Source organism: Vibrio sp. D54, from assembly GCF_021728075.1.
In the GTDB taxonomy this organism is placed as follows: Bacteria; Pseudomonadota; Gammaproteobacteria; order Enterobacterales; family Vibrionaceae; genus Vibrio; species Vibrio alginolyticus.
Genome location: NZ_JAKKCS010000012.1, coordinates 57,241 through 151,023 on the forward strand (window position 1 = coordinate 57,241; position 93,783 = coordinate 151,023).

Genomic DNA, 93,783 nt, shown 5'->3' on the forward strand with positions numbered 1-93,783 from the left:
ATCAACAAGAACAAGCGTTACAACGTTGCATGCAGCTCTCATTAAAAACCACTCGTGCGGATGGCGGCGTACTGACAACCAATGATGATCAGCAATTGATTTTGCAAAGTAAAGTACGGGTTGAGGACTGTTCGGTGGAACGGTTCTCTGCTTTGCTTTCTAAGCACGTCAATCTATGTGAGCGTTACATTGCATTATTGGAACAAGAACGTGTGAACCACACAATCAACCATACAGTGTGGTTACCATGATGCAAAAAATCTTTCCCAACATTAGACGTGCTGCAACAAAGGCATTGTTATGCGCAGTGAGTGTTGTTCCTTTGGGATATGCGCAAGCAACAGACTTACACTGGCCCGAACAACCGTTCCGCTACTATGCAGATAACGACTCATTAAAAGAGTTGTTGAATAACTTCGGTGCAAATTATCGTGTCTCGGTTTCTGTTAGTGACAAAGTCAACGATCGAGTGAATGGGCGTTTTACCCCTGAAGATCCGGCGGAATTCCTCGATTACTTATCGCAAGTGTACAACTTGATGTGGTATTTCGATGGAGCCGTCTTACATGTCTATAAGGCGACAGAAACTCGCTCACGTTTACTTCAATTGGAATTACTTACGGCTAGAGAGCTACGCAGTACGTTAATTTCCACCGGCGTTTGGGATTCTCGTTATGGTTGGAGAGCTGCTGAGAGCAAAGGGTTAGTCTATCTTGCGGGTCCTCCACGTTATGTCGACTTAGTGGTACAAACGGCGGAGGCATTGGAAACGCGCTTGCTGCAGAAATCGAATTCAACCGACGAATTATTCGTTGAGATAATTCCTTTGAAGTACGCTTCTGCAACGGATAGAGAAATTTCATATCGAGATCAGACAATTACGGTCCCTGGCATCGCATCGGTGTTAAAACGGGTCGTGTCTGGTGTTCAAACTCAAGTGACGAGTGCGTCTAGCAAAGAAGTTACCAGTTCAGATAAGCCTGTAAAAAGTAATAAAACCGCCTCAGTTCATGGTGGCGCAACAGTTGAAGCAGAGCCGGGCCTTAATGCGATTATCGTTCGTGATACTCAAGCACGATTACCGCTCTATCGTAAACTGGTCGCGCAATTAGACCAGCCGCAATCAAGAATTGAAGTCGCGCTATCGATTGTCGATATCAGTGCCAACGATTTAAGTCAGTTAGGCGTGGATTGGCGAGCAGGAGTGTCTGTCGGAAACAACCGCATTGTCGATATCAAAACAACAGGTGATGTGAATTCGGGGGATGTGACGCTCGGCAGTGGACAGAACTTTAAGTCCTTGCTTGATTCAACCAACCTAAATTACTTGCTGGCTCAAATTCGTTTATTGGAATCCAAAGGCAGTGCTCAAGTGGTTTCAAGACCAACATTGTTAACTCAGGAAAATATCGAAGCGGTACTGAACAACAGCAGCACGTTTTACGTCAAGCTGGTTGGTAAAGAAACCGCAGCGCTGGAAGAGGTCACGTATGGCACGTTACTGAGAATTGTCCCACGTATCGTTGGTGATAGATTTGCTGCACGACCTGAAATTAACCTGAGCCTTCATCTCGAAGACGGTGCAAAGATCGCTGATGGTGGCGTTGATGATCTTCCTTCCGTTCGTAAAACTGAAATCAGCACCTTAGCGACGGTTAAACAAGGGCAAAGCTTACTTATCGGTGGTGTGTACCGAGATGAAGTGAGCCATCAGTTACGTAAAGTGCCATTGCTAGGAGACATCCCATATTTAGGCGCGCTGTTTAGAAGTAATACCAATACTAAGCGCCGCACAGTACGAATGTTTATTTTAGAACCTCGAATTGTTGTGGATGGTATTGGCGATAGTGTGTTGATTGGCAACGAATATGACTTGCGACCAAGTATCGGCAAGCTTAACAACATCTCCAACAATAGCGCTGAATTTAAATCGGTAGTGGAAGTATATAGCTGCACATCGAGGGTTCAAGCCGAGCGCTATCAACAAGACTTATTGTCACAGCAAAAGTCGTCTCAATTAACGCAGTGCCGATTACCAACAGGGCAAAAGGGTTGGCGGGTGAAAGTATTGGAATGTGATGACTCACAAAGTGAGTGTGTGCGCCCTTCAGAGGAGTCTTAACCGCGATGCAGCAATGGAAAATTCGTATTTTATCAGGCGTGCATACCGGAGTAGAAGTCACCTTACCTGAAGGTGCTCTCGTGCTTGGCAGTGACGACTTTATTGCTGATCTTGTACTGTCTGATGCTGGGGTCGAAGCGAACCATTTCACTCTCGTTTGCCAGCAAGACTCGGTCATTTTACGAGGCTGCGAAGAGGCAAATATTAACAGTGAAGACATCGCTGTTGCAGGTGATGGTATCGAGTTGTCACGCCATGCTGTTGTCTCGGTCGGCGTTGTGAAGTTCGCTCTGGGATACGCGGAAGATGCGTTAATTGTGAGTAACGTCAGCGACGAATCTAGCCAACAGAATACACCTGTGGTTGCTGTGCAACGCTCTAGCTGGAAAAAAACAACGCTCATCGCTTTGCTCTGTAGTTTTGTCCCGAGTGTCATTTTTGCCGGTATGTGGTACAGCCAAGCTAACGGAAACAACAATGAAATTGTTACAGAAGCAGAACCCATTGTTTTGGTACGTAACATCTTAGGCGAGCTCAAACTTAGCGACGTTCGTGTGGAATGGAATGCCGCCGCACGCCAAGCAGTCTTAGAGGGTTATGTTGAAGACCGAACACAGAAACTCGATCTGCTTGGTCGAATTGATGTATTGGGCATCAATTACAAAAGTGACTTAAGAACGATGGAAGAAATCCGTCGCGGGGTTCGATTTATTTTGCGCAACCTCGGCTATCACCAAGTGAAAGTCGAAAATGGCGATGAGACCGGAACACTGCTGCTGACGGGCTATATCGATGATGCAAGCCGCTGGAACCAAGTTGAACAAATCTTGGAGCGAGACGTGCCGGGTCTTATTGCGTGGAAGGTTGAACTGCAGCGAGCGGGTGCCTACATGGATACGCTAAAAGCGTTATTGACGGATGCGGAGTTACTGAAAAAAGTCCAGTTGGTCACCAGCGGTGATCGCATCGAAGTTCGTGGTGAGCTTGATGATATCGAAACGACTCGATTTTACGGTGTGACCCGAGACTTCCGGGAACAATATGGTGAGAAACCGTACTTAGTTTTGAAATCCATACCTAAGGTGAGTAAAGGCACCAATATCGATTTCCCGTTTCGTAGCGTTAACTTTGGCCAGGTTCCATATGTGATTCTGACCGATAACGTTCGCTATATGGTCGGTGCAAGAACGCCTCAGGGCTACCGAATATCCAGTGTTACACCTGCTGGTATTGAGTTGGTTAAAGGCGGGCGGGTGATAACAATAGAACTCGGATATGAAGGCGAGACGAACAATGACAAATCTTGAACAAATTTTAAATAACGACACAAACGGTGCGGAAGTGCACAAGATTAAGAGCAAGCTCTTAGAAGCACAAGCGGTGGTGAAACGTCAGTTGGATTTAGGGTGCTCACCACAGCAGTACCAATTGCTACTCAAACAGTATGAAGCTTACACAGCCGCCCATGCGGTCGTTGAATCATACGAAGCTAACTAAAAAATACGAGGAAGTCTTATGTCATTTTACGATGCTAGTAACAGTGTAAACCTTGATGATGTTAAAGCTAAGTTAGAACAACAAGCGAAAGATGCCAACACAGAAGTGACGGCAGCCATCAAGAACCTAGAAACCAATGCCGATGATCCATCAAAGCTTGCCGAGCTTCAGCACGCGATCAACAAATGGTCTGTTGTTTACAATATCAATGCGACCACCACTCGTGCGATTAAAGATGTGATGCAGTCGATTCTCCAGAAGGTGTAAAGCATGGAACGAGAAACGCGCCAACTGCTGGCTGAAATCGCGCTGATGGCAACAGGTATGCATCGTCATCAAGAAGCCAACACGATTGCAGATGGCCTTGAAGCAAGCTCAGGTTCTGAAGAGACCGTTGCGATGATTCGTGCAATGAGCCTCATGAATAAAGGCTTGTATGAAGAGGCTCATCAATTACTCGAACCACTTTGTAATGCCTATCCAGATCTGATCAGCTTAGCGGCTCTTGCTTCTGCCAAAGCCGGTTTACTGAGCAAAGCGGAAAGCTGGGTAGAGCTTGCGTCACAAGGAAGCGAAGAAAGCCAAGCATTTGCTGCGAGCTTTTCTCAGGACATTAGGAATCTTGGATGATCATTGATTCAAGCAACCTAAGTCTTCAACACCAATCTTTGCGTCAGTCGGAGTCGCGCCATTATGAGCGGAGCGATGAAGACAAGATGAAAGCACTCATGGAGCGAAGTGACAAGCAAGAGCAAGTTTCACATGTTTCTCCAAAAGAGACGCTAGAGAAAACAGAAGCGAAACTGGCGGAGATTAAAGCGTGGTACGAATCATTAAAAGACGCAGAGGTTGTCAGTAAACAAAGTGTCTTATCATCGTTAAATGAAGCGTTTTCCGACCCTCAAGTTAAACGAGAGGCAATGTGGTACGCCTTTCATGAGGCGAAGAGTGCAAAAGGCAACGAGCAGCCACAATCTGATTTGTTAAAGGTGTTGAAGCAGGAGTTACTAGGGAGTTTTTCGGGACAGCTTATTGCCGAACCACCTGCTGATAAAACAGCACTAAAAGCAATGCTAGCGCAGCATTTTCCACTGGGTGCCCAGAAAGAACAAGCCTTATGGCATTGCTGGGCAGAGTTGAAGTCGTTACCTGATATGGCATCAACACTGGACATGGTTCGTGATGAACTTAGCTTCATGATCCAAAAAAATGCGATGGTGAAAAACATCATGACTCACAGTCACAAGTTAGATTTATCTTAGGAGTACATATGATAAATACGCAGTACACCGAGGTGATGCAAACCAACATTGATAAGTTACAGGATGCGCAAGTCGAAGACGGTTTAAGCGAACGTTTTGAGCAAGCCATGTCGGTTCCCGAGGCAAGTAATGGCCTGGAGGGCGGTTTGCTAGAAAACATCAGCGAGTTGAAAAACACTATCGATAACGCGAAAAGTAACCTGCAAGACAACATGAAGATGGTGGGTGATGATCCGGCGCAATTACTGCAAATGCAGTGGGCGCTGACACGCATTACTTTTCAAGAAGAGCTGATCGCGAAAACCGTGGGTAAAACCACACAAAACGTAGAAACCTTATTGAAGGCACAATAGTGATGATGAATAAAATGAGAGCAGTTTTCATCATGCTCACGTTGTTTCTGGTAGGTTGTCAGACCGAGCTATACACCAACGTTACTCAGAAAGAGGGTAATGAGATGTTGTCGATCTTACTATCCGAAGGTGTCGTTGCAACAAAAGAACCTGACAAAGACAACACCGTCAAGTTAATGGTAGACAGTTCTCAAATCGCCTTCGCGGTAGATGCGCTAAAGCGAAAAGGTTATCCAAGAGAGCAGTTTTCTACACTGAAAGAGGTGTTTCCTAAAGACGATTTGATCTCGTCACCATTAGCAGAACGAGCACGTTTGGTGTACGCGAAATCTCAAGAGCTCTCGTCAACCTTATCTCAGATTGATGGCGTGCTGGTGGCACGTGTTCATGTTGTTTTGGAAGATCAAGATCTGCGTCCAGGAGAGCGCCCAACTCCAGCTTCTGCCTCCGTATTTATTAAACACGCGGCAGATATTGCGCTTGATTCATATGTCCCGCAGATCAAATTATTAGTGAACAACAGTATTGAGGGGTTGAACTACGATCGAATCAGCGTAGTGATGGTACCCTCATCAGAGGTTCGAGTTGCTACTCAAAACAATCAATTTAAAAGTATTTTGTCGGTTCAGGTCACCAAAGAGACGGCGAATAATCTTATCGCCATTTTGGTGTTCTTGGTAGCGGCACTCATCGGCTCGAATATCGCTACTTTTACATGGTGTCGTAGGAACACGAAGCGTGGTTAAACCAGAAACACCACTCGCGCAGGTACAACACCAGTTTAACTATGCGCCTTGCCAGTACATCCATAGAAGTTGGATAGAGCAAAAGCAGCCTTGGTTACTAAATATCGAAGGCTGGAGAGATAACCCCATGTTCAACCAATGGTGTATCAATGAGTGGACGTTATCTCCCGTTCCTGAGACGGCTTTTAACAGACCTTGTCATAGTTTGGCATTGCTCCCGACAGACGCGTTGAATCAACTCGTATTGATGGTGGGTGGAGCTTTGCATTGCGTTGCGATGCGAAGCGTTGTTTTAAAACATCCGAAACAGGTTTTGAACAACGTTTTTGGTTTGGAAGGCGCTCGGTTCTTAATTCAAAACGGGCCGATGCTGTTATCCAGTTGGCCGCAAGGCTGGCAGCGTGCGTTACCAGAACTACTGGATGAAAGGTCTGTTGAAGCAAGCATGAGGGCGCTAGGATATTTTTGGATGAGGTTTATTTTGATTAACTCACCAGAAGATGTTGTTCTTCGTTGGCAATTCAAATTAGAAAAGCAACTTAGCGAAAACGCGGAAACAGCTAACTGGTTGGAAGCGGATCAACGAGATCTGGCGTATCGACTCACAAAAAAAATCGCAAAACAGGTTATTCCTCAATGGTTTCATTTGTTGAAATAAAAACAGACAATTTGCAGCTGGCACCTGGCTTAAAGGTGCTGAAAGCGAAAGATTATGCCAGTTATCTGGATTCGCAACACTTAGTTGAAGCCGCGAACTCCAAAGCTGAAAGCATCATTGCTAATGCCCAACAAGCCTACGAAACCGAAAAACAACGTGGTTATCAAGATGGCCTTGCACAAGCCAAGATTGAAAATGCACAAACGATGGTTGAAACCTTAGCACGTTGTAATGACTACTATCAGCAAGTCGAAGAAAAAATGACAGGTGTGGTGTTAGAAGCAGTACGTAAGATCATCGATACCTTCGATGATGTCGATACCACGGTGAGTGTAGTTCGAGAAGCGTTGCAACTGGTGAGTAACCAAAAGCAGGTCATTTTACATGTCCACCCAGAGCAGGTTGTTGAGGTGAGAGAAAAGGTGGCTGGTGTATTAAGTGATTTCCCTGAAGTCGGTTATGTTGACGTGGTAGCAGATGCGCGCTTGAAAAATGGAGGCTGCATTTTGGAAACAGAAGTTGGGATCATCGACGCCAGTATTGATGGACAGCTGCATGCATTAAAGCAAGCCATGGTGAAGCAGCTCAGCGAGCGTAAAATTACGATTCATGAATAAACCTCAAAAACTCAGCACTTGCTGAGTTTTTTCATTTTAATGCCTTTAAACAAAAAAAATCCGACCATTTCTAAAATATTCACTGCCATAAATCCTTAAGAATACACCTAAGAAAGCTGCTTAGTTGATAAGTGTTGCAACCAAGCAGCGCCTCTAAAACAAAAATAGGATTATTTAGTCGAATGGCTAATGGATTTATAACTTCTTTACTGACAGATTTTGCCAGCCGCTGCCAATTGGAGCCGTTGGTTTTTGATGAAGATGATTGTTGCCATCTACTCGTTGAGCAAAACACAGCAATCACAATTCGTGCACAAGAAGATCGTGTGACGCTTATCGGGCTGATTTCAGGTAATAAACCGAGTGCTGATATTTTGCATCAACATATGAAAGATGCCTTAACGCAAGGCTCTCCAGCGGTATGCTGGGAGGAAGAGACCGGATATATCGGTTTCATACACCTGCCTCAGCCACTGCTAACTGCATCTTTTTTCGATGAGTCATTTGCGAATTTCATCGAGTGGTTAAAAAGTGCGAATACACAAGAAGTAACCAATAAAACAATCGAAGTACCGGAAACGAATACCACTCATTTTTCCACATTAAGGGTTTAAAACATGATCAGTTTTGGAAGTGTTAGCGCGTTGCAGGCCGCCATGCCGCAAGCTCGTAACGAGATACTTAACGAAGGTAAGCTGAGTATTGGTGGCAAAGAATACCAAATCAACGCAGCGACCCAAGAATTTACTCGCGCCAATCCTACGAATGGTGCAGTAGCGCGATTTTTTGAAGCGACAGGAAAACTGTTTCGCGAAGGTAGCCCACAATCGGTAGCGAAAGCCCTTACAAAAGCCGTATTTGATAATGAGCAAGGACAAGCTCAGCGTTTACAAGCTGCTTCTTCTGTTGAGCATGGACAAATGTTCTTCAAAGATGGAAGCATAAAAACCGCATCAGATGTCTTAAATGCCTTTGCGAAGTTAGACAGTAAATCAGTTCAGTCGAACTCTGCTGAGCTAAACCAGTTAGCTGAGCGAGCGATGACAGAGGCAATGTTAGAAACCGATTCTGGTAAAAACCTCAGATCACTGATTGGCGAAAGTGCAGCGAAGTTGCTTGCTGGACGTGTAGTAAAAGACTACGGAGGTGGTGTATCTGCAGCGCAGAAAAACCCGGCAGCTAGCATTAATCAAATGCAAGCGGTGTTTGATATGGAGGTGATGCATCTTAAATCGGCACAACGTCATATCGAAGGTCTAGCAAGCACCGATCTAAGCCAAGGTGTATACGCTGAAGGACTGGCGGAGGATGCGTTTAACAAAAGTGGCGTAACCAATAATGTTGAAAGAGCTGCGGCGTGGATCATTAATGCTTCTAACTCTAAAGGAAACGATGCCGAAAATATTACGTCTTTACTGAAAGAATACGCGTCTAATGGTAAAGATTTATTGAATATGGAAAACCTAAAAGAGCTACACGCTCGATTGGTGCCTAATGTTGAGCGTGATTACCGAGGGCCAAATATTTCGGGTGGTACTTTGCCTTCAAGTATTGGCGGTGAGGGCATGTTAAAGCAGCACATTGAAGGCTTTTTGAAAGAGAACCCTGTAGAAGATAAAGACTTAGGTAAACATTTGTTCGCCGGAGTTATCGGGTACCATGGCTTTACCGATGGAAATGGTCGCATGGGGCGCATGCTATACGCGATAGCAGAACTTCGTAACGACTCGTTCAATCCTTTAGCTATGGATGCAGAAAATAGCCTTCACGGTATTAAGTGATTTTTTACTTCTATTTAATTTTTGGAGCGGCGATTGCCGCTCTTTTATTTTCCAGCTTAACCTTAATTTTTCTTCTCAATAAAACGGCTAATAGCAATAAAAATGAGACGTTGAAATAAAGTGTCGGTTTCTATCTCACCATAAAATCTCTTTTATCCTTATTCGCTTATTTAAATGAGCCGTTATACCCAAGTGGCTTCGCTGAAACAAATATATCGATGTCACTTAGTTATAATAAATTAGACAGGACACAACATGAATACAGGAAAGATTAATATGCTTCTCTCTGAGCTGGGAGAAGTGCTGAACCTTGAGCGCGTGACAGCGTATGACGATCAAATGTGGTCACTGCATTTTGCTGAAAACAACAGTGTCGATGTTCTGCTCGTAGAGGAAAAAGGCGAGTTATTGATTTCCAAAAACCTGCTTATAGAACAAGATGATATTACGCTAGATAAACTTCAAGTTTTACTTGAATACAACTTTTTGTATCGAGAAACAGGTGGTGTGCAGTTTTGTGTGAATCCAACACGCAAAGACGTTGTTCTTCAAGTTGCTATCGCGACTGGAAGTGAACTCACCAACATTGCTAACTTAATCATTCAGTTGAACGAATTAGTTGATACTTGGGGACAGTTATTTCAAAACAACACGGTTGTAGATTTTAGCCAAACAGACGTACACGCATTTATTCAAGTTTAAGGCATCACACATGGTCAATATTAATACATCGCAAATGCACTCGTTGAGTCAGTTAACGTCACATTTGGCGACACAAAATCAAGCTGACGACAAAGAGGTTCGAGCACACAACGGTAAAGATATTTTTGTTAAAGAGGGCGCACCAAAAAATAAAAGTATCAGCGCGCGTATTAGCCACCAGAATAAAGCGAAAGATATTGTAGTGAACCTGCTTACTAAGCAGGGTATTCCTAAAGATGTTGCGAAGCTGATGCTGAAAAATGTGTTGAACGGTGAAAATAAGTTAACGCTTGGGAGCCTGAAAAATCTTGAGAGATTGTCGTCTGGCCCTAGCTCAAATTGGCCCACTGCACAAACGGCAGCCTTTTCTTCCAAAACCAATAAAGCCTCATCGAGTGTCGCGCTTATCAACGAACATAAAGCCAACCTTCAAAAGCTTGGTGATTTTGCCTGTACGGACTTAAATACGTTCGGTGTTAAGGGGTCACAGTTTTATGAAACAAAAGGAAAGCCACGACTAAAAGAGCTTCACGCGGATCAAGCGAGAATCATGCAAGATCACCGAGCGACGATGTCCGCAAACGGAGTTCAAGCTGCAGCACAAAGAGGAACCGCACCGCAATTAAGCACTCTACAGAACATTGCTAAGGCAGTACAAACCGCGAAAGCCGGCTGCTGTACTACATTTGCTTTTGCTGCCGCCGCTGAGATGATTCAAGGCATGTCAGGAACACCTGAAAGTGAACCCAAAGTAGAAGTGGTTGCGTTTAAAAAGGGTCATTCAGGTACACACCTTTATGTACTGGTTGGTCGACAAGAGGGGAGCGACATAAAAGATCCATCAACGTGGAGTAAGGATGTGAAAATTGTTGACCCGTGGGCGACATCTGCATTCGGTGCACCAATGTTTGGAGATGCACAACGACCACCTGTTTCGAATATGTTCCCGCCAACAGAAGTCATTTTTGATAGCCATAAACTGGGTTAGTCACTCTGCAAAAGAAGTGAGCAAATACACCATGCTAAGCATCTAACCTTTATTGAAAGAGCAGCTCTGAGCTGCTCTTTTTTATTACTCTGGCAACTCGATTTTAGAGCGAGATTTCTGCGGAAAACCTCACAATGAAGGCGAAAAAGTGACAAAAATAAAGCCATTACCGACATCGTTCAATCTGCAATCGTTGTTCAATAGAGTTATTGAAACAAAAGGAAAAAGTTATGAACACGATTCAACAACTGCTCTTGGAGTTTTGCCAACTCAATGAGTTGCCCGAACTGAATTTTGAAGAAAATGAACGTTGTCAGCTACTGGTCGATGATCGCTACATGTTGTATTTCATTGCGACAGATACGGATGATTTGATGTTGTCTGTAACGTTCGGAGGGTTAGAAAAATCCGGTGAACAACGACTAAAAGGTTTAGAGCTTCTTGCTCATGCTAACTATCAAGGAATTGGTAGTGGCAACCTCGCACTTGCTTTAGCTCCAAATGGTCGACAGCTTGTCTTAGCAGGACGTAAACCCGTTGAGCATCTAAATACGACGAACCTTACCGCTTGGTTTCACGAAGTTATTGAACAGGCCGAGCTGTGGCAAGCGCGTTTCGCAATGTTGGATCAAGCGATTCCAACCACCTCTAATCATGAACAAGCTCATGTTCAATCACTTCGTGTGTAGGAGAGAAAAATGGTTAATACAACACAAAAAATCAGTCAAAGCCCAGTACCTGATCTAGAACAGTTTCGTGCAGTTGCTGCGCAAAAAGATGACCGAGTGATCAGTAAAAGAGGTGAAGTAAAAGAACCTTCCACATTCCACAAAGGTCATAAGTTTGCTTCTATTCACGAAGGCGTATTGAGAAGCAAATACACTAAGTTTTTCCAAGAAAACATCAAAACTCACCTTGATTTAAAGCAGGCGCTACTTAAGCAAGAAAAACCTGAGGTTGCGCTGTTGGCTTACTCCCTAGTGAGTCCTTCAGGCTATCGCGGTGAGCCACTTACTGAGCGTAAAATCTTAGAAGTTGTCAGCCTATTGGATGAAATAAAAGTGAGCAGCGATGCGTACCAGCAGCTTAAAAATACGTTTGATGCGATCAGCAAAGATCCGCGTATGCAGGTGAGTTTAGAAGCCCAGTATCCAGGAAAAATGGATGGCTTCGCTGCTGAACTGTTACAGATGGGCAAAGAAAAGCTAAAAGGTTCTGGTGTGAACGCCGTTATTAACTTGGCATTACCTGGTGTTGGCTTATTGATTTCTACAGGTCGAGAGCTGCACAAAGCGGCCGTAAATGGTGATGCTGAGGCTTACCATCATCAGTTAGAACAAATTTCACAGCTGCCAGGGCGAGATCAACGTCTTTCTATGCCGATGCAGCAAACCTTGGCTCAAGGTCATGCGATACTGTCGGCTGAAGGTGGCATTGGAGCTACGTTAGGTATGGCGACGGGGAGCCTGGGCACGTTCGGTGTTAGCTCTGTAGCAACGGTGGGCGTCACACCGATAGCAAAAGAGGCAATCGGTTCTGCGGCAACGACTGCTATCATGAGCGGCGGTGGCTTTGTGGCGAACCAAGCTGGGGCATACGGGTTAAATACGGAAGTAAAAGAGCAACTTATGCAAGGCGAAATGTCTGGTGTTTTACCTAGACTTGAAGTTTCCAATGCAAAAGGAGACTTTACCTTCAGTATGCAAGATCCGGCTTCTGTCCGCGCATTAATGGCGTACCTTGGCCCTAAGGAGAATACTGCAATGACTTCTCCTCAAGCGCCTAAAGAGGCACAAGAGATGGAAGCCGCTCGATTAACACTGAAAAAGATGTTGGGTTCAGAGCCAAGTGAGCACTTGGTTCCTGACGTAGACTCTATCTTGAAGCTAAGCCCAGAGGATGCACCAAGTAAAACCGAGTCTATTGCTAACGGGGCGTTTAAAAAACTGTTAGGAGAAGATTGGGATTGGCTCATGCCAGCTGTTCGAGCGATTGATAAAGGGGAAGCAAGTAAAATCAACGAAAAGCTCACCTACAAGCTCCCCCTAGATGCAGCAAACGGACGGGTTTATCTTGATAAATGCCCAAACCTGAGTGACGTCCAATTAGATGCGCTAGAAAAACTAGGCTCACCAAGTCAATTGCGATTGATGTACTTGGCAGAAGGCTGGGTGTAATTTCAAATGGTAAAGTAGGGAGTAGGTGCTGCTCCTTACTTTATCTACCGTCAGCGTTACTTTTTGGGGCTGGCTCATCTCCATTGAATTTAACTTTTCGACTGAAGAAACAAACACACAAGTGTCAACGTTATACCAACCCAACCAATGAAAGAAATTTCTTCCCCAACAATCGCAACTGCTAGTGCGGCTGCGATAACAGGTTCAAATAGCGTGAGTATGCTAGCTCCACTGGCTGTAACAAACCGTAGCCCAAACCCAAAAGCGACGTAACCTAACCCCATTGGAATCAAGGCCATGTAGAGCATGACCGTCGTATTAGTTGATGATGCAAATAGATTATCGCCCGTGATGAAAAGTGTTGGTAGAAGCAAAACTCCACCAATACCAAAAACACTTCCCATGGCCGTTTGCGATTCAATGCCGTGGTCAATCATAGCCTTTACTCCCCATGAGTAAATGGCGTACGTCAGACCTGCCAATAGGCCAAGTAATACACCCCAATGCTTCATATCCTGATCAAATAAGCTATTTGCGGATGACTCAGAAGCCAGCAACAAGGTAATGCCAATGACCCCGATTGCGAAACTCATCATCCAGCGCTTGGTTATGGTCTGATTTCGGCTAAAGAGACACTCTAACAAAGCAGAAAAGAAAGGTGCAGTGGAGATAGAAACAACCGTACCAATAGCCACACCGGCGAATCGCATTGATGAATAAAAAGCCAGTGGGTAGGTGGCTAAGGCGATAATACTAACCAGTAACGTTTTCTTCTTATGTACGACTTTTCGAAAATCTCTCTTCAGTGACTTCGCAGACAGACATGCTTGCATAAATCCACCAATACCCATAGAAAATGCGCCAATGGCGAGAGCACTGACATCCGGTGCCAAGCTGGCAGCGGTGCCCGTCGTTCCCCACAGGGTTGAAGCAAAAAGTATGGATAAAGTTCCTAATTGATAGTCGGTGAAATGTTTTTTTAACACTGTAATTTCTACCTAGTGAATGGCTGTTTTAGGGTAGAAAGAATAAAAGAAAGCGATAGAGGTTTTTGTGCTGAAAAGACGGAATACTTGTTCCAGAAGACTATTTTAGTGACTATCGGGAAAACTCTCTAGGAGACATGCCAAAATGCATTGAAAACCGTCGACTAAACGCGGAAAGGTCACTATAGCCAACTCGTTCAGCTATCAACTGAACTGGAAGGTCTGTATGAGTCAATAGTGCTTTGGCTTTTTCCATACGTTGTAGTGTAATGTACTTATGGACGCTTACTTTTAATTGCTCTTTAAAAAGCTTTTTAAACTGCGTCGGACTCAAGCAAGCGGCATTCGCTAATGAGGCAATGGTGAGTGGCTGATCAAGCTGCTCGGCGATCACAGCCTGTACATCTCGAATACGCGAATCCACGGAGCGAGACCGCTTTTGCTGCTCCAGCAACAGATAGAAGGTTGCAACCATTGAGTTTTCAATTTCATCATTAACCTGATACTCAAGTTGCTTTTCGACAAACTGGATAAAGCTCAGTAGAGGCGGGCTAATCGAAAACACAGCCACACTACTATCCATCAAATGAGTGGGCAAAGTGGTCATATCCGCAACAATAAAGCGTGATGACTCTTCGGCATTAAAACCGTGAGCACAACTTTTGGGGATGACTATGCAGTCGCCAACCGCCACCTTTCCGACATAACTATCCATATCAATCTGTATGTTGCCCTGGAGAGGAAGCACGAGTTGATGATAATCACTATGAGTATGTCGGCTCATACGTTTCGTGTAGGAGCGAATGCTTAAGCTAGATTTCATAAAAACAACATACAGTTAAAGGATACCGCATTATAGCGTTGAAAGTATCGAGGTTGAAAGCTGGTCAGTTGTAAGCCCAGATCTTGAGTGGGATGTGGTTTGTTAGTCCGCCTCGGATTCTAACGAGGCCAACCAACGAAGTACTTCGGCGGTTGCTTCAATAAGATCACTTGGGATGTACTGGTCGACGTTGCCGTCCGCGTATAGTGCACGAGCAAGAGGGACTTTTTGCATCACAGGCACACCTTCCTCTTTGGCGATTGCGACCATACGTTTGGCTACCGCATCGGTTTCCATCAAAGTGATGACGGGCAGGGGCGTTTCGCCTTTCTTGTAATAAAGGCCAACCGCGATATGTGTTGGGTTTGTAACTAATACATTAGAACGTTTAACGTTTTCGCGTTGATTGGAGGCTTGTAGCTCTTGGTGCAACTGACGACGTTTGCTTTTTATTTCTGGACTGCCTTCCATCTCTTTGTATTCGCGCTTCACTTCGTCCTTGCTCATTTTGAGCTTTTTCGTGTGATCAAACTTCTGGTACGCAAAATCTGCTGCAGCGATGACGATGAAGCCTACCGAAGAGATAATCATTAATTGTTTAATCATGACGCCAGTAATGGTCGGAACACATTCTAGCCCACAAGTTGGAATTTGCATTAAAGCGTTGATGTTACCGCGTAATGTCACCCAGATAATGCAGGAAAGAAGAGAGACTTTAAGGATCGACTTGATAAACTCAATCACACTCTTGAGGGAAAAAATGCGTTTGGCCCCTTCGACGGGATTGATCTTTTTGATGTCGGGTTTAACGGATTCACCACTAAATAGGAAGCCGAACTGCCCCATATTGGAAAAGATGGCGACGAGTGCAGCAACCAGAATAATCGGAGCGAGTAGATAGGCAATTTCTTTTGCGATGGCGATAGCGACATCGACTAGCGCATCTTGGAAACCCTGATAAGCAAGCTTACTTGGTAGGAGAATAAGCGCTGAGATGTGCGACATGTAATAATCGGCGAACGCAAACAGTACAATTATGAGCGCCAAAATTAATGCAGACGATACGATTTCTTGGCTTTTGGCAACCTGACCTTTCTGTCGAGCATCGCGTAACTTTTTTGCGGTGGGTTGCTCTGTTTTTTCTGCACTCATAAAGAATCCTAAGCGTTATTGCCAAATGGTATTGAGTTGTTCTGCGAATCGGGTAATGCCGTAAAACTGTACTTCAAAGTGATCCATCATTATTCCGAGATACACGATCAGTAAAACACTCGCGATGGCACTTTTTATTGGCATGGCAAGGAAAAAAACATTCAATTGCGGTGCAAAACGACTGATAAGCGCCAGACCAAACTCAGCAAGAAACATTGCCAACACTAGTGGAGCGGACATCAACACACCAAGCCACATAAGCTGTTCAAATTGCGCGTAGAAGAAACTCACCCATGCGTCGCTAACGGTTGGGAAAAAGTCCACGATCGGCCAAGATGTATAGCTTTTGAATAACGCATAGATAAAAGTGACAAAGCCCCCGCCAGAGAAGAACAGGGTAATCAACGTTTGGGTCAGCAACACGGCTGTTGGTGTGGATTGTGAGCCTAGCGTTGGGTTAAACATACTTGCCATGGCAGCACCACGTTGGTTGTCGACCAGAAAACCGGCCGCTTCTATCGCCCAAAAGGGGATAGCAGCAACAAACCCTATCAATAGCCCAATTAATACCTCCTTACCCAAAATCACTATCAGCCAAATGCCGTCGGTTTCTGCGGGCAAGCTTTGCTGATTAATCATCGGAAATATAAACAGCGCGAGTGAGCAAAGCACACCATTTCTCACCATGGTGCCGCCTAGCATTTGCTTGCTCAAAATAGGCAAAAAGATGAAGCACGCCATTAACCTAGGTAACGTCAGGCTGTACAAAAATAAAGCCTGGTGTAAGTCGTGATAACTCATCGTATTTGAGGAATTTTATCCATAGCAAGCGAGGCGAAGGCGTGGAGCTCTGCCCCTAGCCATTGCGTTGTGACGAACAGCGTAATAATGACCGCGATAAGCTTGACCACAAAGCCTAACGTTTGTTCTTGGACCTGAGTTAACGCCTGAATAAGCGACACCAATGTACCAACCAATGCTGCGACTAAAATCGGCGGTAATGACAAGTACAACACTAGGGTTAATGCTTGAGTCGTGAAATGAATGATTTCAGCAGAATGCATACTTTCTCCGTGATTAACCGTAACTCAACACTAAGCCGTGGGTGAGCTTTGTCCAGCCGTCAAGCAAGACAAAAAGCAACAATTTGAAGGGGAGGGAAATCGTCATTGGCGATACCATCATCATCCCCATCGCGAGTAGGATATTCGACACAATTAGGTCAATAGCGATGAACGGTAAGTACAACAGAAAGCCAATTTCAAAAGCGCGAGTAAGCTCGCTGACGGTAAATGCGGGCAGTAAGAGCAATAAGCTGTCCGACTCTAAACGGTCTACGTACTTCTGTGGCCACAATGTGCGTGCAGCATCAGTGAAGAATATGGCTTCGGTTTCCCGAATATGCTTTTTCAAAAATTCTCGATAAGGCTGTAAACCGCTTTCAATGAGGCCTTCTACACTTGCAGAATCTTCAAGGGAGATATCATGCTGCTTTACGTAGTCGTAGGTTTCAAACCCGACGGGAGCCATGATGAAAATTGACAGAATGATAGCCAATCCGTAAAGCGCCATATTCGGCGGAATTTGCTGTACACCGAGAGCGTTACGCAGCAGTGAGAATACAACGGCGAGTTTCACAAACGACGTCGCCATCATAGCGATAAATGGGATCAGTGCCAGCAGTGCTAAGCTGACAATGAGATTGAGCTCGTCGGGTAACTGGATCATGCTGGCTCCTGCGTGCCACCGAACAGCTCCAGTACGCGCACACCTAAATGTTCGTTAACATTAACCAGTTCACACTCACCAATGATTTTGCCGTTGGCACGCAATGTTACCGGCTTAGATACAGGCTGGTTTAGCTCGAATACGTACCCTGGCTGAAGCTGGTTAAGCTGCTCTAGCGTGATGGTTTGATGGCCGATATCAAACGTGAGTTCCACAGGCAGTTGCTGGTGGTCGGTTAACATTTCTGAAGTGTTTACGTCATTCATATTGGTTTCTTTTTCAATAATGTGAAGAGTTTGGTCATCTAGCTGGCAGCGCCAGAGATTCTGGTTAGATACTTGAAAAATGGCTTGTTGCTTGGCGATGTAACCATCGTCAAAAAAGATGACATCTCCCAGCTCGAGCGAATTAAATTCGCTTAACGTCAAATGGGTCCTTCCAAGACTTAACCACACAGGTAAAGCGAGGTGTCGAGCTTGTAGAGCAGCGCTGTTTGGTAGCGCATCCAACAACACGTCTGATCCTTCGCTAACCCACAAACAAAGAGAGCCGTTAGGCTTATTGAGGGTTAACATTAAAGTATGCTCTTGGGCCTGGCTCGCCTCTAACGGCTGTAGTTGACTAAGAATGGGTAACCGACCAAATAGCGCTTTGATTGCCTCACTATGCGGTTCTATCTGTGAGCTCAAAAGTGCTAACTGGAGGGAGTTAGGCAGGGACTCAAACGCAGTAGCATTTAAGGTCGATTTCAGCCAATGTTGGAGCTGCGCACGAGAAAAGTCTACTTGTAGGGTTTGTCCTCCAATCAACGTGGTTAAACGGAACCCTTCAAATGAAGGGATTTGAGCAACAGTAATCGATACGCTCTGACCATCAGTCCCTTGGAAGTGGCACTGTTTTGCACAAAGTTGATTGCTGAGCGCGATACTTTCTGCATCCACTTTGGGAATTATTAACGGTGTCATAGGTCATTCTCCGCTTGCCATTCTTCATACACGCTGCGTTGTTGGCGTGAGTGTTGTTGTTCATGTTGTTGTTGATCGAGCTGTTGAGTTTGTTCGCTGATCGCTAAGCGAAGTGGCTGCTCACCACCGAATCGGTTTAGCCGTTCAGCAAGATCTTGTCTAGCTTGCTGGCTAATAATGGAAAGGGCATGCTCTTGTCGAATCGTCACGCTATACCCTTGAGCGTCCAACTTGATGTGGATTTCGCCACCTTTTAATTGTCCTTCACTTAGAAACAGCCGAACCTCTTTGTTGTCCGATGCGGTTGGCAGAGCAACATAGATTTTGTCCACCAATTGCTGGAGTAATTGGTTTACGTCTCGCGTTGGGCTTGGTTGAGCCTGCGAAGCAACACTTTTTAGGATGACATCGCCTTGTGTTACCGCACTTGCAAAGGGTTGAGAAGGCACTTTTTCTTCATCCGTTTTAACGGTGACTAGTGCGCTTTTCGTCACGATTTTTTCAAGAGGCTTGGTTTCAGGCAGGCCACCAGTTTGGTCTGGTCGTTTGCCTGTATTCTGTAGCGGCGGAGTCGCACGCTTATTGTGCGTTTTTTCAGTTTGCTTTTTCGTTAAGCCAACAATGTTAATCCCATATTGAGCGAGCTCTGTCTCTGTCGCACTTTGGGGAAGCAAGCCAGATTCAAACGTAGAGAGACAATCCGGCGAGGTATGTTTATCCATCGGCGTCGGTTTATCATCTTTCAAATGAGCTTGAGCTTGAAAGTGAGGATCAACACGCTCAGTAGAAGGGGAGCTTAGAACTGTGTCGCCATCGTTTTTTCCATCATTTTTAAGCAATTTATTGTTTTCGCTAATTATTTCTTCGCTATTTGCTGCGTCGTCTTGCGGTTTCTCTATATCTCTCTTAGTGACGACGTCACTTTTACCTTTTAAAGTGGAGGTGTTTTTGTCAGCGTTGGCTTCTTGGTTCGATGAGTTAGGTTTCTTATCTAGACCTTGAGATGTCTTATGCCTTAGCGGTATGTCTTCTTCGCCAGTATGATTTTTTTGGGGATTCCCAACGATAGACTCCTTTCCCTTGCTAGGCTTCTTCGTCATTGCATGCTCGAATTGTGATTGAAGCTCGGCCTCCTTCTCGAGAGGCACTTGTTCCGGCGTTGATTTGTGCAGCGTATTCGATGTTTCAGTTGTTGGGGTAATGCGCATAGTGAACCTTTAGATAATGTCGACAGTGCGAAACTCTTCCTGTTCGAGTTCTTCTTGGTATTGCCTTTCTCGCGATTTTTCCGCGACTTCTTGTTGCTGCAACTGAACGAATTTTTCTTTGGTTTTATGGGCTTGTCGCGCCTCTTTTTGCTTTTCTTTAAGTGCCGAGCGTTCGATTTCAAGCGCTTTTTTTGACTCGGCCACACGTTGTTTAAGTTCGGCTTCTCTCTCTCTTAACAACGCGATTTCTTGTCTTAATGTTTCTAGCTCTTTGAGAACGAGCGTTTGTTGTTTTGCTTTAGCAAAACGTCGCTCTTCTTCTTCCTGGCGCCAAACGTGATAGTCCGCGACAGAACGTTCGGCCTTTTGAACCTGTGCTGCGGCGTTTGACACTCGGTATTCTTGACGCTTGACGGCTTTATCCGCACGGTCAGCGCGAATTTTTTTGATTTCTAATAAACGTTCTATCATTGTTTCGCCATCCCTTTAAGTTGAGCGATAGCGCCATCAAGATCGCTTGGTTCATGAGTGCCTTGGCGTAAAAAGGCGCGTATATCATCACTTTGTGCAATGGCCATATCTGCTAGGCTATCTGCGCCATGTTGGTATTCGCCAATTTTGATTAGCAGCTCAACTTCTTCATACTTAGCTAACATTTCGCGAATATGAGCAGCAGACGCCTGATGATCGGGTTCAACGATTTGATTCATCACTCGGCTTGCTGACCGAAGTACATCAATGGCGGGGTAATGGTTCATTGCCGCAAGTTTGCGCGAGAGAATGATGTGCCCATCTAAAATGGAGCGAGTTTCATCCGCGACAGGCTCTGTCATGTCGTCACCTTCCACCAACACGGTGTACAGTGATGTAATTGATCCTTTGTCTGATTGTCCAGCTCGTTCCATCAGCTTTGGCAAAGCGGCAAAAACGGAAGGCGGATAGCCACGTCGTGTTGGTGGCTCGCCTGCGGCTAGTCCAATCTCCCTCTGTGCGCGGGCGAAACGCGTTACAGAATCCATCAGCAGTAGCACGCGTTTACCTTGGTCACGAAAATATTCTGCGATAGAAGTTGCAACAAAAGCGGCTTTGGCGCGCTCCATTGCTGGGCGATCAGAGGTAGCGACCACTAAAACCGATTTGGCCATTCCTTCTTCGCCTAGGTCATGCTCAATAAACTCGCGTACTTCGCGTCCGCGTTCACCAATTAAGGCGAGAACGGTCACGTCAACTTCTGCGGAGCGAATCAGTTTTGCCAGTAGGGTACTTTTACCCCCACCAGCCGCTGCAAAAATACCCATGCGCTGACCTTCACCACAGGTCAGTAGCCCATCAATGGATCGAACGCCAAGAGAGATTGGCTTTTCAATTAGTTTACGTTGCATTGGTGGTGGCGCATCGCGATAAACAGGATACCAAGCACTTGGTTCCTGACTCTGCGTACCATCGAAAGGGCGCCCAAGCCCGTCAAGCGTTGTACCTAACAGGTGGTCGCCAACACCCACTTCGTGCATTTTACCCATTGGGCTTACTTCTGTATTTGAGGAAATCCCAAACATATTTCCTAACGGAGTGAGCAAAGCGTGATGCTGCTGGAAGCCAACCACTTCCGCTAACAAAGACAGAGTTTGATCGGGATTACGCAACTCACACAGTTCACCTACACGAACGCCAGGGACGACAGCTTTAATAATGGTGCCGGTGACTTGTGTAACGCGCCCGCGAATTTGGATCAAACGCGTGTGTTTAATCGCAGATTGTTGGATATCAGTGATGTATGAGAAATCGTTCAAGGTAAAAATATGCGCAATGATTGATGCTGAGAGGATAGAAAGTATAAGAATCAATTTATAGTGAATATCAGTCGGGAGTTTTTAGAAAACTGAAAGTGCACTAAAAAAACACGTCTGATTTTGACAGCTTCAACAAAGCGCACTTCCTATAATTCGCCTGTATTGTGCGGAAGGAGTGCAAGTGAATGAGTATTATCAACAATCATATCGCAACAAATCCAAAGTTTGATGCGTCTATCCAAAACGGGTTGGAATCGTCTCTCCCCGACGTTTCACAAAAAGGCAATTATCGCGGTGAAACCGTCCGTGTTCACAATGCCACACAATCACTTTTTGATGCGATGGAAGAACTCACTTCACTCGGTTCCGAAAAAGCAGAGAAAGATCTGACCAAGCGCAAAGTGAAAGACAGTGGTGTTCGAGTTAATGAAGCACATGAACTCGTTTCGGACTATTTAAGAAAAGTCCCTGATCTTGAAAAGAATCAAAAGATCAAAGATTTGGCTACAAAAATGGCGGGAGGAAATATCTCGACCATCGCGCAATTACAAGCCTACTTGAATGGGTTTTCCGAGGAGAAAAGCCATCAATACCTAGCCCTAAAAGCCGTTAAAAAGTTTTTGAGTGCGAGTCCAGAAAGTAAACACCTACTAGCGCTGATTGACCAAGCACTTCTAAGAATCGAGCAAAACCCAGATACATGGTCTCAAATTGATACGGAAATCCGTGTCTCAAATTTTGCTGATGAATACAGCCAAGAGCAAGAGTTTAGCTCTTTGCATCAGCTGCGCGGCTTCTACCGCGATACCGTTCATAGTTATCAAGGGCTCGGCGCGGCTTATCAAGATGTAGTGGCGCGCTTTGGTGAGCAGGAGGTATCGACCGCTGTTGACTTTATGCTGCAAGGCATGAGTGCAGATCTTAGTGTTCAAGGTAGCAGTATCGACTCGGTTAAGTTGCAGTGGTTGATGTCCGATATGCAAAAACTCAAAACTCTAAATACGTTGCAAGATCGTGTGAGTCAGCTGTTCCAAATGTTTAAACCGGAAAGGACGAATTATGGCTTATCAAGTTTCTAATTTGATGGCTGATGTGATTGCGTTGGTAGAGCAGCGATGGGTAAGCAGTGATGAGATATGGAAAGTCGCCAACGCAATGGAATTGACGGCGGTAGAACAAAAAATCGATTTTTTTCGAGAGTTCCATAAGTTAGTTCGCGCAATCCCAATTGACGTATTCGCCGATGAAGAACAACGACAGAATTTAATCCAAGCGGTACAAAAGGCGCTAGACGAAGCAATTGATATAGAAGAAGAGGAAGCGTGGGAAGATGAGTTGGATTGATGCATCCGTCGATGAATTTTGCCGAGGAATGGGGCTCGATGCCGTCGATTTCTCATCAGCTGGACGGGTGCAGCTGGATTTTGAGCAAAGTGGTACGCTGCATATTGAGCGACAGGGTGAGCAGTTATTCTTGATGTTGTCTCGAGCGTTATCTTGGCATCAAACCAGTGACATGATTCAAAGTGCACTGTGTTTGTGTCATGCCGATCAAGGCTGGCCTTTCGAAATTAAAACCGGCTTGTTAGATGAACAAACTCTGGTTTTTTCAGCAAGGCTAAAAGGAGAAGAAGTAACACTTCCGACCTTAGAGCAAGCGTTTACGCTTTTGGCTCGTCTGCATAACGATGTGGCAGGCTCATGACTCGAGTCAGCACTTTAAACGTAGGCATCGAAGCCTTTACGCATGTTACTCATAGTGAAGTTAAGGCCGATTTCCCAGAACGATTTCAATTGCTTCCTGATGGGCAGGCGGTCGCTACACATTTAGAGAAGCTCTATGACCTCCGGCCTTCAGACCAATATCTCATCGCGTTAACTAAGCCCAAGCTGCTGCACTCAGAGTTGTTGCGTCCAGAAAAATACCGTCAACAATTTGATGAAACGTTAGCTCAGCTGCAAGTTCTTGCACAGGATTCAGGCTCCGCTTCTTTTATCAAAGCATCTGAAACGCTACAAAGTACACAACTTGATCAGCGTTACCTCACTATGGCGCTCAATCTCCTTATCCAGGTCTAACCAACATGTTGAGATCCAAAGACATTGAACTCTTACTTGTTCACGCTGCGCTACAAGTTCAATACCAAAAGCCAGAGCATGCCATTTCTATTCTCGATGCGGTTCTAGAAATAGAACCGCAGCACAAAGAGGCGATGCAAACACTTGCTGTGGCGTGTTTACAAAGTGGTCGATATACCCGGGCGATTGAGGTGTGTGAGCACTTATTAAAATCCGACCTTCATCCTGACTCGGCAGGACTCTGGTTTTGTTTAAGCCAAGCGCGTTGGAAACAAAATGACGTCGATGGGGCACGCCAAGCGCACCGACGCTATCTGCAATCTTTAAATAGTGAATCACATGAATAAGTTGATCGATATTCTAAACAAAGTAGGGCAACGCAAAGACATCATGCTTGCGGTGATGTTACTCGCGATCGTCTTTATGATGATATTGCCACTTCCTACCGCACTGGTGGATGTGCTGATTGGCACCAACATGAGCATTGCGGTGGTGCTGCTTATGTTAGCGATTTACATCACCACGCCACTTGAGTTCTCTGCATTTCCTGCGGTGCTATTGATCACGACATTGTTTCGTCTGTCTTTATCTATCACGACAACCCGCTTGATCTTGCTACAAGGCGATGCTGGTCAAATCGTTTATACATTCGGTAACTTCGTTGTGGGCGGTAACTTAGTGGTCGGTATTGTTGTGTTCCTGATCATTACCATTGTTCAGTTTATGGTGATCACCAAAGGCTCAGAAAGGGTAGCAGAAGTTAGTGCGCGCTTCTCACTCGATGCGATGCCTGGTAAGCAGATGAGTATTGACGGTGACATGCGTGCCGGAGTAATTGACGTACACGAAGCTAGGCACCGACGATCACTGATTGAAAAAGAAAGCCAAATGTATGGCTCGATGGATGGCGCGATGAAGTTCGTTAAAGGCGACTCCATTGCGGGTCTGGTCATCATTGTGGTCAACATCTTAGGTGGCGTCACGATCGGGGTAACGCAAAAAGGCATGAGTGCTTCTGAAGCACTTGAGTTGTTTGCGATTTTGACCGTTGGCGATGGTTTGGTATCGCAGATCCCGGCACTCTTTATCGCGATTACCGCCGGTATTATCGTGACGCGTGTTTCTCATGAAGATTCTTCTGATCTTGGGTCGGACATTGGTGGGCAGGTCATTGCTCAGCCACGTGCGCTTCTTATTGGTGGTGTGCTTTTGGTGCTGTTCGCACTCATCCCTGGGTTTCCAAAAATCACTTTTTTGGTCTTGGCCGCCGTGGTTGGTGGTGGTGGTTTCTTCCTTTTCTATCAACAGAAAAAACAAGCGGAATCAGATAGCACCGACTTATCAAGCTTTGTTTCGCAAGGGGCTGGTTCGCCAGCAGCGAAGCCAAGCAAACCTACGCCTTCTAGAAACAGTAAAGGTAAGTTAGGTGAGCAAGAAGAGTTCGCCATGACGGTCCCGCTGTTGATTGATCTTGACGCGAGCCTTCAGGAAAGCTTGGAAGCGGTCGCATTAAATGAAGAGCTAGCAAGGGTGAGGCGCGCACTATATCTCGACCTAGGCGTGCCTTTCCCAGGCATCCACCTGCGCTTTAACGAGGGGATGCAAAATGGCGAGTACTTAATTCAGTTACAAGAAGTCCCGGTTGCACGAGGACGAATTGTTAAAGATCAACTCTTGGTGACAGAAGGGAATGAACAGATCGATTTATTAGGCGTGCCTTATGAGCAAGATGAAGATTTTCTACCCGGTATTTCTAGCATTTGGGTGGCACAGAGTTATGAGCAAAAACTCGTAGCCAGTCATGTCGGTTTTCTCACACCCGACAGGATTTTAACGTACCACTTGTCTCATGTTCTCAAGGAGTACGCACAAGACTTTATTGGTATTCAGGAGACGCGTTATCTGTTGGAGCAGATGGAAGGCAGTTATTCGGAGCTAGTCAAAGAGGCCCAGCGTATTGTTCCGTTGCAAAAAATGACGGAAATCTTGCAACGCTTGGTTTCTGAAGACATTTCTATCCGAAACCTTCGCGTGATCTTGGAAGCGATGGTTGAGTGGGGCCAAAAAGAGAAAGATGTTGTACAGCTGACGGAGTACATTCGTTCCAGCTTAAAACGTTACATTTGCTACAAATACGCAAGCGGACAAAACATGTTGCCCGCTTACTTATTGGATCAAAATCTCGAAGACACAATACGCAGCGGTATTCGTCAAACCTCAGCAGGGAGTTACTTGGCGTTAGACCCGTCAGTAACGCAACAATTTGTCAGTGATGTGAAACAGACCATTGGTGACTTAAGCCGCATGCCGAATAAACCTGTGCTAGTTGTGTCTATGGATGTACGCCGATATGTGCGAAAGCTTATTGAATCGGAATACTACGATCTGCCCGTTTTGTCATTTCAAGAACTAACCCAGCAAATCAATATTCAGCCACTTGGAAGGGTGGGGATGTAATGAAAACAAAACTAATACTCTCGCTGGCGCAAGCGGGGATCGAAGTGACGCCATACTTTTGGCAACAAAGTGAAATTCAACTTGGTTATCGAATTGAAGTTGAAGGCTTAGAGCTCGTTTTTCGGGTGGAGGACGGTGAAATCATCATCGTTCTTCTGAAACGCGTTCGTCCAAAATTGGGGTTGAGTAACCCCTTTGCCGGCTTATTTCTCTTGGCTGAACATGCCATTCAACTTTATCCCTCCGATTGGGTCATTCGCGGCAACGTCGATGTGTTACGTGGTAGCAACATGAGCAGCCAGCGATTGGCACAGTTCTATCTAAAAGCATGCGGTGCAAGCCATGATGAGCTAGAAGACTGGTACTGTTTACGCCTAGCAGATTATAGACCTTTGAAAAAGTTGAAAAAGTAAAAACTCACGACTGTTACTGACAGCACCGATGAGATGACCCGCTTTAAGATAGGAATCAAGATGAAGCAACCGTTTACCGATGCGATTGAGAACGCTGAGCTTGCCATTAGAAAAGCTGAAGACAGAACCGATATTTTTAACGAGCTATTGGAAGGCTTAGGTGTTGGTCCTGTTGCGGGGGATGTTTTACTTGGCGGCATAAAAGCGCCAGTAGATACCATGAAACGTGCAGAGCAAGAGCTAATAGACGAAGTCCAGCGCCGCCGGCAGCAACAAACTCAGCTACAAGGTACGTCAGGTAAACGCAGAAAGCGTCCCACAGTGATGCGCGGCATGATGATTTAGAGGTTTGGAAATGACGAATATGAAAACGACTGGCTCTACGACAGGAGCAACAGACACAGCTGCGAGTAGTGCACCATTACCCACTTTCCAACAAAACTTGATAGAGGCATTTACCCCTGTACTGGGTGAAGCAGAGACTCAGCAACTTGCCTCGATAATCTCTTCATTGCCAACTATCTCGGGACAAACGGAATCACAAAGCATCGCGCTTTATGTTGATACGCTTGAAAACCTAAAAGCGAAAAATAACGCGTTTGCTGGTATATCATTGACCGACACCGCATCTGTTTGGATAAAGTCGCTACAAAGTGCTAACTCAGATGGCGAATTAACCGCAGCCGAGTTTAATGCTCAAACAAACCAAACGCTATCAAATCAGTTTCAGGCTTGGTTTAGTAAGTTACTGACGGAAAACGTAGATAGCTCGTTATCTACTGAGTTTGTTAGTCAATTCAATTTGGGGACTCAGAGTAACCAAGCGGAGCAGATCGCCAACCTCTCCGAGACAGGTCTGGCTAATGCCGCCAAAGAAATTTCTCTTTTTGTTGCAGAGCTTGCTAATCAAATGGGCTCCCGTGAAGTGAGAGATGCTTCTATTTCTTTTCTTCGCAATGCCTTTAGTAGCTTAGGTTCCGTTAATCTCGCGCAACTGAAGAGCTCGGACTTTCTGTTGACTAAAGAGAGTTTCGCCCTTCAAGTCTCAGCTCAATTAAAAAGTAGTTTTCAAGGCATTGGTATTACTTTAAGCCCCGATGACGCAAGTGCGCTAGCTAGCAGAATTACCTGGACTCCTGGTATTTCTAAACAGCAGCTTAAAGAAGCGTTAGATGAAATGGCCGCTCAAGTGAAAGGCCAATATAGCGCAGCTTATGGTGAGGCGAGTGGAACGAACAATCTAAAAGCAGCACTTAATACTGTCATTGGTGGAACTGAGCCTTTGACCCTTTCTAGTCTGTTCGCCAACTTCGCGGTGAGTTTAACAAATATAGAAATCGACGACTTTTACCAGGACAGCGCGATAGCCGATGTCCAAAAGACACAAATAACGGCAGCTCAAGTTAATTTGATCAAAGAAAACACCGAACGAGATATCCGATTACAGTTTGAAAAAATAGTAAAAGGTGAATCTACCGGGGCTTCATTTACTGAGCGATACGAGGCATTGCGCAAGAACTTAGGGGCATTGAAAGAGCGTCTACTCAATATCACCGATAAAGAGAAAGCGGATCGCGAGGTGAGAGCAGAGCACTCTCTAACGGCTCGTGATTTGTTGGCCGTTGTTGAGTCCAGCATTGGAGACCGTTTTGATGAGCAAGTGCTGCTTGCACTAAATGAGCGTCGTGTTAACCGTTTAGAGAAACGTAATGACCAGAAAGAGGCATTAGAGGATCTCACAATACAGCTTAAAGTTTTTGGTGTTGTGCAATCAAAAATTCACTCTACGCAAAGTGTTGATGGGGTTTATAAACCGGGATATCCAGAAAGTAACTTCAAAGCGAGTGACTTTAACTACAGCAATCAAACGGATTTTGAAGCTTCACCTGAGTACAAGTATTTGACGGATAATAAGATAACAAACCATCGAGACTTCCTTCAAACACAAGGTATTACTATCGGTGATGGTGCGTCGTACCAAGACGAAGAGAAGTCGAAAAAACTGTCTAATTTTTCTAGTTCTGTCAGTGCTAAATCCAAGTTGCTTAACGATGAAGTGCAAATCAAAACCACTGAGCTGAACGACACCAGTTCTCAATACAACTCGACCGTTGAAGCGATGAACAAGTTTGTTCAGAAGTACCACAGTATTTTACAAGAAATCCTACGAGCCATTTAAGGATAACCAACCATGACTAAAACAAACGCGACCGATCCATCCCAAATGCAAGCAGAAGAGCTGCTGTCTTTTCTGGAAGAGGGAGGCACGCTAAAAATGTTGCACGATGTGTCTCAGGACACCATCGAACATATTTATGCCGTAGGTTACAACTTTTTCCAATCGGGAAAGATTGAGCAAGCAGCGAAAGTATTTCAATTACTCAGCATGCTTGATCATTATCAGGCGCGATTTTTCATTGGCCTTGGCGCGGCTCGTCAGGAGTTGGGTGAGTATCTGCAGGCAATAGACGCCTACAGCTACGCAGCGCTAGTGGACGTAAATGATCCACGCCCACCTTTTCACTCTGCTGAATGTCACCTGAAACTGGAACAACTGACAGAAGCAGAGAGTGGGTTTTACAGCGCGAAGGAGATGTCTGCCGGAAAATCACAATATGCAGATTTGCATGAGCGTGCAGGCATCATGTTAGAAGCGGTGAGAAATAAAAAGGAGTAATTAGACTATGAGTTCTATTGCACTTGACCGCATCCAGACACAGGTTTATAGCCCTGAATCTGGCCAAGCCACGTTAGATAACGTGCAGAAAACGGCGTCTACAGCGACGCCTTCTGTGACGGTAGAAAACGTGAAGAGTAAAGATGCAGATGTACTGAACACCGGAAAAGTAAAAGTTCAGTTAGATGCACCTAACGCAGCTGTTAGTGACAAAGTGAATGATTTGACGCTAAAAGCCATGGCACAGCTGCAAAAGATCGTCGATACCATTGCAAAATCTCTCCATGCAGTTGCAGACCAAACAGGTTCGATTGCCGTCAAAATCATCGCAGGATCTGCTGATGATTTTGAAGTAGAGCTTGCTGCTATCACGGATAAACTGAAAAGTGCTCAAAACGAGCTGAAAATTCAGGAAGTGAAGGTCGCAAAAGCTAAGCACGAAAAAGAGATGGTGGAAAACCAAGACAAAATCAAAGAATCGGAAGCCGCTGCAAAAGAAGCCCAAAAATCAGGCTTAGCAGCGAAGATCTTTGGTTGGATCAGTGCGGTGGTTTCTATTGTTGTTGGTGCCGTAATGGTGGCAACGGGTGTTGGTGCAGCAGCCGGTGCACTTATGATCGCTGGTGGCGTCATGGGAGCAGTGAGCATGGCGTTGCAAGAGCCAGCCGTTCAAGATGCGCTAAAAGAAGCGGGCGTAAATGTCGATGTGCTAAACAAAGTCGTAATGGCATTAGAAATCGCCGTCGCGGTTATCGGAGCTGTAGTGACGTTTGGTGGTGCAGCTGCTGGCGGTATCGCGAAACTTGCAGCAAAAGGTGCTGGTAAGGTAGCTCAAAAGGTCACGGAAATCGCTACGAAAGCCGCTGCAAACATGGCGAAAGTGGCGGATATGGGCACAAAAGCTGCGACAACAACAGCGAAAGCGATTCGTTATGGCGCAGAAACCGTCGATCTTGCCGTCAATGTGGGTAAAGGCGCAACGGACAGTGTCCATGCTGCTAACAATGCTCACGTAACAGAGATTCAGGCTGATATCACAGACCTTCGAGCCAAAATGACGTTAAGCCAGGCTGTCATTGATAAGCTCAAAGAAGAGATTGGTAAGTTGATGGAAGACTTCCAAGAGCTGATGAGCCTCATCATGCAAATGATTCAAGCGAAAAGTGAAACTATGCAAACGGTGTTAAGCCGTCCTGCAACGGTATAAGGAGTTTATTATGCTAGATAAAGTAGGCGGAACGGGTCGTGGTGAACTATACGGTTTAGGCGATACCATTAAAACCAACAAAGCAGAAAAAGCGCCGGAAACAAAGCTTGAAGCGGGTGCCGTTAAAAGCCAAAGTGAGTCAGGTGTTTCTGGTGCAGCACGCTACCAGTTAGAGACGCCTAAAGCTCCTACAGTGAGTAACCAAGCTCAAGTTGTTGCAAACTTAATGAGTGCTCTTGCGCCGACGGTGAGCTCATTAATGAGCACAACGATGAAAGCGCTTAACGGTGAGGAGGTGATCAAGTCACCATCAGATGCGGTATCACAATCGTTGACGCTATTAACATTGTTGTATCAAGTATCAAAGCTGAGCCGTGAGCAGCAAGTGCTACAACGTGAAATTGCTGTTGAAGCAAACGTCGCGAGTTTAGAAAGCCAAGCGGCAGAACTAAACAACTCGGCAAGCGCAATGATCGCGATGGCAGTCGTTTCGGGTGTATTAGCGGGTGCTACCGCAATTATTGGTGCCCTTGGTTCTTTCAAAGCAGGGAAAGAAATCAAGAATGAAATGGCGAGCAATAATGTACTGAAAACGCAAAAAGCTGGCTTCGATCAAGCAGAAGAGTTATTAAATAACAATAGCTTGTCTAAAACTCAGCAAGATCAGGTTAAGCGTGCGCACTCACTAGCGAAAGACAATATCGCAGACACGACAGCGCAGCTGACAAGTGGTGGCCGTAAGTTCGATAAGTTGATGAGCTCAAACCAAGCGAAGAACGCGATTCTTCAAGCTTTGGGCCAGATGGCAAACTCAGCATCGAATGTAGAGCAAACCAAAGCGCAAGCGCGCAGCAAAGATGATGAAGTACAAGCGACTCGCGCACAAGCAGCCAAACAGAAAGCCGATGAAAACATTGGTTTCCAAGAAGGCTTATTGAAAGAACTACGTGACTTGTTCCGATCTATCTCAGATAGCCAGAACCAAGCGTGGCGAGCATCAGTCCCAACGGTGTAACCATCCGTTTCACTAACTACAAAGCGTTGTTTATACAACGCTTTTTTTATTTCAGCTATCTAAACTAGATACGGATATTTACTGGGTGATTTGTTTGTAAAGCAATATAACGTAGTGAGTTACATTGCATAAAAGTTACTGTTTTTGTTGAACTCAGCTCAAAGCTAACAACTTCATAGTAGCCTTGTTGCGTAAAATTAAGTTAAAGTGCCATTATTATTCACAAAAAGTGTGTTTAAGAATTTTTTGTAGTGAAGGGTGTAATTAGATACTCAATAACAAAATATGGTAGTTCGACTGGTGAGTATTTGGGAACAGAATTATATAAAACTCAACTTAATAAGTAGTCGAAGATGGAAGATATCAGTTTAGCATCAGATTTAGTGATTTATCTGACTACGGTTGGAATTTTAGGTATATTTGCTTGGTTTTTGTTTGTTATTTATTTGAAATCCAAGTGGTTGAAGTATCTTGAAGATGCTCTTGATAATGGAGTTCGATACTACACTCTGAATATATTCTTATCAGGTCACGGAGTACTACAATATGGAACTGTTTTTCTGAGCACTTTTCATGCGAAACGATATAAAATGTTAGAGAAGAGGGATAAGGTTCCAATTCATATTCAACGATTGTTTGTTCTCTCATTCGTATTATTTATTTCAAGTACATCATGTCTTCTGGCTGGAGTTATAACTCATCATATTTATATAGAATAAAGGTTATTTAACAAGATTATAGTAATTTGACCTGAGTATTTCTATTTAATAGATAATTTAGAATGGACATATCAGTCTAAAGATTTAATTTTCTAGACTATACGGTTTACGCTTATATAGAGCCATTATATAACGGCAGAATATGCCAATAAAATGGTGATTACTAAGCTAACCGCCAAGGATGAGAACTCAAACGTTATCAAATTGTTAACGATTGCTATACTTAAACGGTCATCAACACAAGTAAAAGGGATGTTCAATGTTTAAGTTTAAGCAAATCGCACTTGCGGCTTCTTTGGCGGCACTCACAACAGGCTTTTCTGCGTCTGCGGAGGAAACGTTTGTCACGATTGGTACCGGTGGCGTAACAGGGGTTTATTATCCGACTGGTGGCGCTATTTGTCGCTTGGTTAACAAATCGCGAGAAGATCACGGTATCCGTTGTTCGGTAGAAAGTACTGGGGGATCGATTTATAACATCAACACTATTCGTGCTGGTGAATTGGACCTCGGTATCGCGCAATCAGACTGGCAGTATCATGCTTACAAAGGAACCAGTAAGTTTGAAGAAAGCGGGCCTTTTAAAGAGCTACGCGCCGTATTCTCCGTTCATCCAGAACCGTTTACTGTCGTTGCACGTAAAGACGCGAACATCAAAACTTTTGATGACTTGAAAGGTAAGCGCGTCAACATTGGTAATCCTGGTTCTGGTCAGCGAGGTACTATGGAAGTGCTAATGAACCAGTATGGTTGGAGTAACGACGACTTTAAGCTTGTCTCTGAGTTAAAAGCAGCAGAGCAATCAAAAGCACTTTGTGATAACAAAATTGATGCGATGATTTATACCGTTGGTCACCCAAGTGGAGCGATTAAAGAAGCCACTACGTCGTGTGATAGTAATATCGTAACGGTAGCTGGACCTAATGTAGAAAAACTGGTTGCAGACAACAGCTTCTATCGTGTCGCAAATGTCCCAGGTGGTATGTATCGTGGCACAGATAGTGATGTTCAAACCTTTGGTGTGGGCGCGACGTTTGTTTCTTCTACTGCTGTACCAGAAGATGTGGTTTATAACGTGGTTAAAGCGGTATTTGAAAACTTCGATGATTTCCGCCGTCTCCACCCAGCGTTTGCAAACTTGAAGAAAGAGGAAATGGTAAAAGACGGTTTATCTGCGCCTCTTCACCCAGGTGCGCTCAAATACTACAAAGAAGTAGGGCTGATTAAGTAAGCGGTACTTTCTCTTATTATTGATGTAAAACGCCATCTTTCTCGAACAATGCCACTCGTTTAACTGCGAGTGGCATATTTCTATTTCTCGTCATCCTGTACAGCGACGAAGGAGCGTGATACAGGATCTTCCATCCGAGCACTTTGTGATCAAAATGGTTTCATTAGCCGCTCAGTGTCGTGTTATTAGATTCCTAACCTCGCTGGAGTGACACAAAAAATCGTTAAGCCATCTGCATTAATCTTTCGCGCTGGCGTTTTTGTAGGAGTGCTATCCACTTGTACAAGTTTTGCTTAAACATAAACATCAATGAAAAAGTAAATAGTGATGAGAATAGAAGAAAGAGCAACAAACCCTTTAACATGATTGGGATTCAGTTGACGAGATACACGAGCTGCAAGATACCCACCTACCAACGTACCGACCAAAACAACACTACCTGTGTGCCAGTCAATGGAGCCATTGGCAACAAAAATCACGATAGCAATGAGTGAAACACACGTAGATACGAGCAATTTCAAACCGTTCATTAAATTAATGTCTTGGTGGCCAGCTACTACCAGATAGCTCAGAACAATAACCCCTAAACCTGCGTTGAAAAAACCACCGTAAGCAGAGACACCAACAAGTAGTAAACCCAACGCGATTGCTCCGAGTATGCCAGCATGTTTGTGCTCTTTCGCGACAGTTTTGATTAGCATTGTTAAACGAGAACCGGTGAGAAAAAGCACGGTGGCAAATAAGAGTAACCAAGGGATGGCTTCCATAAATAGCGATTCTGGCGTGTTGAGCAACAGATATGCTCCGACAGCGCCGCCGACTAAACTGAATGAGACTGTGAACAGCAGTTCATGCTTGTTCTTCATGATCTCTTCTCTGAACCCGACGGCTCCACTAATGTAACCCGCACATGAAGCATATGTGTTTGTTGCGTTAGCCATAATAGGAGGAACACCAACTGCCAATAGAGCCGGAAAAGTAATAAAGCTTCCGCCTCCCGCTATGGAGTTAATGATCCCACCAATTACGCCAGCAATGAATAAAAGTGAGAGTTCTAAAAGCATAAACAATCCTTGTTATGTTCTTTTTCATTGTTAGAGCTTCAGATGATCTAACCTACATGCTCTAATGTTCTGATATGAGGTTTACTTTACCCGCTCTAAAACAAAATTGTTCAGTTCTGTAACGTTTTTGATGACATGAACGGCTTTACTTTGAGAGTACCCTTCGAGGCGATACATAAAGTCATCATTCCAGAATGCGGGGCATTGCTGAAGAACTTTGTAGCTTTGTAACGTTCCTTTCAGTACCGAACTACCATCAGGCCAACCTTCAGGTTTTATGAATAGTCCTTTAAGGAGACGTTTCGTGACAAACCAATAGCTTACGGAGTATGGTAGATCAATATAAATGAGAGTATCGGCTGCATCTAAACGAGCGTTGAAAGAGCTGATCGGTCCAAGGCCATCTATAATCCAACGATCTGAGCTTAGTATATTGCTATGGGCTTCATCAAAAACGTTACGCTCGACGGGATCACCGTTTGGTTTATAGACTATTGAATCTAATTGATGAAGAGGAAGACCGGTAGCAGACGCGATTGCTTTACTTACCGTCGATTTTCCACTGCCGGGTTTACCAAAAACTGCTATTTTTTGCATTGTGACCGCCTCCAAGAGAGCTTTTCCCATACGGTAGAGACAGAAAACCCACCGCTATGGGTGGGTTCGATAAATACTGAGCGCATCAAAAAATCCCACCATTCCTATGGAATGATGATAATTCGTTGGTTAAGTTGCGCTAAGTTTGTATTCATACAATCACCTTCATATAACGACAGTGATTTGTCAATACCATCTGCACAATAAGCGAACGATTTGGAGGGCGGAAGATAAAGCCATCACGATGGATGGCTTTATCTAGGTTGAAAGAGACAGCGATTACTGCTCAACGCTGACTGGCTGTGCTTTAAACTTTTGAATCAGCTTTACGATTAGTGGACTTGCCAATACCAATACAGCTAAAACAGTAAAGGTAAGGGTAATAGGACGCTCCCATAGGAAACTCAGTTCTCCATCTGAAATCATTAATGCGCGGCGTAAGTTCTCTTCCATTAATCCTCCAAGGATGAAGCCCAGCAATAAAGGTGCGAGTGGGAAGTTAGCGAGCCGAAGTGCAATGGCAGCCATAGCCACAATCAGCATCACGAACACATCCATAGTATTAAAAGAGACCAAATAAACGCCGGTGATTGAGAAGAATAAAATCATCGGTAGAAGCACCGTTCTTGGAACCGCCAAAAGCTTTGAAATGTACGGAATCAACGGTAAGTTCAGGATCACAAGTACGATGTTGCCGAAGTACATGGAAATGATCACTGACCAGAACACATCTGGGTGTTCAACAAATAGGCGAGGGCCAGGTTGAATACCATAAGCGATCAGCGCACCGAGCATTATTGCTGTTGTACCAGAGCCCGGAATACCAAGCGTTAATAGCGGTACAAATGAACCACTAGATGCTGCATTGTTCGCAGACTCTGGCGCAACCAAACCACGTATACTGCCTTTACCGAACTCATCCTTTTTCTCTTTAGGTGCGAGGTTGCGCTCCATACCATAGCTTAAAAAAGCAGCAATGGTTGCCCCTGCGCCAGGAAGGACGCCAGTGAAGAAACCTAATATTGAAGAGCGAATTGAAACAGGCGCAACATCTTTGATTTCTTCCTTGGTCACTTTCATTGAGCCAATGTTGCTCAGCTTTTCTTGTTCTTCATCGCTGGTGTCTTTTGATGGTTTAAGGATGCCCATCAGTGTCTCACCCAGTGCGAATGTCGCCATTGCAAGCAACAAGAAGCTAAAGCCATCCATTAAATCCGTTAAACCGAAGGTAAAGCGTTCAACGCCTACGCCTTTATCGATTCCAACTGTAGATAGCATCAAACCAAGAATGGTCATCATCCACGCTTTGATTACCTGACCTTTCCCCGCAAAAGCCGCGACTGCTGATAACCCAAGTAGCATCAACGCAAAATAGTCCGACGATTGGAAGCTAAGGGAGACGCTAGCCAATGCTGGTGCGGCAACAAGCAACATAATGGCAGATAGCGTACCGCCAGTGAAAGACGAATAAGCTGCCAAAGCTAATGCTTTACCTGCCTGGCCTTTTTGAGCCATTGGGTAGCCGTCGAATGCTGTGACCACGGTTGAAGAACAACCCGGCGCGTTAATTAAAATCGACGATGTAGAACCACCAAATACCGCACCGTAATAAACACCCGCCATTAAAATAAGGCCAGAGGAGGGCTCTAGGCCATAAGTAATTGGGATCATCAAAGCAATGGCTGAGATCGGCCCAAGTCCAGGTAACATGCCGATAAATGTACCGACGAAGCAACCAACGATCACCATCATAATGTTCATTGGCATTACTGCGGTGGATAAACCTTGTAGAATTCCATCTAACATAATTCAGTCCTTTCTTTGACTACCAGATGGTGAAAATCAAACCCGGTTCGAGATAGATGTCCAAACCTTGAGTGAGTAATAAGTAGAACGCGATCACGAATGGAAACGACGCGCCAAACAGAACGGGTTTACGTCTTTCCCCGAGCAGATAAAAGCCAGCCAATAAAAAGAAGCTAGTAGCTATCACAAAACCTAAGTAAGTCAGGCCCACGCCGTAGAGCGCCATTAAAATTAAAAAGGCAATCAGTAACTTCCAATTGAAGGTCAGCACTGCGCCACTTTGTTTATCTGGTTGTCCTGTCACCAGCAATAGCAAAGAAAGGCCGACACCAACGTAAGTCAGGATGGTTGGCAGAGTACGTGCGGTGAATGGTTCATACTCATCACCTGGAAACAATGGAATCTGCGAGGTTTGATAACCGTAGCAAAGACAGAAGAGTAGAAAGATCATTGCGCCGACGCGGTCACGACAGAGCAAATACTCTTTGGTGAAAAAGTTGGTTGAACGAGGCATATTCAACTCCTAACAAAAGTAAAAAAGACCGCATATGGACGTCAATGAATAAACTAAACCATTAACAATTAAGCATTTCGCTGCTAGTCGATCCGCTTTGGGTATATAAACAAAGGAGTGTGCATGCCGATTGTCGACAATGTCCATATGCGGTGAAACTTAGAGTGCAAATACAATGGGGAAATACCAACCTACGTTATTCATTGAGGTTGGTATCTGAGGGACCCCAATTCGACTGTTACTTCAGGAAGCCTAACTCGCGCATTAAGTCACCCATCTGTTGCTCTTGATCTTCAAGAAACGCGAAGAATGCTTTATCCGCTTTATAGTTGTCGATCCAACCATTGCGGTCTCGAACGACTTGCCATTCGTCGGTGTTATACATTTTAGTAAATGCGGCATTCCATTCATCTAGCTTTTCTTGGCTTGTGCCTGGTGCTGCAAAGAATCCACGCCAGTTAGCAAAGACAGTTTCATTACCATATTCGGTGAGAGTTGGAATGTTAGGCGCAGCTTCTAAACGTTTTGGTGCTGTAATCGCTAACACTTTCACTTGCCCAGACTTAGACATTTCGAGTACTTCACCTAGCCCTGTAGAGAGCAGTTGTGTTTCGCCTGAAAGTAGGGCTGCCATGGCTTTTCCACCTGCATCATAGGCAATGTAACGAACTTTACGCGCATCAAAACCTTCACCTTTGAAAGCTGCTGCTATAACCAAATGATCCATAGAACCGCGAGCAGAGCCACCAGCAACCTTCACCTTACGTGGGTTTTCTTTAAAAGCTTTAACGACATCTTCCCAAGAGCTGTAAGGAGAATCGGCTGATGTAACAATGGCGCCATAATCGGCAACCGTTGCGGCAACAGGAGTCAAGTCGCGGAAAGATTGTGGGAAGATCCCACTGAGCGAGCGAACGACGATCGGTGTTGAGTTCACCATGAGTGTATCTTCTTGACGATCAGCCGTTTCAATCAAATGTGCGATTGCTTTGCCACCGCCACCACCAGATAGGTTTTGAAATGATACGGTTTCGACGATGTCTGACTTTACTAATACATCACCAGTACCTCGGGCGGTCATGTCCCAACCGCCACCGGCACCTCCAGGGATAAGAAAGTGCATTTTTTCAATATCTGCAGCAAGAGCGTTGAATGAAAATGAAGCTGCGATGATTGAAGCGGCGAGCGTTGGTTTGAGTACCTTTAACATGTTCACGTTCCTTATGTTAGCGACTCTATTTAGTTGAGCCTTATTGTTTTTGCTCAGTTGTCATGCCTTGTAAGCGTTAAAGCTGAACTTGGTGTAAAGGTTAATTAAGTGTTAAATATCTGTCTGTAAAAGAGATATAAAGAGAATATTGAGCATTTCGGTTATTTTGTTCATAAAGTTCACGGCGAGAAGTTGGTATTAGGTCACGCGGCTTTACGCTTTGGTAGGCCATAATAAAATGACGGAAATGTACGAGGAAAAGAGAATGAAAGGGACGTGTTTGTGCGGCGCAATTGAAGTCATCGCTGAGGTTAAAAATGAGGTTAGCCTGTGCCATTGCTCTATGTGTCGAAAATGGTCGAGTGGCGCACTTCATGCTGTGCATTGTGGTCCTAACGTAACGTTTAAGGGGGCCGAGCCAAAGCGTTATCAATCGTCTGACTGGGCGGTGAGAGGTTTTTGTGGCGAATGCGGCACAAACCTTTTCTATCATTTGTTGCCGACAGGTGAGTACATTCTTTCCGCTGGTTTGTTCGATAACCCAGATTTCAAACTCACTTTAGAGATTTTTACCGATGAAAAGCCAGCTTATTATGACCTCAATTCCGCTTCACAAAAGATGACTTCGCAACAAGTCTTTGATCAATTTGTACCTAAAGAATAGTTTTTTATCCGATTATTGTTCGACAGCTGAGCTTTTAGTTTTTAGATCATAAGCTTAAAGGTTTATAAGTTGTCGACAATGTGAACTCACCATTCTTTATTTCTGCTAAAAAAGGCACTTAACGGGCATTTTAGGCCCATTTAAATTACGACCTTAGTCTAAATTGTCGACAATTCACTTGATTGTCGACACTTTGATCGACTACTTTATATTCAGGTTAAGAAATTGTAGACATTTCGATGTCGGTAACAAGAGTATCTGAATATGAACTCTGAGTTGAAAGCTCGTTATAAAGTGCTGGGTTCTGAGAAAGAACACACCAAATCCGAAACGCTGACCGAAACACTGATTGAAGTCATTGTTAATGGCGATGTGAAGCCTGGCCATAAGATATCAGAGCCTGAGCTAGCAAAGAAATATCAAGTCAGTCGTGGGCCTTTGCGTGAAGCATTGATGCGCTTAGAGGGGCTAGGGCTCATCGAGCGAATTCCTCATGTTGGGGCTAGAGTGACCACTTTTTCTCCGGAAAAGCTGATAGAACTTTATGCCGTTCGAGAAGCATTGGAAGGCATGGCGGCAAGGTTAGCTGCGCGACACATTACGCAAGAAGAGCTCTTAAGCTTGGAAATGCTATTGTCGACACATTCCAAGCATATAGACCAAATGGAAGGCGCGTCTTACTTCCATCAACATGGTGACTTTGATTTTCACTATCGCATCATCCAAGCGAGCAGAAACAGTAAGTTAATATCTCTGCTGTGTGATGAACTCTATCACTTATTACGGATGTATCGTTACCAGTCGCCACGTGCGCAATCTCGCCCGAATGAGGCGCTCACCGAACACAAATTCATTTTGGAAGCCATTCGCAATCGCGATGAAGAGCTTGCAGAAATGTTGATGAGAAGACACATATCAGGAAGTCGAAAGCTCATCCAATCTCAAATTATACATACAGAAAGTTTAGACAAAGACTAGAAGGAATTCGTCATGAGCTTAACACCGGGAGCGAAATTCAGACTCGCCATTGAACAAAATAATCCACTACAAATTGTCGGCACTATAAACCCGTATTGCGCCATGATGGCAAAAAACTTGGGTCACCAAGCGATTTACTTGTCTGGTGGCGGTATCGCAAATGCTTCATACGGATTGCCGGATCTCGGTATCACAACATTAAACGACGTTTTGGTTGACGTTGACCGCATCACTAACGCATGTGATTTGCCTCTTTTGGTTGATATCGACACGGGTTTTGGCGGTGCATTTAACATTGCTCGCACGATCAAAGCGATGGAAAAAGCAGGCGCGGCAGCGGTGCACATGGAAGACCAAGTCGCACAGAAACGTTGTGGTCATCGTCCGAACAAAGCAATAGTCAGCCAGCAAGAGATGGTTGATCGTGTAAAAGCCGCGGTTGATGCACGCAATGATGAAAGTTTCGTGATTATGGCTCGTACTGACGCGTTAGCTGTTGAAGGCATGGACAGCGCAATCGAGCGCGCGATTGCGTGTGTGGAAGCTGGCGCAGACATGATCTTCCCAGAAGCGATGAACAAGCTGGACCAGTACCTTCAGTTTTCAAATGCGCTTGAGCAAGCGACCGGAAAGCACGTTCCTATTCTGGCGAATATTACAGAATTTGGCGCGACACCGCTGTATGGCTGCGATGAGCTAGCGAAAGCAAAAGTGGACATGGTGCTTTATCCATTAAGTGCGTTCCGTGCCATGAACAAAGCTGCTGAAACGGTCTACAAACATTTGCTAGAAGTGGGTAATCAGGAAGCACTGGTTGATTCGATGCAAACACGTAAAGAGTTGTATCAGCACCTGAATTACCACGACTACGAAGACAAACTTGACCAGTTATTCTCTGAAGGGAAATAGCGGGGGAAAAGCAAAAATAAACGGAAGCCCAAGAAAAAGATAATCGGAATTTATCTCATCTAATAACGTGAAATTCGTTTGGCTAAAAACACCCCAGAGAGGGAAAAGTCAGACAGAAAAGGAGTTCAAACAATGTCTCAAACTGCAGAAAAGAAAGCAGAATTAGGTGGCGCAGGCCTTCGTGGTCAAAGCGCAGGAAGCACAGCTTTATGTACTGTCGGAAAAACGGGAACTGGTTTAACTTATCGTGGATACGATATTACTGATCTTGCGAACAACGCACAGTTTGAAGAAGTGGCTCACCTTCTGTTACGCGGTCACTTGCCAAATCAACAAGAACTTGATGCGTACAAGACACACCTACTCAGCCTTAGAGGTTTGCCAGCCGAGCTAAAACAAGCTTTAGAGTTAATTCCTGCAAGCGCACACCCAATGGACGTAATGCGCACGGGTTGTTCTGTATTGGGTAACCTAGAGCAGGAAACGAGCTTTGAGGAGCAACTGAAAGCAACCGAACGTATGCTAGCCTTGTTCCCTGCCATCATCTGTTACTGGTACCGCTTTAGTCATGATGGAGTGCGTATCAACACCGAGGATCAGACTGAAGATTGCATCGGTGGTTACTTCTTGCGATTACTTACAGACAAAGCGCCATCTGCGCTGCACAAACAAGTGATGCATTGCTCGCTCATTCTTTATGCTGAACATGAGTTTAATGCTTCTACATTCGCAGCACGCGTTTGTGCATCAACGTTGTCAGACATCCATTCTTGTATCACGGCAGCAATCGGTACGCTTCGTGGACCACTTCACGGCGGTGCGAACGAAGCGGCGATGGAAATGATTGAAGATTGGCAAACGCCCGACGAGGCGGAAGCGAACATCATGAAAATGCTAGCCAATAAAGACAAGATCATGGGATTTGGTCATGCGATTTATCGTGAAAGTGACCCTCGCAACGCCTTAATAAAACGCTGGTCCAAAGAGCTATCGAAACAAGTTGGTGATACACATCTATATGCGGTTTCTGAGCGTGTTGAATCAGTGATGAAACGAGAGAAAGGTCTGTTCTGTAATGCGGACTTCTTCCATGCATCGGCTTACCACTTCATGGACATTCCAACCAAACTATTTACCCCAATCTTTGTGATGAGTCGTTTAACGGGCTGGGCTGCACACGTTTATGAACAGCGTGCCAATAACCGTATTATTCGCCCAAGTGCCGATTATACGGGCCCAGATCATCAAGAATGGGTGCCTATCGAGAATCGCTAGCGCGAAGGTCAACGAGGGCATTATATGCTTTGGTTGACCACCTCCTTCCTTTGTCATTCTCTCTAACAGAGGAAGGAGATCCTCTCATCACTGTGTTTCTGGAGCAATGGAAAACCTTGATGAAGGCAAGATGTAAAGACTGAATGGAAGCAAACCATGAACACAAATATTAATACTCAATATCGTAAGCCGCTTCCGGGAACTCAACTGGATTATTTTGATGCACGCGAAGCCGTCAATGCCATTTCTCCTGGAGCCTATGAAACACTCCCTTATACCTCTCGCGTGCTAGCTGAGCAACTGGTCCGCCGCTGTGACCCGAACACATTGACAGATAGCCTGAAACAGTTAATTGAACGCAAACGCGATCTTGATTTTCCTTGGTATCCAGCACGCGTTGTTTGTCATGACATTCTTGGTCAGACCGCTCTAGTCGATTTAGCGGGTCTGCGCGATGCCATTTCAGATCAGGGTGGTGATCCTGCAAAAGTGAACCCAGTGGTTGAGACACAATTGATCGTTGACCACTCTTTAGCGGTTGAACATGCGGGCTTTGACCCTGATGCTTTCGACAAAAACCGCGCGATTGAAGAGCGCCGTAATGAAGACCGATTCCACTTTATTGAGTGGTGTAAAACAGCGTTTGAAAACGTCAGCGTGATTCCAGCTGGGAATGGCATCATGCACCAAATCAACTTGGAAAAAATGTCTCCTGTGGTACAAGCAAAGCAGGGCATTGCCTACCCAGACACCTGTGTGGGTACGGACAGTCACACGCCTCACGTAGACGCTCTTGGTGTTATTGCGATAGGTGTCGGTGGTCTGGAAGCAGAAACCGTCATGCTTGGCCGACCATCAATGATGCGTCTACCAGATATTGTCGGTGTCAAACTGACGGGTAAACGTCAACCGGGCATTACCGCAACGGATATTGTCCTCGCGATTACTGAGTTTCTGCGTAATGAGCGTGTGGTATCTTCATATCTTGAATTCTTCGGAGAAGGCGCACGTGATCTAACGATCGGAGACCGCGCAACGATTTCAAACATGACACCAGAATACGGCGCAACAGCTGGCATGTTTTATATTGATGAGCAGACCATCAATTACTTGAAACTAACTGGTCGAGATGAAGAACAAGTTGCTCTCGTAGAAAATTACGCAAAACAAACCGGTCTTTGGGCAGACGATCTTGATAGCGCCGTTTACGAGCGCGTACTTGAGTTCGATTTATCATCAGTTAGCCGTAACTTGGCTGGTCCGTCAAACCCTCATCGTCGTTTACCAACTTCTGAGTTGGCACAGCGCGGTATTTCTGGAGCGTGGGAAGAGAAAGAAGGCGAGTTGCCAGATGGTGCAGTGATCATCGCTGCTATTACCTCATGTACGAATACCAGTAACCCAAGAAACGTGGTTGCTGCTGGCCTTGTCGCGAAGAAAGCCAACGAACTTGGTCTTGTACGTAAACCTTGGGTGAAATCGTCTTTTGCTCCGGGTTCTAAAGTTGCACGCTTGTATCTGGAAGAAGCGGGCTTATTACCAGAGCTAGAGAAGCTTGGCTTTGGCATTGTTGGTTACGCATGTACAACTTGTAACGGTATGAGTGGTGCGCTGGATCCAAAAATCCAACAAGAGATCATCGACCGTGATTTATATGCAACAGCGGTGCTTTCTGGTAACCGTAACTTTGATGGTCGAATCCATCCGTACGCCAAACAAGCTTTTTTGGCTTCACCACCATTGGTTGTCGCTTATGCGCTAGCGGGTACGATTCGTTTTGATATCGAGCGCGATGCATTGGGCACTGACCAACATGGCAAACCAATTTACTTAAATGATTTGTGGCCAAGCGATGAAGAGATCGATGCAGTTGTCGGTACTCATGTTAAACCTGAGCAGTTTAAGCAAGTTTACATTCAGATGTTTAAGCTGAATGATCAAGAGCAAAATCCCAACCCGCTGTACGACTGGCGTCCGATGAGTACCTATATCCGCCGACCACCGTACTGGGAAGGTGCGCTAGCGGGAGAAAGAACATTGTCTGGTATGCGTCCATTGGCGATTCTGGGCGACAACATCACCACTGATCACTTATCACCATCCAACGCGATTCTTGGAAGCAGCGCAGCAGGTGAATACTTAGCGAAAATGGGTGTGCCAGAAGAAGATTTCAACTCTTACGCGACTCACCGTGGTGACCACTTAACGGCGCAACGCGCGACCTTCGCTAATCCAAAGTTGTTCAATGAAATGGTGAAGGAAAACGGCGAAGTCGTGCAGGGATCTCTGGCGCGTGTAGAGCCAGAAGGGCAGGTGGTTCGTATGTGGGAAGCGATTGAAACCTACATGAATCGTAAACAACCATTGATCGTGGTGGCTGGCGCGGATTACGGTCAGGGGTCATCCCGTGACTGGGCAGCAAAAGGCGTTCGACTGGCAGGCGTAGAAGCCATTGTTGCTGAAGGATTTGAGCGTATTCACCGTACTAACTTGGTTGGCATGGGCGTACTACCACTGCAATTTAAGTCGGGCGTTAACCGCAATACGCTAGAGCTGGATGGTACGGAACTTTACGACGTGGTTGGAGAAATCAAGCCGGGCGCTGATTTAGCGCTGGTTATCACACGCACCAACGGCGATAAAGTCGATGTTCCGGTTACTTGTCGCTTAGATACCGCTGACGAAGTTCACGTGTACAACGCAGGCGGTGTTCTGCAGCGTTTCGCGCAAGATTTCTTGGCACAATAAGGAGTGCGTATGTCAAATAATACTCCGAATCAAACAAGCCAAATAAAAGTGCCCGCGACGTACATGCGTGGCGGCACGAGTAAAGGTGTCTTTTTCAACCTAGAGGATTTGCCTCAAGAAGCCCAAGTGGCTGGAGCCGCACGTGACAAACTGTTGTTACGCGTTATTGGCAGCCCTGATCCGTACGCGAAGCAAATTGATGGCATGGGGGGCGCGACGTCAAGCACCAGTAAAACAGTGATTGTTTCGCGCAGCAGCAGAGCCGATCACGATGTTGACTACTTATTTGGCCAAGTGTCGATCGACAAACCATTCGTCGATTGGAGCGGTAACTGCGGCAACTTGTCTGCCGCTGTCGGTCCTTTCGCCATTCATGCTGGTCTGATCCCACAAGATCGCATTCCAGAAAATGGCATTGTGACGGTGCGTGTTTGGCAGGTGAACATCAGCAAAACCATCTTGATTCACGTGCCAATCGTCAATGGTTTTGTCCAGGAAACTGGAGAGTTTGAGCTCGATGGCGTGACGTTTCCGGCTGCCGAGATTCAAGTCGATTTCGTTGACCCTTCTGATGGCGAAGGAAGTATGTTCCCTACGGGTAACTTAGTTGATGATTTAGTGGTGCCGGATGTGGGTACGTTCAACGCGACCTTTATTAACGCGGGCATACCAACCATTTTTATTGATGCTGAATCGATAGGATATCAGGGCACCGAGCTGCAAGACGATATCAACAACGATGACACAGCATTAGCGATGTTCGAATCCATCCGCGCATATGGCGCGTTAAAAATGGGCCTGATTTCTGATTTAGAAGAAGCTCAAACACGCCAACATACGCCGAAAATAGCGTTTGTTTCTAAACCGAAAAGTTACCTGTCTTCAAGTGGTAAAGCCGTTAATGAGTCGGATATTGATGTGCTCGTTCGCGCGCTGTCGATGGGCAAGCTACATCATGCAATGATGGGAACAGCAGCCGTTGCTATTGCTTCTGCTGCGTGTGTGCCCGGAACGTTAGTGAATTTAGCCGCTGGTGGCGGTGAAAAAGAGTCCGTGACTTTTGGTCACCCGTCAGGAACGTTAAAAGTTGGGGCACAAGCGAAGCAAACTGAGCAGGGCTGGGTGGTGCAAAAAGCCATTATGAGCCGAAGTGCGAGAATACTGATGGAGGGATTTGTGCGTGTACCCTTCTATGTCTTCGATTAAAAGAGACGATCTTTGGATTAAAAGAGCGATCTTTGAGTAGAACGAGAGCAACGTCAGGACATACTGGAGGAAGCAATATGTCTTCATACGAAAAAGAATACTTATGGGCGAAAAACGAACCGGAGAGTTTTTGGCGCGCTCAAGCGGAGAATATCGATTGGTTCGAATCTCCTAAAACTATCTTGAAATCTGATGAAAACGGCATAGAACGTTGGTTTCCAGATGGTGTAATGAATACGTGCTGGTTAGCATTGGATTACCATTGCGAGCAAGGACGCGGTGATAATACAGCACTCATTTATGACTCGCCAGTAACCGGCAATAAAACAACGTATACCTATAGTGACCTGCGTGACCAAGTGGCAAAAATTGCCGGCATGCTGTCTGCCCAAGGCGTTGAAAAAGGCGATCGAGTCGTTATTTACATGCCGATGATTCCAGAAGCCGCAATGGCGATGCTTGCCTGCGCGCGTTTGGGGGCGATTCATTCCGTAGTATTCGGTGGTTTTGCACCTAATGAGCTTGCTGTACGAATTGAAGATGCAGAGCCGAAAGTGATCATGACGGCGTCGTGCGGGATTGAGATCAACAAAGTCATTCCATACAAACCAATGGTAGACAAAGCCATTATGGACAGCCGTTGGAAGCCTGAGAAAGTGTTTGTTTTCCAACGTCCAGAGTGCGACGCTGAGCTAAACCAAGATAGAGACTTAGATTGGCAGCGAGAGTACAACCAAGCGCTGCCACATGGTTGTGTTCCGGTGTTAGCAACCGATCCGCTCTACATACTTTATACATCGGGTACGACAGGTAAGCCGAAAGGCGTTGTGCGTGATAACGGTGGTCATGCTGTCGCGATGAAGTACTCCATGAGCGCAATCTATAACATTCCTCAAGATGGCGTCTTTTGGGCGGCATCTGATGTGGGCTGGGTAGTAGGGCACTCTTACATTGTTTACGCTCCACTGATTCACGGTTGCACTACTATCCTATTCGAAGGCAAGCCTGTTCGAACACCGGATCCTGGCGCATTTTGGCGAGTGTGTGATGAATATAAAGTAGATGCGTTGTTCTCTGCACCAACGGCGTTTCGTGCGATTAAGAAAGAGGACCCGGAAGGTGAGCACTTAAAACAGTACGACTTGTCGAATCTGAAAACCATCTTTATGGCGGGAGAACGCCTCGACCCTCCGACACTGGAGTGGGTTCAGAGCAAAGCGGACAAGCCCGTTATTGACCACTGGTGGCAAACCGAGACGGGCTGGGCCATCGCGGGCAACCCGACAGGTGTCGAAATGATGCCAGTTAAAGCTGGTTCTTCGACGAAGCCCATTCCGGGTTATCAGGTCGAGATTCTGAATGAACTTGGAGAGGCTGTCGGGCCTAACCAACAAGGCTTTGTCGCATTAAAACGTCCGCTACCACCAAGCTGTCTGCCAACGGTTTGGCGTAATCATGACCGTTTTGAAACTGGTTATCTTAGCCAATTCCCAGGCTACTACGTGTCAGGTGATGGTGGCTATCTGGATGAAGACGGTTACCTGTTTATTATGGGACGTATTGATGACGTGATTAATGTCGCGGGACATCGATTGTCGACAGGTGAAATGGAAGAAATAGTAGGAGGCCACCCAGCGATTGCAGAATGTGCGGTGGTTGGTATCCACGATGATCTAAAAGGTCAGCTTCCACTTGGTTTTGTTGTACTGAAAGACGGCGTCAAAGTGGATGAACTAGACCTTGAAGGTGAGCTTGTTGGCAAAGTGCGTAGTGAGATAGGTGCAGTTGCTTGCTTCAAGCATGCGTTGGTTGTAGACCGTTTACCGAAAACACGTTCAGGTAAAATTTTGCGTCGAACTATACGTCAAATAGCTGATGGTGAAAAATACACCGTTCCCTCAACGATTGATGACCCAAGTAGCTTGAACGAAATTGAGCGAGTGCTACGACGCTGAGAAAAACTCAATTCTAACTAACCCCTGATCCTCGAACTCTGTTGGTTGGTTCTGCCTCTGTACGTTTATTAAGTGCAGGGGCCTTTTTGTTGTTCAAACAGTACAAACGTATCGTGAAAGCATTTGTGACTTGCCAATACGACGTTTTCCTCACAAACTACAGCCATTCCATTTTTAGTGACCCTTTGTATGACCACGTTTGCGATTAAACCTGCGTGTTTTAGCGACCTAGAGTTGCTCAACGATCTTATGTTCGAGCTTCATGATGAGCATCATCTTCAATCTCCTGAGCTTTTCAAAACGGCAGAGGAGATAGAACAAGAAAAAAGCATTGCTCGATATATTGACGACCCTGAGTGCCTTGTTTACGTAGCAAAACAAGGAGATGAAATTATTGGCTTTATCTCTGGTCACTTCTGTGAACTTATTTCTACCGTCAGCCAGCCAGTTATGATGGGAAGTGTGGATGAGCTCTATGTGCTGCCTGAATATCGAAAACAAGGTACGGCGCAGGCATTGATTAATAAAATTGAGTCAACGTTCTCTGATTACGGTGCAAAACAGATGTTTGTTGAAGTATGGCATTTTAACCAGGGCGCAATATCTTTGTATGAAAAACAAGGATTTGCACATCATATCCACTATTTAAGAAAACCGCTGAACGAATAATCGTATTTAACTTTAATATTGTGATTTAGGTTCTATCGAATTGAAATCATTCAGTTCGTCAATAGACTTTTCTCTATAAGTTGCTCGCAATGTTAACAAATTGATATGCACCCACATTGGTATCGGCGTTTTTGTCTGCTTGTTTATTAGTAGCACGAGGATCGTGCTTACAAAAACAAGAGGACAATATTTTGAAACTAACAAAATCGTTACTTGCTTTAGCCGTTTTGCCAATGTTCGCAAGTGCTGATGATTTGTCACAGACGCAAAATCATACTATCCAACCCCAGATCGTAGGCGGAGTAACTGCCGACCCACGTGACTGGAAATTCTACACCCAAATTGTTAGTCGTTATGGTAACCGATCATATTGTGGGGCCAGTTATATCGGGAATGGTTACGTCCTGACTGCTGCGCATTGTGTTGAGGGTGATTCTCCGAATCAGATAGCGGTTAAAATCGGTGGCGTTGTTTATAACGGTAGTGACGGTGTTCGTGCAAACGTCAGTGAGATCCATATGCACCCGGCATATCGCCGCGCGACGCTTTCTCATGATCTCGCGGTATTGAAGCTCGACTCTGTGCCTCAAGGTGTTTCTTCAGTTGAGATTGCGAATGGCAGTCTAACGCAATACGCGAGCATCGGAGATTGGCTTAGTGTTGCTGGCTTAGGGCGAACTTCTGAAGGAGGAAGCTCTCCGTCTCGATTGCAAGAGGTTGACGTCCCACTTGTGTCGGATATGACTTGCCGTCAAGCCGGTGGCAACTACACAACGGTTGGAGAAGTGTCATTCTGTGCGGGTATTCCTCAAGGTGGGATAGATTCTTGTCAGGGAGATAGTGGTGGTCCAATCGTCATTAATCGCAGTGGTGTAATTACTCAACTTGGTGTGGTCAGTTGGGGAATAGGTTGTGCTCGTCCTGGTATGTATGGGGTTTATAGCGATATCGCTGCTATGCGCAATTTTGTCGATGGTGTTATCGGAACAGCAACACCACCAAAAGAGAATGTTTCTGTTGGATACACCACCGAACAGACACTGGCATCATTTAATGTTGGGGAGTTACAGCAACATAGCTTTGTTATCCAGAATTCAGGGAGCACCACGTTCACTGTGGAAAATGTTCGCGCGTTTGCTTCGGGTGTTACTGATGCAGCTGTTATTGCCAATGATCAGTGCTCTCAGGCGACGTTAGCAATGAATGCAAGTTGTCGTGTTGATGTTGAATTTGGTGCTACTCAGAGCGGAGAAGCAAGAGTGGCTTTGAACTTCAACGTTGATAAGACCAGCACACAATACCAAGCGTTAGTATCCGCTCAAGCGAAAACGGTGACAACGCCTCCCACAGATAGCTGTACAACTGTATGGCAAGCCAGCTTAGTGTATCTCAAAGGAGATACGGTTACTTGGAATGGTAAAGTTTGGCAAGCGCAGTGGTGGACTCAAGGTGATAATCCAGCAGGCTCAGGGCCTTGGGGTGTTTGGCAAAAAGTAGGCGATGCGAATTGCAAGTCTAACTAACGATCGGGCCAGTGAATTTGATTCGTTGACCATGAGATAAGATTCATTCTTGGTTTCAACGATCAGTACATAGTTATTATAACTGGGGTTTATTGTTTGCGAATAATAAGCCCTTTTTTATTGTGTCAACTATGAGAACCCACAAAATGTGTATGACTTTGTCCTGACGTTATCTTTATATAACTGGCAGAATTGCGATCAACATTTTATGTTTTGTCTGATTTTTGTCAGGTTTGCATTAAATTATTCTCCAGTGAGCGTTGAGATCGGGTTTTACGCGATCAACTCAGTTTGGCATAACTCGTTACTTAATTTTTGTCGAAAAAGATAAGATTAACTGCCATGATTCATTGGTTATCATTATGTTTATTTAAGGTCATATTTTGTGTTGAGACAGCTGTTATTACTCATCCTTTGTTTTATTTTGTTACCTGTTTCACCGATCTCTACGGCTAAAGCCACTGCGAGCGAAGTTAAAGGAGCGCTCTGTATTGTTCGCGCTGATGACAAGTTAGTGCTAGTTCATGAAGTATTAACGGATAAGATTTCTCTACCTGGCGGAACCATTATTGATGGTGAGTCTCCACAAGTTGCTGCTCAACGAGAAACGTGGGAAGAAACCGGTATAGTGGTTACGGTTGGAGAGGAGCTTGGCAGAACGGACACTGCGGTTTTTTACGACTGTATATCAGACTCTGCCATTATCGCTTTTTCTATGAATAACTCTTTAGGTGGAAATGAACTGCCTATTTGGTTTGCCCCTCATTATGGAGTAGAAGTTGCGTCAGCGATGCTGCTTAGCCCATCTGAATTACCATCATCTTTGTATCGTTATCCTGAGCAATGGCCACAAGTCACTCAGTTTTTTGATCAAGCTACCAAGCAATCAGTATCTTATGTTACTCAGCTGATTGAATCCGCGCCTTCATTTCGTCAGGTTGAATTGGCGTGGCTGATAGATTTACAGAGTTGGGTTGGGGCGTTGTCAGAAACGAGTTACGAGGTAGCTAGTCAGATCTCGAAACTCGTTATAGATCTGACAGAACCAACGGTACTACTCTTTCTATTTCCTTTTGCCATGATGCGCTTTGGTAGCCGGTTTGTGTACCGACTCTTTTTCGCAATTAGTGCAACGTCGCTTATGGTGCTTGTCGCTCAACAAGGCTTTTCGCTACCGCGCCCACATGTCTATATACCAATGATGGAGTTAACGCACAGCTTTGGCTTTAGTTTTCCTAGCTTGCCTATCGCTGTGTGGTTTTGTGTGCTGACGTTCTTGTTTCATAGAACCCAGTATTTTGGTTTGAATGGAACAACGGCAGTCTTCGTGTTCATCACTCTTACTGTGGTATTAGGTAAGTTTTTCCTCGGCAGTGCCTTTATTTTAGATATGTTATTTGGCGCGCTGTTAGGCAGCTTGGTGGCTTGGCATGTTCTTCGACTGGAGACAAATCAAGATGTGAACGTTGATCAAGTTCTAAGCTCAAAAGGCGTCTGGTTCATTATGACTGCGGCAACATCGGTCATCTCCGTCATCTGGCCATTACCTGTGTTTGGTCGCTGGCTAGCAATTTTAATCACTGCATCAGCGTTGGTCATGACATTTAAAGAGTCGAAAGCACATTTAGATACTCGGCAGATGATCTTTGTGACGCTGGCATTGTTGCTTGTTGATCAACTCTATTTGTACTCGGCTAATATCGTATCGTTTAGCGGTTTGTGGTCATTAGTCTTGTCGACGTTACATTATCCATTATTAATGTTGTTATTTATGCTGCTTGCAAGAAAGCTGACTTGTGAAAACCAACCGAGCAAAACGTTGCTAGATTGATGGCTGTATTTGTTATCTATTAGTATTTGAGTAAAAACAAAGCCTTGCATTACAGCAAGGCTTTTACACGTTTAGTCTACGAACAACGCCGCTTGCCTATCTTGGACGGCTAGGGGTGTTAAACGTAAGAAGCTTAACGCAACAGACATGGCGGAAAGGGCTATGCATTGAGCACGAACTTTTCTATAGCTTTAGCGACACCGTGCTCATCATTACTTGCCGTAATGTAGTCAGCGATTTGCTTGGTTTCTTCCATTGCATTTGCCATCGCGATACCAAGGCCAGCGTATTTCAGCATGTGGTGGTCATTTTCTGCGTCACCTATACAGATAACTTCTTCAGGTTTAATTCCCAGATACTCGGCAATTGCGGCAACACCAATACCTTTGTTGCTCGCAGGGTTAAGAAACTCAAGGAAAAACGGAGCGCTTTGAACAACCGTAAACGCTTCGCGCATTTCAGCTGGCAGTGCTGCTATAACTTCTGTTAGTTTGCTTGGCTCTGCAACCATCATAGCTTTGATGATTGGATGATCGTCTTCTAGTGATTCGAAGTTCATCTCGGTGACATTTAAGCCATTTATCTTTGCTTCAATATCGGTGTAAGGGTTGTGTTCGTTGGTGATTAAACCATGAACTTGACTAAAAGCATGGACGTACGCACCTAGCTCTTCGGCTTTTCGCGCCACCAATTTTGCAGCTTTACCATCTATGATTTGCTGGTGGATGATGTCGTTTGTGCCTACGTTCTTGACCATCGAACCGTTGTAGTAAAGAACAAAATCTCGATCGGAATGGATATTCAGTTCGTCGAGCTTGTCTTGCATTCCTTCTAATGGGCGACCAGAAGCGAGAACGACAGTAACGCCTGCTTCTCGAGCTTTTGCGATCGCTTGTTTGTTTTCTTCAGAAATGGCTTTATCACTATTGAGTAGCGTGCCATCCATATCTAGTGCGATCAGTTTATACATCATTTCTTACCTTAAAGTTTTTTGGGAGCTGTCAGTGAATAAGGCTTGGTTTAACGTTAACCAGAAACCTATATTCATTACGCTATGAAACTACAAAATGGTCTATTTTAACAATTAATTTTTGGTTTAAATTGACCTAGACACGCGTGTCCATTATGGTCTTCGCCTCGAAATGTTATGAGTTGAGTGAGTTCTGCGTTGTATAAGCTAAATGAGATGTTTGAAACCATCCAAGGGGAAGGGGTTTTTACTGGAGTCCCTGCTGTTTTTGTTCGGCTTCAAGAGTGTCCGGTTGGTTGCTCATGGTGCGATACCAAACAAACGTGGTATGCAGATGAGAATGATCAACGTCAAATAGGCGATATTCTGGTGAAAACGGAAGATTCTCCGACGTGGTGTGTTGCATCTGCCGAGAACATCGTAGAGCAATATCAACAACAAGGCTTTAATGCTAAGCATATCGTGATTACTGGTGGAGAGCCTTGTATTTATGATCTGCGCCCTTTAACAAAGGCGTTTGAAGATATGGGGTGCCAATGCCAAATTGAAACCAGTGGCACATCAGAAGTGATTACTTCAGAAAATACGTGGGTGACAGTGTCACCAAAAGTAGCAATGAAAGGTAAATTACCAGTGCTTAATAGCGCATTAGAGCGGGCAAATGAGATTAAGCATCCAGTCGGCACCCAGAAAGACATCGACCACCTTGATGATCTTTTAGCAAATGCGAACGTAGCGGCTGAGACTATCATTGCACTACAACCAATTAGCCAGAAGCCTCGTGCTACGCAATTGTGTATTGATACGTGCATTGCCCGCAATTGGCGTTTGTCTGTTCAAACTCATAAATATTTGAGTATTGCTTAGACGAGAGACTCGTCATCATTCGAGGTAGCTTTTCTATCTAATTCCGGTTTCGCGAGTAATGCCGTTGGTAGCTTTGCTATCGAAACATTGTCGATATATCTAAACAATTTATAGCGTTGTAAAAGCTAAGCAGTGTTGGCTGTTGTGGTGTGGTGCTATCTTTGGTTCGACAATCGTTTCGCATTTAATTGATGCCACCAATCTGGCGGCATCAAAATGAAGCTCTGTTGGCTGGAGTTTCACGCTGAGATAAAACGTTTAGAAGCTAACGCAAAAGGTTTTATCCCAGCGCTATTACCGCTAACAAAGACTATTTGCTCGCTAAGTATTCTTCTAAGCCGCTTTGTCGCAGTAGGCACGCTGGGCATTCACCACAGCCTTTACCAACGATTCCGTTGTAACATGTTAAAGTATTGTTTTGGACAAACTCCAACATATTGTGCTTATCAGCTAGAGCCCAGGTCTCAGCTTTAGTAAGCCACATTAAAGGAGTCTTAATATTGAAGGCTTTATCCATACCTAAATTGCAAGAGAGATTTAGAGAGCGAATAAAGTTGTCTCGGCAGTCAGGGTAACCACTAAAGTCTGTTTCGCAAACTCCCGTAATGATGTCTTGAATGCCAAGCTGGTAAGCATGGATACATGCGTAAGTAAGAAAGAGAATGTTTCTCCCTGGAACGAATGTATTGGGTACGTTAGCGTCGCTTAAGTCATTAGATACCGGAATGTTGTCTCTTGTCAGCGAGCTTATCGCTAACTCATTAATTGATTTTACATCCAGGACTTTGTGGCTTTTGATGTTAAGTTGCTTACCTAATTCGATAGCGATATCTATTTCATCTGAATGACGCTGGCCATAATCAAACGTTATAGCATGAACTTCATCATATGTATTTAATGCATCGATTAAGCAGGTCGTAGAGTCCTGCCCACCGGAAAAAACCACAAGTGCTTTTGTTGTAGCCATGTTGAACCCTTAGTTATGCTCTTTGATTCTTTGGTATTGATACGTATTCTTAGGCGTTTAATCCCAATTACGTACTCGACTTGTTCGTGACGATTGCGTCCGCAATCAACTGGGCTGTGCTCTCAAGCACTCTTTGCTTGTCATCATTTGACAGCTTGTGGAGATTCACAGCAAGTTCAGCGGTGATTTCATCTTCACAAAAAAAATAGTTTAGAGGCACGTTTAGCTCATCTGCGATAAGTTTGAGCGTTTTTACGTCGGGAGTATGGCGCTCCCTTTCGTATTGATTCATCCTTGCACTTGCAGAACTATCATCCATGCCGATACGGATGCCCAGTGCTTTTTGGGACAGATTCGCTTGTTTACGCGCATGCTTAAGGCGGGCTGGGAGTGGGTTATTAAACAACACTTAAAGTTCATACGAAGGACTTGGATGACTAAGATTATCTTAGTTTTTCTGATTTGTGTATACTAAGTAATGCTTAGTTATTACCGAGGTCGCCAAGGCCGTGTCTGTATAACTAAAAAAAATTTCGTATCTTTAGGTTGATTAAGTGACGTTGAATCTACTTCTTCAAAAACTGCCGTATGAAGGAGCGGGAGGAGCGAGTAAGGGCACGAGAAACCGCAGCGATTTGTAGAGCAGAATTTGCTCTTCACATAAACGTAGTCGTCTAAGTTGAAGAGCAATATTGTTCTTGATGATCAACTATATACTTAAGTAAATAACTGTGTCGCACAATAGATCAGAGCTGCTGCTAAGCTCATATTGATGACTTTACCATATCTCTGGAATTGCGATTGAAGTAGCTTTCCTGCAACGGCCCAGACTACGTTGCTAAGAAGTGCGATCAAAGCAAGAATGAGGCTAGTCGCTAAGATCCAGTAGATATTCTGAGTGTGGGGCAGTACGAACGTAGAAATAGAGGTAATTCCATAAAGAATGATTTTCACATTAACGAACTGCAAACCGAAACCTGTTAAGAAACTGATACCTTTAGAATTATCCGATGAAGTTTTGATCTCACTCGTAGCAAGCCCCCAAGCCAACCAAACAATATAAGCTGCTCCAATCCATGTTAGCCAAGGTGTAATCACGGGCAAGAGGCTGATCATGTTATACGTGAAAGCGCCACAAAGTAGCATCAAAACAACATAGCCACAAAACATCCCCGCAATCACTTTTGTTGAGCGTTTTAGTCCATATTGCGTCGCGATGCTGAGCGATAAAATGTTGTTTGGCCCTGGTGTAATTGAAGTAATGATTACGTAAGTAAAAAATGCGGTGTAGATGGCGGTCATCTCTATCTCTCCTGTTTTTACTGCACTATACTTCGCTACAATTGATTAAAAAATTGAATAAATTAAAACTTAGACTTTTAATTTATTGAACTGTTGGTTGTGGAGTCTAGTCATGAATCTAAAACGCTTTCTTACTTTTAAAGCTATTGTTGAAGAAGGATCGTTTCTAAAAGCGTCACAGAAGCTTTATTGCACGCAATCAACCGTCACCTTTCAAATCAAGCAGTTGGAACAAGATCTGTCTCTGCAGCTGTTCGAAAAAATAGGGCGTAAGATGGTTTTGACTCAAGCAGGAGAAAAGATACTGCCTTACGTCTATGAACTGTCGCGAGTGATGGAAAATATTGAGGGAACAGCACAGCAAGAAAACTCGGAGCCGACCGGTGAATTGAGAGTGCTGGTTGCTGAGACTCAACTTGCTTATAAGATGGCTAATGTTTTAAAAGAGTTCAGGATCAGAGCGCCCAATGTCAGACTCTCTCTGCAATCACAAAATTGCTATCAGATTCGAGATGAGTTGATAGCGGATAAAGCTGATTTAGGTGTGTTTTATCGAGTAGGTAATGACGATACGCTCAAGGTCCACGAGTTTGAGCAGGAGCCACTGGTATTGGTTGCTTCACCGCTTTTAAAAGGGCTAGATTTAAAGAAGAGAGAGCAACATATTGATTTAGGGTTTATAAGCAATGGCTCTAAGTGCCTTTTTCGACAGATGTTTGAGAGCATTATTCAGGAGCGTGATATTAGCATCGACAACATGATCGAACTTAGCAGTATTAATACGATCAAAAATTGCGTTGAGAGTAATATTGGTATCTCTTATTTACCTCGTTTTACGGTTGAAAAAGAGTTGCAAGAGGGCAGTTTACAAGAGCTTGAGTTCACCGAATTTTCACAGATGATCAAGCCACTTTGTGCTTATCATGCTGGGAAGTGTGTGACGCCGGCGATGGAAGTCTTTATTGATTGTATGCGTAACGAGTATGAACGGTTTTCTACTCAGAGTCGGTGATCTTTAATATGTTCTATCTGACATAGTTTCGTTTTTACTCCTTTTTACTTTTTAAGTGGCTACTTCTAATTTATTGATTTTTATTGCTTTGTTGTGAATCCGACTGTTGTGGGATGATAAATGGGATCTGATGTGAAGAGCTATTTATTGACGGAAAGAGATAAGATATAAAAACGACGGCGTGTGATAACTAGATTAGATAAGGTTACATAATTAACAGTGTAATAAATGCCATTCTTTATGGATTATTTTCAACGAGACTTAATTGTTACGGTTCGTTATTATTAACTCGTTAACGCATCCATTGCTAGGAAGTTAACTTACGCATATTGTTTTTTTCATCATTTGCAGCAAATATAATTTGCTGCTTTTTTTTAGCCAAAAAAGTTCAAAGCTTGAACTACAAGCTCTGAACTCTTATTTATACTTAGTGATTTTCTACTTTAATAAGCAAAACACCGTTTAAAAGTATCGCGTAACCTAGTAACTCTAAGCTTTCTTCGACCAAGTTTTTCACGTCTCTATTGTATGAGTTCCCCATGAACTCGACCCAAAAATCACCATACCCTGCAAAGCGTGAGAATAAGAAAACAATAAAAAAGCCAATCGTTAATGTCGTGAAGCTAGAATGAGAAATGAAAAGTTTTACCTCATTTTTTATGTTAACTATGTTATTAAAACAAAAATAACAGACCGAGACTATTATAATCCAAGCAGGATACTTCCATGAACCGTGAGGGAAATACTGCTCTATGTGGTAGTCCATTTCTCTAACGAATATAACCATAAAAAATGAAGACATTATTACTAATATGTGTTTGAGTTCAAGATATTCCTTAGATTTATACAAACACATTAACGATGAAAAAAGCACAAATGCTATTTGATTCATTTCTATAAGAGAGTTCTCCGATGTGCTTTTGTCCATTTGTACGCTAAAATAAATCGTTGCTAACGTGTAAATAACCAAAAAAATAAGATATGATATTTTATATACTAACAAACTAGTGACCGAGGTGTGTTTTTCTTTAATATACATCGTAACTTGTATAGGTGATGGATTTGTTAGTATTATAAATCAAGAATGTTTTATATTTAGTGAATTAAGCGCCATTTAGAATGGAACTTAATTCACCTAACATTAAACTTCTATGAATCTTAAATTTTCCTGTTTTAAATTATTGATTTTATTTGATGTTTTATTTGATGTTTTATTTGCTGTTAATTTTGGTTAAATAGAATCACCTAGCTTTTATTGAAATGCTTTTCCCATATTGGTGGTATGCCAATTTCTTCTTGAACGATATCAATGAATGCCCTAACCAATGGTGATTGCTGACGGTGTGAGTACATGGCATAAATATCACCAAAATCTTGAGTTTCATATTCTGGTAAAAGTTGAACTAAATTAGAAGACTCTAGGTTGTTAGGGAGCATAAATTGACCTATAAGTGCTGCGCCCAGACCTGACTTTACGCTTTCAATTATTAGCTCAGCTTCATTTACCATGTATGACCCTGATATTGGGTATGTATCTAAACCATCTGATTTTGCTTTGTCGTAGAATTTAAGTTTATCGACAATAAAATTACCATTTGAATAAATAATAAAAGGTAGCTTAACTAACTCATCAGGCGTTTCTGGGTTACCATGTTTTTCAATTAAATTTCGAGAAGCAATGATTGCAGTCGTATTTTTTGCTAATTTTCTTGCTACCATTGATGAATCCCTCATAGGTCCGATTCGAAAAGCAATATCAAAATTACTTCTAATCACGTCTACATGAAGATCATCTAGCATTAGTTCAACACTTGCTTTTGGGTACTTATGTAAAAATTTATCTATCGAAGGTTGTAGATAGAGTTTTCCAAATAATGTTGAGCTTGAAATTCGTACTTTCCCTGAAGGCTCAGTCTGAAAGTTCTCCGCTATTTGTTGAGTATCATCAAGGAGTTGAGATATTTGGTCTGCTTTTTCTACTATTTGCTGGCCGACTTGTGTTAATGAAAGAGAGCGAGTCGTTCTGTTTAATAGCCTAACGCCTAAGTGCTCTTCTAACTGCTTGATGTGTTTAGACAAAACAGAGCGGTCGATATTCATCCCATCTGCTGCTTTTGCAAAAGATCCAGCTTTAGAGACTTCTAAAAGCAGGTGTAGTTTATTTGCTAAATCCACAATGTTTATCCAAGTTAGATATTAGCGTATTAGTTTCATGTATAACTACTGCTCTGTCTAGAAATTATTAATATACTTAATAACCAAAAGAAAAGGGAGCAATAGCTCCCTTTAGTATGAATTTAAATGAGTATTTATATTATGGTTATAGTGTTTGACGTTTTTTGTTTCGACTCACTAACATGTAAAAAACAGGTGTGAGTAGTAATCCAAATACCGTTACGCCTACCATACCCGAGAATACGGCAATACCCATTGCTTGTCGCATTTCCGCTCCGGCCCCTGTACCAATCATTAATGGAATAACACCAGCGGTAAATGCAATTGATGTCATTAGAATCGGTCGAAGACGTAAACGACATGCTTCCAAAATCGCTGATAAGGTATCTTGGCCATTGTCTTTAAGTTCTTTAGCGAACTCCACCATCAAGATGGCATTTTTACACGCTAGAGCCACAAGGACAATCAAAGCAATTTGTGTGAATATATTGTTGTCACCACCAATGAACCAAACACCTGCTAGTGCAGAAAAAATGGTCATAGGAACGATCAAAATGATAGCGAATGGTAGTTTTAAACTCTCGTACTGCGAAGCTAGCACCATGAAAACTAACAAAACAACAAGTGGGAATATATACACCATCGTGTTACCAGCCAAAATCTGCTGGTAGGTTACATCAGTCCATTCATAAACCATTCCCTCTGCTAGGTTTTGATCCAGTACTTCCTCAATAGCCGTTTGGGCTTGGTCAGAACTGTAACCAAAAGCAGGACTGCCGTTTAGTTCTGCACTAGGGTAGCCGTTATAGTGCATCACGCGGTCAGGCCCAATCGTGGGTATGATCTCCAGTACAGCGCCGAGAGGAACCATTTGTCCGGCAGCATTTCTTACTTTGTAGTTAAGTATTTGGTCAGGTTCGAGACGATAGTTCATGTCTGCCTGGGCATTCACTTTGTATGTTCTACCAAACATATTGAAGTCATTGACGTATAATGATCCTAAATAAACTTGAAGCGCATCAAAAACCTGCTCTAGAGGAACACCTTGCAGCATCGCTTGTTCACGATCTATTTGGATGTCCATCTGCGGCACTTGTATACGAAATGTGGAATATAATCCCATCAGCTCGGGTCTTGTTGATGCCTCACTTATTACCAAGTTCAATTGCTTGAAGAGCTCATCAAACCCCTTGTTCGCACGGTCTTCGATTTGAAGTTTAAAGCCGCCAGTAGAGCCAAGTCCTTGGATTGGTGGTGGTGGAAAAATCGCAACGAAGGCTTCATCAATGATTGAAAAGCTCTTATTCAAAGATGCAACAATCGCATTTGCTCCGAGAGTTGGATCATTTCGTTTATCGAAGTCCTCAAGCGTAACAAAAACGATGCCACTATTCGGACTGTTAGTAAAACCATTGACCGATAAGCCTGGGAAAGAAATGGTTTGTGCTACGCCAGGTGTTGCCAGCGCGAGGTTTTCCATTTCTTTAATAACGGACTCTGTTCTATCTAAACTTGCTGCATCTGGAAGTTGGGCGATCGCAACTAAATACTGCTTATCTTGTTGAGGAATGAATCCTCCAGGAACCGCTTTGAATAGAGAAACCGTTCCCCCGAGTAACGCAATGTATACCACCACAACAACAAGGCTAAAACGAATCAGCTTCTTGACCAGAGCTTGATATTGGTTCGAGCTATACTCAAAAATTCTATTGAATGGCGCAAAAACATACTTACCAAAAACCGCATCCAAGAGCTTGGTTAGCCGATCGGGTTTTGCGTTCTTATCTTGTAATAGCAGTGCTGATAAAGCAGGCGATAACGTCAACGAGTTAATTGCTGAAATAATCGTCGAGATCGTAATTGTTAGTGCGAACTGCTTATAAAACTGACCGGATAACCCTGTAATAAAGGTCGTCGGGATGAACACCGCACATAACACTAAAGCAATTGCAATAATTGGCCCGGTAACTTCGGTCATTGCTTGTTTCGTTGCTGCTAGTGGTGCAAGTCCATTATGGATGTTCCGTTCCACGTTTTCGACGACGACAATGGCGTCATCGACGACGATGCCTATGGCGAGAACAAGCCCAAACAACGAAAGCGTGTTAATCGATACTCCAAGCATTTGCATTACGGCGAACGTACCGATTAATGAAACAGGCACCGCAATGATAGGGATGATAGACGCGCGCCATGTTTGCAAAAACAAAATGACTACGACAACAACAAGTACAATTGCCTCTAGCAGAGTATGAACCACCGCGTCTATCGAACCACGAACAAAGACGGTCGGGTCGTAGGCTATTTCATATGAAACTCCAGCTGGAAAGGCTGTTTGTAAACGGTCCATGGTTGAACGAACCTGATTAGATAGCTCAATAGCATTAGCACCAGGGCGCTGGAATACGGGCATCGCCACCGCTGGTTTACCATTTAACAAGGCGCGCAGTGCATAAGAGTTTTGACCTAGCTCTACGCGTGCAACGTCTTTAAGACGTGTCAAAGCCCCTGTTTCGTCAACTTTTACTACAATGTCGTTGAATTCATCAATATTCTCCAAACGGCCCTTTACGTTCAACAAAACTTGGAATTGGTTTTCATTAGCGGCTGGTTGCGCACCTAATGAGCCTGCTGCCACCTGTTGGTTTTGAGATCGGACGGCTGAGACAACGTCCATTACGGTTAGATTTCTAGAAGCGAGCTCATCTGGATTTAACCACAAGCGCATTGAGTACTCATCACCACCGAAAAGGCGCACATCACCAACGCCTCCGAGCCGAGCTATCTCATCTTTCAAGTTTAAATTAGCGTAGTTAGCTAAATAACTGACTTCACGGCTAGAATCTGGAGAATATATATGCACAACCATAGTGAGATCAGGAGAGGCTTTTTCGGCAACAACTCCTAACCGTTGGACTGCTTCTGGTAATCGGGGCAAAGCTGTAGTGACGCGGTTTTGAATTTGAACCTGAGCTTTGTCCAAGTCCGTACCTAAAGCAAAGGTTACGGTCAATGTCATTCTGCCGTCACTGGTTGCCTGCGAAAACATATATAACATGTTTTCTGTACCATTAATTTCTTGCTCCAGAGGCGTAGCAACTGTTTCTGCGATTACTTTTGGGTTCGCACCAGGATAGTTTGCTGTAACTACCACTGTAGGAGGGACAACCTCTGGATATTCACTCACAGGCAACTGTAAAAGTGAAATTGCGCCTACTATTAATATCAATAGCGATAACATAGAGGCAAATATGGGTCTTTGAATAAAAAAGTGTGCAAATTTCATTCGGTTGTCTTCTTAGTCTTGAGCTAAACGTTTATTTGGCAACGATGTTGAGTTTGAAGCCATAATCAATGAAGTATTGCTAATATCTAGCGTGACATTTTTTGGTGTGATTTTGCTATTTGGGCCAACTTTTGCTGGGCCATTTACCGCAATAACTGAGTCGGCGTTCAAGCCATTCTCGATGGCACGAAATGTTCCGTAACGTTCGCCTAAGGTTACGATGCTGTATTGCAACGTATTCTCTTCATTGAGTGTTAATACAAAGCGGTTTTCTAGATCTGTGCCAATAGAACGCTCTGGAACGAGAACTCGTTCAACTGGTTTGGTTGTTGATATCTGAACTCGGCCAAACGATCCCACTTTTAAGTTTGATTTTGTTGCATCGAATACCGCTCGAACCTGCAAAGTACCGGTGTTTTCGTTGATGGAGTTGTCGACAAAGTCAACGCGTCCAAAAAACTCCTGCCCATTTTGTCCAGATAGTTCAAGACGAGTAGGTAAGTTAGAGTCGGCATTGATTGTCGAGAAGTAACGGTTCCAAGTTCGCTCATCGACATCAAAGTATGCATATACCTGATCGTTAGAGACAATGTTTGATATAACGCTTTGATTTGCGTTTACATTGTTTCCTTTAGTAATGAATGCTCTTGAAATAGTGCCGCTAATAGGGGCATATATCTTCGTAAACTCAAGATCTAACTTTGCGGATTCTAACTGAGCACGCAAAGCCATTAGTTCTGCAGAGCGTTGTTTTACTGCGGTATCTCGGGCCTCTGCTTGTTCCGCTGAGATGGCTTTTCGCTTAACAAGTTGAGCTGCCCTCTTTTGTTCGTTTGCTGCTTGCTCTAGCGCCGCTCGAGCACTCTTAACTTGCGCTTCAAGTCGTGAGACCTGAGCTTTGAAGGTTCGATCATCAAGAGTGACGAGTAAGTCGCCTTTGTTGACACTCTGTCCGTCTTTGAACTCTACCGTTTCAATAACTCCGGAAACGCGTGGCATTAAAGAAACTTTCTCTGGGGCTTGAAGCCTTGTTGTAAAGGTGAACCACGATTGAACGGGCTCATAGATGACTTTGGAGACGTCTATCGTAGGTAAGGGAGTATTAGGTTGTTTGGTTATCTCTTCGTCTGCACAAGCAGCTAAAACGGATAAAAGGCCAATGCCGAAAACTTTCTTTAACATTTGTCGCGCCCTAAATGATTCTGTTCATACTAAAAGGAACGGCATTGTATTCATTGTACCTATGGGTAAATAGGCCCTCAGCGAACATAGAGTAGTGATAAAAATGCACGATTAAATATTGGTCAAAATGCTCGCATTTTGGTTTGAAAAAGGTCAGTTTAGGGTTTTAAAGACGTGGAGTATTGTTAAATGTAATAAGCCATAATAGATAGGAATAACTAAACAGAAGCTAAAGATAGCGACGAAAATTAAAGCGTTTTTAATTCGTGCATTATTTGCAATTCACTGATGCAATTTGAACCATAAAAAATTGAAATTAATTTTGTAAAATCCATTTCCCATCACATAAAGAATAAAAACTAAATAAGGAATTGTGCAGTGGATCTCGCAAGCCAACTTGAATTACTACTGGATGTCTCTGAATACGGAACTTTTGCTAAAGCTGCTGACAGAAATCATATAGATCGTTCAGCTTTGTCAAAACAGATCAAAAAGCTAGAGGATGAATTGGGCTTACGGCTGTTAAACCGTTCCACACGTTCTCTATCCCTGACCAATGCAGGTGTTGAGATGGTGGCGCAAGCCAAGAAAGTAAGAGAGGTTCTAACCGAAACTCGTAGTATTGCTGCTACATTTCAGGATGAACCGAAGGGTAACTTGAAAATATCAAGCTCCACTTTCTTTGGCAGAGCATACTTAAATCAGGCAGTTAAAGAGTTTATAAAACAGTACCCAAACATTACTGTAGAGCTGCTGCTCGATGATAATCGAGTCGATGTTATCCACGAAGGTTTTGATGTTGTGTTTCGTATCGGACCAATCCGAGAGTCCAACATGATAGTACGTAAGTTGGCAAGCAATAATATGGCACTGGTTGCATCGAAGAGTTTTATTGACAAGTATGGAACCCCGAGCTCTCCAGAAGAGCTTATAAAAATGCCAGCAGTAATATACTCTAATGCTAACTTTAAGGCGGATAAGCTACGTATAGCGCCAAGCCAGTCATCAAGCGACGTTAGAACGTATAATATCAACGGGCAGTACTTCGTGAATGAAACTGAGTTAATGCTCGATGCCGTAAAATCTGATCTAGGGTATGCTTTAATTGGGCAGTTCTTTCTTCAGGAGAGTTTGAGTAAACAAGATCTTGTACAGTTGCTTCCTGATTATAATCTTCCCGCAATAGGGGAAATATATGCAATGTATACTCACCGAAATCAACAACCATTAGCCAAACTGTTCATTGATACTGTTCAAAAAATAATAGGGACACCTCCTGTTTGGATGGATTATCTCAACTAATATGAGTACTAGGACATAATGTTTTAGATTGAGGGCTTGTTTATATTTATCCATAGAATATGGTTGAATTTGCACTTTAAAAATAATTGCCACTGTTCATAATTTCACTCGATTCAAACAACACAAGTAGTGGTAATTAAATGAAAATGACAAGAACGTCGATCGCAATCGCTGCACTTTTTTCTGCAAGTGCTGCAAATTCAGCCATAGTTTATGAAGATCAAGAATCAGTATTAAATATTCATGGCCGAGCGCAAGGGATGTATTATTTCTCTGGTGATAAAAATGCTGACGGAGATAATAGCTACATTCGTGTAGGACTTTCAGGTGAGTCTAAAATAAATGAAGATCTTTATGCATTCGGCTTATATGAGTTGGAATTTAAGTCTAATCGCAGAGATGCTGATGGGATTGAAGATGATGAATTTGATATCCGAAAAGGCTATGTAGGAGTTGGTGCAGATTACGGAACAGTAAGTTATGGACGTCAATACGGTGCGGTCACTTTAGTATCTGACTACACGGATATTTTCCCTGAGTTTGGTAATGAAGCTGCTGGCGTAAGTGCGGATCTATATGGTACCGGTCGCTCCGATTCTGTATTTAAGCTAACGACAAGCTATGAAGGTTTGAATATTCATGTTAGCTATCAGGCTGAAAACGATGAAGTGTCAACAGATGCAGCCTCTTATGGTGCGGCGGCTGACTACAAGTTGCCATATGGCTTCAAAGTTGCGCTTGGTTACAACGAAGGTGAAGGGCAATCGGGTGCAGAAGATGCAGAGCTGCTAACGGGTGCTATTGCATTTGAATACGACAAGTTTTATGCCTCTGTTTTATACAGTGATGGTGAAAACTGGTCTAAAGATGGTTCTGAAAGTAATATTGATTACACCGGTATTGAAGCAGTTGCCACTTATGAAATAACAGATAAGCTTTGGGCACTTGTTGGCTATAACAATCTAGAGCGTGATGATGAAGACGTCGTCGATTACTACTCACTAGGTGCAGAGTACGATTTGACTTCTAATTTTAAAGCACTAGCAGAATACAGAATTACAGATGTAGACAATGAAGACGATATTCTTGCAATAGCTGCGAGATATTCATTCTAAAAAATTAATAAATATAAAAAGCCTGAAACTATTTTCAGGCTTTTTTATTTATCGGTGTAATTTTATAAGTGCTGATTTTCATCCATATATAATGGATTATGTTGATCGTTACTTGTTAAAGTGTTTTGGATATAATTGTTTTGTTAGCTAGTCCACTGCTAGTTTTCATTTTCATATTTTTTGAATGATGATTTTTTCTTTGGCAACAAGAAGTATCTTGTTGCCTTTTTTTATTTTCACGCTTTATGGTTAATTAAAACAAAAAGAGTTTTTTATATATTGCTATAAACGAGAAAAATATAACGACAATTGTCAATCTTAGGTGAGTTAATCTTCATAAAAAAGTGAACTCAATTTCAAGGGTCTTTTTCATTTAAGTGATGTGGAATCCATATGGCGAACCAAGCGAATGATAAAGCGCCAAACGACGAAATGTATCTCAATGAAGATTGGAAAAATTATTTTTCTGTAAACGATAGAGGTAGGGATTGATACTGTTTATGTAAGGAGAGAGCGATTTATGAAAAGCCGTCGTTTCAATATGATTAGACACCTTTACTTTCTTAAAATAGGAAGGGCTCTAAGAAAGTAAAGGTGCAGATGATTTTTAGTTTTTACCGCCGTCACTTGTTCTGAAGTGATAATCGAAGTTTATGATTGCACGATATTTAACTTCATCACGGTTAAGTGCGTATTCTTCAACTCTCACCTTACTATCATCGATTGCAATATCACGAGGGAAACCGCTTCCAATGATGTTTAGACGATTTCTAAGTTCATGTTTTGATAGCGTTTGGTATTCATCGACAAGATCAAACGCAGAGCTATAAGCGGCATCTTTTGTCGTAAAGTCATTGAGAACAACTTTGTTTGTAGAGTGTTCGACATGAATACCAGCAGTAGCAGATAAACTGAATAATAATAGTGATGAGAGCGTCATTAGTTTTTTCATATAGTCACCTTTTTATTTGTATTACAAAGTCAAGATGTCCAACGAATCCTTGTTAATATCTCTCGACAAAGGTGATAGTGCCATTATAGAAATGTGCTGTACATCACATTTGTGACCATTGACTATGGAAGAATTGTCAACAATAAAACTCAAGCACTTTTGACATTACGGTCAATGTGAAAAAGCGAATATCTGTATGGTTTCGTTAATAATTAAACCACTCTCGGAAACGCTGACTATTCAGTCAAAGCGTATGTTTCTTGTCGTTATAGTGACCTGCCTACAACTTAATCACTTAATGCATGCAATTCAATTGCAATGGCTTGGTATAGATTTTCATTCAGATCTTCCAGCTTAGTAACGATCCTACAAATTCTAGTGATTAAAAAGTCATTGTTTGTGGTTTTTTATTCTATTGTCGTGTATAAAAAAACTTTACAACAAATGATAAAGGAATATCCATGAAAAAGTTATTGTGTTTTGCTGCACTGGGGTTAGCTGTTTCGACGACGGTTAATGCAGACCCAATTTTAGACGACATCAAAAGTACAGGGGAGCTAAAAGTCTGCTTTGATTCTGGGTATATGCCTTTTGAAATGACAGCAAAAAATGGGCAGTACATCGGGTTTGATATCGATTTGGGTAAGCAAATGGCGCGTGCCATGGATGTTAAGTTTGTTCCGGTAAACACTTCATGGGATGGCATTATCCCAACACTGTTGACTGGTAAGTGTCACATGATTATGGGCGGGATGACTATCACACCTATGCGAAATACTCAGGTGAATTTCGCTGATCCCTATGTGGTTATTGGTCAATCCATTCTCGTAGATCTCAAACATGAAGGTAAAGTGTCTAGTTACCGAGATCTCAATAGTCCAGAATATGTTGTTGCAACTAAGCTTGGGACAACGGGTGAGCAAGCGGTAAAACGATACCTTCCGAAAGCTAAGATAAATCTATACGAAACTCAGTCTGAAGCGGTACTTGAGGTTGCCAACGGAAAGGTAGATGCGTTTGTTTATGACTTTCCTTACAACTCTATTTATGTGGCGGAAAACAAAGGGCAGTTAATGCACTTGGCTAAACCGTTTACTTACGAGCCTTTGGGTTGGGCTGTGCCGCAAGGAAATCCAGATACGCTTAACTTCTTAAACAACTATTTACGTCAAATTAAGGGCGATGGAACTTACGATCGCATTTACGATAAGTGGTTTAACGACGATAAATGGTTAAAGCAAGTTAAGTAATCATTTTGTTATTGTAGAGGAGCGGTTAGCTTCTGGCTCGGTTCATCGCCAACCAAACGGTTCGTGCTGTGAAGCTAACGCTTTTCTTTATTCAAATACCCAACCAACTTTAATCAAAGTCATTCTCGGAATCACATGCAAAATAACTTTAAATCCCTATTGTGGAACGCTGTTTTTGTTCTTGTTTTGCTATCAATTTGCGGTCTTGTCTATCTGTCAGGTAAGCGAATCGATTACAGCTGGAATTGGGAGCGTGTCCTTCCTTATATTGCCACTAACGCTGCTTCATCCATTACCGCGCCTGTCGATGGGAACATCATTCTCGACGAGAATAACCAACTGGCTCTGGAGAGTATTCATGGTGATATTGTTCTTGAACTAAGCCAATATAAGTCTGTCGACGTCTATGAAGGTGATCTTATTTTTGAAGGAGATACCTTAGCAACTATAAAAGAGTGGCGCTCTGGCCCAATTTTAGATGGTGTTGTGACGACCATTAAAATCTCACTCTGGTCACTTATCATTGCTCTAGCGTTGGGCTTAGTTGTCGGACTAATGCGTATATCCAGCAATCTGGCATTAAAAAAGCTGGCGCTTGTGTATGTCGAGGTCATTCGTGGAACGCCTCTTTTAGTACAGATTTTTATCGTTTACTTCTTTATTGGTACTGTGCTTGACCTTGAGCGTTTTACTGCGGGAGTGATAGCGCTCTCCGTGTTTACCGCCGCTTACGTCGCAGAAATTGTGCGGTCAGGAATCCAGTCAATCCCAAGAGGACAAATGGAAGCGGCGCGTTCACTAGGAATGAATTATCCCAAAGCGATGATTTATGTCATTTTACCTCAAGCGTTTAAGCAGACATTACCTCCCTTAGCCGGGCAGTTTATCAACCTGATAAAAGATTCCTCACTTGTCTCCGTGATTTCGATTACTGATCTGACAAAAGCGGGCAGGGAAGTCGTAAGTGGTAGTTTTGCCCCATTTGAAGTTTGGTTTACCGTTGCGGCCCTTTATTTGCTTCTAACTAGTACCTTATCTTGGGCAATACAAACGTTAGAAAAGAAATTGGCAGCAAGTGATTAATGGTGGAGTCATTAATGGAATACATTATTTCAGCAAAAACAATTAATAAAATTTACCCTAATGGCTGCCATGCGCTCAAGGACGTATCGGTAAATGTAGAAAAAGGGGAAGTGATTGTCATCGTAGGACCGTCAGGTTCTGGTAAGTCAACATTCTTACGGACGATTAATCAATTAGAGACAATAAATAGTGGGTCTATAATCGTAGATGGTATCGATATGTACCACAAATCTACGGATATCAATAAACTACGCGCTGATGTGGGCATGGTATTTCAAGGCTTCAACCTTTTTCCACATAAAACGGCGATAGAGAATGTCATGTTGGCACCTTTAAAGGTTTCTAAACGTGACCCTGAATCGGTGAAGAAAGAAGCAAAAGATTTGCTTTATAAAGTCGGTCTGTCGGAGAGAATGGATAATTATCCTAATCATTTATCAGGTGGACAGCAGCAGCGCGTCGCAATCGCTCGTGCGTTAGCAATGAAGCCCAACATTATGTTGTTTGATGAACCCACATCAGCACTAGACCCTGAAATGGTTGGAGAAGTTCTTGATGTGATGAAAGATTTGGCCAAGGACGGAATGACCATGGTCGTGGTTACTCATGAAATGGGTTTCGCAAAAGAGGTCGCTGATAGGGTGTTGTTTATGGAAGATGGTGAGCTTTTGGTTTCTGACTCTCCTGAGCGATTTTTTGATAACCCCACCAACCCTAGATTGCAGAAGTTTTTATCTAAAGTATTATAATAAAAAGAAAATTTGATTGAGGGCGAGTCCCTCAATCACTTCATGCACTATTGTGGCTCGTAACGTTCGCCTCGCCGAGAGACATAGATAATGGGATTTTTATGGCGATAACATTAGCTTGGTCCGAATGAAAGGTCTGGTAAATACTAGAGTGTTTAATCAGCCATTAAGTCTTTGTTCACTTTAAACATAACAATTTCATTTTGAATTGATAAAAATTGTGTTTGAATAGAGCTTATGGATGTTTGGCGGTATGGATGTCTAAATGAAGAAAGTAACAATTTTAGATGGTGGCATGGGGCGAGAGTTGAAACGTATTGGCGCCCCTTTTTCTCAGCCGCTTTGGAGTGCACAAGCGCTAATTGAATCACCACAATATGTAAAAATGGCCCATGAGAATTTCATAGACGCTGGCGCTGAGATTATCACTGTTAACAGTTATGCATGTGTTCCATTTCACTTAGGAGAGGAACTCTATGCGAAGCGAGGGATTGAGTTAGCAAAATCTGCAGCCAAAATTGCCAGAGATGTAGTCACCAGCTCTAACGATAGAGTGCTCGTTGCGGGGTCTCTTCCTCCTGTCATGGGGTCTTACAGGCCTGAATTATTCGAGCCGAAAAGGGCACTGGAAGTGGCTTCTGAGTTATTTGAAGCTCAAGATCAATATGTTGATATTTGGTTAGCTGAGACCGTGTCTAGCCTTGCTGAAGTTGAAGTTCTATCAATAATTTTAGCCAAAACATATAAGCCCAATTATCTTGCTTTCACCTTAATGGATGAGCCTAACTCTTTGCCTCGCCTTCGCTCAGGGGAATCTCTTAAAGTCGCGGTTAATACGCTGTTGAAAACAAATGTTTCAGGTATCTTTTTCAATTGCTCTATTCCTGAAGTTGTCGAGCAAGCGATCATAGATACACAAGCAGTATTGAGTGAGTCAGGTAGAGAATTGACGATAGGTGTTTTCGCAAATAGCTTTGCTCCGATAAAGCAAGCGCACCAAGCCAACGAGACCATTCAGGAAGTTCGTCATTTCTCTCCGACTGAATATCTTGAGTATGCTAAAAAGTGGCATGCGCAGGGAGCAAGCATTATTGGTGGTTGCTGTGGGATTGAACCACGTCATATTAAATTGCTAGCGACTTGGAGAGACACTCTCGAAAACGCCTAATTTTGGTGAAGCGCAGGGAAGTATGGCAAGAGGTTTTGTTTTTCATTCATCGTTATAGACAAAATAAAGGTCTTTCATATCTGGCAAAGTAACAAGATGCTTTAACTTGCTCATTACTTTGCCAGTTTGCCTCGAGATCTTTATTAATTATTTTTGGTTCAGATTAACGACAATCTTTCCAACTGTTCTCTGATTTCGCATGTCCAAGAGTGCGTTACCTACATCCTCTAAGCCGATGATCTTCAGTTTCGGTACTTCCAATTCTCCATTTTCTAATAGCTCAGACACTTCCTTTCCGGCATTAACGATACTTGCAAACCCTCTCTCGCCAAAGACATGACCAGAGCCCAAACTTATTTGGTGGAAGCCCAAGCCTTTTAAGAAGGCATCTGGATATTGAGAAGGGTCGACAGTCTTGACGAGCTCCACCATTTCGCCCTCAAAGGTTAACACCGAGGCTGCAATTCGGTCGTTATCACCGCCTACACAATCGAGTGCAACCTCAACGCCATGATTTCCGGTAATGTCCATTACTCGCTGAACTACATCTTCATGATGATAATCAATCATATGGGTTGCTCCTAACGAGGACAAATATGCGTGATTAGCTTCTGAACTAGTAGCAATGATCTGTTCAACACCAAATGTCTTTGCTAACTGAATAGCAAAGCTTCCAACGCCGCCAGCACCTCCGGCGATAAAAATGCTGCTTCGATTTGAAATATCGAGCTTGTCTACCAAAGCGCGATATGCGGTCCAGGCTGCGCAAGGTGTAGATGCTGCCACTTCAACCGGAACCTGAGGGTGCTTTATGAGCGTTCTTGAATCATGGATAGCAAATTCAGCGAATCCACCGTGATGGCGCCTCATGTTTCCGTGATACAACACTTTATCGCCAACCTTCCAATCAACGACCGCATCGCCTACAGAGACTATTTCTCCTGATACGTCTAACCCGCCAACAAAATTGTTATCCATGTTAGTGACCATGTCTGACCAATAATGAATTTTTGCATCGACAGGGTTCAAACCAACAGCGTTAACTTTAACCAATACATCAAATTGGGTTTCTAGTTTTGGTGTAGGTAATTCGGATAAAGAGAAAGTATCGTTATCTCGTTGGTAAGTTATCGCTCTCATAGGTTTTCCTTATTATTAAGAATGGTCGAAAGTCATACTAACTCAGAGGGTGCTGCTGAAATAATTATGGTTTTTTCTTATTTTGATAATTTTAGGTTACGTTTGATAAAAAGGATTCGAAATGCTCTGAAATTATCATCGACAACCAGTCTGCATAGCTAACGACATGTAACTTTATGATAAGTATTGACTAGTCTTATTATTCCATTTTCATGGAAATATTTTGTTGATCTTTTGCTTTGTGATTCTATAATTCTAAAAATATCGAAATGTAAGCTTATCTATCAGGTAAGCTTGTTAGCGAAAAATGACGAGGAGAGTAAATGTGAATACAGAAATTATAACAATGGCTAAAGAAGCGCTGGATATGTTTGCGTTTCTAGCAACCGAACTTATCATCTTATTTCTGGCAATTAGCTACATTGTCGGTGTGTTGCAAGATTTTCTAACGCCAGAAAAAATTCAATCTATTCTTAGCTCGAAAAAGGGTAAAGGTTACTTCATTGCTGCGTTGCTAGGCTCGATTACGCCTTTCTGTTCGTGTTCGACCATTCCTTTCTTAAAAGGCTTGTTGCGTGCAAGAGCCGGCTTTGGACCTATGATGGTATTCCTATTTGCAAGCCCGTTGCTTAACCCAGTGATTATTGGCTTGTTTGTGGTGACTTTTGGTTGGAAAGTTGCGGTATTTTACTTTGTTATCGCGATGTCAGTATCAGTGGTAGCAGGCTATGTACTTGAAAAACTAGGGTTTTAACGTTACGTCAAACCAGAAGCATATCAAGCGGTAGGTTCTGCTTCGTGCGGTACTTCTTGTGGCGATTCAAGCAAGAAAAAAGAAGAAGCGAGACCAGCATCAATCTGTGGTACCAGCGCCTGCAACGAACCTACGCCAGTTGCGGCGAAAACATCTTACTGTGGTGATGCACCAAAACCTGAACCTAAAGTGGAAGTGTCTTGCTGCTTATCAGACGGTAGTGCAACAGCGACAGTCGTGGAAGAGAAAGAGCCTAGCCGCTGGGTACGTATTTGGCAATCAACTTGGAAAGACTTTAAGCAAGTGTTCCCTTATCTCATGATGGGCATTGCGATTGGTTCATTTATCTATGGCTTCATCCCGACGGAGTTCATTGCGGAGTTCGCTGGTGAAGCGAAGTGGTACGCGATTCCGGTCGCAGCAATCATTGGTATTCCATTGTACATCCGTGCAGAGGCGGTCATTCCACTTAGCGCGGCACTAGTACAAAAAGGTATGGCTCTTGGATCTGTTATGGCGCTTATTATTGGTAGTGCTGGCGCAAGTCTTACAGAAGTGATTTTGTTGAAATCAATTTTTAAGAACCAAATGATCGCTGCCTTCCTAATCGTTATCTTAACGATGGCCATGGGAGCGGGTTACTTATATACGTGGGCTTTTTTATAAAAATAACCCTCGGGCGATTGCTCGAGGGCTCTGTTTTTGTCGCCATATAGGGAAAGGGAAGTTTCCTATACCGCGCAGGCTATAAAAAGATAAAGAGGTTACTCGTAAATACTATAGGAGAAATACTTGCTGGCGATGGTTTTATGCTTACCGCTCTGGATCAATTTTTGTATTCCGCTATCGAGTAATGCTTTTAATTCTTTGTCTTGTTTTCTCACTGCTACGCCAATGCCACGGCCGAACCACTTTTCCTCTGTAAACGCTGGTCCAGTAAAGTGATAGCCTTCACCTTGTGCAGTTTCAAGAAAACCAGCACTTAAACCGATTGAGCCGCCAAATACAGCATCTAACCGTCCATTGAGTAGATCAGTAAATGCCTCATCGAACGTACCATAACGACGAATATCAATATCTGGATACAAGGCCGAAAGGTACTTATCACCAATTGTGGCTCTTTGAACTCCAATAGATAAACGATTTAGGCTGCCGTCCACCATGTTGATTTCTCTATCATTTTTCATTACAAAACGAGTCGGTACTTTTGCATAAGGGACGGTGAAATCGACTTTCTTTTCTCGTTCTTCTGTAATTGTCATTGCAGCAATAATCGCATCGTTCTTGCGACTAAGGAGAGAAGGGATGATGCCATCCCAATCCATTTTTGAGATAACGCACTTTACTTCTAACTCTTTGCATAATGCGTTAGCGAGGTCGACTTCAAACCCTTCTAGCTTTCCCTCTTTTGTCGTCCAGCTAAATGGAGGGTAAGCCCCTTCAACAGTGAAGCGAATTTGTTTCCACTCTTTCGCATGGCTGAAAACTGAAAATAAGCTAATAAACAATACGACTATCCATTTCATAAACGTTTCCTTGTAACTATTTGGAAACCAATGTTTAACACAAAGTAAGCAAATATCAATGAAAGTGCATATATGTGTGACCTTTCGCCCGCATTGTGTGAGTGAAAGGTTTTACGTGTATTACAGCTTATCTTCAATAGTTACGAGGGGAACTCTCGTTGAGACAGCGTGAAGTGCAATGTTGTGAATCATTTCATCGACCGTGGTACAGCTATCGATTAAGATCGAAACATCATACTTGTCCGCAGATTTTGAGATAGCAGTATGTGTCACGCAGTTTTGTGTCATCATTCCACATACAAGTAACTCCGTTACATTTTTGCTTGCCAATACTTCTTCTAAACGTGTTCCTTCAAAGCTATCTGCGAAGTGCTTTACCACGATTTCGGAATTCGGTGCTAAAGCAAGAACTTCTGGGTGAATATTGGCACCGTCGCTGCCTTCATTGAAGAATGGGGCAATACCCATGGCAGGGTCGGCAATATGCTGAATATGAATCACAGGAATGTTTTGCTCATTGGCTTTAGTTATTGCTCTCTTAACATTGTCTAAAGTCGATTCTGTATTCCATAAAGGAAACTTTCCTTCCGGGAAATAGTCGTTTTGCAAATCAATTACAAGTAGGGCTTTTTGAGTCATTTTCTTTTCCTTTTATTGAGGATCATTGCGGTACGAATAATATAAAGACTTTTAGCCACCTTCTTTAGAGTCTAAAATGACACAAAAGAGTCAAAAAGCGACACTTGAAGATAAATGAAAATAGCACTCGTTAATTACCCAGATAGCTCGCAAGCCTCCGTATATGGTTTAAGCGAACTCTTCGAGATGGCAAACCGTGCGGCGGCTAAATTGGGCGTTGATGTGCACTTTGAAGTAGAGATATTGGATCACTGGTCAAACACGCACTTCGATGTGAAAACAGCGGTAATGATTCCGCCTAGCGGCACTGGTCAATATTACTTAGAACCAGAGCCAGAGCTACTCGACTGGTTAAATGTCCAATATAGTAAAGGTGCGATTTTAGCCTCCGCCTGCGCTGGTACTTTTATTCTTGCTCAAACCCAGTTGTTGACCAATAAGTCTTGTACAACACACTGGGGCTTGGCTCCTTCATTAGCTAGTCAGTTTCCCGATATCCACGTAAGACAAGAAGCCATCCTTATTAACGAAGGAACGATCATTACGGCTGGGGGTATGATGTCATGGGTGGATTTAGGTTTGGAGCTGGTTTCCTTATCTGCGTCACCGGCAGTAATGCGCCTGTTAGGCAAAATGTTGGTTATTGATACTGGTCCGAGAGAGCAACGCTTTTATCAGCAGTTTACTCCAAACTTCCAACATGGTGATGAGGTAATTGTTCAACTACAGCACTATATAAACGATCATTATCAAGGAAAACTGAGCAATAAAGAGCTTGCAGAGTTGAGTTGTTTAACAGAAAGGACATTGCAGCGACGCTTTAAAAAGGCGACAGGTTTCAATGTTAACCAATATATACAAAGCTTAAGAGTACAAAAAGCTTGTGATTTACTTGAGTCGACAACCCTAACATTTGACGCGATATCATTTAGAGTGGGTTACCAAGATGTGAGCGCGTTCAGGAAAATATTTAATAGGTTCGTAGGTTTAACACCGAAGTCGTTCAGATCTCGGTTCTGTTCATGAACGCCAGAAGTAAGATAATGTTGGTATTAAACATTTATAACTCAGAAGCAAACACGCATATTTTTACAAGCTAGCTTAGCGTGATGAAAAGGGATAACAAGCTAAGCCAACCGTAGCGATCTTCTAAGTATTGAGAACTTTTTAGGATGCTTAAAGTGTTCTCAAATTACAACGACTTGTATAGGCCGCTGTTAATCGAAAAGCTATGTGATTTCCAAAACCAGTTTCCCTGTATGTTGCTTGCGTGAAAATACTTCTTGCGCTTGACCTATCTGGTTTAAGGGAAATGACTCCGCGACTAAGGGGCGAATTGCGTTCTGTTCGATATAGTGAACCAAGTTACCGAATACTTCTGGTGCCAAAACGGTACAACCAAATAACGCTAGGTCTTTAAGGTAAAGAGTTCTTACATCCAACTCGACAATTGGACCGCCTATGGCGCCGGAAACAGCGTATCTTGATCCTGGTTTTAGTACCTGAAGAAATTGTGGCCACTGCTCTCCTGCGACCAAATCAATCACTACGTCAACGCTGTTTTCTCCGAGAGTCGCCGGCAAATTTGCATCGCGAGGGATAACTTGGTTTGCTCCTAATGCCGTGATCTGTTCCTTTTTTTCTGGGCTGGCGATAGCAATGACGTATGCTCCACGCGCCTTCGCCAGTTGGATTGCGGCAGAGCCAACACCACCGGATGCCCCTGAAATCAGTACGGTATCGCTCGCTGTGACATTAGAGCGGACAAGCATGTTCTCGGCAGTTGAATAAGAACAAGGGAAGGAGGCCAAGTCGATATCCGATAAACTACTCTTCACTGCATATGCATGTTTACTGTCAACAACAGTGAACTGAGCGAAGCCACCATCACATTCTGAACCGAAGTACCAAGGCGAGCTAAGTGCTTGACTGTTGAAGCGCGTAATACATGGTTCGATGAGCACGCGCTGGCCGACTCGTGATGGGCAGATATTCTCACCAACAGCGACGATGGTACCGCATACATCGGCACCTTGGATTCGAGGGAGAGATAGCGCGTCTCCTGACCAACTTGCACCCATGCTATTGGCGTCGTTTTTAGAATACCATGCTGTTCGGGTATTGATGTCGGTGTTATTGACCCCGGCGGCGGCAACTTGGATCAATACATCATCAGGCGAGGGGACTGGCACAGGTATATCATCGCGGTAACGAAGCATATCTGGCCCACCATGACCGATAAGTTGGACGCCTTTCATGACTTTCGGGATTGTGGTCATTGATTGTTCTCCTTCATTAGTTCTAGCAGAGTGTGTTCAGCGGATGCAAAGGCAGCGTGACCGAGAACCGGCCATGCGTTGGATAAACCTTCATGTAACAAGAAGAGTGTGGTTGCGAGGTCTTCTCGCTGACTTAGTTGGAGCATAAGCTGACGGACCGCCAATTTGTGTTGTTTTACTGCTTGATTAATCGATAGATTTTCTGGATAGGCTGCTAATGCATTGATGGACATGCAGCCATTCGGTGCAAACTCCTTCATCCAATCCTCGAGGCGAGTGAATAGGTGTAATACAGCCGGTGTTCCATTGGCAGGGGCGTCTTCGAGCAAAAAACTCAAATACCTTTGATGGCGATGCTCGAGAGCTGCAACAATCATCGCTTCCTTGGAGGGGTAGTATTTGTACAGGGTTCTCAGGCTGACTTCGCAGGCGTTTTTGAGTTGGGGTACGCTAGGCTCGGCGAAGCCATACTGACTGAATGCTTTTTCTAGGCTTGCTGCGATTTTTTCTTTCACTATTTGATACACCAGGTAGAACGTTTGTTTTACCTAAGGGTAGAATAAACTTTCTACCTCAGTCAATGGTGTATTTAAACTCTGTATTGAAAGCCCGACGTAATGCCGGGCTAATTTAAGTGATTTTTATAGATTCGGAACGTGAATCAGTGTGCCGTTGCGTGCTGCTCTCCACGCTTGTCTAGCATTCCGCTGAAACGGGTTAGTAGTAGAGCACCTAATACTACGATCGCGCCCATCCAAGGTGTGTGCATCAGCCCAGCATTGGCCACGATAAGGCCACCGCCCCAAGAACCCAGTGCAATACCTACGTTAAATGCAGCAATGTTGAGACCAGAAGCGACGTCGACTGCATCAGGTGAATATTTCTCTGCTAGCTTGACAACATAAACTTGAAGTCCTGGAACGTTACCAAAGGCAAAGGCACCCCAGACAAGAATGGTCACTACTGCAGAAATTGGATTAAATGCTGTGACACTAAACACGAGCAATACCACAATTAGGCCCGAGAAAATCGCTGTCAGAGCTTTGATTGGCCCCATAGAGTCGGCCATCTTTCCGCCCCAGATGTTGCCGAATGCGACTGATACACCATAAACCAACATAATTAGGCTGATAGCGCTAGAGCCAAACCCCGAAACTTCTTCCAAAATAGGAGCCAAGTAAGTGAAGGCTGTGAACGTACCACCGTAACCGAGCGCGGTGATTGCGTACACCAAAAGTAGACGAGGCTGAGTCAAGACTTTCACTTGCGATGACAGCTTGGTTGCTGGTGGTTGTTTCAGATTACTCGGCACTAGCAGAGCGCTTCCTATCAGTGCGATGATTCCAAGGATCGCGACGATTAGGAAGGTTGCCTGCCAACCAAATGTCTGGCCAATCCAGGTGCCAAGTGGCACGCCCGTCACTAGAGCTACGGTGAGACCGGTAAACATAATAGCAATTGCGCTAGCGGCTTTTTCTTTTGACACTAGGCCAGTGGCGATAGTCGAGCCGATCGAAAAGAACACACCGTGTGCAAGCCCGGTCAGTATCCTTGCTGTAACTAGTGTGTTGTATCCAGGTGCTTGCCAGGCTAACAGATTGCCAAGAACAAACAGTGCCATCACAGAAAGCAGAACGTACTTTCTTTTCCAGTTACCAGTCAGCGCTGTTAAAACGGGAGCACCAACCGCGACACCAAGTGCGTACAGGCTAACTAAAAGACCCGCTGAAGGTAATGATACGTTGAGGTCGGAGGCCATAGTCGGTATCAGACCGACAATTACAAACTCCGTGGTTCCAATAGCAAAGGCGCTAAGCGTCAATGCAAGTAAAGCTAAAGGCATAACAACTCTCTCTTATAATCATTGAATATGAATGGATAAACGAATAGCCCGTCTCCATGTCGTGTATTATTAAAGAGTTATTCGTTGCGAAAAATGGTGTTTATTACAAAATACTTTTGTTATAAGTGAAGGAAATGCGCAGTTAGGAAAGGGGATGAAATGTTAACCCGATCAGATGAATTAGAGATTCTTATGGCAGTTGTGGATAGTGGTGGATTTTCTTCCGCTGCTGATGCACTAGGTATCCAAGTCGCTAGGGTATCTCGTGCGGTTAGTAAAGTTGAATCACAGTTGGGGGTAACCTTGCTGAATCGCACGACACGCAGAGTGGAAGTTACTGAGGAAGGGCATCAGTTTGTTGAAGCGGTTCGCTTAGGTTTACTACAAATACAGCAAGCTGAAGAAGAGATCATCACACGAGGTGAATTACCCAAGGGGCGCTTAAGAGTTGATGCCGCTAGCCCATTTGTTTTACATCAACTCGTGCCGTTAATTCAGCCATTTAAAGAGGCTTATCCTGATATTCAACTCGATCTTACCTCTAATGAGGGTTTTGTGGATCTATTGGAAAAAAGAACCGATGTGGCAATACGTATTGGACGATTATCGGATTCAACACTGCATGCTAAACCTTTAGGAACAAGCCCACTATTTATCGTTGCCACGCCTGGTTATTTATCTAAACGAGGTTTCCCTGAAGCGGTGAGCGATTTGCGCAGTCATAACTTGATCGGTTTTTCTGGCGCTAAAGTGTTAAATCAGTGGCCATTACGAGGGTTTGAGATGATAGAGCCTGATATCCTATCCAGCAGTGGTGAAACGGTTAGACAGTTAGTGTTGGCAGGGAACGGCATTGCATGTTTATCTGGCTTTATGGTGAAAGATGATCTTGATTCTGGACGGTTAGTGGCATTGTTTGAATCGGAAAAAATCACAAATACTGGACGAGAACAGGTCAATGCTGTGTTCTACAAATCTTCTTCAGTCTCTAAACGTATTTCCGCGTTCATCGACTTTATTCAACCAAGACTTACTTTAAGATAACTCTATTATTGTTTTTTTAACAAAAGAGTTTTGTCTTTATTGCAGCTTTTATTTTTCCAAGTGCCAAGCCTAGCGTGCCACCCCTTAGTAAGGTGGCACATATTTTTATTTGATCTTAGTTAAAGCGTGGCAACACGTACTGAGCGATCTGTTCCATTGATTTCTCAATTGGTTGGCTATTACGACGGAAATGCAACCCGATGTGATTGACTCCTGCTTCTTGCATTTTTTCTAGCTCATCGCTCAAGCCATTGACTCCGGCCTGGATACCAAAATGATGCCGAACGACTGGTGCATTTGGGTTATCGACTAAATCAAGATGAATAAAGCTGGCGTAGGGTTTGTTTCCCGCTACGGAGCGCCAAAGTGCAACGCGGTGTTCATGATCATCAGGTGTGCCTGGGTAGGCGATCCAGCCGTCTAGGTTTTCTCCTATCCATCGTGGACTTTGCTGCGCTAACCCTGCGACATAGATAGGAATATCAGCAAACTCGGGTAATAACTGTAGATCGTTACCCAGTTTATCATTTTGCGTATCTTTCAAAATCTCTACACTTTCTCGAAAAGCTGAGCCACGGCTGTCAAAGTTGGCATTAAAAACGGGATATTCACTAGGGCGGTCTCCACTAGCCACACCGAGTATCAGGCGGTCACCACTTAACTCGTTGATGGTCGCAGCGGCTTTTTTCACTAGCCAAGGTTGTCTTAACGGTAATACTATCGCTGCTGTCCCTAGTAGAATGTTGTCGGTGCACGCAGAGAGATAGCCAAGATAACTGAACGGTTCATAAATTTGTGCCGCGTCTCCAAAGTTAGGGTCGTACAACGGGACATCTCTCACCCACGCTACGTTAAAGCCTAACTTATCGGCTAACATAATACGCTGTTTATGTGCACTCATGTCTGGTACGCCGAACGGTTTTCGTTGGAGCAGGCGTTTTTTCTGGCCTTCTTGGGTCCAGTCATTATCTAGGGGGAGCTCAACCCCGATGGTGAATCTGTTACTTAAATCTTTATGCATTATGAAGCCTGACTATTACTGTGAGTACTAGGAGGCAAGGTGCCTCCCTGATATTCAGGACACTATGAGATTTTTGTTGTGAGAAAAAGCGGCAAAAAGACAAAAGTGTTTTGCCACAAACAGCGGTGGTCTTTAAAGGAACTGGTGGTTCTCTACCTTGATTTCTTGCTTGATGAAGTCAATAAAAGAGCTAATCCGGCGTGAGGTGCTGGCATTTTTGTAATACACCGCATGAACGGGCTGTTCGACATTATGCGTGTGTTCACTAAGCACGCCCACTAAGCGACCAGCTTGTCGGTCAGAGTAGGTCATAAAGTCAGACAGGCAAGCTATCCCCGCACCATGTAAGGCTAAACATCTTAGCGTCTCGCCATTATCAGATCTTAGGCTACTCATAATACGCAGAAGTTTGTTCTTATCATCCATGATCGGCCATTCCTTAAGATACTCCGGCTTGTTGAATCCAAGTAGCTTGTGATTGAGTAACTGATCTATTGAGGTTGGAGTACCATGTTGTCTTAAATACTCTGGACTCGCGACGATTCGAATCCGACTTTTACCAAGAAATATCGCGCGCATGGTTGAGTTTTGTAGCTCACCGATACGAAAAGCAATATCGGTTTTTGTTCCCAAAAGACTAATATTTTCCTCATTGGAATTGAGATCGATTTCGACTTCTGGATACAAGCTCTGATATTTAGCAATGTGTGGCGTTAGTACGTGCAGTAAGAAGGGGGTAGCTGCGTTTATTCGTAGGAGGCCAGAAGGCTTATATTTCTGGCTTTTCAGTTGTGCTTCGGCATTCTCTACTGCTTCTACAATATGTCTGACTTTATCGAGGTATATCGTTCCTTCATTAGTAACATCTAACTTACGGGTTGTGCGATTTAACAAGGTCGTTTCGAGTTTGGCTTCTAGCCGAGATACCGATCGACTCACCGCCGAGACGGTCATCGATAACAGTTCAGCCGCAGAGCTGATTGAACCCGTATCGACCACGGCCATAAAGGTGCGCATTTCATCTAGAGTAGCTTTCATTGTTGAATATATTTCAAATTAGATTTGAGTATTGTTAACTTTACGGAAAGTTTCTTGCGGCGTAAAGTTTTGCTTCGAATCAACTATAAAATCGATAATTCAGGAGATTTAGATGAAAGTACCATCATTTGGCGTCGGCACGTTTCGTTTAGAGGGTGAAGTAGTTAAGGATTCAGTCCGTAATGCGTTAGAAGTGGGTTACCGCGTAATTGATACTGCACAGATTTACGGTAATGAGGCAGAAATCGGTGAAGTATTGACACAGTCCGGTATTGCACGTGATGAGCTATTCATTACGACCAAGATCTGGGTTGATAACATGAACACGGAACAACTCATTCCAAGTCTAAAAGAGAGCTTAGAAAAGCTAAATACAGATTATGTGGATTTGACCTTGATCCACTGGCCTGGCAATAACAATAACTTGAACGAATACATGGCTTCATTACTTGAAGCTAAATCGCAAGGGTTAACCCGTAATATTGGCGTATCCAACTTTAATATTGACTTGTTGCAACAAGCGATAGAAGTGGTCGGTAAAGAGAATATTGTTACTAACCAAATCGAGCTTAGCCCTTATTTGCAAAATCGTAAGTTGGTCAGCTTCATGCAGGAAAACGATATTCAGGTAACGTCTTACATGACCTTGGCATATGGGAAAGTACTTGGGGACCCAACTATTGCAGGTATTGCTGAGGACTATCAGGCCACGCCAGCTCAAGTCGCGCTTGCTTGGACTTTGTCAAAAGGTTACGCGGTGATCCCGTCTTCAACTAAACGAGAGAATTTGGCAAGTAACCTGAAAGCACTTGAACTTAATCTGAGTGAAGAGGCGATTGCTAAGATAGATGCGTTGGAAAGAAATGGCCGCGAAGTAAACCCTGAAGGGCTAGCGCCTGAGTGGGATGATTGAGTGAGTTTCACGGGAAATCATTGCCTAAATGACACCTCTGCAATCGCTGACTTCTTCAGCGTTTGACAGTAGTACAATACCATAGACGATAACGGCTCGCTTGTCTGACGATAGTGCGAGCTTTTATCTTTTTGGCCTATTGGTTTATTGTATTCTCCCGGCCTTCAATTTGGCCGGGAGACGTCATTTAGAGATCAGTTACCATTCGATTGTAGAGTCATCAAATACGCGGAAGCTTCCGGATTGCTCAAGTGTTAGCTGTTCTGCGACCGAAACAATGCCTGCAACACTTTCCTCGGCAGAAAAGGTTGCGTCCTCACCGCCCATATCGGTTTTTACCCAGCCGGGATGAACTGCGACAGTTTTTACTCCTCGCGATTCGAGATTGCGTGCTGCTGATACCAGAACCTGATTAAGCGCTGCTTTAGATGCTCGATAACTGTACATGTTACCTGAACTGTTATCGCTTAAACTCGCAACTCGGGTTGAGATTCCCACGATGGTTTTGTGCTGACTTTTCGCAACGTTGTCTTGTAGGGCTTGAATTAGCAGGGCAGGTGCGACGGTATTTATGTTTAGTACTTCTAGCCATTTTTTCTGGGTCATTTCGCCAAGCTTTGCACACTCTTCGCCTAATACACCTGCATTAAGAATTAAATGATCGAGCGGACGATCCGCTAATCGAGTGGCTAACTGATCGATATCTTGTTGGTTAGTGACGTCTAGAGCCATCAGTTGAAGTTGATTAGATTGGGTTACTAGTTCATTGAGCTGCTTAGCATTTTCTGGTGAACGACAAGTTGCGATAACTTGCCAACCTTTTCCAAGGTAGTGGCGGACAAATTGCAAGCCTAAGCCACGGTTAGCGCCAGTGATTAATACAGTAGACATCGCTTCTCCTACGTTGTTGAGTTGAACAACGACCATATTAGAGGCGACGTATAAGCATGTAATCAAAACAGTATAAAAATGGCCTAGGGTTCGACACTGTCAAATCTTAAAGTTTGAGAAAGATGCTGGCAAAGTGTTTTAGCCTAGTGACCGTCAGTTCGGAGGCAGCACCGCTGACACCTGCAACAGCAACGACCTTACCATCCAAGTAAAGGGGGATCGCTAAGCAATTGAGGTTTGGCTCTGCCTCTTCTAAATCGAGTGCGTAACCTGATAATACAACCTGATTAAGTTCAGTTTCTAACGTGGGGGATATTTGGCTTTCAAGGCGCAATGTTCGACGAAGCTCATCATCAAAACTAAGAAAAACTTTGCCGATCGCAGATGTTGTGAGTCCTTCTCGTTTCCCTCTCGGGCTGCGGATAGTAAGAGGGTTATCCTGCTCTATAGCATCGATATACAAGTACTCTTTAGCGCCACTTTGTACAGCGAGGTAAGCTGTGTTGTTAGTCATTTGGGCCATTTTTTTCAGCAATGGAACAAAATGTTGTCGGATAGCTTCGTTTTTTTGTTCAATCGGCTTAGACAGTTCATAGCATCTAAACCCTAGGCTGTAGCTATGGTTGTGTTTGGATACATATCCAAGAGAGTGTAGAGTCGCAAGTAACCCGTGAACAGTCGTCTTATTTAACTGGATCGCATTACTGATCGTCTGTAATGATAGGGGAGACTCACTCATCGAGAGCAACTCGAGGATTAGAAAACCTCGCTCTAGAGACTGAATGTTTTTTCTTGCCTTGGGCACAAAGACTCCTTGATGATGGTGTTGCATCTGAATGGCTTACTGATGCTTCCACCTATAACAAACCACTACGCTGGTGGTTTGCTTTTATTAGAGAATATACTCAGCACTTAAACTGATCGGCTCGTTGTATGCATCCACAAGGGAGTTTTTTCCTTGCTTCTTAGCATTGTATAACGCTTGGTCTAATATCGAATAGAGCTCATCAAAGTTGGTGAGTGGCATTGAGGTTGATAGATAGGCCAGACTCGCAGATATATTCAATTGATGGTTATTAAGCGAATGTACACTCTTTTCTGAAATTGTTTTATGCAGACTTTGTATTCTAAAGGGAACGTCAATCTCATCGACGTTTTTCAATAGCAAGATAAACTCTTCTCCACCTAAACGACCCAAGTACTCTCCCTTATTAAGTTTAGCTTTAAGCGCTTTGCATACCTGTTGTAGTACTAAGTCGCCAGTTGGATGACCATACTGATCATTAATCGCCTTAAAGTCATCTAGATCGATTAATGCTAGAGCGTAGCGGAAGTCTCCTTCCGCTTTGGAGGTTTGGCTTTTAATCGTCTCTATAATTGCCGCTCTGTTTAATGCACACGTTAAGCTGTCTATTTTGGCTTTTAAGCGTGTTTGTCGCTGAACCATCAATGCCAGAGCGAGGAGAACCAATAAACAGAAAACAACAAAATTATAAGTGCGTTGTTGGTCTGTGAGTTTTTCAAACTGGTACTGACTTAGAAGAGTTTCGTTGTTCAACTGCGCGACTTGTAGATCATATTCATACTCTTTTTTAGTGAGATCTAGCGCCTCTAACGCCTTGATATTACTCGCGTCTCGGTTCGTTAGTTCAATCGTCGAGTAGGCCTTGTGATGCTCCAGCGCCTTTTTGTAATCATTTTGAGCTTGGTATGCTTTTGAGAGGAGTAATTGGGCTTGCGCTTGCAATAAGGGCCTAGCGTTTTTTACCGCTAATCTTAACGCTATTGTACTGTGTTCAATCGATTTTTCGGGCGTATGGTTCTTTAAATATGCCAATCCAGCAGCCAAATGACCCTCTGTTTCAAGGTGCGTATTCTCATAAGTTTGGGCAATGTTTAATGCTCTTCCAATGTAATCTACCGCGGTATCCAATTGCCCAGAATCGGCCAAAGCAGCAGATAACCCTAAATAGGTCAACCCTTGCCCGTATGGGTAATGAAGTTGTTCGAGAATCGTTAATGCATTTTTGTAGTGGCTGATGGACTTATCGAGTTCTTTGGATTTTCTGTACATCGCTCCTAGACTATGTTCGACTTGCGCAACTTCAAGAGGTGTCCCTTCATCTTGGCGAACCAGTAAGGCTTGAATGAGATATTGCTCTGATTGTTCAAATTGCCCCAGCTCTGCAAGTAAATTGCCGACGTCATTGTAAATCCCTGAAGGATCGCTTTGCGTCGACATGTTGGCCATCAACTGTCGATACAAACTTAAGGCTTTTTCATAGTCACCGCGGTAATTGTAGTTATTTGCTACCACGCGCAAAGCAAGATCAACAGGGAAGTTTTCTTGATGCTTATGATTTAAGTGGCTCTCTAAGGATGAGCAATAAAAGTTTGCTTTGTGATAACGACCTTGTTGATTCAGCGTATAACAAAGTTGATAGTTCATCAGAGCCTTGCCTTCGGAATCGGATATTTTCTTCATTGTCTGTCGCAAAGAAGAAAAGCTATCTACTGAGGCCTCGTAACTACCATGCTTACGTTCATTTAAGGCAAGAATATATTCTGATTCTAATTGAGAAAAAGGGTTGTCTAAGACTTGACTGCTGCCGTAGTAAGGCTGATTTATGTTTGACATATATTCATAAATCAATCCACTTACGTAGAGCTTTTCGCTGTCCGATTTCGCTGTATGGTAGCGATCTTGAAGCATGCTCAATGCCGACTCAGGGTTGCTTCGTAGTGTGGTTTGGTAGACAGAGTGCCACTGTGTGATATTTTGGTTTGGTTCAATATCTTGAGTGTCGCTTGCATATACTGGAGTGAGCAAAAGTGACGCAAGCAAGGGATAGAGCACGCGCATGTTTAAACGAGCCTTTAATTTAAGGTGCCTTTAAAGTTGAGTTATCATAGCGCTTTTAACGCATCAGCGTTGTGATTAAGTTGGGTGTACTAAGAAAAAGAGTAGTAAAACTATGCACTTGGTCGAGATATTGAAAGAAGAGGCATAAAAAAGAAAGACCTCAACATAAAGTTGAGGTCAGAAATCTTTAATCAATGTAAAGCTTTGCTAGATCTTGAGGCTCCATTTCTTTGCCTTCTAACTGATCGTTCCAGTTAGTTCCAACAAGAACACCATCTTCAGCAAGAGTCAAAAGCCAATCTTCAACAAAGATATCTAATGGGATTTCTAGTACAGTAAAATCTGCCCATTCTTCAACATTATGTGCTTCTGCATCTTCTTTAGAAGACCAGAAAGGCATGACTTCGCTGTTTTCGAATTCAGTTGAATCGCAAGATAGCCAACCTTCTTCATTGCGTAAACCCCAAACCAATTGGTTTTCTTTCGTTTCTGCAACAAAAAGGTCAAGGTTCGCTTGGATATCTGATGTAAGTTTGCTCATTTCAAAACTCTCGTTGTTATGACGTGGCTAGAGTAACACTAAAGTGCCGATTCCTAAAGCATAATACGGTTGTCGAAATGAGTAAAAATAAAGGAGCCGAAGCTCCTTTTCTGAGGTTAAGTATTCACTCGTTTTTGTTTGCTTTGTGCTTGCAGAGCAAATAAAAACAGGTACTTTACCTTTCTGGAAGAGTTGTGAATATTGTCCACTCTCTTTTTATCTCGCCTTTGTAACCAACGACTGATGCGGTTACTCGACGATTTAAAGCATGGCTGACTTCATCGGTCCCTTGCTGTGCTAAGTGAGTGTCACCAAAACCAACAATGCGGACTCTACTCGGTTCGATGTCGTAGCTTAGTAGGGCTTCACGGACATTGCGTGCTCGTCTTTCAGAAAGATCTTGGTTATGCTTTGAACCACCAACTTTACTAGCATAGCCGTGCAGCTCTATCGAAGTAGTAGGGTACTCTTTTAAAAAGTCGGAAAGCTCTCGGACTTGTCTTCTGAAGACTGGATTGATCTCATCAGAGTCGTTAGCAAAAAGTATCCGCACTTGCATGTTATCTGATGCTTTAATGTATTCTCCACAACCGTCGTTGTCGACCTCTGAGCCTTCAGGTGTACCTGGGCACATATCTCGAGCATTGATGACACCATCGTTATCGTCATCTTGCAAATCTGCTATTTGTTCTGCATTTGGTACAGGACGATACTCATATTCGTCTTCAGCAACAACGTGTTGAGTGATGGCGAGCATACCCAATGCAAATAGAATCTTCACTGGTTTCATGATCAGTACTCCACCTTTTCATTCCATTCTGTAGGTACATCGACACGCAAGGCATTTAACAATTGGCCAGTCGCGTTCATAACGCGGTACTTGGCGTACTGCTCTGAGTATCGAGCATCCAAGTAGTTCTTTCTCGCTTCGAAAAGTTCGTTTTCAGTATTTAACAAGTCCAGCAGAGTGCGTTTTCCAATGCGATACTGCTTTTCGTAGGCGATGACAGTTTCAGAGGCCGAATCTACGTGATCCGCTAGGAACTCTTTTTGTTGAAGTGTTAAATCTAACGCACTCCAAGATAGACGAAGGCCTTCTTCTACTTGGCGGTATGCACGTTCTCTTAAGTCTTTTGCTTTATTTAGTTGGTAGGCAAAACTTTCAGCGTTGGCTACGTCACTACCACCGTTAAAGAGGTTGTAACGCATGCGCAACATCGCTGTTGTCTCTTCGCTGCTTCCTTCAATACCGCTTGCATCATCACGCCATGTTTGAGCCGCTTCTACCGATATCGTTGGGTAGTAAGCTCCCTTAGATTGCTTGTATTGGAACTTTGCAGAGTCCACATCAGCTACCGAGATTTTGATTACTGGGTGTGACTCGAATGCCAAGTCAATCGCTTCATCGATGGTGTAGGGAATAAAGTTTTGGTCCGCTCTTGGGAAAATCAATCCTTGTGGTGACTGTCCGACAAGGCGTGTAAAGGTGGTGTGGCTGTCATATAAGTTGTTCTGAGCTGCCACCAAGTTACCGTGAGCCTTTGCTAAACGAGCCTCTACCTGGGTTAGGTCTGCTGTAGAACCGATACCTGAGTTAACTCGCTTTTTAATGTCTTCATAGATCTTCTTATGCACTTTCAAGTTATTCTCGGAAAGTGTAAGAATTTCATAAGCTTTTACTGAGTCTAAATAAACTTTCGCGACCTCTAGAGCGGTGTCTTGGGCATCAGCTAGAAGTTGATAACGGACCGATTCAGCATCAGCTGCTGTTCGATCCATATCATTAAGTGTCGCTGAGCCATCCCATATTAGCTGGGTTAGTGTCACGGTGGCTTCTTTTCTTGTCAGGTCGGTTGAATCTCGCCCTGACTCTGCGGGTTTGATTCCTTCGTAACCGATACCGGCATCTAAGTCTACGGATGGGAGGTAAGCACCACCAGATGCTTCATTCACATACTGCTTGCTAACGAATTCATTGAACGCACTTTTGATGTCAGGATTGGTTTTTAATGTGTTTTCAACCGCTTGCTCTAGCGTTTGCCCAAACGCATGACTAGCGGTGAACATACCAATACAAAAGGCGTTGGCACGAGTCCACTTCACTGTGATTCTCCTAGATAATGGTAAAAATTCTCGAGGTGATAGGGCTTATAAGTGGAATACTTATAAGGGCGTCAATAATTTAGCGCACATTAACATTAATATGCGATGAAGTAACCTGTTGATTCGCTGTTCATTTGTTTCAATTTTGATAAATCAACCTACTAAATCTGCCTAAAACTTGAATTAAGATCTCAAATTAAAGATGGAGGTAATGGCTAGAAACGAGTGTCCAGATTTTAATAAAATAAAACACTTATGCATCTGGATTCTTATTGATGTATGACACATAATTACTTTATTGAGCATCAAATTGCTGTTATTGCACTATATATTCGGGCAATATATAGCAAATTAGTATTGTTAGTCAAAAACTTGACAGTTATTTAGGGTTAAGGTTTATATGGATCGTACAGCATTAGTGCCACTCGGTAATCAAGTCGTCGTAATAGGTTTGGATGGGCAGCTGAGAGTCCTTGCAGAAGGACAGCAGCCTCTACCAGGTGAAGTGATAGTGGCAATGACAGATGCTGCGCCTCAAGACCTGAAAATTCAGCTTGCTCAAGAGCAAGGTTTAAAAGATATTTCAGACGATGTAGCACAGATTATTAGTGCTATTGAGCAAGGTCAAGACCCTTCTGCTATTGATGAAGAACTCGCACCTGCAGCGGGTGAAAATAGTGGCTCCAGTTTGCAAAATAGTGCCACGATTGTACGAGATGGTACTGAAGTGCTAGCCTCAACAAACTTTGAAACTATTGGCCTAGAATCCCTCGGCTTATCTGAAACACAAGCGTTGACCTTAAATGACTTCTTCACAACAGGTATCGAGACAAGTGGGGATGGCTCAAGTAAGCCACTTACTAATTCTCCAGTGACATTAAGCGCTGTTGAGGAAGATAGCGATCCAATCACGATAACTACTGAAGAATTACTATCTAATGTCAATATTGATGATGCCGATACTCTTGTCATTACAAACGTCACTATTGAGAGTGGGAATGGCACCTTAATTGATAACAGCGATGGATCTTGGACTTACATTCCAGAGGCTGATGATGACACTGAAGTGTCATTCTCCTATGACATTATTGATAACGATGGCGGTGTTATTAATGGCACTGCTAACTTAGATATTACGCCTGTTAATGACGCGCCAATAGCAACTAATGATGCGATTCAAACTGACGAGGATTCCCAGGTTGTAATTGATGTGCTCGCTAACGACAGTGATATTGAAGGTGATGATTTAATCATTACCTCTGCTTCTGTACCAGAAGAGCAAGGTATCGTTGAGATTATCGATGGTAAGCTTGTTTTCACTCCGGCTGAAAATTTCAACGGTAATGCAACGATTAGCTACACCATCACAGATGGTGAGTTAGAGGATGAAGCTCAAGTTTCGGTAACAGTAAACTCAGTTAACGATGCGCCTATTGCCTCTAATGATACAACAATTACAGAGGAAGATAGCTCAGTAACGGTTGATGTCCTGCCAAACGACACCGATATTGATGGCGATACGCTGTCGATTGACTCGGCATCTGTGCCGAGTGACCAAGGGACAGTCGAGATTGTTGACGGCAAACTGGTGTTCACACCGGCTGAGAACTTCCATGGCGATGCTGAAATCACTTACACCGTCACCGATGGTGCGCTGACTGACCAAGCGACGGTCAACGTCACCGTGAATGCGGTGAACGACGCGCCTGTGGTTGAAAGCAGCATTGCAGACCAAGCCTTGGCGGAAGACTTTACGCCATACAGCATCGATCTGAATACGGCCTTCAGCGATGTGGATAACGTGGATGGCGAGCTGAGCTTCAGCGTTTCTGGCAACAACAACGTGTTGGTGTCGATTGAAAATGGCATCGCGACCATTAGCCCAACCGCAGACTGGAACGGCTCAGAAGCGTTGACCTTTACGGCTACCGATCCAAGCGGCGAGAGCGTTAGCCAAACGGTGAACTTCACGGTAGCGCCTGTGGCGGACATCGTGGCAGACAACGCGACGGTTGTGGAAGACACGCCAACCATCATTAAGGTTTTAGATAACGACACGTTCGAAGGCAACGACAAAGTGGTGTCGCTGGATAGCAATAACGGTCCAGCGAACGGCACGGTCTCGGTCAACCCTGACGGCAGTGTGACTTACACGCCAAACGACAACTATCACGGAACAGACAGCTTCACCTACATCGTTACCTCTGGTGGGGTATCCGAGTCCACCACAGTGAACATCGATGTGACGCCAGTGAATGACGCGCCAGTGGCGACCAATGACAATGCCGTTACTGACGAAGACACGCCAGTGACGATTGATGTCCTGCCAAACGACACCGACATTGATGGCGATACATTACGTATTGACTCGGCGTCTGTGCCGAGTGACCAAGGTACAGTTGAAATTGTTGACGGCAAGTTGGTGTTCACACCGGCTGAGAACTTCCATGGTGACGCTGAAATCACTTATACCGTGACCGATGGTTCACTGACTGACCAAGCGACGGTCAACGTCACCGTGAATGCGGTGAACGACACGCCTGTGGTTGAAAGCAGCATTGCAGACCAAACCTTGGCGGAAGACTTCACGCCATACAGCATCGATCTAAATACCGCTTTCAGTGATGTGGATAACGCCGATGGTGAGTTAACGTTTAGTGTCTCTGGCAACAGCAACATTCAAGTGGCGATCGTCAATGGCATTGCTACGTTCACTCCAACCGCAGACTGGAATGGCTCAGAAACCCTAACCTTTACCGCCACCGATCCAAGCGGTGAAAGCGTTAGCCAAACGGTGAACTTCACAGTTGCGCCTGTGGCAGATATTGAATCTGACCGCGCGACGGTTGTGGAAGACACACCAACCATCATCAAGGTTTTAGGTAACGACACGTTCGAAGGCGACGACAAAGCGGTGTCGCTGGATAGCAATAACGGTCCAGCCAACGGCACGGTCTCGGTCAACCCGGACGGCAGCGTGACCTACACGCCAAACGACAACTTCCACGGTACAGACAGCTTCACCTACATCGTCACGTCCGGTGGGGTATCAGAGTCCACCACGGTGAACGTCGATGTCACACCAGTCAACGATGCGCCAGTGGCAAAAGATGATACCGCTGTCACTGACGAAGACACGCCAGTGACAATTGATGTCCTGCCAAACGACACCGACATTGATGGCGATACGCTGTCTATCCAATCGGCTTCCGTACCTGAAACACAAGGTACAGTTGAGATCGTTGACGGCAAACTGGTGTTCACACCGGCCGAGAACTTCAATGGTGACGCCGAAATTACTTACACCGTCACCGATGGTGCACTGACAGACCAAGCGAAGGTGGCCGTTACCGTTAACCCAGTAAACGATGCGCCAACCATCAAGGTCGATGCTGTAGAAAGTATCACTGAAGACGCAGTGAGTACCGATACGGTAGTGGCAACGTTGGAAGTCGCTGATACCGATACGCCAGAAGAGCAATTAACCGTTTCTTTAGAAAACAACT

The 93,783-nt window shown here is 43.9% G+C and carries 90 protein-coding genes and 1 pseudogene (1 of these 91 only partly in view); 54 read left to right on the forward strand and 37 right to left on the reverse strand.

Annotation, left to right across the window (positions count from 1 at the left end):
* From L3V37_RS15930 to L3V37_RS16010, 17 genes are all read left to right on the forward strand, one after another.
* Positions 1–251 carry the 3' portion of a YscB family type III secretion system chaperone gene (locus tag L3V37_RS15930; RefSeq protein WP_237306588.1) on the forward strand. The gene continues 178 nt to the left of window position 1, outside the view, so the window shows 251 of its 429 coding nt (coding positions 179–429); its start codon lies beyond the left edge, outside the window; the stop codon is at positions 249–251.
* Positions 239–2,122 carry a type III secretion system outer membrane ring subunit SctC gene (gene sctC / locus L3V37_RS15935; RefSeq protein WP_237306589.1) on the forward strand — a complete coding sequence of 628 codons (1,884 nt, stop codon included), beginning with the start codon at positions 239–241 and terminating at the stop codon, positions 2,120–2,122. The genes L3V37_RS15930 and sctC overlap by 13 nt, the downstream gene beginning before the upstream one ends.
* A gap of 5 nt (positions 2,123–2,127) precedes the next feature.
* Positions 2,128–3,429 carry a type III secretion system inner membrane ring subunit SctD gene (gene sctD / locus L3V37_RS15940; protein ID WP_005377197.1) on the forward strand — a complete coding sequence of 434 codons (1,302 nt, stop codon included), beginning with the start codon at positions 2,128–2,130 and terminating at the stop codon, positions 3,427–3,429.
* Positions 3,416–3,619 carry an EscE/YscE/SsaE family type III secretion system needle protein co-chaperone gene (locus tag L3V37_RS15945; RefSeq protein WP_005377198.1) on the forward strand — a complete coding sequence of 68 codons (204 nt, stop codon included), beginning with the start codon at positions 3,416–3,418 and terminating at the stop codon, positions 3,617–3,619. Before sctD ends, L3V37_RS15945 begins: the two co-directional genes overlap by 14 nt.
* Before the next feature lie 18 nt (positions 3,620–3,637).
* Positions 3,638–3,886, forward strand: a complete 249-nt coding sequence (gene sctF, locus L3V37_RS15950) for a type III secretion system needle filament subunit SctF (protein ID WP_005377199.1) — start codon at positions 3,638–3,640, stop codon at positions 3,884–3,886.
* A 3-nt stretch (positions 3,887–3,889) separates the two neighbouring features.
* Positions 3,890–4,249, forward strand: coding sequence for a YscG family type III secretion system chaperone (locus tag L3V37_RS15955; protein WP_005377200.1), 360 nt, complete (start codon positions 3,890–3,892; stop codon positions 4,247–4,249).
* Entirely contained in the window at positions 4,246–4,881 is a 636-nt protein-coding gene (locus L3V37_RS15960; protein WP_017821342.1) for a YopR family T3SS polymerization control protein, read from the forward strand. Before L3V37_RS15955 ends, L3V37_RS15960 begins: the two co-directional genes overlap by 4 nt.
* Before the next feature lie 8 nt (positions 4,882–4,889).
* Positions 4,890–5,234, forward strand: a complete 345-nt coding sequence (gene sctI / locus L3V37_RS15965; protein ID WP_005387149.1) for a type III secretion system inner rod subunit SctI — start codon at positions 4,890–4,892, stop codon at positions 5,232–5,234.
* The gene (gene sctJ / locus L3V37_RS15970; RefSeq protein WP_086012989.1) at positions 5,234–5,980 is read left to right on the forward strand and encodes a type III secretion system inner membrane ring lipoprotein SctJ; all 747 of its coding nucleotides are present in this window, start codon (positions 5,234–5,236) and stop codon (positions 5,978–5,980) included. The genes sctI and sctJ overlap by 1 nt, the downstream gene beginning before the upstream one ends.
* The gene (vscK, locus tag L3V37_RS15975; protein WP_206958215.1) at positions 5,973–6,638 is read left to right on the forward strand and encodes a SctK family type III secretion system sorting platform protein VscK; all 666 of its coding nucleotides are present in this window, start codon (positions 5,973–5,975) and stop codon (positions 6,636–6,638) included. The genes sctJ and vscK overlap by 8 nt, the downstream gene beginning before the upstream one ends.
* Complete coding sequence (locus L3V37_RS15980; RefSeq protein WP_005387146.1) at positions 6,617–7,255, forward strand: HrpE/YscL family type III secretion apparatus protein; 639 nt, start codon at positions 6,617–6,619, stop codon at positions 7,253–7,255. Before vscK ends, L3V37_RS15980 begins: the two co-directional genes overlap by 22 nt.
* A gap of 182 nt (positions 7,256–7,437) precedes the next feature.
* On the forward strand, positions 7,438–7,869 hold the full coding sequence (locus tag L3V37_RS15985) for a type III secretion system chaperone (protein ID WP_186584995.1): 432 nt from the start codon (positions 7,438–7,440) through the stop codon (positions 7,867–7,869).
* 3 nt (positions 7,870–7,872) lie between these two features.
* On the forward strand, positions 7,873–9,036 hold the full coding sequence (locus tag L3V37_RS15990; RefSeq protein ID WP_225496946.1) for a VopS family T3SS effector adenosine monophosphate-protein transferase: 1,164 nt from the start codon (positions 7,873–7,875) through the stop codon (positions 9,034–9,036).
* 255 nt (positions 9,037–9,291) lie between these two features.
* Positions 9,292–9,738, forward strand: coding sequence for a type III secretion system chaperone (locus L3V37_RS15995; protein WP_053304389.1), 447 nt, complete (start codon positions 9,292–9,294; stop codon positions 9,736–9,738).
* A gap of 10 nt (positions 9,739–9,748) precedes the next feature.
* A complete protein-coding gene (gene vopR, locus L3V37_RS16000; protein WP_005387142.1) occupies positions 9,749–10,726 on the forward strand; it encodes a type III secretion system effector VopR in 978 nt (325 codons plus the stop codon).
* A gap of 230 nt (positions 10,727–10,956) precedes the next feature.
* On the forward strand, positions 10,957–11,415 hold the full coding sequence (locus L3V37_RS16005) for a CesT family type III secretion system chaperone (RefSeq protein WP_005377211.1): 459 nt from the start codon (positions 10,957–10,959) through the stop codon (positions 11,413–11,415).
* A gap of 9 nt (positions 11,416–11,424) precedes the next feature.
* Positions 11,425–12,903: a CesT family type III secretion system chaperone gene (locus tag L3V37_RS16010; protein WP_158173932.1), complete on the forward strand. Its 1,479-nt coding sequence runs from the start codon at positions 11,425–11,427 to the stop codon at positions 12,901–12,903.
* An 89-nt stretch (positions 12,904–12,992) separates the two neighbouring features.
* On the opposite strand, the gene L3V37_RS16015 is transcribed toward L3V37_RS16010, so the two are convergent.
* The 10 genes from L3V37_RS16015 to vscN form a co-directional block, all read right to left on the reverse strand.
* Positions 12,993–13,889: a DMT family transporter gene (locus L3V37_RS16015; RefSeq protein ID WP_086046793.1), complete on the reverse strand. Its 897-nt coding sequence runs from the start codon at positions 13,887–13,889 to the stop codon at positions 12,993–12,995.
* Between the two features lie 112 nt (positions 13,890–14,001).
* A complete protein-coding gene (locus L3V37_RS16020; protein WP_213967044.1) occupies positions 14,002–14,712 on the reverse strand; it encodes an AraC family transcriptional regulator in 711 nt (236 codons plus the stop codon).
* Between the two features lie 102 nt (positions 14,713–14,814).
* Positions 14,815–15,864, reverse strand: a complete 1,050-nt coding sequence (gene vscU, locus L3V37_RS16025; protein ID WP_005387129.1) for a SctU family type III secretion system export apparatus subunit VscU — start codon at positions 15,862–15,864, stop codon at positions 14,815–14,817.
* A 15-nt stretch (positions 15,865–15,879) separates the two neighbouring features.
* On the reverse strand, positions 15,880–16,665 hold the full coding sequence (sctT, locus tag L3V37_RS16030) for a type III secretion system export apparatus subunit SctT (RefSeq protein WP_137282056.1): 786 nt from the start codon (positions 16,663–16,665) through the stop codon (positions 15,880–15,882).
* On the reverse strand, positions 16,662–16,928 hold the full coding sequence (gene vscS / locus L3V37_RS16035; RefSeq protein WP_005377227.1) for a SctS family type III secretion system export apparatus subunit VscS: 267 nt from the start codon (positions 16,926–16,928) through the stop codon (positions 16,662–16,664). Before vscS ends, sctT begins: the two co-directional genes overlap by 4 nt.
* A 13-nt stretch (positions 16,929–16,941) precedes the next feature.
* Positions 16,942–17,592, reverse strand: coding sequence for a SctR family type III secretion system export apparatus subunit VscR (vscR, locus tag L3V37_RS16040; protein WP_005377232.1), 651 nt, complete (start codon positions 17,590–17,592; stop codon positions 16,942–16,944).
* Entirely contained in the window at positions 17,589–18,557 is a 969-nt protein-coding gene (gene vscQ / locus L3V37_RS16045) for a SctQ family type III secretion system cytoplasmic ring protein VscQ (RefSeq protein WP_137282055.1), read from the reverse strand. The genes vscR and vscQ overlap by 4 nt, the downstream gene beginning before the upstream one ends.
* The gene (locus tag L3V37_RS16050) at positions 18,554–19,765 is read right to left on the reverse strand and encodes a type III secretion system needle length determinant (RefSeq protein WP_237306590.1); all 1,212 of its coding nucleotides are present in this window, start codon (positions 19,763–19,765) and stop codon (positions 18,554–18,556) included. Before L3V37_RS16050 ends, vscQ begins: the two co-directional genes overlap by 4 nt.
* A gap of 9 nt (positions 19,766–19,774) precedes the next feature.
* Positions 19,775–20,236, reverse strand: coding sequence for a type III secretion protein (locus L3V37_RS16055; protein WP_005377236.1), 462 nt, complete (start codon positions 20,234–20,236; stop codon positions 19,775–19,777).
* Positions 20,233–21,555 (reverse strand): SctN family type III secretion system ATPase VscN, encoded by a 1,323-nt coding sequence (vscN, locus tag L3V37_RS16060; RefSeq protein WP_137282053.1) that lies wholly within the window; start codon positions 21,553–21,555, stop codon positions 20,233–20,235. Before vscN ends, L3V37_RS16055 begins: the two co-directional genes overlap by 4 nt.
* Positions 21,556–21,740: 185 nt before the next feature.
* On the opposite strand from vscN, the gene sctW reads away from it, so the two are divergent.
* From sctW to L3V37_RS16130, 14 genes are all read left to right on the forward strand, one after another.
* The gene (sctW, locus tag L3V37_RS16065) at positions 21,741–22,634 is read left to right on the forward strand and encodes a type III secretion system gatekeeper subunit SctW (RefSeq protein WP_130546115.1); all 894 of its coding nucleotides are present in this window, start codon (positions 21,741–21,743) and stop codon (positions 22,632–22,634) included.
* On the forward strand, positions 22,615–22,899 hold the full coding sequence (locus tag L3V37_RS16070) for a TyeA family type III secretion system gatekeeper subunit (protein WP_005377239.1): 285 nt from the start codon (positions 22,615–22,617) through the stop codon (positions 22,897–22,899). Before sctW ends, L3V37_RS16070 begins: the two co-directional genes overlap by 20 nt.
* Positions 22,886–23,260: a type III secretion chaperone SycN gene (gene sycN, locus L3V37_RS16075; RefSeq protein WP_005388159.1), complete on the forward strand. Its 375-nt coding sequence runs from the start codon at positions 22,886–22,888 to the stop codon at positions 23,258–23,260. The genes L3V37_RS16070 and sycN overlap by 14 nt, the downstream gene beginning before the upstream one ends.
* Complete coding sequence (gene vscX, locus L3V37_RS16080; RefSeq protein ID WP_005377246.1) at positions 23,257–23,634, forward strand: type III secretion system protein VscX; 378 nt, start codon at positions 23,257–23,259, stop codon at positions 23,632–23,634. The genes sycN and vscX overlap by 4 nt, the downstream gene beginning before the upstream one ends.
* Positions 23,635–23,639: 5 nt before the next feature.
* The gene (gene vscY / locus L3V37_RS16085; RefSeq protein ID WP_005377248.1) at positions 23,640–23,981 is read left to right on the forward strand and encodes a type III secretion system chaperone VscY; all 342 of its coding nucleotides are present in this window, start codon (positions 23,640–23,642) and stop codon (positions 23,979–23,981) included.
* Positions 23,965–26,091 (forward strand): SctV family type III secretion system export apparatus subunit VcrD, encoded by a 2,127-nt coding sequence (vcrD, locus tag L3V37_RS16090; protein WP_086013006.1) that lies wholly within the window; start codon positions 23,965–23,967, stop codon positions 26,089–26,091. Before vscY ends, vcrD begins: the two co-directional genes overlap by 17 nt.
* Positions 26,091–26,504 (forward strand): LcrR family type III secretion system chaperone, encoded by a 414-nt coding sequence (locus tag L3V37_RS16095; protein WP_005377252.1) that lies wholly within the window; start codon positions 26,091–26,093, stop codon positions 26,502–26,504. Before vcrD ends, L3V37_RS16095 begins: the two co-directional genes overlap by 1 nt.
* A gap of 60 nt (positions 26,505–26,564) precedes the next feature.
* Complete coding sequence (locus tag L3V37_RS16100) at positions 26,565–26,849, forward strand: LcrG family type III secretion system chaperone (protein ID WP_005377254.1); 285 nt, start codon at positions 26,565–26,567, stop codon at positions 26,847–26,849.
* A gap of 10 nt (positions 26,850–26,859) precedes the next feature.
* Positions 26,860–28,683, forward strand: a complete 1,824-nt coding sequence (locus L3V37_RS16105) for a virulence-associated V antigen (RefSeq protein WP_275949401.1) — start codon at positions 26,860–26,862, stop codon at positions 28,681–28,683.
* Between the two features lie 12 nt (positions 28,684–28,695).
* Positions 28,696–29,181, forward strand: coding sequence for a SycD/LcrH family type III secretion system chaperone VcrH (gene vcrH, locus L3V37_RS16110; RefSeq protein ID WP_005377258.1), 486 nt, complete (start codon positions 28,696–28,698; stop codon positions 29,179–29,181).
* A gap of 7 nt (positions 29,182–29,188) precedes the next feature.
* Positions 29,189–30,388: a type III secretion system translocon subunit VopB gene (vopB, locus tag L3V37_RS16115; protein ID WP_005377260.1), complete on the forward strand. Its 1,200-nt coding sequence runs from the start codon at positions 29,189–29,191 to the stop codon at positions 30,386–30,388.
* 10 nt (positions 30,389–30,398) lie between these two features.
* Entirely contained in the window at positions 30,399–31,403 is a 1,005-nt protein-coding gene (gene vopD, locus L3V37_RS16120) for a type III secretion system translocon subunit VopD (RefSeq protein WP_005377262.1), read from the forward strand.
* Between the two features lie 353 nt (positions 31,404–31,756).
* The gene (locus L3V37_RS16125; protein WP_017821699.1) at positions 31,757–32,122 is read left to right on the forward strand and encodes a hypothetical protein; all 366 of its coding nucleotides are present in this window, start codon (positions 31,757–31,759) and stop codon (positions 32,120–32,122) included.
* 259 nt (positions 32,123–32,381) lie between these two features.
* Positions 32,382–33,353 (forward strand): TAXI family TRAP transporter solute-binding subunit, encoded by a 972-nt coding sequence (locus L3V37_RS16130; RefSeq protein WP_005388171.1) that lies wholly within the window; start codon positions 32,382–32,384, stop codon positions 33,351–33,353.
* A gap of 293 nt (positions 33,354–33,646) precedes the next feature.
* On the opposite strand, the gene L3V37_RS16135 is transcribed toward L3V37_RS16130, so the two are convergent.
* The 5 genes from L3V37_RS16135 to L3V37_RS16155 form a co-directional block, all read right to left on the reverse strand.
* A complete protein-coding gene (locus L3V37_RS16135) occupies positions 33,647–34,417 on the reverse strand; it encodes a sulfite exporter TauE/SafE family protein (protein ID WP_047102688.1) in 771 nt (256 codons plus the stop codon).
* Positions 34,418–34,498: 81 nt separating this feature from the next.
* Positions 34,499–35,014, reverse strand: coding sequence for an adenylate kinase (locus L3V37_RS16140; protein ID WP_054728525.1), 516 nt, complete (start codon positions 35,012–35,014; stop codon positions 34,499–34,501).
* Positions 35,015–35,293: 279 nt separating this feature from the next.
* Positions 35,294–36,820, reverse strand: coding sequence for a tripartite tricarboxylate transporter permease (locus tag L3V37_RS16145; protein WP_005388177.1), 1,527 nt, complete (start codon positions 36,818–36,820; stop codon positions 35,294–35,296).
* A gap of 19 nt (positions 36,821–36,839) precedes the next feature.
* Positions 36,840–37,334 (reverse strand): tripartite tricarboxylate transporter TctB family protein, encoded by a 495-nt coding sequence (locus L3V37_RS16150; protein ID WP_237306592.1) that lies wholly within the window; start codon positions 37,332–37,334, stop codon positions 36,840–36,842.
* A 238-nt stretch (positions 37,335–37,572) separates the two neighbouring features.
* A complete protein-coding gene (locus L3V37_RS16155) occupies positions 37,573–38,544 on the reverse strand; it encodes a tripartite tricarboxylate transporter substrate binding protein (RefSeq protein ID WP_237306593.1) in 972 nt (323 codons plus the stop codon).
* A 265-nt stretch (positions 38,545–38,809) separates the two neighbouring features.
* On the opposite strand from L3V37_RS16155, the gene L3V37_RS16160 reads away from it, so the two are divergent.
* The 10 genes from L3V37_RS16160 to L3V37_RS16205 all read left to right on the forward strand — a co-directional run bounded on the left by L3V37_RS16160 (position 38,810) and on the right by L3V37_RS16205 (position 52,302).
* Positions 38,810–39,208, forward strand: coding sequence for a GFA family protein (locus L3V37_RS16160; protein ID WP_005377278.1), 399 nt, complete (start codon positions 38,810–38,812; stop codon positions 39,206–39,208).
* A 264-nt stretch (positions 39,209–39,472) separates the two neighbouring features.
* Positions 39,473–40,186: a GntR family transcriptional regulator gene (locus L3V37_RS16165; RefSeq protein ID WP_005377279.1), complete on the forward strand. Its 714-nt coding sequence runs from the start codon at positions 39,473–39,475 to the stop codon at positions 40,184–40,186.
* Positions 40,187–40,198: 12 nt separating this feature from the next.
* On the forward strand, positions 40,199–41,095 hold the full coding sequence (prpB, locus tag L3V37_RS16170) for a methylisocitrate lyase (RefSeq protein WP_005388185.1): 897 nt from the start codon (positions 40,199–40,201) through the stop codon (positions 41,093–41,095).
* 132 nt (positions 41,096–41,227) lie between these two features.
* Positions 41,228–42,370 carry a 2-methylcitrate synthase gene (gene prpC / locus L3V37_RS16175; protein ID WP_237306594.1) on the forward strand — a complete coding sequence of 381 codons (1,143 nt, stop codon included), beginning with the start codon at positions 41,228–41,230 and terminating at the stop codon, positions 42,368–42,370.
* A gap of 156 nt (positions 42,371–42,526) precedes the next feature.
* Positions 42,527–45,118 carry a Fe/S-dependent 2-methylisocitrate dehydratase AcnD gene (gene acnD / locus L3V37_RS16180; protein WP_237306595.1) on the forward strand — a complete coding sequence of 864 codons (2,592 nt, stop codon included), beginning with the start codon at positions 42,527–42,529 and terminating at the stop codon, positions 45,116–45,118.
* A gap of 9 nt (positions 45,119–45,127) precedes the next feature.
* Entirely contained in the window at positions 45,128–46,324 is a 1,197-nt protein-coding gene (prpF, locus tag L3V37_RS16185) for a 2-methylaconitate cis-trans isomerase PrpF (protein ID WP_005377286.1), read from the forward strand.
* 77 nt (positions 46,325–46,401) lie between these two features.
* A complete protein-coding gene (locus L3V37_RS16190) occupies positions 46,402–48,279 on the forward strand; it encodes a propionyl-CoA synthetase (RefSeq protein ID WP_237306596.1) in 1,878 nt (625 codons plus the stop codon).
* Between the two features lie 189 nt (positions 48,280–48,468).
* Entirely contained in the window at positions 48,469–48,948 is a 480-nt protein-coding gene (locus tag L3V37_RS16195) for a GNAT family N-acetyltransferase (RefSeq protein ID WP_005377290.1), read from the forward strand.
* 191 nt (positions 48,949–49,139) lie between these two features.
* Positions 49,140–50,471 carry a trypsin-like serine protease gene (locus tag L3V37_RS16200; protein ID WP_237306597.1) on the forward strand — a complete coding sequence of 444 codons (1,332 nt, stop codon included), beginning with the start codon at positions 49,140–49,142 and terminating at the stop codon, positions 50,469–50,471.
* A 385-nt stretch (positions 50,472–50,856) separates the two neighbouring features.
* Positions 50,857–52,302, forward strand: a complete 1,446-nt coding sequence (locus tag L3V37_RS16205) for a bifunctional NUDIX hydrolase/phosphatase PAP2 family protein (RefSeq protein ID WP_237306598.1) — start codon at positions 50,857–50,859, stop codon at positions 52,300–52,302.
* Between the two features lie 160 nt (positions 52,303–52,462).
* Here L3V37_RS16205 and L3V37_RS16210 read toward each other — a convergent pair whose 3' ends face one another.
* Complete coding sequence (locus tag L3V37_RS16210) at positions 52,463–53,272, reverse strand: Cof-type HAD-IIB family hydrolase (RefSeq protein WP_237306613.1); 810 nt, start codon at positions 53,270–53,272, stop codon at positions 52,463–52,465.
* A gap of 216 nt (positions 53,273–53,488) precedes the next feature.
* Between L3V37_RS16210 and queE the strand changes: the two genes are divergently transcribed.
* On the forward strand, positions 53,489–54,139 hold the full coding sequence (gene queE / locus L3V37_RS16215; protein ID WP_005377296.1) for a 7-carboxy-7-deazaguanine synthase QueE: 651 nt from the start codon (positions 53,489–53,491) through the stop codon (positions 54,137–54,139).
* Positions 54,140–54,449: 310 nt separating this feature from the next.
* Here queE and queC read toward each other — a convergent pair whose 3' ends face one another.
* The 3 genes from queC to eamB all read right to left on the reverse strand — a co-directional run bounded on the left by queC (position 54,450) and on the right by eamB (position 56,408).
* Positions 54,450–55,106, reverse strand: a complete 657-nt coding sequence (queC, locus tag L3V37_RS16220; RefSeq protein WP_005377298.1) for a 7-cyano-7-deazaguanine synthase QueC — start codon at positions 55,104–55,106, stop codon at positions 54,450–54,452.
* 67 nt (positions 55,107–55,173) lie between these two features.
* Positions 55,174–55,515 (reverse strand): helix-turn-helix domain-containing protein, encoded by a 342-nt coding sequence (locus L3V37_RS16225; RefSeq protein ID WP_213904037.1) that lies wholly within the window; start codon positions 55,513–55,515, stop codon positions 55,174–55,176.
* A gap of 308 nt (positions 55,516–55,823) precedes the next feature.
* Positions 55,824–56,408, reverse strand: a complete 585-nt coding sequence (eamB, locus tag L3V37_RS16230; protein WP_237306599.1) for a cysteine/O-acetylserine transporter — start codon at positions 56,406–56,408, stop codon at positions 55,824–55,826.
* Positions 56,409–56,520: 112 nt separating this feature from the next.
* On the opposite strand from eamB, the gene L3V37_RS16235 reads away from it, so the two are divergent.
* Positions 56,521–57,420 carry a LysR family transcriptional regulator gene (locus L3V37_RS16235; RefSeq protein WP_237306600.1) on the forward strand — a complete coding sequence of 300 codons (900 nt, stop codon included), beginning with the start codon at positions 56,521–56,523 and terminating at the stop codon, positions 57,418–57,420.
* A 1,245-nt stretch (positions 57,421–58,665) separates the two neighbouring features.
* On the opposite strand, the gene L3V37_RS16240 is transcribed toward L3V37_RS16235, so the two are convergent.
* From L3V37_RS16240 to L3V37_RS16250, 3 genes are all read right to left on the reverse strand, one after another.
* Positions 58,666–59,595, reverse strand: coding sequence for a LysR family transcriptional regulator (locus tag L3V37_RS16240; RefSeq protein ID WP_237306601.1), 930 nt, complete (start codon positions 59,593–59,595; stop codon positions 58,666–58,668).
* A 145-nt stretch (positions 59,596–59,740) separates the two neighbouring features.
* The gene (locus tag L3V37_RS16245) at positions 59,741–62,881 is read right to left on the reverse strand and encodes an efflux RND transporter permease subunit (protein WP_237306602.1); all 3,141 of its coding nucleotides are present in this window, start codon (positions 62,879–62,881) and stop codon (positions 59,741–59,743) included.
* A 12-nt stretch (positions 62,882–62,893) separates the two neighbouring features.
* Positions 62,894–64,063 carry an efflux RND transporter periplasmic adaptor subunit gene (locus L3V37_RS16250; protein WP_054579512.1) on the reverse strand — a complete coding sequence of 390 codons (1,170 nt, stop codon included), beginning with the start codon at positions 64,061–64,063 and terminating at the stop codon, positions 62,894–62,896.
* A 378-nt stretch (positions 64,064–64,441) separates the two neighbouring features.
* Here L3V37_RS16250 and L3V37_RS16255 point away from each other — a divergent pair, with 378 nt between their 5' ends.
* Positions 64,442–65,365: a LysR family transcriptional regulator gene (locus tag L3V37_RS16255; RefSeq protein WP_005377321.1), complete on the forward strand. Its 924-nt coding sequence runs from the start codon at positions 64,442–64,444 to the stop codon at positions 65,363–65,365.
* A 140-nt stretch (positions 65,366–65,505) separates the two neighbouring features.
* Positions 65,506–66,480 (forward strand): porin, encoded by a 975-nt coding sequence (locus L3V37_RS16260; RefSeq protein WP_237306603.1) that lies wholly within the window; start codon positions 65,506–65,508, stop codon positions 66,478–66,480.
* 607 nt (positions 66,481–67,087) lie between these two features.
* Here L3V37_RS16260 and L3V37_RS16265 read toward each other — a convergent pair.
* Positions 67,088–67,432, reverse strand: coding sequence for a DUF3316 domain-containing protein (locus L3V37_RS16265; protein ID WP_005377323.1), 345 nt, complete (start codon positions 67,430–67,432; stop codon positions 67,088–67,090).
* A gap of 461 nt (positions 67,433–67,893) precedes the next feature.
* Between L3V37_RS16265 and L3V37_RS16270 the strand changes: the two genes are divergently transcribed.
* The 4 genes from L3V37_RS16270 (at position 67,894) to L3V37_RS16285 (ending at position 71,682) form a co-directional block, all read left to right on the forward strand.
* On the forward strand, positions 67,894–68,682 hold the full coding sequence (locus tag L3V37_RS16270; RefSeq protein WP_005377324.1) for a transporter substrate-binding domain-containing protein: 789 nt from the start codon (positions 67,894–67,896) through the stop codon (positions 68,680–68,682).
* Between the two features lie 135 nt (positions 68,683–68,817).
* A complete protein-coding gene (locus L3V37_RS16275; RefSeq protein ID WP_054579516.1) occupies positions 68,818–69,765 on the forward strand; it encodes an amino acid ABC transporter permease in 948 nt (315 codons plus the stop codon).
* A gap of 14 nt (positions 69,766–69,779) precedes the next feature.
* The gene (locus L3V37_RS16280; RefSeq protein WP_170893395.1) at positions 69,780–70,514 is read left to right on the forward strand and encodes an amino acid ABC transporter ATP-binding protein; all 735 of its coding nucleotides are present in this window, start codon (positions 69,780–69,782) and stop codon (positions 70,512–70,514) included.
* 265 nt (positions 70,515–70,779) lie between these two features.
* Positions 70,780–71,682 (forward strand): homocysteine S-methyltransferase family protein, encoded by a 903-nt coding sequence (locus tag L3V37_RS16285; RefSeq protein ID WP_237306604.1) that lies wholly within the window; start codon positions 70,780–70,782, stop codon positions 71,680–71,682.
* A gap of 147 nt (positions 71,683–71,829) precedes the next feature.
* Here L3V37_RS16285 and L3V37_RS16290 read toward each other — a convergent pair whose 3' ends face one another.
* Positions 71,830–72,822 (reverse strand): zinc-binding dehydrogenase, encoded by a 993-nt coding sequence (locus L3V37_RS16290; RefSeq protein WP_017635220.1) that lies wholly within the window; start codon positions 72,820–72,822, stop codon positions 71,830–71,832.
* Between the two features lie 325 nt (positions 72,823–73,147).
* Between L3V37_RS16290 and L3V37_RS16295 the strand changes: the two are divergent.
* Positions 73,148–74,242 (forward strand): annotated as a pseudogene (locus tag L3V37_RS16295) (permease).
* A 98-nt stretch (positions 74,243–74,340) separates the two neighbouring features.
* Here L3V37_RS16295 and L3V37_RS16300 read toward each other — a convergent pair.
* Together L3V37_RS16300 and L3V37_RS16305 are read right to left on the reverse strand one after the other, a co-directional pair.
* Positions 74,341–75,102: a transporter substrate-binding domain-containing protein gene (locus tag L3V37_RS16300; RefSeq protein WP_154204552.1), complete on the reverse strand. Its 762-nt coding sequence runs from the start codon at positions 75,100–75,102 to the stop codon at positions 74,341–74,343.
* Positions 75,103–75,222: 120 nt separating this feature from the next.
* Positions 75,223–75,741 (reverse strand): cysteine hydrolase family protein, encoded by a 519-nt coding sequence (locus L3V37_RS16305; protein ID WP_025768146.1) that lies wholly within the window; start codon positions 75,739–75,741, stop codon positions 75,223–75,225.
* Positions 75,742–75,855: 114 nt separating this feature from the next.
* Between L3V37_RS16305 and L3V37_RS16310 the strand changes: the two genes are divergently transcribed.
* Complete coding sequence (locus tag L3V37_RS16310) at positions 75,856–76,767, forward strand: GlxA family transcriptional regulator (protein WP_237306605.1); 912 nt, start codon at positions 75,856–75,858, stop codon at positions 76,765–76,767.
* A gap of 203 nt (positions 76,768–76,970) precedes the next feature.
* Here L3V37_RS16310 and L3V37_RS16315 read toward each other — a convergent pair whose 3' ends face one another.
* The 3 genes from L3V37_RS16315 to L3V37_RS16325 all read right to left on the reverse strand — a co-directional run bounded on the left by L3V37_RS16315 (position 76,971) and on the right by L3V37_RS16325 (position 79,863).
* Positions 76,971–78,020, reverse strand: coding sequence for an alcohol dehydrogenase family protein (locus L3V37_RS16315; RefSeq protein WP_237306606.1), 1,050 nt, complete (start codon positions 78,018–78,020; stop codon positions 76,971–76,973).
* Positions 78,017–78,538: a TetR/AcrR family transcriptional regulator gene (locus L3V37_RS16320; RefSeq protein ID WP_042523849.1), complete on the reverse strand. Its 522-nt coding sequence runs from the start codon at positions 78,536–78,538 to the stop codon at positions 78,017–78,019. The genes L3V37_RS16315 and L3V37_RS16320 overlap by 4 nt, the downstream gene beginning before the upstream one ends.
* Before the next feature lie 143 nt (positions 78,539–78,681).
* The gene (locus L3V37_RS16325) at positions 78,682–79,863 is read right to left on the reverse strand and encodes an MFS transporter (RefSeq protein ID WP_237306607.1); all 1,182 of its coding nucleotides are present in this window, start codon (positions 79,861–79,863) and stop codon (positions 78,682–78,684) included.
* Positions 79,864–80,022: 159 nt separating this feature from the next.
* Between L3V37_RS16325 and L3V37_RS16330 the strand changes: the two genes are divergently transcribed.
* Positions 80,023–80,907: a LysR family transcriptional regulator gene (locus tag L3V37_RS16330; protein ID WP_025768150.1), complete on the forward strand. Its 885-nt coding sequence runs from the start codon at positions 80,023–80,025 to the stop codon at positions 80,905–80,907.
* Positions 80,908–81,022: 115 nt separating this feature from the next.
* On the opposite strand, the gene L3V37_RS16335 is transcribed toward L3V37_RS16330, so the two are convergent.
* Complete coding sequence (locus tag L3V37_RS16335; RefSeq protein ID WP_237306608.1) at positions 81,023–81,928, reverse strand: TIGR03571 family LLM class oxidoreductase; 906 nt, start codon at positions 81,926–81,928, stop codon at positions 81,023–81,025.
* 132 nt (positions 81,929–82,060) lie between these two features.
* Positions 82,061–82,966, reverse strand: a complete 906-nt coding sequence (locus L3V37_RS16340) for a LysR family transcriptional regulator (RefSeq protein WP_005377343.1) — start codon at positions 82,964–82,966, stop codon at positions 82,061–82,063.
* Between the two features lie 112 nt (positions 82,967–83,078).
* On the opposite strand from L3V37_RS16340, the gene dkgB reads away from it, so the two are divergent.
* Positions 83,079–83,879, forward strand: coding sequence for a 2,5-didehydrogluconate reductase DkgB (gene dkgB / locus L3V37_RS16345; protein ID WP_237306609.1), 801 nt, complete (start codon positions 83,079–83,081; stop codon positions 83,877–83,879).
* A 198-nt stretch (positions 83,880–84,077) separates the two neighbouring features.
* Here dkgB and L3V37_RS16350 read toward each other — a convergent pair whose 3' ends face one another.
* The 6 genes from L3V37_RS16350 to L3V37_RS16375 form a co-directional block, all read right to left on the reverse strand.
* Complete coding sequence (locus L3V37_RS16350; RefSeq protein WP_237306610.1) at positions 84,078–84,770, reverse strand: SDR family oxidoreductase; 693 nt, start codon at positions 84,768–84,770, stop codon at positions 84,078–84,080.
* A 106-nt stretch (positions 84,771–84,876) separates the two neighbouring features.
* The gene (locus L3V37_RS16355; protein WP_017635969.1) at positions 84,877–85,575 is read right to left on the reverse strand and encodes an IclR family transcriptional regulator; all 699 of its coding nucleotides are present in this window, start codon (positions 85,573–85,575) and stop codon (positions 84,877–84,879) included.
* 87 nt (positions 85,576–85,662) lie between these two features.
* Positions 85,663–87,633 (reverse strand): diguanylate cyclase, encoded by a 1,971-nt coding sequence (locus tag L3V37_RS16360; protein WP_237306611.1) that lies wholly within the window; start codon positions 87,631–87,633, stop codon positions 85,663–85,665.
* A gap of 187 nt (positions 87,634–87,820) precedes the next feature.
* Positions 87,821–88,174, reverse strand: a complete 354-nt coding sequence (locus tag L3V37_RS16365) for a DUF2750 domain-containing protein (protein WP_005377352.1) — start codon at positions 88,172–88,174, stop codon at positions 87,821–87,823.
* A gap of 175 nt (positions 88,175–88,349) precedes the next feature.
* Positions 88,350–88,964: an OmpA family protein gene (locus L3V37_RS16370; protein WP_005377354.1), complete on the reverse strand. Its 615-nt coding sequence runs from the start codon at positions 88,962–88,964 to the stop codon at positions 88,350–88,352.
* A gap of 2 nt (positions 88,965–88,966) precedes the next feature.
* Entirely contained in the window at positions 88,967–90,277 is a 1,311-nt protein-coding gene (locus L3V37_RS16375; protein ID WP_017821962.1) for a TolC family outer membrane protein, read from the reverse strand.
* 400 nt (positions 90,278–90,677) lie between these two features.
* On the opposite strand from L3V37_RS16375, the gene L3V37_RS16380 reads away from it, so the two are divergent.
* Positions 90,678–93,783 (forward strand): tandem-95 repeat protein (locus tag L3V37_RS16380; RefSeq protein ID WP_237306612.1); only part of this gene is annotated, 3,106 nt, incomplete at its 3' end.

Excerpts from the sequence above, each read along its gene's own strand:
- L3V37_RS16190 (WP_237306596.1), top strand. The coding sequence starts at position 46,402 with ATGTCTTCATACGAAAAAGAATACTTATGGGCGAAAAACGAACCGGAG.
- L3V37_RS16275 (WP_054579516.1), top strand. The coding sequence starts at position 68,818 with ATGCAAAATAACTTTAAATCCCTATTGTGGAACGCTGTTTTTGTTCTT.
- L3V37_RS16145 (WP_005388177.1), bottom strand. The coding sequence starts at position 36,820 with ATGTTAGATGGAATTCTACAAGGTTTATCCACCGCAGTAATGCCAATG.
- L3V37_RS16245 (WP_237306602.1), bottom strand. The coding sequence starts at position 62,881 with ATGAAATTTGCACACTTTTTTATTCAAAGACCCATATTTGCCTCTATG.
- L3V37_RS16160 (WP_005377278.1), top strand. The coding sequence starts at position 38,810 with ATGAAAGGGACGTGTTTGTGCGGCGCAATTGAAGTCATCGCTGAGGTT.
- L3V37_RS16105 (WP_275949401.1), top strand. The coding sequence starts at position 26,860 with ATGACGAATATGAAAACGACTGGCTCTACGACAGGAGCAACAGACACA.
- sctT (WP_137282056.1), bottom strand. The coding sequence starts at position 16,665 with ATGAGTTATCACGACTTACACCAGGCTTTATTTTTGTACAGCCTGACG.
- L3V37_RS16195 (WP_005377290.1), top strand. The coding sequence starts at position 48,469 with ATGACCACGTTTGCGATTAAACCTGCGTGTTTTAGCGACCTAGAGTTG.
- vscQ (WP_137282055.1), bottom strand. The coding sequence starts at position 18,557 with ATGACACCGTTAATAATTCCCAAAGTGGATGCAGAAAGTATCGCGCTC.
- prpF (WP_005377286.1), top strand. The coding sequence starts at position 45,128 with ATGTCAAATAATACTCCGAATCAAACAAGCCAAATAAAAGTGCCCGCG.
- L3V37_RS16270 (WP_005377324.1), top strand. The coding sequence starts at position 67,894 with ATGAAAAAGTTATTGTGTTTTGCTGCACTGGGGTTAGCTGTTTCGACG.
- eamB (WP_237306599.1), bottom strand. The coding sequence starts at position 56,408 with ATGACCGCCATCTACACCGCATTTTTTACTTACGTAATCATTACTTCA.
- L3V37_RS15985 (WP_186584995.1), top strand. The coding sequence starts at position 7,438 with ATGGCTAATGGATTTATAACTTCTTTACTGACAGATTTTGCCAGCCGC.
- L3V37_RS16135 (WP_047102688.1), bottom strand. The coding sequence starts at position 34,417 with ATGCTTTTAGAACTCTCACTTTTATTCATTGCTGGCGTAATTGGTGGG.
- L3V37_RS16050 (WP_237306590.1), bottom strand. The coding sequence starts at position 19,765 with ATGCGCATTACCCCAACAACTGAAACATCGAATACGCTGCACAAATCA.
- dkgB (WP_237306609.1), top strand. The coding sequence starts at position 83,079 with ATGAAAGTACCATCATTTGGCGTCGGCACGTTTCGTTTAGAGGGTGAA.
- prpC (WP_237306594.1), top strand. The coding sequence starts at position 41,228 with ATGTCTCAAACTGCAGAAAAGAAAGCAGAATTAGGTGGCGCAGGCCTT.
- L3V37_RS16010 (WP_158173932.1), top strand. The coding sequence starts at position 11,425 with ATGGTTAATACAACACAAAAAATCAGTCAAAGCCCAGTACCTGATCTA.
- vscY (WP_005377248.1), top strand. The coding sequence starts at position 23,640 with ATGTTGAGATCCAAAGACATTGAACTCTTACTTGTTCACGCTGCGCTA.
- vscU (WP_005387129.1), bottom strand. The coding sequence starts at position 15,864 with ATGAGTGCAGAAAAAACAGAGCAACCCACCGCAAAAAAGTTACGCGAT.
- L3V37_RS16290 (WP_017635220.1), bottom strand. The coding sequence starts at position 72,822 with ATGAGAGCGATAACTTACCAACGAGATAACGATACTTTCTCTTTATCC.
- L3V37_RS16155 (WP_237306593.1), bottom strand. The coding sequence starts at position 38,544 with ATGTTAAAGGTACTCAAACCAACGCTCGCCGCTTCAATCATCGCAGCT.
- L3V37_RS16165 (WP_005377279.1), top strand. The coding sequence starts at position 39,473 with ATGAACTCTGAGTTGAAAGCTCGTTATAAAGTGCTGGGTTCTGAGAAA.
- L3V37_RS16310 (WP_237306605.1), top strand. The coding sequence starts at position 75,856 with ATGAAAATAGCACTCGTTAATTACCCAGATAGCTCGCAAGCCTCCGTA.
- L3V37_RS16285 (WP_237306604.1), top strand. The coding sequence starts at position 70,780 with ATGAAGAAAGTAACAATTTTAGATGGTGGCATGGGGCGAGAGTTGAAA.
- L3V37_RS15960 (WP_017821342.1), top strand. The coding sequence starts at position 4,246 with ATGATCATTGATTCAAGCAACCTAAGTCTTCAACACCAATCTTTGCGT.
- L3V37_RS16360 (WP_237306611.1), bottom strand. The coding sequence starts at position 87,633 with ATGCGCGTGCTCTATCCCTTGCTTGCGTCACTTTTGCTCACTCCAGTA.
- L3V37_RS16070 (WP_005377239.1), top strand. The coding sequence starts at position 22,615 with ATGGCTTATCAAGTTTCTAATTTGATGGCTGATGTGATTGCGTTGGTA.
- vopR (WP_005387142.1), top strand. The coding sequence starts at position 9,749 with ATGGTCAATATTAATACATCGCAAATGCACTCGTTGAGTCAGTTAACG.
- L3V37_RS16280 (WP_170893395.1), top strand. The coding sequence starts at position 69,780 with ATGGAATACATTATTTCAGCAAAAACAATTAATAAAATTTACCCTAAT.
- L3V37_RS16370 (WP_005377354.1), bottom strand. The coding sequence starts at position 88,964 with ATGAAACCAGTGAAGATTCTATTTGCATTGGGTATGCTCGCCATCACT.
- L3V37_RS16330 (WP_025768150.1), top strand. The coding sequence starts at position 80,023 with ATGTTAACCCGATCAGATGAATTAGAGATTCTTATGGCAGTTGTGGAT.
- L3V37_RS16315 (WP_237306606.1), bottom strand. The coding sequence starts at position 78,020 with ATGACCACAATCCCGAAAGTCATGAAAGGCGTCCAACTTATCGGTCAT.
- L3V37_RS15995 (WP_053304389.1), top strand. The coding sequence starts at position 9,292 with ATGAATACAGGAAAGATTAATATGCTTCTCTCTGAGCTGGGAGAAGTG.
- L3V37_RS16055 (WP_005377236.1), bottom strand. The coding sequence starts at position 20,236 with ATGATAGAACGTTTATTAGAAATCAAAAAAATTCGCGCTGACCGTGCG.
- L3V37_RS16130 (WP_005388171.1), top strand. The coding sequence starts at position 32,382 with ATGTTTAAGTTTAAGCAAATCGCACTTGCGGCTTCTTTGGCGGCACTC.
- L3V37_RS16125 (WP_017821699.1), top strand. The coding sequence starts at position 31,757 with ATGGAAGATATCAGTTTAGCATCAGATTTAGTGATTTATCTGACTACG.
- vopB (WP_005377260.1), top strand. The coding sequence starts at position 29,189 with ATGAGTTCTATTGCACTTGACCGCATCCAGACACAGGTTTATAGCCCT.
- L3V37_RS16350 (WP_237306610.1), bottom strand. The coding sequence starts at position 84,770 with ATGTCTACTGTATTAATCACTGGCGCTAACCGTGGCTTAGGCTTGCAA.
- L3V37_RS16235 (WP_237306600.1), top strand. The coding sequence starts at position 56,521 with ATGAATCTAAAACGCTTTCTTACTTTTAAAGCTATTGTTGAAGAAGGA.
- L3V37_RS16265 (WP_005377323.1), bottom strand. The coding sequence starts at position 67,432 with ATGAAAAAACTAATGACGCTCTCATCACTATTATTATTCAGTTTATCT.
- L3V37_RS15980 (WP_005387146.1), top strand. The coding sequence starts at position 6,617 with ATGGTTTCATTTGTTGAAATAAAAACAGACAATTTGCAGCTGGCACCT.
- L3V37_RS15945 (WP_005377198.1), top strand. The coding sequence starts at position 3,416 with ATGACAAATCTTGAACAAATTTTAAATAACGACACAAACGGTGCGGAA.
- sctD (WP_005377197.1), top strand. The coding sequence starts at position 2,128 with ATGCAGCAATGGAAAATTCGTATTTTATCAGGCGTGCATACCGGAGTA.
- queE (WP_005377296.1), top strand. The coding sequence starts at position 53,489 with ATGTTTGAAACCATCCAAGGGGAAGGGGTTTTTACTGGAGTCCCTGCT.
- L3V37_RS16005 (WP_005377211.1), top strand. The coding sequence starts at position 10,957 with ATGAACACGATTCAACAACTGCTCTTGGAGTTTTGCCAACTCAATGAG.
- L3V37_RS16150 (WP_237306592.1), bottom strand. The coding sequence starts at position 37,334 with ATGCCTCGTTCAACCAACTTTTTCACCAAAGAGTATTTGCTCTGTCGT.
- prpB (WP_005388185.1), top strand. The coding sequence starts at position 40,199 with ATGAGCTTAACACCGGGAGCGAAATTCAGACTCGCCATTGAACAAAAT.
- L3V37_RS16340 (WP_005377343.1), bottom strand. The coding sequence starts at position 82,966 with ATGAAAGCTACTCTAGATGAAATGCGCACCTTTATGGCCGTGGTCGAT.
- sctI (WP_005387149.1), top strand. The coding sequence starts at position 4,890 with ATGATAAATACGCAGTACACCGAGGTGATGCAAACCAACATTGATAAG.
- vcrH (WP_005377258.1), top strand. The coding sequence starts at position 28,696 with ATGACTAAAACAAACGCGACCGATCCATCCCAAATGCAAGCAGAAGAG.
- L3V37_RS15990 (WP_225496946.1), top strand. The coding sequence starts at position 7,873 with ATGATCAGTTTTGGAAGTGTTAGCGCGTTGCAGGCCGCCATGCCGCAA.
- vscR (WP_005377232.1), bottom strand. The coding sequence starts at position 17,592 with ATGATCCAGTTACCCGACGAGCTCAATCTCATTGTCAGCTTAGCACTG.
- vscX (WP_005377246.1), top strand. The coding sequence starts at position 23,257 with ATGACTCGAGTCAGCACTTTAAACGTAGGCATCGAAGCCTTTACGCAT.
- queC (WP_005377298.1), bottom strand. The coding sequence starts at position 55,106 with ATGGCTACAACAAAAGCACTTGTGGTTTTTTCCGGTGGGCAGGACTCT.
- L3V37_RS15955 (WP_005377200.1), top strand. The coding sequence starts at position 3,890 with ATGGAACGAGAAACGCGCCAACTGCTGGCTGAAATCGCGCTGATGGCA.
- L3V37_RS16335 (WP_237306608.1), bottom strand. The coding sequence starts at position 81,928 with ATGCATAAAGATTTAAGTAACAGATTCACCATCGGGGTTGAGCTCCCC.
- vscS (WP_005377227.1), bottom strand. The coding sequence starts at position 16,928 with ATGCATTCTGCTGAAATCATTCATTTCACGACTCAAGCATTAACCCTA.
- L3V37_RS16305 (WP_025768146.1), bottom strand. The coding sequence starts at position 75,741 with ATGACTCAAAAAGCCCTACTTGTAATTGATTTGCAAAACGACTATTTC.
- sycN (WP_005388159.1), top strand. The coding sequence starts at position 22,886 with ATGAGTTGGATTGATGCATCCGTCGATGAATTTTGCCGAGGAATGGGG.
- sctW (WP_130546115.1), top strand. The coding sequence starts at position 21,741 with ATGAGTATTATCAACAATCATATCGCAACAAATCCAAAGTTTGATGCG.
- L3V37_RS16300 (WP_154204552.1), bottom strand. The coding sequence starts at position 75,102 with ATGAAATGGATAGTCGTATTGTTTATTAGCTTATTTTCAGTTTTCAGC.
- L3V37_RS16250 (WP_054579512.1), bottom strand. The coding sequence starts at position 64,063 with ATGTTAAAGAAAGTTTTCGGCATTGGCCTTTTATCCGTTTTAGCTGCT.
- vopD (WP_005377262.1), top strand. The coding sequence starts at position 30,399 with ATGCTAGATAAAGTAGGCGGAACGGGTCGTGGTGAACTATACGGTTTA.
- L3V37_RS16325 (WP_237306607.1), bottom strand. The coding sequence starts at position 79,863 with ATGCCTTTAGCTTTACTTGCATTGACGCTTAGCGCCTTTGCTATTGGA.
- acnD (WP_237306595.1), top strand. The coding sequence starts at position 42,527 with ATGAACACAAATATTAATACTCAATATCGTAAGCCGCTTCCGGGAACT.
- L3V37_RS16100 (WP_005377254.1), top strand. The coding sequence starts at position 26,565 with ATGAAGCAACCGTTTACCGATGCGATTGAGAACGCTGAGCTTGCCATT.
- sctF (WP_005377199.1), top strand. The coding sequence starts at position 3,638 with ATGTCATTTTACGATGCTAGTAACAGTGTAAACCTTGATGATGTTAAA.
- L3V37_RS16210 (WP_237306613.1), bottom strand. The coding sequence starts at position 53,272 with ATGTATAAACTGATCGCACTAGATATGGATGGCACGCTACTCAATAGT.
- L3V37_RS16365 (WP_005377352.1), bottom strand. The coding sequence starts at position 88,174 with ATGAGCAAACTTACATCAGATATCCAAGCGAACCTTGACCTTTTTGTT.
- L3V37_RS16020 (WP_213967044.1), bottom strand. The coding sequence starts at position 14,712 with ATGAAATCTAGCTTAAGCATTCGCTCCTACACGAAACGTATGAGCCGA.
- L3V37_RS16140 (WP_054728525.1), bottom strand. The coding sequence starts at position 35,014 with ATGCAAAAAATAGCAGTTTTTGGTAAACCCGGCAGTGGAAAATCGACG.
- L3V37_RS16260 (WP_237306603.1), top strand. The coding sequence starts at position 65,506 with ATGAAAATGACAAGAACGTCGATCGCAATCGCTGCACTTTTTTCTGCA.
- L3V37_RS16095 (WP_005377252.1), top strand. The coding sequence starts at position 26,091 with ATGAAAACAAAACTAATACTCTCGCTGGCGCAAGCGGGGATCGAAGTG.